We start from the raw sequence: 100,066 nt of genomic DNA, 5'->3' as shown, positions 1-100,066 counted from the left end.
CGATGCATTCCTCGAGCGGGGCAATCCCATGCGAGGTAGTACAGTGAAATCGGGCTTTCAAAAAGCCAATAGTTTGGCTTTTTGCCGATTGAACGGCCCTGAGCTCTGCGAAGGGCATCAAGGCTCCCAATACACAAACCCCGCTCAGAGAGCGGGGTTTTTTGTATTTAGATTCTGGCGGTTTTACTTCGCGTAGAGTAGGACAGCGACACCGGGAATTAATGATGCCAACAGTTTGGCATCATTCCGGGGGAGCACACCCGAAGCTCTGCGAGGGTGCAGACTATCAAGAAGCCGCGATGTTGAAGCCTTAAAATCTCCAAAGCCAACAGTTTAGCTCCTCTGGCTGTCACACAGCTGATGAGCACACCCGAAGCTCTGCGAGGGTGCAGACTTCCACGAAGCCGCAATGGTGAGTTCAATATAGCTGTCAAAGGCATTGGAATGAATGATGCCAACAGTTGGGCATCCTGACGGTCTATTTCTGAGCAGGGTGACGCATGGAGTCATCTAATCTGAACAAAGGAAACTCGCCAGGTTAAGGACCGATTTCACACGCCTTAAATCAGCCAGGATTAAAAAACAAAAATTCAAAGTTCTGTATTTCTTAAACCATCCACTGTGAGTTGATACAAATAGATCTGCTGTGAGGCCTGATGCTGGTATGGCTGATATTGCAACGGAAAGTCGTAGAGTTGCTGATTTGGTAACTCTAGCAATAGGCACTTTGGGTTCAGGTTGTCGGCGCATTTCTTCAACGCTGAAACTAATATTGTGGCTGCCGCAAATCCTTCCAGGCTGATATCGCTGCGCTGAGCTTGCTCTGTCGCTGTGGCACTATGGAAGGACTGAACCAATGTTGATGACAGATCATTTGGATCTGGCACAACCATGGATGCGAAAATCTGAAATGGCTGCTGTAGCCGCTGCCGCAGTTGCTGGATACCGGTAAAGGATACGACTGAATAGACGGGATTGAACTGGCGGCTTTGGCCAAGCTGGATTGCTTCTGCCAGTGGTAAGTAGCTTCCGACAGTCAATACCACATCAGGTCTGGCGTCTTGAAGTTGTGATACAGCCGCCTGCATGTCGGTGCTATTGCGCTGAAAACGAACTACCGCAACCGGTTCTAGTCTGCGTTTTGACAGCTCAGCTTTAAACCATTGTTCGACACTCGCACCAAATTCATCTGCCTGAATAAGAAGTGCAACGCGCTGATAGTGGCGTTTGTCTATCAGATATCGGATCTGTGCAGCAGCTTCTTCACGATAACTGGCACGAAAATTATAGATAAAATTGTCATTTTGCTGACGCAGAATATCTGCTCCCGAAAATGGTGCCAGATAGGGGAGCCGGTGTTTTCGTAATAGTGGTAGTACTGCGCTGGAGGTTGGTGTACCAACATATCCAAACAGCGCAAAGACATGCTGATTTAGCAGAAAATTGCGGGTGTTTTCCACAGTGCGGACAGGCTCATAGCCATCGTCGGCGGTCAGTAGCTGAATCGGTCTGCCGCCGATGCCACCTTGGGCGTTTTGTGCGGTAAATACCAGATTGGCGCCATAACTGAACTGTTGCCCGAGCATTGCCGTCGGTCCAGTGAACGGTGCTGACATGCCAAGTTTAATCGGCGTTTGTGCCTTTAACGCAGTTGGAACACATAACACAATACATGCAGCAAGTGCAGCAAAACAAACAAATCTGAACTGCATACTGCAGTAACTCCAATAGGATATTCAACCAACTATAGCTTAGCTATGGATTGCTCTATTGGATTTGATACAAATCAGCTAAACAGGCCGTTTGTCTTAATTGAAGGGACAATGTTCGTAGTTCAGCGACACTTAACCTCAGATCCTGGCGTTGCCAGCACAGTGGAATCCAATGCGTTGCATCCTGGGCTGGCAATGCCTGAAAGTGTAAATTCAACCAGCGCTTTAATGTCATTGAGCTCTGAGCCCAGTCGCGTTGTCCCTGCATAAACAATTGCAATAGCTGTTGGTCATAACAGCTCCAAGCTTCAGCGACAGGTTTTGCCCAAAGCTGCAGCAAAAGTGGGTCCAACCGTGACCAGATAATGTCAGCCTGTTGCCATAAGTTCTGGCCAAAATATTGTTGCAAGGCGCCAATCTCGGTAGCTTCGCTTTGGTTAAGTTGTTTTAGCATCAGCACAGAATATTCATTACTGCTCTGATCCGGCACAGTACTGAGCTTGACCGCCACATAACCGGCGCTTTGCCAAAAACCTGCCAAAGCTGGTGTTGCGCCGAAACTGGTTGCCATCAGATCCACTCCGGCAGCACCCGCTTCACTGCTGATGAAATTCAGTAATCCACGCCCAAGCCTCTGACGCTGCAAATCCGGCCTGACTATCAGACGCTGGACCCGCCAGATCTGCCGGGTACCAGCCTCAGGCCACAAACAATGATAAATAAGACTTTGCGCTGCCAGATGACCTTGTACCCGGCGTTTGCCCTGATAAATATCCGGCAGCAATTGCGGTGGTAGCTGCCCTTCCTGACTGACAACAGCGACTGCGACAACGATATCTTCTTGTTGCAGTGTGAACACCAGCAGGCTGGGGTCATCTAATAACGCCCATAAATCCCGTACTGAGGTTTGATAATGCGCCAGACATGCCAGGCGGAACACTTGCTGCAGTAATGCTGGTTGCTCAGCCAGCGACATCGCACTATACCGGTGTGACTGTAAGGCAGAAGTGCTGGAAGTGACAGCTGACGTATCTGGGTCATCCAGCAAAAAACTGCGAAAGATTAATTGCTCTAACGGATCCTGCCGTCCATAACGGATAGGTTGCTGTAGCACCAGCTTGCGCCAGCCCGGCCTGTGTTGTTGCAGATACTGTTGAAAACGCAGCTGAAAACCACGGCCAGTGCCTTCGTAGCCATGCTCGGTTGTGGCAAATACCACTCTGCTATAACTTTCCGTCAAGGCTTGTAGCTGCGGTGCCGGGATCGCGGCGGCTTCGTCAATCAGCAGCAGATCTGCTGAGGGTTGTTCAGCGAGCAGCCGGTCGACCGGCCAGAATTGCAGTAAAGATGGCGTGTCTTCACCGAGCCGACGCTGACAGATCTCTAATGCAACTTGTGCCGCTGCCGGCTGTGGTGCTGTGATGATAAGTTTGGTCTTGCCTGCCTGTTGCAGCTGCGCGGCGGCAAGGCCAAGCGCGGCAGATTTGCCTCTGCCCCGGTGTGCACTGAGCACCAGCGGCCGGTGTCGGTGACCGCTAACCACATGGTGAATGGCTGCTACGGCAAGTTGCTGACAGTGGCTGGCATAAGGCGTTGTAAATTCTGCTACGGTCGATGCAGCGGTCGGAGCCATCAGCCGGTTATCCAGACCGCAGTGGTTCCAACACACCAGCGGCTGTTGTTGCCATTGTGAAGCAAGCCAATGCTGAAACCGGCCAACATGCTGTGCGGCATCCGTCGGATAAGACAACAAACGCCGGGCGGCTGGATTAGGCTGCTGGCTGAATATTTCAGCATCAGCCGTCAATAACAGCCAAATCCCGCCGGCAGTTAAACAGCCCATGCTGGCTGCGACTAAATCCCAGTCCATACCGCTGGTAGCCTGAATAATCAGAACATCACATTCCTGCCCCAGCAACTGTTGCCGGGCTTGGCCGGCGATTTGTCTGACCTGCAGTTGTTCGTTAAATGTTGGCCAGGGGTCACCTAACCAAAAAATGCGATCTGTGCTTTGGAGCTGGCTTTGCAGCCATTGCCAACAACCCTGCAAAAAGGCGTCATCACCCTGGGCCCAGACGGGCAAGCGCCAGCGCTGCGTCCGGCACTGCGACCAGGCTTGTAATAACTCAGAGTGGGGTGAGGCGGGCATACGAGGTAACCAGCCACTTGCTGCCGAGTTGGTCGAAGTTAATCTGAATGCGCGATTGGTTGCCGGTCCCTTCGTAATTCAGCACAGTACCTTCGCCGAACTTTTCGTGATGGACACGCTGACCCAGTTTAAAGCCGGTATTTTCAAAGGCGCTGTGACTGGCTGCACTGCCAAAGCGGTTAAATTGCGTTGGCCGGCTGACGGTGGTGGTCAGGCGAATTTCCTCGACATATTCGGCCGGAATTTCCCGCAGGAACCGCGACGGTTTGTTGTACTGTTCCTGACCATACAAACGCCGGCTCTCGGCGTGACAAAGATAAAGTTTTTGCATCGCGCGTGTCATGCCGACATAACAAAGCCGGCGCTCTTCTTCCAGCCGCGTCGGGTCGTCACCACTCTGCTGACTAGGGAACATACCTTCTTCCAGACCACAAACAAACACCAGCGGGAATTCCAGACCTTTGGCAGTGTGCAGCGTCATTAGCTGCACTGCATCCGAGTGTTCTTCGGCCTGATATTCACCGGCTTCCAGTGCTGCCTGCGACAAAAACGCCGACAACGGGCTCATTTCTTCGTTATTACTGAAGTTGAGGTTGGCACAGGCGTTGACCAGCTCGTTTAAGTTTTCGATACGGGTCTGGGCTTTCTCGCCTTTTTCCGCCTGGTACATCGCATACAGACCGGACTGATGAATCACATGGTCGGCCTGTTCATCCAGTGACAAGTCACGGATGTCGTCATCGAGCCGGTTAATCAGCTCCATAAAGGCAGATACTGCATTGGCAGCGCGGCCGCTGAGTTCTTTTTGGTGCAACATCTGCTGCAAACTTTGCCACAGAGTTTGTGAGCTGGCGCGGGCAAATTCCCGCACTTTGTCCATGCTGGAATCACCGATGCCACGGGTCGGCGTATTGATGATGCGCTCGAGCGCTGCGTCATCCTGGCGGTTGTTGATCAGCCGCAGATACGACAAAGCGTCTTTAATTTCCTGACGTTCATAAAAGCGCAGCCCACCGTAAATCCGGTAATGGATGCCGTCCTGAATGAGTGCTTCTTCCAGCACGCGCGACTGCGCGTTGTTACGGTACAGCACTGCAGCCTCAGTCAGTTTGCCACCCTGGCGGCGCCACTCACGAATGCGGCTGACGATAAAGCGTGCTTCGTCCAGTTCGTTAAAAGCGCTGTATAACGAAATCGGCTCGCCGTCGTCGCCGTCAGTCCACAAATCTTTGCCCAGCCGGCCCTGATTGTTGCTGATCACCGCATTGGCGGCTTTCAGGATAATGCCGGTAGAGCGGTAATTCTGTTCCAGTCGGATAGTTTCCGGATTTGGGAAATCTTTCAGGAATTGCTGAATATTCTCCACTTTGGCGCCGCGCCAGCCGTAAATGGACTGATCGTCGTCGCCTACGATCATCACACGGGCATGGTTGCCGGCCAGCAGGCGTAACCATTGGTATTGAATGGCGTTAGTATCCTGAAACTCATCGACGAGGATATGGCGGAAACGTTGTTGATAATGACTGCGCACCTGCTCGTTATTTTTCAGCAGTTCGAAACTGCGCAGCAGAATTTCGGCAAAATCGACCAGACCGGCACGGTCACACATTTCCTGATAAGCGCCGTAGATTTTAATCAGCGTCTGCAGATTAAAATCGCCACCATGCGCCATAGTGCCAGGCCGTTCACCTTCGTCTTTGCGGCCATTGATAAACCATTGCACTTGCTTCGGCGCCCAGTGTTTTTCGTCCAGATTCAGTGCTTTTAATACCCGCCGGACTAAACGGTACTGGTCGTCCGAATCGATGATCTGAAAACCTTGCGGTAAATTGGCTTCTTGATAATGGGCGCGCAATAAACGATGCGACAGACCATGGAAAGTCCCCATCCACAGGTTATTCAGGCTAACACCAACGGTTTGCTCGATGCGCGAACGCATTTCCTGTGCGGCTTTGTTGGTGAACGTCACGGCCAGTAGCGAATAAGGCGCGACCCGTTCGACTTGCATCAGCCAGGCCATCCGGTGCACCAGCACGCGGGTTTTGCCTGAACCCGCACCGGCCAGCACCAGCATGTGCTGGGGTTGCGCGGCAACCGCTTCACGTTGTTTATCGTTTAAACCATCCAGTAACAGCGAAACGTCCATCAACTCAAACCTATGGATAAATTTACAGGCATTATATACCCAAGCACACGTGAGATGCGAGTTTCCGGCCCACCGGGCACAGGCCGCATCGCGCTTTTAACCCCGTTGCAAAAACAATAATTGCGCTAAATCACTGAGTTCCACATGTGGTAGCACTAACGGTGGTTTCGCCGTCTGCGGCTGTGGGCTATTGGCCGGATTCAGCCAGGCAGCCTGACAACCAGCATTCAGTGCGCCGAGCACATCAGAACGGACATGGTCGCCGATATGCAGGATTTGTCCGGGTTCAAGCCCAAGTCGTCTGGCTGCGTGGTGGAACAAATCCGGATAAGGTTTCATCCGCCCATCCGGGCCGGCGCGTAAAGCAAACTGAAAATAAGGCGCGATGCCCATGCGCTGAATATCGGCATTGCCGTTGGTAATGGCAACCAGTGGAAACCGGCTGGCGAGTGTTGCCAGCAGTTGTTTGACCTCAACACTGACACTGATATTGGTGCGTTCCTGTAAAAAAGCGCCAAGCGCCAGTTCAGCCACTTCACCGGCTTCGCAGGTAGAGAGACCCTGGGCGACCAAGCCTTGTTCCACGGCCAATAAGCGCCAGCGGCTGACGTCGTGGCGGATCTCGGCATTCTGCGCGGCTAACAACTTGCGCTGTTGCCACCAATATTGCGGGTCATTGTGTGGTAAATCCGGTTTCAGCTGGGTTAAACGCTGCTGCATCGCCAGCTCAGCCGCAGCTATCACCTGGCTGTTGGCGTATAAAGTGTCGTCGAGGTCAAAGGACAACGCCTCAAGGGCGAAAAGGTTTTTATACAGACGCATGGAAAAATCCGGCAGTTCGGGTTAAAGCTTATTATGCATGGCTCTGTTTGCCTTGTCTGGCTCTGTAACTGTTGTTGTGCTGAAACACTTGCCTGAGCCACAAGACAACGCCGCTATGCATCGCTTATGCTGGCTGGCATTTTCACCTGCTATTTGTTTTACCGGCCTGTTACCGGTCCGGTCTGGGAGTCAAAGTGAACCTGATATGCTGTGGTAGTTTTGTTGGGTTCGTGCTTCTCGCACTGCTGGGCAGTGTGAATGCAGCAGCGGCCGCACCATTGTTAGAGCTGCCGTGCCAACGCGCTGTGGTCAGCCGCTCCGCCACCAATATGCCGCCATATTCGTTTTTGGACGAAAAACAACAGCTCACCGGTTATCGCATTGAATTTATGCAGCAATTGTTCGGCCGATTGGGCTGCAAGCTGGAGGTCCTGACGGATTCACCTTGGAAGCGTGCAATGATGCTGCTGGAAAGCGGCGAAATTGACGTGCTGATGAATGCTTCAAAATCGTCCGATCGGGAAGCTTACGCCTGGTTCTCGACACCTTACGAAGATGAAAAAGTCGCGGTATTTGTCGCGGCAGCGCAGCGCGACCAGCTGCGACTAAAACAGCTGGCTGACATTGCGGAAAAGGGCTATAGCGTCGGGATTATCCGTGGCAATTTTTATGGTTCGCAATTTAGCGCTTTACTGGAGCAGCCGGCTTTTCGCAAAAATGTAGTGGAGGCTATTGATAAGGCTGCGCTTTATCAGTTTGCACTACGGGGGCGGGTGCAGCTCTATCTGGATTATTTTCCCAATGGTTTGCTGGCGCTGCGCGATGAAAAGCTGGACCAGCAAATAGTGCGCTACCCAATCCCTCCCATCACTATTGGGCAGGTGCATTTTATGCTGAGTAAAAAAACTGTCAGCGCGGAATTTGTCCGGCAGTTGGATTTGGCGTTGACCGACATGCTGCGCGACGGTTCAGTGCGCAAATTACAGTACAAATATGGCGTGATGCCTGAATAACTTAGCCTGAGGATTTTTTGGCGCGCGGATGCGCTGCGTCATACACCTTGGCCAGATGCTGAAAATCCAGATGGGTATATACCTGGGTCGTGCTGAGGTTGGCGTGGCCCAGCAGTTCCTGTACTGCACGTAAATCGCCGCTCGATTCCAGCAGATGGCTGGCAAAAGAATGTCTGAGCATATGCGGGTGCACATGTTGCGACAACCCCTGACGCCGCGCCCATAATTCCACACGTTGCCGGACATGCCGCGCTGAAATGCGGCGTTTCTGTTTGCTCAGAAACAGTGCATCCGGCTCATCACCGACAAAAGCCGGTCGGCGTTGCAACCAGCGCTGCAGTGCTTTTTCTGCCAGCGAGCCAATCGGCAACACCCGGATTTTATTGCCTTTGCCACGTACGCGGATTTGCTGTTCACTCCAGTGAATATCGGCAAGATTGGCACTAACCAGCTCGTCGAGGCGCAGGCCGGAGGAATAAAACAACTCTAAAATGGCGGCATCGCGCACCGCCAGATCATCGTCCGGTTCATCAATATCGAGCAGCCGTGCCATTTCATCGACATCGAGATTTTTCGGCAACGGTTTGGCGGTTTTCGGCACTTTCAGATACAAAGTCGGGTTGTCGGTTCTGTGCCCTTGCTGCTGCAAATAACGATAAAAACTGCGCAGCGCTGCCAGCCGTAACGCCAGACTTTTGGGTTTCAGGCTTTGCCGGCAGCTGAGGATATGTTGTTGTAATTGCCGTTCGGTCAGTTGTAGCCAGTCCGGGTCGGTTTGGCTCAGCCACACGGCCTGCAATTGTTGCTGATAAGTCGTCAGGGTTTGCACACTGTAGGCGCGTTCAAATTGCAGGTAAGCAAGAAACTTCAGTAGTAGCGGGTCTGGCGCCAAAGCTGCGGCTTGTTGCTCCTGCGCTGAGGCTGGAGATGCCAGTGGCTGCCGGGTGCTAGCTGCCTTGCTGGCCATAACGTGGCAACACTAAGGCCAGCACTTTGGCGATGTGGTCGATAAACAGCGTATCCATGCTCGGCTGAAAGTGATCATCGAGCTGCGAACCAAAGGCCAGCAATGCCAGCGGCTGGTCGGCGTGGCTGATAAGCAGAAGCGCCACCGAATGAATACTCGGCGGGAACAATGTCGCCATTTCATCGCGGTTCAGCCGGCCAAAATAATAATGCCGGCCTTGTAAGCGGTGTTCAAGCACCAGTTGCAGCGCGGTGAAATGGTCGCCCATGGCTTCGTGATTAAATTCAATCAGATTACAGGCATGCACTTGCGGCATTTTGTTGGCAAAAGCGCTGAGCGCGAGGCGGATGTCAGTTTTTTGCCGCGCCGCTAACAAATCGAGGTGTAACTGGTTCAGCGCAAAGAAAATATGTTCATTTTGCCGGGCGATGGTCATCAATCGGGTTATGTCTTCTTCCAGACCTCTGACCCGTTCGCGCTGCAACTCCATCTGACGTTCAACCAGCGACACTGCGCCGCGCTGTGCATGCGGCAAACGCAGTCGCGACAGCAATTCCGGGTGATGCTGAAAAAATGCCGGATGTTCCAGCAGGTACTGATACACCAGCTGGTCATGCAGATAACCGTGCTTAAGTTCATTTACGTCTGTGACGTCCGTCATAACACCATTTGTCCGTCAAACACATGTTCAGCCGGTCCGGTCATTTTGACCGGCTGGCCTGGGCCGTTCCAACGAATTTGCAGACTTCCGCCCGGTAAGTCAACCCGGACCTGCGTCTGCAAGGTTTTTTGCATCTGGCCGACTACGGCGGCGGCACAGGCACCAGTACCGCAGGCCAGTGTCTCGCCGGCGCCACGTTCCCATACCCGCAGTTTGATATGACCAGGATTGATGACCTGCATAAAACCGATATTGGCGCGTTCCGGGAAGCGCTCGTGGTTCTCGAAAATCGGCCCCCACAACTTCACCGGCGCGGTTTGAATATCGTCAACGGTGATCACCGCGTGTGGGTTGCCCATCGACACCACTCCACACAGGGCCGTTGCGCTATCGGTGCCGTCGTCGCCATGCAGAATGTAATTGAGTTCCTGCTTTTGCGCCTTAAACGGCACTTTGGCCGGCTCAAATTGCGGAATGCCCATATTCACGGTGACCTGACCGTCCTGCTCAACGTACAACACAATTTTGCCGGACTTGGTACTGACGGCAATTTTGTATTTATTGGTCAGGCCTTTGTTGCGGACAAACTTGGCAAAACAACGGGCACCGTTGCCGCATTGTTCCACTTCAGAACCGTCTGCGTTAAAAATGCGGTAGTGGAAATCCAGATCCGGATCATAAGGCGGTTCCACCATCAGCAACTGGTCAAAACCCACACCGAAGTTACGGTCAGCCAGCTGTTTGATTTGTTCTTTGGTCAGGAAAACGTTCTGGCTGACGGCATCCACCACCATAAAATCGTTGCCCAGACCATGCATTTTTGAGAACTGTAATAACATGCCGTTCGGTACCGCCTTGTATCAGGTTGGCAGCAGCTGCTCGCCGCGCCATAAATCTGCCCACTGTTCGCGTTGGCGCACCAGATGGACCTGATCGCCGTCGACCAGGATTTCAGCGGCGCGTGGCCGACTGTTGTAATTCGAACTCATGGTAAAACCATAAGCGCCGGCAGAACGCACCACCAGGTAATCGCCAGGTGCAATCGCCAGCTCGCGGTCTTTGCCGAGGAAATCGCCGGTTTCACAGACCGGGCCTACCACATCATAAGTCTGGGCTTGCAGGTCTGGTTTCAACCGGACCGGAATAATGTTCATCCAGGCACTGTAAAGCGCCGGCCGGATCAGGTCATTCATTGCCGCATCGACAATGGCAAAATTCTTTTCCTGGCCCGGTTTTAGAAATTCGACTTTAGTCAGCAGAACCCCGGCGTTGGCCATAATGGCGCGGCCCGGTTCAAACACCAGCGTTAACTCCGGGTACGCATCCAGCCGTTTTAATACTTCGGCGGCGTATTCGCTTGGGTGTGGCGGGGTTTCGTCAAGATAAGTCACGCCGAGGCCACCACCGATATCCAGATGCGACAACGTAATGCCGTTACTTTTAAGCGTATCAACCAACACCAGCAGTTTGTCCAACGCATCCAAAAACGGCTGGGTTTCAGTCAGCTGTGAACCGATATGGCAATCCACACCACAGACTTTCAGGTGGCTGAGGCTGGCGGCATATTGATACATCTGTGGCGCGCGTAAGATGTCGATACCGAATTTGTTGGCTTTAAGGCCGGTTGAAATATAAGGGTGGGTTTTGGCGTCGATGTCCGGATTAACCCGGATGGAGATTGGCGCGATTTTGCCAATACGGGCAGCCACGCTTTGAATACGGTCCAGTTCCGGTTCGGATTCGACGTTAAAACATTTAATGCCGGTGTTGAGCGCAAACTCGATTTCGGCTTCCGTTTTACCGACGCCGGAAAATACTACTTTGGCCGGATCGCCGCCGGCCTGTAATACGCGACGTAATTCGCCTTCAGAAACGATATCAAAACCGCTGCCAAGCCGCGCCAGGATATTCAGCAGCGCAATATTGCTGTTGGCTTTGACGGCATAACACACCAGATGAGCGCGGTTACCGGCGGCGTCCGCAAAAGCGCGGTAATGCCGTTCAATAGTAGCGCGGGAATACACATAAGTGGGTGTGCCGAACTGGGCTGCGATGTCGGCTAATGGCACTTGTTCGGCCAGCAGTTGCTGGTTTTGATAATGAAAATAATCCACCTGAAATTACCCTTGCTGATCGGATTGAACGGGTTGAGACGTAGCAGGCTTGGCCGGCGCAGGTTCTGCTGCGGGTGGTGGATCTTTGGGCAAAGTGAGCGGGCCTTTCTGACCACAACCGGCCAGCAGCAACAGCGATAAACCCAGAATTCCAACCGATAAAGACGCAGCGTGCATGATTTTTATTTCTTTGAAGCTTGAGCGCTCTATAATCGCATCCTTAACAGCAAAAGCAAACAGGTGAAGCGGATGAATGACGTAGAATATGATGAGTTAACCGATGCCGTCTTGCTGGCAGTGGAAGAAGCCTTTGAGCAGCTGGACCTGGATATCGATACGGAAAATCATGGTGGCTTAGTCAATGTGATTTTCCCGGATCGCAGTAAAATTGTGATTAATAAACAAGCACCTTTGCATCAGCTGTGGGTTGCGACCAAATTTAATGGTCACCATTTTGAATGGCGCGACGGGCAGTGGATTGATAACAGAACCGGTATCGAGTTCTGGCAGTTATTAGCAGAAGCGGGCAGCAAGCAGGCTGGTGCCGCCATCAGTTTCGGATAATCAGCGGATGAATAATCTCTCTTACGTCGATGTCGCAGCACCGGGCCCGGTCAAAGCTGCAGTGATTTGGTTGCATGGTCTGGGTGATTCCGGCCATGGTTTTGCGCCGATAGTGCCGGAGCTGCGTTTGCCGGCTGGTCACGGCATCCGCTTTTTATTTCCGCATGCGCCGGAGCGGCCAGTCACTATCAACAACGGTTTTGTCATGCGCGCCTGGTATGACCTAAAAACCATGGACTTACAAAACCGCGCCGACGAAGAAGGCGTGCGCCAGTCGGCAGCCCAGGTGCAGACGCTGATTGAAAAAGTCATCGCCTCCGGTGTGCCGGCGGAAAAAATTCTGCTGGCGGGGTTTTCGCAAGGCGGCGTGATTGCGCTGCATTTATTACCGCGTCTGCCGTATAAAATCGCCGGTGTGATGGCGCTCTCCACTTATATGGGTATGCCGGATAAGCTCAAAGCCGAAATGACTGGTCACAATAAAGCAACGCCGGTGCTGGTGGCGCATGGCACTATGGACGATGTGGTGCCTTTGAGCGCTGGTAAGGCGGCTTTTGACGCATTAAAATATGCCGGTTTTCAGGTCAGTTGGCTGGATTACCGCATGGCACACAGTGTGTGCGCGCAGGAAGTGGCGGATTTAAGCCGCTTTATCCAGCAGCGGTTGCTGCAACCTGCTGAGTCTTTGTAACTAAACGCGCTAACAGGAATTAATAGTGTCCGAAGCTGCATCCAGACTGACAGTTAAAGTGAAATTACATCCGGCGGCCTTGCCACCGGAGACTGATACGCCTGTTGTGCAGCCGGCACCCTGGTCAAAAACCCGCATCACGCTGGCATCTTTGATGTTAGTCGGGGCAGGTGTGGCTGGTTATCAGTTTTTGTTGCGGCCGGTGGAGCCACTGAAACCGGCAGTTACCGCTGAACCTGAGCAGGCCGCGCAATCAACAGTACAATCCACAACAGCCGCAGCTGCCGTCATTGCCACATCGCTGTCGAACCCTGTTGAACCACAACACGCAATCGCGACGACAGCGGTGGAATCTGTTGTTCAGCCTGCAGAGCCTGAGCCTGCCGTGTCAGAGCCAGAAGTGGTCAGCCAGTCCAAACCGGCGGCAGAGCCGCAACCCTCTGCGTCAGTGCAACAAGCCACTGCCACGCCCGCAGAAAACATCTCCGCAGCAGAGAAGATGGTATTGCCGCAAGGCTTTAGCCGCATTGTGCTGACCGATCAGATGAATAACCTGCAACCGGGCAAAGCGGTGGGCCAGCAGATTGCTTTTTCACAAATTAAACGGCTGTATCTGTTCACGGAATTAAAAGACTACGCCGGTCAAATCCTGCGCCATCGCTGGTATTTCCACGACACCCTGCATACCGAAGCGGTGCTGACAATCGAAGATTCACCGTGGCGAACCTACAGCGAAAACTGGCTGCTGGACGACCAACGTGGCCCCTGGCGGGTCGAGATTGTTGATCAGACGCAAAAAGTGATCTTTCAGTACAGTTTCACTTATCAATAACGGCTATAATAGCGCCACTTTTTTTGCCGTGCGGTCAGTGCATACCGGCCGGCGGTTCCAGCTCTGATATTCACAGGTTTTCTGATGACTCAACGCGTACGTATCGCTACACGCAAAAGTGCTCTGGCGCTGTGGCAAGCTGAATATGTCAAAGCCCGGCTGGAATTTTTCCACCCAGGTTTAGTGGTAGAACTGGTACCGATGTCGACCCAGGGCGACAAAATTCTCGATACCCCGCTGGCCAAAATTGGTGGCAAGGGCCTGTTTGTCAAAGAACTCGAAACCGCCATGCTGGAAGATCGTGCCGATATCGCCGTGCACAGCATGAAAGATGTGCCGGTGGAATTTCCTGAAGGCCTGATGTTATCGACCATTTGCGAGCGCGAAGATCCGCGTGATGCCTTCGTTTCTAATCACCATTCCAGCCTGGACCAACTGCCACATGGCGCAGTAGTTGGGACTTCAAGTCTGCGCCGGCAATGCCAAATCAAGGCGTTGCGGCCAGATCTGCAAATCCGTGATTTACGCGGCAACGTCAATACCCGGTTAGCGAAGCTCGATGCCGGCGAGTATGACGCTATCATTCTGGCTGCTGCCGGCCTTATCCGTTTAGGTTTTCAGGCGCGGATCGCCACTTATCTGCCAGTCAGCCAAAGCTTACCTGCCAATGGCCAGGGCGCTGTTGGTATTGAATGTCGCAGTGATGACGCGGCGGTGCGGGCTTTGTTAGCGCCGCTGGAGCATACCGCAACCCGTCAGGCGGTATTGGCAGAACGGGCGATGAACCGTGCGTTGCAGGGCGGTTGCCAGGTGCCGATTGGCGCTTTTGCTGAAATTGACGGTGATCAGTTACACCTGCGGGGCCTGGTCGGCCAGCTCGACGGCCAGCAGATTTTACAGGCCGAAGTCCGTGGCGCTGCCAGCGATGGTGAAGCTTTAGGTCAGCAATTGGCACAAAAGTTACTGGCGCAAGGCGCCGGCGCTATTCTGGCTGCTGTATACGGCGAATCGCACTGATTATGCTGCAGCTGCCACCGGATCCATTCAGCGTATTAATCACCCGGCCCGCCGGGCGGGCGGACAGCCTGCTGGCCGGGCTGGAGCAGTTGAGTATTCCGCATGCCTACCAGCCATTGATCACCACCCAACAGGTGCCGGTGAAACCACGTGAGCAGCAGCTGTTGCGCGATGCCGAACTGGTAATTTTTGTCAGTATCGCGGCGGTCACTTGCCTCGAAACGCAATGCGACCTGACTCAACTGGAGGCACCGCTGTTTGCGGTGGGCCGCACCACGGCGGCAGCGCTGCAACGTGCCACGACCAAGCCGGTGACAGCGCCGGACGACCAACGCAGCGAAGGCCTGCTCGCATTGCCAGAACTGCAGGATGTAGCAGGCAAACATATTGTGATTGTGCGTGGCAATGCCGGCCGCGAGCTGATTAAACAAGGCTTGTTGGTGCGCGGCGCCAAAGTCAGTTATGTGCAGAGTTATAAAAGAGTGCCGTTACCGCTGGATGGTCAGCGCTTGTCTGACCAGTGGCGTCAGCAGCAAATACAATGTATCGTAGTGACCAGTAACGAAATTTTATCTCTGCTGTTTCAATCGCTGCCGGACAGCGCCCACGACTGGTTACGCCAGCGTTGTTGGGTTTTGATCAGTCCGCGGATGCAGGAAACTGCGATCAGTTTTGGCATCGTGCCCGCGCAGATTATGTTGGCCGACAGTGCGCACGATCAGGCGTTACTGGATGCCATTTGTCAGTTAAGAAGGAAATTCCATGAGCGAACAGAGTCCGGTGCTGGCCACTGACAGCACGCCTGCGGCAGCAAAACCCGTAGCAGCGGGCGGGGGCAAACTGGCCCTGACGCTGGGCAGTCTGGCCTTGTTAATTGCGCTTGGCGCTGCTGCGGCGGCTGGTTGGGCGATATACAGCCTGCAACCGCAGCTGAATTCGATGTCGGAACAACAACAAAGTCTGACCAATCAGCAGCAAAGCCAAATCAGCTTTTTCCAGAGCAAGCTCGACGAAATGCAGCAAAATCTGCAACAACAGCTGACTGTGGTGTCAGCAGACGTCAATGGCAAAGTCGAGCAGCAGGCGCTGGCCGCGCAGACAGAACTGCAAAAACTGCAGCAACAACTGGATCGTCAGTCCGGCAATATCAAAGGCTGGCAGCTACTGGAAATTGATTATTTCCTGCGCCTCGCCGAACAGAAATTATTCCTTGAGCAAAATATCTCCGGTGTGCAGCAAGTGCTGGAGCTGGCGGAGCAACGCTTAAAACAGGCGAATGACCCGAGCCTGACGCCGGTGCGTGAAGCCATTGACCAGGACAAACGCATGTTGGGCGAATTGAATGCGCCTGATCTGAACCAGCTGCACCTGACGTTATCCAGCCTGCGTCAGCAAAGTCTGGTGTTACCGCTGCGTCAGTCTGAACGGCCGATGGATAACGGTACTGAAGAAGAAATCACTGAAGACAGCGCCGACTGGCAAGCCAATCTGGCGCTGTACTGGCGCAACTTCTGGCGCGGTTTAGTCCAGGTGCGGGCCAGCTTGCCGGAAGATGGTGTCAGCCTGACCGCCGAGCAACAAATTTCCGTGCGCAACACCTTGACGCAACAGCTGCTGCTGGCGGAACTGGCGGCGATGCAGCATAACCAAGCGGTGTATGCGGCAGCTATTCAGCAAAGTGCCGATAGTCTGCAACGTTATTTTGCCGCGACCGAACCTGCAGTACAGCAAATGGCGGATGAACTGGTGGTGTTGTCAGCGTTGCAGGTCAGTTTGCCGCTACTGGCGCCGCTGAAAAGCCCGGCCGTGTTTGATGCTTACCGTCAGGGTACGCTTGAAGCGGAGTCGGCTTTATGATCCGCCTGCTATTCGCCATGCTGGTGCTGGCGCTGGCGATGTTATTTGGGCCAGTGCTGGCCAATCACCCGGGGTATGTGATGCTGGTGCTCGGCGGCGTCACCGTCGAAGCGACAGTGGTTGGTATGCTGCTGAGTCTGTCAGTGGTGGCTTTCGCTTTGTGGCTGGTGTGGTGGCTGGTGAAACGGCTGTTCCATTTACCAACCTTATCTTTTAGTTTTCTGCGCTCTCGTAAAGAGCGGCGGGCCCGTCAGGCGTTACAGCAAGGCATGATGGCCTATGCGCGGCACGATTGGGTTGCGGCGCATCAGTCCTTTCAGATCGCGCGGGCCGAGCCTGAGTGGGAACACATCAAGCAAGTGATGGCGGCCTACAGCGCGCAACACGCCGGTCAGCCGATGCTTGCCAATCAGGCAGCGGCCGCGCTGGACCCGGATGAATCAAGCAGCTGGTATGTTGTGGCGGATTTGTTGTTGTTGCAAAACAATGCGCCGGCGGCCGTAGCTTACCTGACGCCTAAAGCGGCTGAGATTGGCAAAGACGGTAAACTGGGCCGGCTCTGGTTGCAGGCGCTGCAAAGCGCGGGGCAATGGCAAACCTTGCTGGAGCAGGTACCGATTGCGATCAAGCAACAATGGTTTAGCAAAGCCGACTGGCAGCAATATCGTTTTGCGCTGTATCCGGCAGCGGTGCTGGGCTTATCGGAAAAAGGCCTGTTTGATGAGCAGGCCGCGTATTGGCAGGCGTTGCCGGCGCGTGAACGTAAATCGCTAGCGGTATTATTAGGCAAAGCCGGTGCGTTGGCCGTTCAGGGGCAGCCGGAGCAGGCAGAAAAATTACTGCTGGATAATTTATCGCTGCAGGACCTGCCTTTAGCCTGGCCGGCGATTCGCCTTATTCCGCTTGGCCGTTCAGTGCTGGCGCTGCGGAAACAAACCCAGCATTGGTTGCGTGACCATGCCAATCATGGCCATTTGTATGCACTGCTGGCCTATTGTGCCCAGCAGGAAGGCGAAAGTGAACAGGCACAGGCGGCCTGGCACAAAGCCCAGCAATATCTGCCGTTATTAAAATCCGAGCCGTTGCCGGGTTAGGCCATGACGGCTGCCTTGTGTTATGGCTTGCCCGCCGTGTGGCAAGCCGACGCACAAATCCTCATTCTCGGTAGTTTGCCGGGCGTCGCCTCACTGCAGGCGGCGCAATACTACGCCCATCCACGTAATCAATTCTGGCCACTGCTGCAGCAGCTGTTTGGCATCGATGTCAGCTTGCCCTACGATGAGCGGCTCGCCGCGCTTAAGCAGCACCGGCTGGCGCTGTGGGACTTAATTGGCGCGGCAGAACGCCGCGGCAGCCTGGACAGTGCTATTACGCCTGCCAGTATTCAGCTCAATGATTTCCCGGCATTGTTGCAGCAGCTGCCCGCGCTACGGGCCGTTTGGCTGAATGGCGGTACTGCGGCCAAATCCTGGCAAAAGCTGATCAAGGCAGGGCTAAGCCTACCAGCTACAGTGCAGGTGTTTGCGCTGCCTTCGACCAGCCCGGCGCATGCCGCGCTTAGTTTTACCGACAAGCTGCAACCTTGGCAGCAAGCGTATCAACAAACACTCGCAATACATACAGGGGAGTCATGATGAGTCAAATCAGCTGGGATGATTTTATGCAGGTGGAATTACGTGCCGGCACTATTGTAGCGGCAGAGCCGTTCCCGCAGGCGCGCAAACCGGCGTGGAAGCTGACCGTCGATTTTGGCGCCGAAATTGGCACGCGCCGTTCCAGCGCGCAGCTGACGGCGTTGTATCAGCCAGAACAGTTAATTGGCAAACAGGTACTGGCTGTATTGAATTTTCCGCCGAAGCAAATTGGGCCTTTTGTTTCGGAATGTCTGGTGACTGGCTTGTATCGTGAGGATGGTGCTGTGGTACTGGCGGTGCCAGACCAGCCGGTGCCCAATGGCGCCCGGCTGGCCTGATCTGTTATAACGCGGCTTTGAGTTCTTTTGCTGTCTCGTAGCCTTTGGCAATGGCCTGATCCAGCATTTGTTCACCGGCTTTTTGCTGACCATCGATGATGAGTCTGGCGCCATTCCAGGCTAAGACCACCGGGTCCTGTTGTTGTAACAGATATTGTTCCCAGCGCGGATCTCTTGATGCCATGATCCGTTGCGCTTCCAGCTGTCCGCCGCGCGCTGCCTGCTCCCACCAGTAGGTGTCTGTGAAGGTTTCCGGAATGCGATGCAGTTGGACCAATTCATGACGCTTACTTCCGTTGGCGTATAAGCGGTATTCACCGGCCGGGACCTCGCGTTTCGTCAGTTGCTGTTGTAATAAACGGCCTTCGAACTCTGTTTGTTTGTGTTCAGGCCAGGCTTTGACCTTGATGACTTTGCCTTGCGCGTCCAACTGAACGTCCGCACTGCCTTTAAAGCCTTCTGGGAGCTCCAGACTGACATTAAGACGTTTGGCGCGTGCAAAATACCAATCCGGCAGTGGTCCGAGACTCGGCGGTAATGCCGGGTCTACGAGAGTCGCGCTACTGGCGCTGATGTTGGCTAAGGTTAGCACCGACCCCAGCGCAGCCTGATGCGTAGGCGAACCTAAAGCAGCATATTCCCATAATTTGTGTTCATTCATATAACGATGCAGGCTTTGGGGCTGAAGTGGGCCCAATGAAAATTCCAGCACGACCTTGCCAATAAACTTGCCTTTGCCAGGCTGGTATTGCCAGCCTTTCATCGCCTTGATTGCCGCCCGGTCAAACAGGCCTTTGGGGTAGGAATCCAGCGTGTCTATCGCTTCAACATTGCCAGCTTCATTAACCAGAAAGCGCATGGTCACATAACCAAAGGCGCCTTTTTGCGCGGCTTCTTTGGGAAACTCCGGTTCCCGGCGTTTCACCGGTTCACGCCATTCAGCGTTGTCTTTGGCAACCGGTGGCTCAATCAGTTTTGCCGGCACTTTGACCTGAGCTTGCAGTGTCGCCAGCTGTTGTTGCACTTGCGTTTGCTGAGTAGTGTCGAGTTTCGCTACAACCTGCTGATACAACTCGTTAGCCTTGGGATGACCCAGTTCAGCGGCTAAAGCAAAGTAGCTGGCGGCGCGGACTAAATCCTGTGGCTGGCCTTCGCCGTTATAGGCCATGGCGGCGAGATTAAATGCTGCCTGCTCGCTGCCTAGTGGTAACAGCGCATTAAATTCGCTACTTGCTTTGGTAAAGTCTTTTTGATCATAGGCTTGCAGTGCAGTGAGCAAATCGGCTTGGGTGGTAAATGCGCTGAAAAGCAGCGCCAGCAGTGCCAGTTTACGCATCGAAAGTTCCTTTTCGGGGGAAAATAGAAATCTATTCTAGTTATTGTTACATAGGCACTGCAAATATTTCATGTTTTGCTTGCGAAATTCCCGCTTTTTGCTGATTGACACTGCTACGGTCATTGCCGCATATTAAAAATCCCTTGATGCAAATTTGTGCAGAGTACCGTGATGCCGCAAAACCCAAACTGCTGGTTGTTGCTGTCACAACAGGTTGGTAAACCTGCCAATCTGCACGCCTGTGCCACTGATTACCACTTGTCTGAGTGGTTCGACCTATAAGTTTTTCCCCCACGCTATAACCCGGAATTCCGGCATCCCGCTGTCTTGCGCCAGTGGGGCGCCTGAAGCTATCGGCCTGTCCGGCCGCGTACTGTTTGACCTTTAAACACAACAACAAAAACAGGAAAGCAACAATGAGAGCATCGTTCAAAACGGTCGCGCTGGCGACTTTGTTATTGGCGGGCAGCCCTGCGCTGGCCGCTTGTTTGCAGCAGGAAACTGAAAACAACAACACTGAGGCGAAAGCCAATGCTGGCCTTTGCAGTGGTCAGGTGCTGAATGGCACTATCGGCAGCAGTTCTGATGTTGACTGGTACAGCTTTGACACCGCAGGCACAGGCGATATCAGTGTCAATCTCAATCATGGCACCAGTGCCGACTTTGATTTTTATCTGTACCGCAGCAGTGGCAGTTATATTTTGTCGGGCCAGAGCAGCAGCAGACCTGAAACCGGAACTTACCGCGCCGCGAGCGCCGGGAAGCATTTTATAAAGGTCGCGCGTTACAGCGGCACAGGTAGTTATGGCCTGACCGTGACTTTTAACGGCAGCGCTTCGGGTGGCGGCGGGACTACACCACCAGCCAGCTGTAGTTATGGTGCCCGGCCCGCCAAGCCCAGCAATCAGACCAGTTATTTAGTCGGTGGCAGTGCTGATGTTTGCCCGGTATTGACTGCAGGTCAGGGCGCTTTATTACTGATGGGCGGCGGTACAGATGTAGATGCGGCATTCAGTAACAGAGTGGGGCCGCAGATTAAAGGTGGGAACATCGTGGTACTGCGCGCGACAGGTACCGATGCCTACAACACTTACTTGCAGGGTTTAACCAGTGCCGCTTCGGTCGAAACCTTATTGGTTGATACTGTGGCCAAAGCCAATTCGGCTTATGTGGAATGGGCGATTAAATCCGCCGAAGCGGTGTTTATCGCCGGCGGTGATCAGTCGGCTTATCTGAATGCCTGGCAAGGTACTTTAGTTCAGAGCGCAATCAAGCATGTTTATGACAAAGGCGGTGTGGTGGGTGGCACTTCCGCTGGTGACCATGTACTGAGTCAGCATGTTTACGATCCGGATGGCGTCAGTGGTGCCGTCAGCAGTGAAGTGGTGACAGATTATTGCCATAACACCATCAATATCAGCAGTAATTTCCTCAGCTTCCCGCAGCTGGCCAATACGCTGAACGACACCCATTTCCGTCAGCGTGACCGCATGGGCCGTTCGGCCGTATTTCAGGCCAAACTGGGCAGTACAGGCCGGGTGATTGCGGTTTCAGAGGCGACGTCTTTGTTTGTCACCGCCGACGGCCAAGGTATTGTCGACGGCACCAATGAAGTCTATGTGCTGCGCGCTGATGCCCAGACGCAATATACCCAAACCACCTGTGGTAAGCCGGTCGTGATCAAAGATTTACTGCGCTTTAAACTGTTGCCGGGCGAAAGTTATAACCTGCTCAGCAACAGCACGACCGTGACACCAATCCGGATCAGTATCGACGGTCGGAATACGGCGTTTTATACGCCGGTAAGCCCTTACTAAGCCGTCTCAGAGGCCGGTTGCGGCGCATTTGGCGTGCGTTGCAACCTGGCTGCAGGCGCGCCGCCGGCCAGCCAGTTCAATAGCGGCACGCGGCGGATAATTTCATAGCCCACGCCACAGCCCAAAATAGTCAGACTGATCAGCAACACAGCTTCCACGCCGTCATGCAGCTGCAATGGCTGCAGCGCCACGGCAAATACAACGGTCAGGGTTTGATGCAGCACATACCAGGGCAGAATAGCGGCTGAGGCATAGCGACGGATCTTGCCGGTTGGGTCAAACGCTGGTTGTTGTAAATAAACGGCGGCAAAGGCCAGGGCAGCGCCGAGCCAGGCCCAGTGATTGAGCACGGAGACCCCGCTATACAGTAGCTGTAATCCAACCGCGCTGTCGTCCAGACCGTCAAACATGTCGTGATTGTCCAGCACCACCAGTGCGTAACCCACTAACGCCGTCGCTAACAGGCCATAGCGCCAGCGTGGTAATACCGCCCACCAGTGTTTTTGCAGCACCAACAGATAACCGGCAACAAACACCAGGCCATATTTGGCATGGTTATACCAATCATCGAGCAGGGCATGCGTGCTCGGATATTGTTCACGTAAAGTCCACACAGCCCACAGATGGAGGCTCACCAGGACAGTGGCATAGCACCAGAGCGGCAGCTTACCAGTCAAAGCCGCCAGACGTTGCAGCAGGCTATGTAGCGGTAACAATAGCAGCGAGTAGCAGAATAAATACGGCAGAAACCACAGATGATTCCAGGTTAACAGGCCAATAGGGCTATGGTGTTCGCGCAATAAATCCGTATTGGGGTTGCTATATTGCCACCAGAACCGCAGGTAACCGGGTTCAATCAATTGCTGACTGAGTGCCTCGAAATACACTTGCGGCACCACCACGACAAACATGCCAAATAACAGCGGCACTAACAGCCGGCTGGTGCGCAGGCGTAACAAAGTCCAGCCACTGAATTTGGGTCTTGCTATCGCCAGCGCCATACCGCCGAGTAAAAATAATAACGACATGCGCCATGGGTTGGTCAGTTTCATCAGGTCCTGTAGCCATTCGTATGTCTGACTGTTTTTCACATGCCAGCCCCAGTCCGCCACGTAATACATGCCGCAGTGATACAAAATAAGCAGCGCAAAAGCGCTGATGCGTAGCCAGTCCAGATCGGCTCGACGTTGATTCACCAGTTGTGTCATGCTGAAGTCCAAAAGTTATGTCAAAGGTCAGTGCTATTGCAGCTGAACGGGCGTGCAGACACCACCGGACAATAGGTTTGTGGTGGATTTGAGGGATAACAGGTGGATAGCTGTGACGAACATTGTTGAAGGGATAGCCCGGCGGCGCGACCAGCAATGGTGGGTGGAGACGTTAAGCCGGCGGCCATTGCTGTACGCCTGGCTGGTGTATGCCGTGTTTATCTTGCTGAATAACAGTATTGAAGCCAACACCGTCTGGCTGGAGCACAGCCGCGACCCGCTGAATACACTGGACTGGTGGGAACCCTGGTTATGGGAAATCAGCAGCGCAATAGGCACTTTAGTGTTGGCTCCGCTGTTGTTTTTAAGTTTTGACCGCCAGCCGCTACGCTTTAGCCAGCCGCTGCAGCAATGTCTCTGGCATCTTGTGGTCTCCACCTTGTTTTGTTTTGGCCATGTCGCGTTGATGGTGGCACAACGTGAACTGGTGTATGGCTGGTTAGGGCAGTCCTATGATTTTGGCCCGCTGGCGCGGGAGCTTTGGTACGAATACCGCAAGGATGTCTGGGGTTATCTGAATCTGCTGGTGACTTACCAGCTGTGCGCCATGGTGTGGCGGCGTCTGCGTGGTGAAGCGTCAATGCTGGCCGTTGCTGAAACTGAAACCGCTGAGTTTACGTCTGAGGCGCCAGCAGCAATCCCGGCAGAATCAACAGCTAAACCCTTGCAGCACCTGCTGGTGAAAAAACTCGATAAAGAATTTTTACTGGCCGTGAGCACTATCGAATATCTGGAAGCCTGCGGCAATTACGTGAATCTGCACAGCCATGGCCGAATCTATCCGTTACGTAGCACGCTGAGCCAGCTGATTGAACAGCTGGCTCAGCAGGGCTTTAGCCGGGTGCATCGCAGTTATGCCGTCAATCACGCATTTGTCGCCGAGCTGAGTTATGAACCCAGCGGCGACGGCGATATTCGCTTAAGCAGCGGTGTGACAGTTCCATTGTCACGCCGCTATAAAGATGAATTTCGCGCCGGGTTATTGCCCGGACGCTGAGCAAAAACTACCGGTATCCTGGCAGAAGTGGCTTAGTCGGTTAAATGTTTACTCAGCCGCGCCAGCAATTCACCTTCAATGGCCACGGCTTTGCCACTGCGCTGATCGAGGCAAACAAAAGTAATGTCAGCGTCTGCCACCACAGTGTCAGTGCCGGCAACGGTCACCACCTGATGGATCACGGCGCTTTTGCCGCCGATTTTCGAAAATTGGGTGGCGATTTGTAAGGTTTGGCCATTGGTGGCGGCATTACGGTAATTAATATTGATATTCACGATGACCCAGGCCAGACGTTGGCTGGTGAAATACTCCACGTCACCGCAATCTTCCAGATAAGCCCAGCGCGCTTCTTCTAAAAACTCCAGGTACCGCGCGTTGTTAACGTGCTGATAAATATCTAAATGATAACCGCGGACTTTAATTTGGGTCAGATGTGGCATTGGTTGCTCTCTGGTTGGACCTGTTTTTGCGCATTGTGCAGAAAATGCCGGGCGACGGCAATCAATTTGACTTCAGCCGCCGCCGTAACGCCCACCAGCCAGCTGCTGCCAGCAACAACCCTGCTGTTCCACCTAAGGCCATATCACGCTGGCGCGGCAAGCTGGCTTTGAAGTTTGTCTGCAGCCGTTTTTCCGCGCTGACTGCGTCTGGCTCCGGGCAACGAATGCCAAAGTCAGCGCCCCAGGGCACGTAAGCACCATTTTGCAGATACTGGCGATAATACTGCTGCGCCACTTCCGGGTCCCTGTTGATCAGCCAGGTTGTCGCGGCACATAAACTGGCGGCATAAGCCTGGCTGTTCTGCGGCCAGAGTTCAGCGCTTTGCGCGGCGAGATCTGCCGCGACATAACGATAATGAAACCTTTTATCCGGCTCGGGTGCTGTCTGCGTCAGCCGCTGTTGTTCTGCCGCCGGGATTGGCCACAGCGGCGGCGTGTCGGTTTGATAAAACTCAAACTGGCCGTAAAACACCTGATAATCCGGTGCTAATTCATAACCCAGCAGTTCAAGGCCGTGTTGGCGGGTTAGCGTTGCCAGCTGAAACAGTGCGTCGGCGCGCCCGAGCTGGCCGAAATCCAGTTGCAGATAAAGACCGATGCGTTCCAGCTGGTGTTGCAGTGCGTTGGCATCGCTCTGTTGTTGTAGCTGCTGATATTGTCTGGCCAGCTGTTGCAGCTGGGGCTCAACAAAATAACGCTGTGCGGTGTCGGTCTGGCCTTCACGCAGCAGACGGCGCGCCAGAAGCTGCCGGAGTAACGTATTAGGTTCGGTATCGCCAAACCATGACCACTGACTTTCAGCCTTGGGCTGTCCTTGCGGCACTTCCGTATCAACAAACTGCTGCAGCTCTGCTGTGGTCAGCACGCGCTCGGCGATATAAGCGGTGTCCTGCCAGAATTCGCTGCCGGCCTGATACAACAGCCGCAGCGCCTGCAGATACTCACCACGCTGCAGCGCCAACACGCCAGCTTCGGCTTCAACGCGGCATTGCGTCTGTAGTTGTTTGCGGCTGATTTGGCGGCTAAAAGCTTCGTCGTATTGGAATTCAGGTGCTTTGGCCGGCGCAGGCAAAGTGGTTGGGAAGGCCTTGCTGGCCTTGGCGTAGGCGGTAGCTGCGGCCGCTAAGTCGTTACTGCGTAGCGCCAGTTTGGCACTAAGCCACCATTTCAGCGGGCTGTCGCTGGCTTGTTTGAGCAGCACAGCCGCGTTGTCGTATTGGCCTTGCTGGTAACTGACCGCGGCCAACTCCAGCGCATTAGCCAGCTGAATATCCGGAGTTTGTTGTAGCAGCTGCAGCAATCGCGTGAGCTGCTGCGGCGCGCTGTATTGCAGCCCGGATAACTGCGTCAGCAGATAAATGCTCAGCAAGCGGCTGACCGCGGGCTGTTGCAACAGAGGTTGTAGCTCTGCATCCGGTTTGGCCAGCAGCTGGCGGCTGAGTTGCAGCAAAGACGCATAGCCCGAGGCACCATAATGCGCCTGCGTGGCATACAAGCCAATGGCTTGCGGCCACTGCTGCTGCGCCAATAACAGCCGCGCTTCTTCGCCGAGGCTGGCGACGGCCAGTTGCAGTGGATCGGCGAGTCCCTTGCTTACTTCCGCGCGCAACTGTTGCCAGAGTTGGATGGCCTGGTCGGGGGCAGTGTCAGCTTGCAGTCTGGCCAGGCTATAGAGCGCCCAACTGCGGCGTTGTTGTTGCGCGGTGGTGGGTAAAGCCAGCACTTGTTGAAACAGCGCTGCAGCCGCTTTCGGGTCTTTGGAGAACATCACAGCGCCAGCGGTGTAGAGACGCAATTCGTCGCTGAGATTTTTGCCTGCTGCTAATACTGCAGCAGCATCGGTTTGTTGGCGCATGGTGGCGATCAGCTTCGCCTGTTCGGCTGGCAATAACTGCTGTTCAGCTTGCTCTGTGCTGCTTACCAGCCGGTTGGCCTGATAGTCATATTGGCTTTGGAAAGTTTTTTCTGGTAAAGGCCAGGACGTCGGCAGGCTGGCTAATTGCGTCACCAACACGGCGAATTCCGGTTCTGGCAGGTTTTGCAGGTGTGTGCCGCGGTCTGACAGTAACTGCAACGGAAAATCCGGCCCACAGCTCAGTGCCGGAGTACTGCCAAGACTGAGCAGGACAACAGATGCCAACGCTGAATAACGAAAATACGTCATAAAAATCCCTTTAATCTGCCGGTGAGCTGAAGACATGTAACTGCTGACAACGTATCCAGGCCACAGTTCGCGCTTGCTGTGGTGCTATTTGTGTGGTGTCTGCCGTGGTTTGTTTGCGCTGCAACCACCAGTCGCCGCCTTGTTGTTGCCACTGATAGCCGTCAATGGCGTCGCCGCCTAAACATTGTAAACCGCGAAAACTGAGTTTGTCCGGCAGCAGTGCACTGAGATTGCCGGTGTTGCGAAGTACAACATCAAAGCGGCCTTGCCCGGGTTTCAGTTCGGTGTGAAGTGTCGCAACCAGCGTTTCGCCGCGCACCAGCGCCTGCAAGGTTGGCAGCGGCCAGCTGCGCTGGTCGTCCGGTAACGGCAAACGAAACCAGACAATCCCCTGTACCTGTGGCAAAGACTGAGTTCGCAGCCAGCTCAAAAAATCGGCCACCGCCTCAGGCCGGCTCAGCAACGCCTGACGCTCTCCTGCGACAGGCAGCATGGTTTCACTTTCGACGCGGCCGCCGTCAGCGGTAGTAATGAGCGCCGAATGATAGGCCGGCAGCGCCAGAAACAGCGGGCAGGGCGTGGTCGCCGCTGCGTTCTGTGTCCATTGTTTTGCTTTGCTGCTGTCAAATAAACCCTGGGCTGGTGATAGCACTGAATGCAGTTGTAAGGTCAGCTGATCTGCGGCCTGGCACAGCGCCGGATAATGTTCAGACTGGAGCCAGTCCGGCAACGTGGTGATCTGTAGCGACAACGACGTGGGCAATTGTTGACGCAGTGCTTGCAGCCACAGGCGGTAGGACGCTAAAGCGGCGCGGGCGGCGTCATAGTCTATTTCGATGGCTGAAACTGTGACCCCGGCTTGCTGCGCTGCGTCGAGCTGCGGTTGCAATTGCTGCCAGGCCACAGCGGCGTCTGGCAGTTGCGACAACTGGCCATCCAGCCGTAGCACCAGTGTGATTGGACGTTGATCCTGTGCCAACAAGACCCAGTCGGGCGCTGCGATGGTCCAGGCCGGGCCTGTGGTACTCAAGTGAAATTGCTGGCTGAATACCCGCAGCGCAGAGAAATCAGCTTGGGTTTGCTGCAGGGCTTGCGAATGTGCCGGTCGCCAGACGCGCTGCCAGATATAAACATGCTGGGCAAAAGCCGGTGTTGGCTGGACAACAGCGGGCGGTGTGCAACCCGCTATCAGGCAAGTCAGCAGCCATGTTAAACAACGTCGCCAGGCGAGTCGCTTCACAATGGCTGGTTAAATCCAGGCAAAAGCGTCGGCATACATATGGCCGCGCTCAGCCCCGGCGGCGAGGAAAGCGTCCCGTACCGCTTTGACCATCGGGAATGGGCCGGCGATATAAATGTCGTAACCTGCCAGCGACGGAATATCTGCCAACAGCGCTTCATGCACCAGGCCGGTGCGGCCTGACCAGTCGCCGGTTGGTTCCTGCAATACGGTGATGAGATCAAGGCCTGGGCGCATTTCCTGCAACTCAGCCAACTCTTGCTGATAATACAGCGCCGATTCATTGCGCAGGCCCCAATACAACGTCACTGCGCGGCCGTCCGGCTGCTGTGCTAAGGCTTTGGCGATGCTGCAAACGTAGGAGAAGCCAGTGCCGCCGGCCAGTAACAACACAGGCCGGCTGCTGTCCGGGCGCAAATAGGCTTCACCGAGGCCAACCTGAATGAGCACGGCTGCGTTGTCCTGCAAATGGGTCAGCGCCTGACTGGCGTAAGCGTCTGTGACATTACCGCCAATCTGCAGTTCGATAAATTCATCGCCGGGTGCGCTGGCAATCGAAAAAGGTCTTTTGTCACTGTCGGACAAAAAAATCTGTAAATACTGGCCAGGCAGATAATGCACAGGTTCCTGCGGTTTTAACCGCACCCGGCGCACGCCGGCGGTTAAGGCTTCGATACTGACCACATCAGCCAGCACTTTATTGCTGGCGTTGAGGGAGAACTGTTCTGACATCGCGGTTTCGTCTCTGTTGGCTCAGGGCCGGATAAATGGATGGTGTAACACCAGATCACTGCCGGCAAAGGCCTGACAGCCGTATACAAATTTTTGTTCAACATCAGTGGGGCTGAGCGGTGACGGGTCGTCATAGCGCACGTCACCACTTTTTAACCGGCAGACGCAGGAGGTGCAAACCCCCTGGCGGCAGCGATGCGGAAAATCGATACCGGCGCTTAACGCGGCATCCAGCAGCGTTTCCGTCGGACTGGCGGTAAAAGTGACGCCGGATGGCTCAATCCGCACTAAAAACCTGCTGTCTGCCATCAGTATAAGCCCCGTGGTTGCACCGGTAGTGGAATGTCCAGCGAATCCCACATTTCATCGACTTTTTGCTTCACATCTTCGCGCATCACGATAGGTTCGCCCCATTCGCGCGTGGTTTCGCCCGGCCATTTATTGGTTGCGTCCATGCCCATTTTAGAGCCAAGACCCGACACCGGCGAGGCGAAATCCAGATAATCAATCGGTGTGTTTTCGATAAGCAAAGTGTCACGCGCCGGGTCCATCCTGGTGGTGATGGCCCAAATCACATCCTGCCAGTCGCGGGCGTTAATGTCATCGTCACAGACAATAACAAACTTGGTGTACATGAACTGACGCAAAAACGACCAGACGCCCATCATCACGCGTTTGGCGTGGCCCGGGTACTGTTTTTTCATCGTAACCACAGCAAGACGGTACGAACAACCTTCCGGCGGCAGATAAAAATCAACAATTTCCGGAAATTGCTTTTGCAGCAGCGGAATAAACACTTCATTCAGCGCCACGCCTAAAATCGCCGGTTCATCCGGTGGCCGGCCGGTGTAAGTGCTGTGGTAAATCGGTTGTTCACGGTGCGTGATGTGGGTGACGGTAAACACCGGGAAGGAATCGATTTCATTGTAATAACCAGTGTGGTCGCCATAAGGGCCTTCCGGTGCCATTTCACCCGGCTCCAGATAACCTTCCAGTACAAACTCGGCGCTGGCCGGCACCTGCAAATCATTGCTGATACATTTGACCACTTCGGTGTTGTCGCCACGCAGCAGGCCGGCAAAAGCATATTCAGACAAGGAATCCGGCACCGGCGTGACGGCACCTAAAATGGTTGCCGGGTCTGCACCCAAGGCCACAGACACCGGAAAACGCTGGCCCGGATGGGCTTTTTGCCATTCGAGGAAGTCCAGCGCGCCGCCACGGTGTGACAACCAGCGCATAATGACTTTGTTTTTACCCAGCACCTGCTGACGGTAAATTCCCAGATTCTGCCGCTCTTTGTGCGGGCCGCGGGTGACAGTTAAACCCCAGGTGATCAAAGGCGCGGCGTCGCCGGGCCAGCAGGTCATCACCGGTAATTTGGTTAAATCGACGTCAGCGCCGCTTTTCACCACTTGCTGACAAGGCGCTTTACGCACTTCTTTTGGTGACATATTCAGCACCTGCTTAAAAATCGGCAGCTTGCTGAACGCATCTTTTAAGCCTTTTGGCGGCTCAGGTTCTTTTAAAAACGCCAGTAATTTGCCGACTTCTCTAAGCGCCGATACTTCGGTCTGACCCATACCGAGCGCGACGCGTTCCGGCGTGCCAAACAGATTCGCCAGCACCGGAATGTCGTACCCTTTGGGATTTTCGAATAATAAGGCAGGGCCACCGGCACGCAGCGTGCGGTCAGCGATTTCGGTCATCTCCAGCACCGGGTCGATTTCGGCGCTGATGCGATGTAACAGGCCACGTTGTTCCAGTTGTGCGATGAAGTCTCGTAAGTCTTTGTATTTCATTCAGGACCTGCTGAAAAGGTGCCGGTAATGGACCGGCATTATACAGTGAAGCCGGCGCCCGCCAAGGGAGTCTCGGCAGGCGACCTGGTGATTAGCGCTTTTTATTACGGGCGCTGAGCTGTTTCAGTGCAGCCTGAACCGAAAAGTTATAGTGCTGCTGCGCCGGATTGTGCTGCAGGCTGAAACGGCGAAAATCAATATGGCGCCATTGGCCCGCCCGCAACAACGGCTGATACTGCGGCAGATTCTGCCTGGTCAGGATATCCAGCTGCAACAAAGGCACATCGGCGAAGGGCGTGGGTAATTTGCCGTGCACGTGGTCATAAATCAGCACCAGCGCAAACGCGGCCATCGTAAAGTGGCCGCCGGCTGAGGCGGTTAACTGGCCCTGCGCTATGGCTTTTTGCGCTTCCGGGATCCAGTCAAAACCGCCGACACAATATTGCCCGGCCGTCGCCGGCCCGAGAGTGTCCAGTACGCCCAGTGCCATCCAGTCTGACGCCGCCCAAATCAGCCGGCTACCAGGATAACGCCGCAGCAGCTGGCGGCTTTGTTCGGCGGCGAGCTTTCGGTCCCATTTGCCAATAACCAGCTGATGCACAGTGCCACCGCGCTGGCGCATCGCCTGATAGACGCCTTCAGCGCGCCGGTCAGTTTCATAATTGATCATGCCGTTAATACCGATCAGCTGGTCGGCGTCGGGGCAGGCTTGTTGTAAGGCCATGGTCAGTTGCTGGCTGGCCTGCACATTGTCGAAATACAGCTCTGCCAGCCAGTTCGGGTAGCGTTCGCCGGGCCGGCCGACCTTAGGTACTTCTTCCGGCTGCCACATGTGTTCCAGCGTGATAATTTTGACCGGATATTTCGCCAGCAATTCCATCAGTTGTACACCGGCGCCGGTATAGGGCTGCACTATGGCATAGTCCGGCTGGTGTTTTTGCAGGTACTCCGTCAGTTTTTGCTGCTGCAGTAACCGGTTGGCGTCGCCGTTGATAATGGTCAGATCCAGGTCCAACTGTTCGGCCGCGACGCGGGCTGCCGCTTCTACCTGCATAAAAAACGGGTCAGAGATCAGTGATGGATTGACGAACAGAACCGAAGGCCGGGCTGAGGCAAAAAATGGCAGCAGGCAACAGCAGAGCAACCAGCGCATACAGAGGTTCTCGTTCAGATCAGCAAAATATATTCAGTGTATGCTGAGGGCGACAGGCCCGGCAAATTTGTAGGTACAGCAATTGTGCTGGTCAACCGGACCGGCCTTCCCGTAATATAAGCCATCCAGATGTCTGAAGGTGATAAAATGAAAGTTGCAACGCGGATTGTGCATGCCGGTCGTGCGCGCAAATGGGCTGGTTACAGTGTCAACGTGCCGGTGGTGCGGGCCTCGACTGTGGTATTCGACAGCATGGCAGAGATGAAACACGCAGTCAGACACCGCGGCGAGCAGGTGCCTTATTATGGCCGGCGCGGCACCCAAACCCATTTTGCCTTCAGCGACGCGGTTTGCGCTTTGGAAGGCGGTGCTGGTTGTGCTTTATATCCCAGTGGCGCTGCCGCTATCAGCGGTGCTTTATTAGCGTTCCTCAAAACCGGTGACCATCTGCTGATGGTTGATGCGGCTTACGAGCCCACCCGCGCTTTGTGCGACAAAGTGTTAAAGCCGCTTGGCATTGAAACCACTTATTACGACCCTTTGATTGGCGCAGGGATTGCCGCATTAATCCGGCCTAATACCCGGGTAATTTATCTGGAATCGCCGTGCTCGCTGACGATGGAAGTACAGGACGTGCCGGCGATTTGCGCAGTAGCGCAGGCGCATAATATTGTCACCATCCTCGATAACACCTGGGCCTCGCCGATTTTATGCCAGCCTTTTGCCATGGGCGTGGACGTGTCGATTCAGGCGGCGACCAAATACATTTGCGGCCATTCCGATGTGATGCTCGGCACTGCCAGCGCCAACGCTAAACACTGGCCGCAGCTACGCGAACACAGTTATTTACTGGGGTATTGTGCCTCGGCCGATGATGTTTATCTGGCCGCGCGGGGGTTGCGCACATTGGGCGTGCGGTTGGCACAACATGAGCGCAACACGCTGCAGATCGTTGAATGGCTGGCGCAGCGGCCAGAAGTCGAGGCTATCTTGCATCCGGCACTGCCCGGGCATCCCGGTCATGATTTATTCAAACGAGATTTCTCCGGCAGTAATGGCCTGTTTTCTTTCGTGCTGAAACAAGGCGATTTGGCGGCGGTCACAGCTTTTGTCGAAGGCATGCAACATTTTAAGATGGGCTTTTCCTGGGGCGGTTATGAAAGCCTGGTGCTGGCGAATCTGGACGTGCAGGCCTTGCGTAGCGTGACCACCTGGCCGTATCAGGGGCCTTTGATCCGGCTGCATATCGGACTGGAAGACCCGGCAGATTTAATTGCGGATTTGGCTGCCGCTTTTGATAGGATGTTGGCTGCTCGCTAAGCTTCGCAGCGCGCCCGATCACCGGCAGAAAAATTGGGCTATAGTCAATTTTTCTGAGCTTGTAGGAAAGTGCCGATGCGTCTGTGGTGGCCATTGTTTTGCTGTTGGTTCGGGCCTGGTGTGTTTGCAGACGAGTGCCCGGCTGCGCTGCGCATGGCCTATAACGCCAGCTGGCGGCCTTATGTTGAAGTAACTGACGAGACGGTAAAAGGCCGCGACATTGAACTGATCCGTCAGTTGCTGTCCCAGGTCAGCAGCCGGCTGCAACTGCAGTTTGTGCCGGAGAAACGCGCGATGCAAATGTTGCAGCAAGGGCAGGTTGATATGCTGTTTGCTGCATCTTACACCCCGCAACGGGCTGAATTTGCCTGGTTCAGTGACGCTTACCGCAAAGAATACAATGTCGTATTAATCCACCAGCAAACATTGGCGTTGTATCCGGAATTACGCCAGCGTGAAGCTTTTCTGGCACTGGCGCAGCGCAAACTGATTGGCACATATAATCCGGCAGGGTTTTATGGCGAAAGCTTCGAGCAGATCAAGCAACAACCTGCGGTAAAACAACGCAGCCTTGCGGTGTATGAACCGGAACGCCGGCTGGATTTGGTGGCCGGCCGCCGCGCCGATTTCACTATTGCTGACAGCGAAGCGGTCAAACTGGATTTAGCAGCGCGTTCTGACGCCGCGCAGTTTGCCGTATTACCGTTTTTCCTCAACGAAGCCGATATTCACCTGATGCTGAGTAAGGCCACAGTGCCGCAGCGTTGTGTGATGGCACTGAATCAGCAGCTTACTGCTCGTGGAAAAATGACTCTAACGATTGCCCCGTCAACTTTGGGATCCGACTGAATACATACCAAATCGCGCCCATCATGATCAGCGTGGACGGAATCGCGATCACCGGATAACTCAGCGCCGTCATATTGGCCAGTTCTTCATTGTATGCCGGCGTGCCCGGCGGGCTGACCAACAGCCATTTGGCCAGCAGATAATTCAGCACCGACGACAGAAAAAACGAGCCGGCAATGATACGGGTGGCCTGATCCAACGTGTGCTCAAACTGCTGTTCAGTGCCATTGCTGCTGAGCTTCTCTTTCAGCAGCACCAGATTCAGCAACTGCATATTTTCCAGAATGGTTTTGACCAGCGGGAAGCGGGTGCGGCCACTGATTAAAATCAGCAAACCAATCAGCCCCGGAACTGCGGCTTCTTTGATCGCAATGTATTTCGGGTCCAGCTGTAACAGGCTCATGCCACCGGTCAGCAACACACTGATAATGCCGACAATCGAGAAAAAATTCAGTTTGCCGGATTGTTTCAGTTCCCACAGACCAAAGCCAATCGGAAAGGCCAGTGCGGCGACCAGGCCCCAGACCGGCCCCAGATAATCGTCAGTGCTGAGTTTGCTCAGGATCAGCACCGGGATAACAATATTAAACGCCAGATTGGCGAATAAATTACCGGCTGTTTGTGGTTGTGGGGCGGTTTGGGTGTGTTGTGACATCGCAATCAGATCCGGAACTACTGAGATGGCCTGTTTTATCACAAAGCCGGCAAAACGCCCAGCGGCAGAGTCAGCTTATATGCAGTTGACCGAATCTTTACCAGACCTTTACCTGGGCCTGCTCGGTGAATTCTGCCCTAGGGTCTACCCTTATTCAGACCTCACTGATATACCGGAGTAGCCCAAATGTTGGTTGTCAGAACTTTGCCAAAACGGCTGGTGATTTGTGCGTTATCGCTGCAGTTGCTGTACCTGCCGGTCGACGCAACCGCCGCTGAAAAGTTAAATGCCGCCGAAGCGGCCCGGTTGTTACAGCAGGCCAGTTTTGGCCCGACTCTCAGTGACATTCAGGCTGCCGGGCAATTCACGGCAGAGCAGTGGATCGACTGGCAGCTGAGCATGCCGGCAACCACTCATGCCGACAAAATTGAAACTTTGCCTGAGCAAAAAACACCAGTACCGCTCAGCCGGCTCGAAACCTGGTGGCGCATCGCGCTGACCGCGCCGGACCAGCTGCGCCAACGGGTGGCTTTTGCTTTATCGGAAATTCTGGTGGTGTCGGATCAGGGCAATGGCCTCAACAACAGAGTGATAGCGCTGGCCAATTATTACGATCTGTTGCTGGCACATAGTTTTGGTAATTATCGCGAACTACTGCAACAGGTAACGTTATCGCCAGTGATGGGCGTCTATCTGAGTCATTTGGGCAATCAAAAAGCCGATGTGGCAAACAACATCCGGCCTGATGAAAATTATGCGCGCGAACTGATGCAGTTATTTACCATTGGCCTGTATCAGCTCAATCCGGATGGCAGTAAAAAGCTCGATGCGGCGGACAATCCCATTCCAACCTACGACCAGCAAGCGATTGAAGGTTTTGCCCGGGTCTTTACCGGCTGGACCAGCGCCGGCACGACCAACTTTCTCAAGCCCAAAGCCGATTATCTGCGACCCATGATCCCCTTTGCTGCTTATCATGAACCGGGGGAAAAACGCCTGCTCAATGGCGTGGTGTTGCCAGCCGGTCAGACACCGCAACAGGATCTGCAACAAGCGCTGGATTTATTGTTTGCCGAACCGAGTCTGCCGCCTTTCATCAGCCAGCAACTGATCCAAAAGCTGGTCACCAGCAATCCATCGCCGGCTTATGTGGGCCGGGTGACACAGGTATTTATCGACAATGGTCAGGGTGTGCGCGGCGATTTAGCGGCCGTGGTCAAAGCCATTCTATTGGACGAAGAAGCCCGTAGTGGTTTTGCCGGCGTGGCGCGGCCATTCGGCAAAATCCGCGAGCCATTGCTGAAAACGGCGCACAGCTGGCGCGTCACGCAATCCGCTTCACCGTCTGGCCATATCTATCTGCGCACGCTGGCCGACAGCCACAATCAGGCACCGCTGCAAAGCCCGTCGGTATTTAATTTCTACCGACCGGATTTCAGCCCGTCTGCCAGCTTGCAACAAGCCGGACTGGTGGCGCCTGAACTGCAGATGCTCACAGCGTCCAACGCACTGAATATGCAAAATCATTTGTATAGTCAAACGGTTGGCAGTATCGAAGGTCTGGTCGCCAATCCGAGCCAATTCCAGATGCTGGCGCGGTTTCAGCCGTTTGCCGATGTGTTGCAGCATCAAGGACTGAACGTGCTGTTAGATCAATTCGGTCTGCTGGCTTTTGGCGGCGCCATGCCAGCAGAACTGCGGCTGATCTTAACTGACCTGGCGAGCGGACTTGGCAACATCACACCGGCGCAGAAAGCGGCTTACCTGTGGTATTTCATTTTGATTTCACCGCAGTATGCGGTGCAGCAGTAAGGAGGGTGCCATGCGTCATCTTGCACGTCGTGAATGGTTAAAATTGGCACTGAAGGGCAGTTTGGGCCTGGCTACGCTCAGTAGCCTGCAATTAGGGCTGTTGCCGCGGGCACTGGCCGCCGGGCGTGCGGTGCCCGAAGGCTATAAAGCGCTGGTTTGCGTGTTTTTATATGGCGGCAACGATTCGCTGAATATGTTACTGCCGCTGTCAGGCCAGAGTTTATTGGATTATCAGGCGGCGCGGCAAAGTTTGGCGGTGACGGACCCGATAGCGCTGACACCCCGCACAGCCATCGCTGATGGTTTGGGGTTGCATCCGGCGCTGGTTGGGCTTGAGCCGCTGTTCCACAGCGGCGCTCTGGCGCTGGTGGGCGGCGTGGGGTCTTTGGTCCGGCCGACAACGCTGAGCGAAGTCCAGGCAGGTAAAGCATTGCTGCCGAAAAATTTGTTTTCACATAACGACCAGCAGGCCACCTGGATGCGCGGGCAGGACCCGCACAGTCCCGACAGCGGCTGGGGTGCACGGTTATTAGAGTTGATGTACGACGTACCGGATTTCAGCAGTTGTATCAGTCTGGCCGGGACTAACCTTTGGCAGCGTGGGGCCGCACTCAGTCCATTTGGCATGTCGGCCGCTGGCGTACCGGAGCTCACCGCGTTAAAGGGCAGCGGCAAAAGGGCTGCTATGTTGCGGGATATGCAAAGCCGCTTATTCAGTGCGCAGCAACATCCGCTGGCCGATCAATTTGCTTTGTCGCACAGTCAGGCGCAAAGTCGCAGCGCCATTGTTGCCACGGCGCTGTCGCAGGCGCCGGTGTTACAAACTGAGTTTAACAACGCCAATCCGCTGGCGTTGCAGTTGCAGATGGTAGCGAAAATGATCAGCGTGCAGTCTCTGCTGGGTGTTGGTCGTCAGGTATTTTTTGTCGGCATTGGCGGCTTTGATACCCATGATGCGCAAAATTCGGTGCAGCCCGCGTTGCTCGGTACAGTGGCCGAGGCGCTCAGTAGTTTTTATCGGGCGACAGTGGAGCTTGGGCTGTCAGAGCAGGTGACCAGTTTCACCATGTCGGACTTTGGCCGTACCCTGAGTTCCAATGGTGACGGCACCGACCACGGCTGGGCGGGGAATCAGCTGGTGTTAGGCGGGGCAGTCAATGGTGGGGACTTGTACGGGCAGTTATTGCCGCAGCGACTCGGCAGTCCGGTTGATATGGGCGCAGGCCGGTTGATCCCGGCGTTGTCCAACAGTCAGCTGTTTGGCAGTCTGGCAGGATGGTTTGGCGCAGACCAGACTGCGCAGCAACTGTTATTGCCGGAGCTGAGTCATTTCGATTCGGGGGCCTTGTCGTTGTTTAAATCCTGAGATGGAAATAATTTGTAAAGAATTAGCCGTTGCACAAAACCGACGACTCAGGGAGACTCGCTGCAATATTGAATAAAAGGAGTTCCCGATGAAAATGCTGATGACATTGACCGCAGTGCTGCTCAGTAGCCAGGTGTTTGCCTCTGCACCGGAAGAAGTGGTGATGAAGGATTTCGAATACACCAATAAATACGAACTGGCGTTGCGGCAGACCAAGCACTCGGATAAAGGCAAAGCCTTCCCGGTGTTACTGGAATATGCCAAATATGGTGAAAAGCTGGCCCAGTATATGGTCGGCACTTTTTATCTGTCAGGCATCGGCACTGAAGCCAACCCGACTGAAGGCCTGATTTGGATTGGCACTGCGTTGGAACAGCGCACGGCTGAATGGCAACGGACTTATGACAACATCACGGCGAAATTACCGGATGATCAAAAAGCCATGCTGAATGATTTAGTGAAAAAACGCATCGAGCTGTATGGCGTGCAGGCGCAAAAAATGTCCTGCCGCAATGAAGCGGCAGTGATGGGTTCGAACAAGCGTTACCACGTCTGCACCAAGATCCGCGACGGTGCGCAGCGCGTCACTGTAGTGAAATACCCAAACAGTTAAGCTTCTGATTTAAATCTTAAAAAGGCGCCGGTGGCGCCTTTTTTTGTGCCAGAAATTGATGGCGTCAGACCCATGTTTCAACAGTTCGTATGGCCTTCAGCCTGTAGCCTCAGTCCGGTATTCAGTCTCGCAGCGAATAATTTTTAGCCAATAGCTTGCTTTTATACTGTACGGTGCATAGTATAAGGCTGTGTATCGCACAGTATGTGATGCACAGTATCAGCACCACGGATTGCAGGAACTGAAGATGAATGATGACAGGCTCGACAAACTCCGGCTGGAATTGCGCCGGGGCGTGTTAGTGCTGGCGGTGCTGGCATCCAGCCGCACGCCGCAATACGGTTATTCACTGCGTAAGCAGCTGAATGACAACGGCATTGATATTGACGAGGGCACTTTGTATCCGCTGGTGCGCCGGCTGGCAGAGCAAGGTTTGCTGGATAGTCAGTGGCAAATGGCCGAAGGCCGCGAGCGGCGTTATTACCAGCTCTCGGCCACTGGTGCCGAAGTGCTGGCGCAACTGAGCGCAGAGTGGCAGCAATTAAACGGCAGTCTGGCGACTTTACTGGAGCAACAATGATGGAATTACTCGAACGTTATCTGGCTGCAGTCGCAGCTGAACTGCCGGCGGACAAGCAGCACGACATTGTCCGCGAACTCAGAGCAAACCTGCTTGACCAGATTGAAGCGCAGCAGCAGGACGGGCCGCTCGATGATAACCAGCTCAGCCAGCTGCTGTTACAACAAGGCCATCCGATAGAAGTCGCGCAGCGATTTGCTCCAGGTGCGCCGCTGATCGCCAGCGAAGATATGCCGCTGTACAAAACGGTGCTGTGGCATGGTGCCGCGCTGATGGCGGTGATTGCATTGCTGAAGAGTCTGGGCGGTTTAGTGCTGGCAGACTCCATCAATCCGGTACGCCTGCTGCTGCAGTTAGGCTTCAGTTTTATCGACAATTTTGCCACGCTGTTATTGCTGGTGACCGCAGTGTTTTATGGCGCAGGCCAGGCCGGCTGGACCAAGGAGTGGCGGCAACGGCAGTGGCATCCGGCCCGGCTGCCGCGTTATCCGCTGGCGCGGATGAAGCTGTCTGACAGTATCACCGACTTAACCAGTGCGTTGTTTTTATTGCTGTTGTTATGGACACCCTTGTGGTTGTCGGTTGAAGCACAACAACATCTGCCGGTGCGGCTTGCCGAAGGCATGGAGTATTGGCGTTATCTGCTGACTTTTTTTGCGGCCTTGTCAGCAGCCTTTGCGCTGTACCGGCTGACCCAGCTCAGCTGGCAGCGTTGGAGTAAGTGGTGTTACATCCTTGATCATCTGGTATTTGCCCTGATTTTTGCCGCGATGGCAATAAAAGGTGGTGTATTTACTGAACCGCAGCAACTCAGCGACGGCGCACGGCTGTTCTGGACGCATGCTGCCGGCAGCATCTCTTACATCTTGCTGGCGACAGCTGCCGTGCTACTGGTTCTGGCCATAGCTGAATATCGGCAACTGCGGCGGCTGTAAAAATCTATCCAGGCTGTGGCAATTGCCACAGCCTAAGTAAATGATTTTGTAGTGATTGTTTTTTCAACAAGAACTCTGGCATTAAAGCGAAGCATTCTCAATTGCATGTGTATGATTTAATTGATGTTTTTTGAAATCTAAAACTCGACCCCCGCCGTAAATCCGACTACAATCCTCAACAATTTCCCTGTTTCACTACCAGTATTGGTAAAAAAAGGAGCCCGGCGATGCAAGGTGATGCCGCTGTACTGAGTATCCTCAATGAGGTGCTGACGTCTGAACTGACGTCGATTAACCAATATTTCCTCCACGCCCGCATCTACAAAAACTGGGGCCTGCACGACCTGAATAACGTCTGTTATAAAAAATCTATCCGCGACATGAAACAAGCCGACGAGCTGATTGAACGCATTTTGTTCCTCGAAGGTTTGCCCAATCTGCAGGCGCTTGGCCGCTTACGCATCGGTGAAGACACCGCCGAAATGTTGCAATGTGATCTGGAGTTTGAACTGGAACAGCTGCCGCTGCTGAAAAACGCCATTGCGCTGTGCGAGCAAAAACAGGATTACGTCAGCCGCGAAATGCTGCAGGAAATTCTGGAACACGAAGAAGAACATATCGATTGGATCAATGCACAGCAGTATCAGATTAGTGCGATGGGCATCGAAAATTATCTGCAAAGTAAAGTGAGCGGGGAGTAAGCAGCATGCAAGGCAAACAAGCAATTATTGATGCACTGAACGTGCTGCTGGCCAACGAACTGAGTGCGATGGACCAGTATTTTATCCATTCGCGCATGTATCTGGACTGGGGCCTGCACAAGTTATACGAGCGTATCGACCACGAAGTCACTGACGAAAAAGCCCATGCATCTGCGATTATCGAGCGGATTCTATTCCTCGAAGGCACACCGGACATGAGCAAACGCGATGCGCTGCAGATTGGCTCTGACGTGCCGTCTATGTTGCAGAACGATTTGAACGTTGAATACAGCGTGGGCAAATTACTGAAGCAAACTATGGCGTTATGTGAGCAGCAGCAGGATTATGTCACCCGCGCTATGTTGCAAAAACTGCTGGATGACACCGAAAACGATCATGCGCACTGGCTGGAACAGCAACTGCGGCAGATCAAACTGTTTGGTTTACCGAATTATCTGCAATCACAACTTTAAGCATTAAAAGCGATTTAACCGCTGGCTTTGCCAGACAATAACAGGCAGGCAACGTTTCATAGGCCGGGAATTCCCGGCCTTTTTTTACTAACAAAAAGCGCTGCCGCGACAGCTAGACCGCAGTTCTAAAGATTTCCCTCATCAAGCAACCTGTCCGGTGCATGCCATTGCACAGATTGTTGAAATTATCACCGCTTGCGCCTTGCCGGATACAGTGCCTCGCGCAAGCGCTTGAACTGCGCCGGCATTTTTGCCACACTGCTGCCGCTTTCCGAAAAAGCGGGCGTCGTATAATGGTAATACCCCAGCTTCCCAAGCTGGTGCCGTGGGTTCGATTCCCATCGCCCGCTCCACGCTTCACAAGCCTTGTTCTGTTTTTTGTTCCGTCGTTATAGTGTCTGTTCTTAATGCTGCCTTTTCTGATTTGCGGAGCTTCTGCTGATGACTGAATCCTGTTTCACCCGGACTTTTACTGCGGAGCAAATCAACGCCGCTGCACAACAATTGATGCACAGACGCACGCAGGGCCAGTCTGGCGATCTGTTAGCAGAGCAACACCGGCCATTGCTGCTGGCGGATGCGTTAGCGGTGCAACTGCAGGTTGCGCAGCAATACAGCAAAGTGATCGGCTGGAAGTGTGGTGTACCGTCGCAGGATGCCAATGGCCAGCTGAAAATTGTGCTGGGGCCTTTGTATCAAAACGAATTGCAGCAAGGCTTAAGCTGTGCGGTTTGGCCATCGGCACAAGGGCTGGCACGGGTTGAGCCTGAATATGCTTATCCACTGCTGCTTGATGTAGCGCCAGGCAAAGACCGCTTAAGCGATGCTGAAGTCTTTGCCTTGCTTGGCAAGCCGCATCTGGCGCTGGAGCTGATCCAAAGCCGCTTCCAGGCCGATTCCGGCGCGCAGTATCCGGACCAGCTGGCGGATGGTTTATTTAATCAGGGGCTTTGGCTGGGGCCTTTACTCAACGGGCCGGAACAGGCCAGTTTTACCCTGACTTTGACGCATGCTGACCAGCAGACAATGACGCACGCCGCCCGGCATCCGAATGACAATCCACGGGCGCCTCTACCCTGGCTGGTGAATTTTCTGCGCGCACAAGGTGTGCCGTTAACCGCAGGGCAGGTCATCATCACCGGCTCATTCGCCGGGGTACTGGAATTGCCGTTTGGCAGGCATATTCGCTGGCAATTTGGCGAAGAACCGGCATTTCAACTGAGTTTTTGCCCGCGTTAACGCGTTGTCGCTGAACTAATTCATCAAACTTAGTCTTACTTTTCTCGCCGTTACGGAGTGTATCGATGGATTTCTTACCGGCCACTGCGCTGACATTCAGTCCTTTACTGGCATTTGCTTTGTTGTTGCTGGTGGGTGCCCTGGGTGGCTATCTGGCGCACCTGACGCGCTGGATCCCGAGTATCACCGGCTTTATGGCGGTAGGGTTCCTGATTGGTCCCAGTGGACTGGGATTATTGGACAAACACACGCTGGCGGATGCACGCATTCTGGTCGATATTGCGCTGGCGCTGATTTTATACCGGCTTGGTACTTCACTGGATTTACGTTTTATCCGTCAGCACAAGGCGCTGGTGTTGACTTCGCTCGCTGAAGCCAGTGTCACTTTTGTGGCTTGTTTTTTTGTGTTGCATTGGCTGAACTTTAGCCCGGTGTTGGCGGCGCTGATCAGCGCCATTCTGATTTCCTCATCACCGGCGGTACTGCTGCACGTCGCGCATGAAACCGGCGCCAAAGGCCCGGTCACTGAAACGGCAAAAACCTTAGTCGCACTGAATAATTGCTGGTCTTTTCTGGTGTTTGCCGCAGTCATTCCTGCGTTATTGCTCGATCAGCAAGCCGGATTGGGTCAGGTGATTTTGCAGCCGCTGTATTTACTGTTGGGCTCGGCCTGTCTGGGCGTCTTGATTGGCGTATTGCTGCATTTTTTGTGTCAACGCACCCACACCGCCGCGCAATACAAAATGGCGCTGGTGATTGGCAGCCTGATGCTGACCTTAGCGCTGGCGCAGCAACTGCAGTTGTCGGCGCTGTTTGCACCTTTGCTGGTCGGTATCACAGTGCGTAGTCTGGAACGCGGCCCTTTAGTGTCGGAGCTGAATTTTGGCGCCGCCTTTGAGCTGTTTTTTATTGTGTTGTTTGTGTTTGCCGGCGCCAAATTGCAGCTCAGTGCGTTGTGGCAATATGGCCTGGTGATTGTGTCGCTGGTGCTGGTGCGCTCAATGGTGAAAGTTTTGATGCTTTGGCTGGCAGGCACTGTGCAGCGTCAAAGCGCGCGGGCCAGTGCCAGCACCGGCATGTTACTGGTACCTATGGCCGGGCTGGCCATTGGTCTGGCACAAACCAGCAGTGGTCTGAGCGCTGAGCATGCGGCGGTGATCAGTGCCGTGGTGCTGGGTGCCGTGACTTTGTTTGAAACTATTGGCCCACCGCTGGCCGCATTTGCCTTCAGGTTTGCCGGCGAAGCAGGCCAGGCGCATGACGAGCAACCGGTTGCACCGGTGAGTTTAAGCCAGTCCGACAACTGGTCGGTGCCAGGCCCGCTGGTGCAAATGCGTTGGCGGGGCCACGTATCAGGATTAGCTGATATTCAACCTGCTGATGTTCCTGCTATTATCACAGATACCGATCTGATTGCCGGAGCCCGTACCGATGCAGTTCCCCCCACAAATAAAACAACAAAGCTGTCGCGACTGTTTAAGTGGCGCCGATCTGGGGTTTGAACTTCGGATGGCGTTTCAGCCGATTATCGAATGGTCCAGTCAGTCGATTGTTGGTTATGAAGCCTTAGTGCGCGGCGCGCAGGGCGAAGGTGCAGGTGTGGTGCTGTCCAGAGTCACAGATGCCAACAAATATTATTTTGATCAAGCCTGCCGGGTCAAAGCCATTGAAACTGCGACAAGGCTTGGCCTCAACAAACTGCTCAGCATCAATTTTATGCCCAATGCGGTGTATAACCCGGAAACCTGTATCCGCGCCACTATTGAAGCCGCTGATTTATATGGCTTTGATATCCGCAATATCATGTTTGAAGTGACCGAAGGCGAACAAATCCTCAGTCACAACCATCTGCTGAACATTTTCCAGAGTTATGCCGAGCGTGGTTTTATCACCGCCATCGATGATTTTGGTGCCGGTTTTGCCCATGAAGACTGGTTACATTCGCTCAAACCCCGGGTGCTGAAACTGGACATGGCACTGATCCGGGATATTGATCAATCCATTGAAAAGCAACAAAGATTGCAGCAGATCCTCACACAATGTACGCTGCTTGGCTGCAAAGTGCTGGCAGAAGGGGTTGAAACGGCCGCTGAGCTGGCTTACCTGACGGCACAGGGCATCGACTGGTTTCAGGGCTATTTCTTCGCCAGACCCCAGCTGGAACAGCTGCAAAGCGAGGCGGAGCTGAGCTGCTGGAAACAATAAGCCGGTCAGTGCTGTTTGTTATTTGCTATCGAACATCTTTCCATGAAGCCATCTAAACACCTAAAAGTCCATTTTGTTGCTGATTTTGTAATCTGTCAGTGTTGAGTACCAACAAAAATCGGGTTAGGGTGAGATGAAACTGCAGAAAAAAACGCCAAAGCGTCGCGCCGCGGCAAGAAGGCAGGCAATGCAACGAGGAGAGTGGGAAGATGTCGCAATATGCTGCCTTAAGAGCAAACGTTGGTTTGCTTGGCACACAATTAGGGGATACGGTCCGTAATCAGCTGGGGCCTGCGGTGTTAGAGCGAATTGAGCAAATCCGTTCACTGGCCAAACAGGCGCGTTCCGGCACTGAACAACAAGACCAGCAGCTGAAACAAATTCTGGCTGGCCTGACCGATGACGAGATTCTGCCGGTCGCCCGTGCTTTTGCGCAGTTCCTGAATCTGGCTAACCTCGCCGAACAACATCACACCATCAGTAAAGCCGGCGCCGCGTCTATTGAAAAACCACAGCCGCTGCAGGAGTTGCTGACTTTATTAAAGACTCAGCAGGTGGACGTCGAAAAAACCCGTCAGGCGGTCGCCGATTTATCCATTGAGCTGGTGCTGACCGCACACCCGACTGAAGTCACCCGCCGTACATTAATTTATAAACTGACCCAAATTGCCGATTGTCTGGCGCAGCGTGAGCAGGAATTATCCGCCCATCAGCTGGCGCGGCTCGATGCACGTTTAAGCGATTTGATCACCCAGGCCTGGCATACCAATGAAATTCGTGAACAGCGCCCGACGCCGGTCGATGAAGCCAAATCCGGTTTTGCTGTGATTGAAACTTCATTGTGGCAGGCTATTCCGGAATTTATCCGCGAGCTGGACGAAGCCTTAACCCCGGTGCTGGGCCATGGCCTGGCACTGGATGCGGCACCAATCCGATTCTCCAGCTGGATGGGCGGCGATCGTGACGGCAACCCATTTGTTACCGCTAAAGTCACCCGCCAGGTGTTGTTACTCAGCCGCTGGAAAGCCGCCGATTTATTTGCGCAGGATTTGGATGTGCTTGGCAACGAGCTGTCGATGAATCTGGCCAATGCAGCCTTACAGGCGGCAGTACCGGGTTCGACCGAGCCGTATCGCGACCTGTTAAAAACTTTGCGGGGAAAGCTACTGCATACCCGCGACTGGCTGACTGAAGCGCTGAAACATGACCGCTTGCAACGGCCGGATGATTTACTCTGGCATAACCAGCAGCTGTTAGAGCCGCTGCTGCTGTGTTACCACTCGCTGCGCGACTGCAAAATGGATGTCATCGCCAACGGCTTGCTGCTGGACACTATCCGCCGCGCTTATGCTTTTGGTCTGACGCTGTTAAAGCTCGATGTGCGGCAGGAATCCGGCCGGCATACCCAGGTATTCAGCGAATTCACTCAATATTTGGGCATCGGCGACTACGCGCATTGGGAAGAGCAGGCGCGTCAGGCGTTTTTATTGAATGAACTGGCCAGCAAACGACCGTTATTCCCGCGCAATTGGCAACCGAGCGCTGAAGTGCGTGAAGTACTGGATACCTGCGACATTATCGCGCGCCACGGCCCGGAAGCCTTATCGACTTATGTGATTTCAATGGCCGGCAAACCTTCAGATGTGCTGGCGGTGCAGCTGTTGTTAAAAGAAGCAGGTATCAGCTTCCCGATGCGCGTTGCGCCTCTGTTTGAAACCCTCGCTGATTTAACCAATGCGCCGGAATGTATCAGTAAGCTGCTGGCGATTGACTGGTACCGCGGTTATATCCAGGGCAAACAGGAAGTGATGATCGGTTATTCCGATTCGGCCAAAGACGCCGGTGCTATTGCCGCTGCCTGGGCGCAATACAGCGCGCAGGAAGCCTTAGTGGCGATTTGTGCTCAGGCCAAAGTACAGCTGACGTTGTTCCACGGCCGTGGCGGCACTATCGGTCGTGGCGGTGGTCCGGCCCATGCGGCGATTTTGTCGCAACCACCGGGCAGTCTGGCCGGCGGTATGCGCGTGACAGAACAAGGCGAGATGATCCGCTTTAAGTTTGGTTTGTCCAAACTGGCGCAGCGTTCATTGGCGCTGTATGCCTCAGCGGTGTTGGAAGGGGTGTTATTACCACCGCCAGTGCCTAAAGCGGAATGGCGCGCGTTGATGGCGCAGCTGGCGACCACTTCCTGCGATGCTTATCGGGCTGTGGTGCGGCATCACCCGGAATTTGTACCCTATTTCCGCGCGGCGACGCCGGAGCTGGAACTGGGCCAGTTGCCACTCGGCAGCCGGCCACCAAAACGCAATCCAAATGGTGGTGTGGAGAGTCTGCGGGCTATTCCGTGGATTTTTGCCTGGTCACAAAACCGGTTGATGTTACCGGCCTGGCTCGGCGCCGGTTCTGCGTTGGCGGAAGCAGTGGCACAGGGTAAAACCGCATTGCTACACGAAATGCGCGCGCAGTGGCCATTTTTCGCCACCCGCTTGTCGATGCTGGAAATGGTTTACCTGAAAGCTGACGCGCAAATCGCAGCTTATTACGATGAAAAACTGGTTCCTGAGCATTTGCTCGGCCTTGGTGAGCAGTTGCGTAATCAGCTATCGGCCGATACGGCGTTGTTGCTGCAGCTCATCGACCGACCGGATTTAATGGCGAATGAAGCCTGGATCCGTGAGTCCATTATGCTCAGAAACACTTATGTCGACCCGCTGCATATTCTGCAGGTGGAATTGTTAAAACGGGTGCGGCATGCGCCGGAAACCGTCAATGACAATATCAAACGCGCCCTGATGGTGACCATCGCCGGTATTGCCGCCGGCATGCGCAATTCGGGTTAAAGGTGCGTTGATAGTAAAAGCCCGCTTTTGCTTATGCAGCAGCGGGCTTTTTGTTATTTGAGCGCTGTGATCGGGCTTGGGCTAGACGCGTATTCTGCTCAGTAAAACAAGGTTTAAACAGACGGAGAACTTCGCATGGCGACGCTGACAATTTTCTATGACGGTTTTTGTCCGCTTTGTGTGCGCGAAATGGCGCAGCTGCGCCGGTTGGATCCAGAAGCTAAAGCGCTGACGCTGGTGGATATTCAGCAAGCCGATATGCCAAATCTGTATCCGCAAATCGACGTGGCCGAAGCCGGGCGAATTCTGTTGTCGCTGACTGCAGATGGCCTGATTTTACGCGGTCTGGATTCAACCCATGCCGCCTGGTCTGCTGTTGGCAAAGGCTATAGAACAGCGTTTTTACGCTGGCCCGTGATCCGTTGGTTTGCCGATTATATCTATCTGTGGTTTGCCGCTAACCGTTATCGGGTGTCGTATTGGCTGACCGGTCAGGCGCGCTGCGACAGCGGTACCTGCAGCCGCAGCGACTAAAGCCTTGTTGTCACTCACTATTCAGCGGCAGCGGCCTGTTCTTTCGGTTGCTGCATGCGTTCTCTGAAGTCCTGCAGCCCTTGTTGGATCAGGTTGTAAGTTTCGTCGATATCGTCAGCCACTTTACCTTCAAGTTTTTTCAGGCCAGTCAGAATGTCGCGTGCGTCGGCGAACCCCTGGTCAATGCCTTTGCCAATTTCCTGCATAAACTGTTCGAGGCCATCTTCGTCATTCAACTCAGGGTTTTGCTCGCGAAATGCCTGATAAAAATTGGTGGCGAAACTGACAATGCGATCTGCGGTGGCCTGCGGGGAAGTATCTTCGTTGTTGTAGGTTTTATTCAGGCCGGTTTCTGCGGTGGCCTCGGTGCTGTCGTTTGCGTTTTGCGGAGCCTGACCGGCCATCCGTTTTTCCACCGCATCGCTGATGGCGCGATACAGCAGGTTCATCGCTTTATTGTCAGATTTCAGGCTCAGGGATAGCTGATTATCGAGGATGGTCTGATTCAGTTGGCGCCGGTTTTCGGCGGATAACTCGCTGGCGCTTGGTTTCGTGGTTTGGTTGTTGATAGAGGTCGTGCTGGATTCGGTCGGACTATTGGCCTGATAACGGCTGGCGGCGCTGTTGACGGTCGGTTGAATACTCATGGCGATAATTCCCTGCGTGGCTTAAACAGACTATAGCTGCGTTATCGGCAGGAAATTGCCATAACTTGAGCAAAAAACTGCCACTTCAGCCACTATTTTGCAAGTGTCACCGCAATGGACCCGCAGTCAGCACAGCTTAGAACGGACATGGTGGAAACTGACGGATGCCTGCTGAGGCGGCCTGACGCAAAATGCGCTGCGTAGCGATCGGAACTTCCAGAGCCGGCAGATCGGGCAAAACCTCTGCCTGCTTACCGCTAATCACCTGATATAAAACATACGCCGTCAATAAAGCGCCGGCGGGCGCGGCGTGATTACCGTCCTCACTGTGCAGTGGTAAATCAGGCCATTGCTGCAGCACCTGATCCCAGACCGGACCGACCGGCGCGACACAGGCGGCCTGCTCGGCAGCAATTTGCTGATGCAGCTGGAAAATCCGCATACCTTCTTCATTGTTCCCTGCGCGAGGATGCTCTGGAAACAGCACTGGAGTGATCCCTTTGGCTTTCGCCAGCGCTATCCAGCTTTTGGCCCCGGCCGTTGAATAGTTGTACAGCCCGGTTGTTGAGTATTTCTGTGCCTGCAGAATGAGATGAGTCCAGCTGCCGGATTCGAGTAAAGGCCTGCTCACCTGGTCGTCCAACCGCTCATCCAGATATGCAGCGCCGCCAGCACGTAATGCCCCAACGGTATTGCCGGTGCCCTGTTGCAACAGCAGCTGTAAAGTGCCGGGCAGGTTATGGCTGCCACTATGGCTATTACCAAACAGCAGAATTTGCATTGGATTTGACTGGCGATTATCCGGTACGGCCTGATTGGGTGTTGCATCCGGGCCAGGATCCGGCGGTTGATTGCTTACCGGCGGCAAGGCCGGCTCTGTTGCTGATTGCTGCCCGCCACAGGCGATAAGAAAACCGCTCAGCAGGATTGATAAAACACGGCATCGCAATGCGCTCATGGGTGGGTATCCAATGTAACCAGAATCAATGCAGCATAGGCTGCCAGCTTTCTTCACTGCGGCAGTGCTGGGACAAACGGGCAGAGATCGGGGGTTAGCCGGTTTAATGACTATCCAGAATACCCAACTGCAAAGCTTTGCGGATTAACTGAGCGCTGTTATTGACGCCGAGTTTGCGCATCAGATTTTCGCGGTGTTTGTCGGTGGTTTTTGGTGACAAACTCAGTTGCTCGGCGATTTGTGCATTACTGAGGCCATCACAGACCAGCTGCATAATCTGGAATTCGCGGGGTGTCAGTTCCAGCTGAACAGTCCCGAGCAAGGTTTGCACTGAGGCGCTGATAAAAGCTTCGCCGCGCATGACCGCAGTAATCGCCTGACGTAATTCTGCGGCATCGCCATTTTTCTGCAGCACAGCGTCCGCGCCCGCTTGTGCCACTTGCTGTAACAATTGCGCAGACTGGCTGCCGGTTAAGACGATAATTTTCAGCGTCGGCCAACGCTGCTTCAGATATTGAATTTCTGCCCCGGTATCCCCGCCTGGCATATGATAATCCAGCAACAGCAGTGCAGGTTCTGTCGCCTTTACCGTCGATCTCAGCTCTGTTAGGCTGCTTAACTCAGCCACCAGCTGAATGTCAGAAAAGGTCAATAACAAAAATTTCAGACCGTCACGGAATATTTGATGGTCGTCAGCCAGCAACAAGCGGATTGGCGCGTTTTGTGGAACTTCATTCATGCCCTGGTACCTGTGGTTTTGCTGTCTGCTGAGTCTGAGCGGGTCGTTACGTGCCGAATGCCTTTGGCACGCCGCCAGCGAAAAAACATCGCTCAGTGCCTGTACTGCAGCGATTCCGGTTCCCGAGTCGTTACAGCAAACGCTGACTGAGACGACGGGCCGCTCCGAAATCATCAGCCTGCAGGTGCAGTTCGCCAGTCAGGTCGTATTATCACTCGGGGTGCCGGATGTGCAGCGCCTGCGCTTATATCAATGGCAACAAGGCCAATGGCGGCTGATTTTCAGCCAGGACCCCGGCCAGCCTTTTGGCTCCCGTATACTAGCGACGCCACGTTTGGCGGTGCCGCTTGATCTCAGCAGTGGCGAGCATCAGTTTTACCTGAATTATTATATTCATGCCAATGGCCGATTGCAGCCGGTGTTATATGACGTGGACGCCTGGGCGCGGGCGCAGCTTTGGCAACAACTGTTCAGCGGCATTTTGTTAGGCGTGATGCTGACGATGTTAATGCTGGCGCTGCTGTATTGCAGTGTCAGTGATCAGGCCGCCTATTGGGCTTATGGCCTCCTGGTACTGGGGCATGTGGCGTTGTTGCCGCAAATCGAAGGCTATTATTTTCAGCTGCTTTGGCCCGACATGCCCGAGTTAAATCGCTTGTTGCCTTTGCTGTTGGCCAGCCTGGTGATCGGCAGTCATGCGTTATTTGCCTTTGTGTTTTTCCGTTTGCCACAGCGTTATCCGAAACTGACGCTGGCACACCGACTGATCATCGTCATGATTGGGCTGAATTTGCTGGCGGGGAGCGGGTTAGCGGCAGTCAGTGCTATTCACTACGATGAGTTATTGGTGCTGGTACTGATTGCCTTCGCTTACGGCGTATTGGCCGTAGTAACAGCCATTCGCACTCTGCGGGATCAGCTGGCGGGTGCAACTTTATATTTATTGGGTACCGTCAGCCTGATGGTCTGTACTATGTTGCTGATGGGACTTGGCGTATTGGGCCTGAACCCTTTTCCTTTTATCGATTTTTTTCACTATCCGAAAATCGGCTTTTTGCTGGAAACCTTATTTTTCAGTGCGGCACTGATCAGCAAAATGTGGCAATTCCGCCAGCAGCAGATAGAGCAACGTCTGCATCGGCTGGCCGAAGCAGCCCAGCTGGCGCAGGCCGAACAGGAGCGGCGTTTTGCCCAGGCTCGCGCCGCCGACAGTTCGCTGCGGCTGGCTGCCGCCAGTCACGATATTTCTCAGCCGTTGGCCTCGCTGCGTTTTGCCATTGATGTGCTGAAGCAACAACAGGCGCAACAACCGCTAGCGGAGCACATTGACCGGACTATTCAGTATGCCCAGACGCTGCTCAGTGACATCATGCAGGAATGTAAGCAGAGCCATCAGCCCGGTGAGGCGGTGCAATTAGGCGCTTTGTTTCAATTGCTGGCGGCCGAATTCCGTCCGCTGGCAGAACAAAAAGGTGTGCAGCTGCATGTCGTGCCCAGCCAGTTGACCCTGGATACCTCTTTTGTCGTGTTAAGCCGCATTCTGCACAATCTGCTGGCCAACGCCATCCGTTACAGCCATAGCGGCACTGTGCTGCTTGGTGTGCGGCGCCGACCGCAAGCTATCGAGATCCAGGTGCTGGACCGTGGCCCAGGGTTATTGCCTGAGCAGCTACAGCGGCTGCAGCAGGCTTTTGTGCAGGGCGAGAATGCACAGGCTGGCAATGGCGTAGGCTTGGGTTTGTACATAGTCCAGACTTTGTGTACCCAGCTTGGCTATCGTTTGCAGGTGCATTCGGTGCTGCGCCGCGGCAGTTGCTTCAGTATTTTGATCCCTCAGCCTGCGAATAAGGAATTTTCCTGATACCCCGGTTTCAGCCGAATCTCTAAGCTGCGCCTCATTCAACAAAGATGGCTGAATGAGGTTCTGATGCAATTAGTTCAACTTTGGCGCTGCCTGATGGCTGCCGCCGATTATCGCCGGCACTGGCGCACATTAACCGGCCAGCCGAAACTCGATGTGGTGTTTATCTGCAATGTGCGGGACGAAGCCGAACGCGCGTTGTTTTATAAGCCGGGCGCGACACCGCGCTGTCAGGAAAATGGGCCGCGTTTGTATATCAATGGCGTGGCTGGTCAAATCCGTGGCATCAACTTTACTGCGGCGGAAATGTACAGTCGCGAAGGGCGTAAAGTCGCCAAGCTGGCTTTTATTGATGCAGTGCGCTGGGCCGAAACGCAGGGAGCGAAAGTCATTTTGCTGGCAGCATCAACCAAGCGCCTGTTTGGCCGCGATGGGCTGGAGCTGAAACAATTATTTCCCCAGCTGATATTCACTATCGGCGATAACGGCACTGCGCAGTTATTGTGCGCCGACGTTGACCGCGCTATTGCCAACATGGGGCTGGCTCAGCCCCGAATTCTGGTGATTGGGCCTTATGGCATTTTAGGTTCGGCAGTCTGTCAGCATTTACAGCAACAAGGCCGGCAGATCTTAGGGTTTGGCGGCAACGAGAGCTATTTAACTGAGTTTGCTGAGAAAACCGGGATCGATGTTGCCTATGACCTGCGCGACGCCGGTGCTGTGGATATTGTGGTGGCCTGTACACATAGCGACAATGCGCGGCTGACTGCAGAGCATATCGCGCTGCTGCGTAAAGCCAATCAAAAACTGGTGGTGGTGGATGTGGCAGAGCCGGCCAATCTGGGCCGTCAGGTGTATCACACTGTGCAACATCAGGTGATCCGGCAGGATGCGGGCAACGCCTGGTCCGCTGATTTGCGATATGTATTGGGTAGTCTGACTTCGAAACAACTAATGCTGGCGCAAGGTACGGTATTTGGTTGCTTTGCCGAAGCGCTGGCGCTGTATCACACCGTTTACCGCGAACATAACCCAACAGCACTGAGCCGCGACTGGTTTGAAGTCAATACTTTTAACCAGACACTGGTTGCCGAAGCGTTCCATTCATTGCGTATTGGCTTGCCAAAACCACACTGTTTTGGCAAGCCGGTCGATGCATGGACTCTGTGGCAGAACGCGCAGCCATTGGTTGGGGAGCAACACTAATGCCTTTGTTGTCAATCACCAGCCGCCGGCTGGTGCTGGGCTGCTGGGGGCTGTTGTTACTGATCTTCGGCTGGTTAAATCTCCATGTGGTACCGGGCGGTATCGTCAGCGGCGCAATTCTGCAAACTGATAATCCTTATGTGCAGGCGCAGCAACAAGTTGCAGCAGTGCCGGGACTGGCGACCGGTGACACGCTCGGTTTAGTGCTGGCATTGCCCGACGGCCTGACCCCTGCAGCTATTGGTCAAATCCGCCAGATCAGCGATGCGATGGCCGCGTTGTTGCCCCAGGCGTCAGTATTGAGCCTGACGCATAACTTAAACCGCTATCAATCTGACGAACAGAGCCTGAGCTCTGAACCTTATGTGCCAGTCAATCTGGCTGCGCTTGACCTGACACAGCTGAAACTCCAACTGCAGCAAAATCCGCTGGCGCATGGCACTTTATTGGGTGGCGCGCAGCCAGATCAGACTGACTATCAATATGCCCAAATCCTGCTGCAACTACCGGCCGGGTTTTCCGAACAACAGCTGATCGACACCGTTGCGGAATATCTGGAACAGCGGCGTATTCACCCGCTGGAATGGTTGTTGTGGAAATCAGATATCCAGCCTGCAGCCGGGTTTGCCAATGTCAGCCTGAGTGGCTGGGCGGCCGGTCGCGGCCTGATGCATTACGCGTTGATTTCGGACGTGTTGTGGTACTGCACGCTCGGGCTTTGCCTGGCCACGCTGGCGGCCTGGCTGGCGCTTGGCAGCTGGCGGCAGGCGCTCTGTAGCAGCGCCGTGATCTTACTGTCTTTTGTCTTGGTGCGCGGCAGCATTCCGCTATTGGATGCACTCGGGCTGGTGATTGGAGACGGTAGTCAGGCGGAGCCGGTGCGGGAGCGGGTGTATTTCCTGCTGGTGCTGAGTAGCCTGATTGTGTCGGGGATTTCGTTAAATACCAGGGCGCTCGAAGCCTTTAACAGTGCCTGGCGGCATACCAAAGCGCGAGGCCTGATGGTCGATGCCGGTTTATGCTGGCAGGCGCTGCAGCCGCAGTTGCCCCGTTTTAATCTGGTGCTCGGCATCGCCGCGCTGAATTTCCTCAGCCTCAGCCAAATTGGTATTCGTGGGGTGCTCGAAGTCGGCTTGCTGTCAGCGTTGGGGTTGGGTTATCAGCGTGTGCTGGTCAGTACGTTATTGCCGGCATTGCAGCTCAGTACACAGGCCTTGCCGGGCGAGGGCCGGATGCAACGCGCTATTCAGCAGACCATGGCCCGGCTGACCGAAGCCTCAGTGCGCTTCTGGCTGGCGCGCAGCCCGCAACAGGCGCTGCGGCAGGTGCTGTGGGGTGTCCTGTTGTTGTTATTGCTGGTCAGCACGCTGGTGGCGCACGATGTGCTGGCGCCACAGGCGCAGAGGTTGATTCAGGTCCGCGAAAAACCGATTGATTATCTGCCCGACACTATCGTCGACCGCGCCCGGCAGCAGTTAAATCAGTCGAGCGGCGGTGGATTTGCCCAGCTCAGTTATTTTGTCAGTCCGGTACAGGTGGCCGACAGCCGTTATCCGGCGGTGGCAGATGCAGAATTTGTCCGGGCCGTGCAGCGGCTGCAACAAAAGCTGGCAGCGCTGCCGGATAGCAGAGCCGTGTTGTCCGTGGTCGATCAGCTGGAACTGATGCAACCTGTTGCCGGACAATCGACAGCCCAGTTACATGACCATCTACAGTTATTACGCTGGGACCTCGCCGATCCGCGGCTGGCGGATGCCTGGTGGGTTGATCAGGGCCTGGTGTTGTGGCTTGGGCATCCTGCTGACGATTCGGTCAGTCTGCGCCAGTACGCCGATACGGTTCAGCTGCTGGTGCAGCAAGAGTTTCCGCAACTGCGGCTACAAGCTTTTGGCAACCTGCATAGCTACCACCAGACCGATCTCTATATCAGCGAGCGCAAACCACTAAATACCTTGTTGAGTGTCCCGATGGTGTTATTGCTGACCGCAGGCTGGTTCTGGTACGCCAACCGCCGTCTGCAACAGAAACACGGGCGTTACCGGCTCAGCCCGCTGGCGGCGGCCGCGGCAGTCTGTCTGCCTTTTGTGTTGGCTTACGCTGTGGTGGTCGTTGTTATGGCCCTGCTGCAGATCCCGCTTGACCAGGCCACCGCCTGCGCCACGGCGCTCGGCATTAATGCCGCGATCGATTTTGACCTGTATTTGCTGGAAGATTTTCGCAGCGCGCTGGCGGCAGGACAAAGCCCGGCGCAGGCGCTGCAGTTCAGTATTGGTGAGCGCGGGCCATTGACTCTGCTAGATGCCGGTCTGAACGGGATCGTGTTCAGCTTCTTGTTGTTTTCCAGTTTTATTCCGATGCAACGCCTTGGCTTGCTGATGTTGGTATTACTCGGCGTCTGTGCCTGGGGTGCCTTATTTGTGTTACCGGGTGTGCTGCGCAGTTGTTGCCGGCCGACGCCTGACAGGAGTGTTTGATGAAAAAAATATTGTTCATGTTATTCGTGATGATGTTGGTACCTTGCTGGCAAACCGGTGCTGCCGACCACGACATGACCGCCGCCACTGTGATCAACCAGTCCTGGCAACGATACCGGCAACTGGCTGCCGCAGAGCAGGAACAGCTACTGTTGACGGTGACCCGGCTTGGTGAAGCAGGCCAGCAAAAACAACTGACGCGCTGGACCCGTTATGTCCAGAGCGGTGAACAAGTGGTACTGAAATTTGCCAGTCCGGCAGCAGATGCAGGTCTGGGTTTGTGGCTGGACCGCGCTGATCGTTCGGCGCAACAGATTTGGCTGCGGATGCCCAGTTGGGTTAAAGCACGCCGGGTCAACGGGCAGCGTCAGCAACAGTATTTCGCCGGCACAGATCTGACGTTTGAAGACAATGCCGAACTCAGTGGTGAAGATCCAACGGCCTATCAGTATCGGATCCTAGACCAGAGCCCGCAGGGCTGGTGGATTGAAGCTCGGCCGAATATGGGGTCGACTTCCGCCTATGCCAAACGGGAAATCTGGGTCGACCCGGATTATGCCATCAGCCGCATCGATTATTTCAATCGCGAAGGATTGCTGATCAAAACCTTACAAAACAGGATGCTACAAAAATATCCGCATGGCGGCTGGCGACCAAACCGGGTTGAAATCGACAACCATCTGGAGCAACGCCAGACTTTGATAGAGGTGCGCGAGCGTCGGTTTGATACCAGTCTGGCCAACCAGATTTTTAGTCAGGAGTTTTTGAGTGACTAGCAGGTTGCTGCTGAGCGCAGGGTTGCTCTGTTGCAGTCTGTTACCGGGTCAGGTGGTAGCGGAGCATCTGCGCCAACAACTGCAATGGCAGCTCGGCTTTATGCCACAGTTGCAGCAAAGCCAGCATCGGCTGCGTTATGACAACGATCTGCAGCTGGATTTATCGGCAAACTGGCAATTCAACAGCGTTTTTCGCTTGCAGCAGGATAGCGTGCAGCAGGAAAAAGCGGCGGCGTTATGGTGGGGCAGTACCAAGCCGGCCGTATTCAGCCTGCAGCAGTTCAGACTGAAATATCAGCAAACCCAGCACAGCCTGACACTGGGCCGGCAAATCATCGATTGGCGGCAGACCGATACTGTATCTGTTGCCGATGTCTGGACTGTGCCGGATTATCAGGACTTAACCGGAGGCGCACAGCAAGCGCAGCCCGCGTTACGCTGGCAGTGGCACGGCTCGGCCCCTGGTCCCGAGCTGGAATTTGTTTACAGCCCTGCTGCAGTCGCGCCCTGGTTACCGGATGGTATTTTCCTGCTGCAGCGGCCGGAGCTAACCAAAAAGCCTGCACAGGCCCAGCGCGGCGTACGGCTGGTGCAGAACCAAGCTGCGGTGCAATGGTCGTTGTTTGGTTATGACGGCGTTGATCTGCAGCCGGCTTTATTGCCGGTGGCTTTGCAGCCTGAATGGTTTTATCCGGCGCAACAAGTGCTGGGCATGACGGCTCAGACCCAGTTGGGGCGCTGGTTGTGGCGCGGTGAGCTGGCCAAGGTTCATCAGCAATTACCGGTTGGGGTAACAACTCAGCAAGGGCAATATTGGCAGTATGTGCTGGCGGCTGAACGTGAATGGTATGGCGAATTGTCGCAATGGTTGTTATTGCTGCAATACAGTGACGAAAACCGTCGTCAGCTGATGCCGGTTGTCTCTTTGTATCCGGATTTCGGCCGGGTGTTTCGCCGCCAGCTGCTGGGTCGGTTGCAATATGACCCCACCGGCGACTTGCAAACCCAGTATCAACTGGAATGGGCCTGGCAACCGGCGCAACAGGCCAGTGTGCTGAAGCTGCGGTATCAAACCCGGCTTAACCCGCAAACCGAATTGCAGCTTAGCTGGACCGGCTTTACCGGCAGCCTGGACAGCGTCTGGGGCCCTTACCGGCAGCAGGACTTGTGGCAAATGGCGCTGCAATGGTTTTTCTAGCCTTCGACGGCCAAAAAGCATAAAAAAAGGAGCTGCGAGCAGCTCCTTTTTCACATCAATCTCAGCGAATGATCAGAAGAAGTTCTTCTTAAACTCCACGCCGATGATGCGCGGTTCGTTAACAAAACCGGTGTTGTTGTTGAAATCAATGGCACCTTTGACGTTGTCTTCGTCGGTGATATTGCGACCAAACAACGCCACTTCATAGTTGCCGTCGTAATTCATGTAACCGATGCGCAGACCGGCTTCCTGATTGTCATCGACGGTAAATTCTTTGGCTTGGTACAGGAACAGATTGGTTTCGCCCTGGAACGCGATATCGCCGTAGATATAGATTTCACCGGTTGGCACCGGGAAGTCATAACGGCCATTGAACGTCAGGATGGTTTTTGGTGCTTGCGGGAACGGGTTGCCGTCGACATAAGCCCGGCCTTGTGCATTTAAACGGTCGGTTGGGGTACAGGCACCTGAACCACAAGTGGCCACCAGCAGGTTGGCGTCTTTCAGTTCAGTGTCGTTATAGCTGAAACCACCGCCTAAAGTCAGACTGGAAGTCGCACGCCAGTCGGCGTCGATTTCAAAACCATAACCTGTGCCTTTGTCAGCATTTAACAGCGCGTTGCCTTGTGAGGCACCACCGATGGCTGACAACTGGATGTCGTTGATGTTGTAGTAGAACACAGCACCGTTTAAGCGCAGTGTGTTACCGAGCAGGTCTGCTTTGGCACCAAACTCAACAGAATCAATAGTTTCTGAGTCAGCGACTGAAGGGTTACCTTCAAACGCCAGGTCACGGCCCTGAATTGATTGGGCGCGGAAACCGTGTGCCAGACGACCGAATACTGAATAGTTGTCAGTGACGCGGTAGTTAGTGGCCAGCTCCCAGCTGATTTCATCATCATCGACATCGACCGGCGCGTAGTTCTGGATTTGCGCGGCGCCGATGACTAAAGCGAAACCGTCGACGTTCTGTTCACCCACAGTGAAGCCTTTTTCATCGTAGGTGTAACGTACACCGGCGGTCACGTCCCAGCGGTCGCTCAGGTTATAAGTGCTTTGGCCAAACAGCGCCCAGCTGGTGTTTTCATGGTACACAGTGGTGGCACCAAAGAAACCGTCGACGCTGGTCACGCCAAAAGACGAGTCAAAGTAAAAAGCACCGACTTGCCAGTCAACATCACCGGAAGTGTCACTGGCCAGACGGAATTCCTGGGTGAACTGTTCCAAATCTTTTAACTGGTCTTCGGTGACTGCCTGGAACGGGATAAAACCCGGGCCGGCTTCAGTGCCGCCGTCGATATCGCCTTTGCCGTTACCGTCCGCGTTTTCCTGCGCGGTGATCGACGTGAAGGTTTTACCGCCGGACAGGTCGATATCAAGCTTTAATGATGCGCCGAAGTTGTCATACTTCTGGAAGTTGTTGCCGCCGTCGTTGTAAGCAACGCTGTCACGGTCGTAGTTGTTGTTCAGCTCGTTGCTGCCTTTATCAAAGACGTTGGCGCGGAAAATTGACGAAGTACCGTCCAGTTTACGGCCATGCACATTTAACAGGGCTTCAATATCGCCACTTTCATACAGGAACTGCACGCGGCCGGCTTTTTCGTCGAAGCCACCCATCACGTCTTGTTCTTTTTTGAAGCTGTTGTCGATGTAGTCGTCACGGTTTTGAGACAGTACAGAGACCCGGGCTGACAGGTTATCGCTGAGGCCACCGCCGGCGGCGCCTTCAAAATTCAGCGTACCGAGGTTGCCGACCGATAATTTGGTGTAGGCATCAAAATCCTGCCGTGGTTTGGCAGTATTAAATTTGATGATACCGGCTGTGGTGTTACGGCCGAATAAAGTGCCTTGCGGGCCGCGGATCACTTCCACTGCTTCCATATCAAATAACGGGAAGCTTTTGAGGATCACGTTTTCCATCACCACGTCGTCCATGATGATCGACACCGGCTGAGAAGCCGCCAGATCGAAGTCGGTGTTGCCAAGGCCGCGGATATAAAAACGCGGTGCGGCACGGCCGTTTGACGATTCTGCATACAAGCCCGGTACTTTGACCGCTAACGCCTGAATGTCGTCACCACCGGCAAAAATCGCATCGAACTTTTCGCCGCCTAAAGTGGCTACCGAAATTGGCACTTCTTGCGTGCTTTGAACGCGTTTTTGCGCTGTGACTGTAATACGCTCAAGTTGCTGATCGTCCTGTTTGGCTTTGTCACTTTCCTGCGCCATGGCTGCAGGAGAAAGACCAACAGCAGCAGCGAATAACGCTGCATTGATCTGCTTGGCTAACACAGAATGTTTGCTTTTCATCAATGGATTACCCTTAGGTGTTTGTCTGTTATAGAGAAAGCGTCTTTGCGCTTATGCCGTCGGAGCAGATATTGCCGCCTGCATAGGTGTAGCAGGCTGAAACTAATCTGTCAGCTGAGTTCAGGTTTGGAGTGACCACAGACCTGAATAAACGGCGGGCTATTATATCAGCATCTGCTTGATATCGCTGAAATTCCCGAAATTCAGCGGATTTCGCCAGCAAATTGTTGGCAGATTGTGGCCGGCAGGTAAATGGGTGAAATAGCGGAAATTTATTCAACTGCACCCCAGGGCAGATCAGGCTGGTAAATCATCCAATCTGATCGCGCTGTGATACACCGCCGTTTTACCCTGATGCGATGAGTAATAACTGATATGCAGCCGGCCCTGGTGCAGGACTAAACCCGGGTAGCTGGTATCGCCGCCCGATGGCAGCACCAGGCATTCACGTAGTGTGGCGTTGTCGATGTCCAGCCAGCACAGGCTGGTGCGGACTTTGTAATCATAGAGCCGGACCGCCGCCAGGATCCGGCCGTCCGGCAGCTGAATACAGGCCGGGCCGCCGATGCGTTTGTTTAGCTCGCGCCATTGCCAGTCAAAATAAGGCGGATTGGCGATACCAAGTAAACCCACATGCGGGTCACGTCGCAGCAAGCACAAAGCGCGGCCATCCGGTAAAAACAGCAGGCCGGATTCATTTACGTAACCGGCATTATTCAGCGTGCTGACCCAAGGCGCAAAGGTGATACCATCATCGCTTTTATACAGCCGGACAAAACGGTCACGACTACAGCTGTAACCCACTGCCCATGCGGTGTCTTGTTGCCAGGTTAGCCGCCACAGCCAAATACTGCTGTCACCGCAGGGGATCGCATCACTCCAGTGCTCACCGTCGTCCGACAACCAGATATAAGACTGATGCGAGCCCTGGCTGCGGTCATGCAAAGCACCGGCACCTAACAGTTGCAGCCGTCCGTCCGGCATCACAATCAACTTGCCATCGCGAAGGTCGGCATGGTCGCTGCGGATACAGGCCACCGAACGCCAGTCTTTACCGCCGTTATGGCTTTTCAGAATGCGCAGCGCGCCGTCTGGCGACACATGAGCATAGGCTTCACGGAACACACAAAATAATGCGTCACGAAACCAGACCAAATCAGTAAAAGCATTGTGGTCGCCGCGGCGCCAGATGCAGCGTGCTTTCGCGGTTTTTAACTGTAAAAACCGCGGTTTACGCGGGTAAAAATGCTGCTTGCCGCGGCGGTTTATTTGGGTTGCCATAATTCGAATCTGTTGCCTTCGGGGTCTGTCGCCCAGCCAAAACGGCCATAATCTTCGTCTTGTATTTTGTCGTCCACCACAGCGCCACCAGCCCGCAGTTGCGCCAGCATTGCGTCTAAATCGCTGACCCGATAGTTCACCATGCATTGTTGCTGGCGGCTGCCGAAGTAGTCGGTGTCTGGCGAAAAAGTGGACCAGACGGTCATATCGTCGGCCTTGGCGACCAGGCAGCCGTAAGTCTGGCCCGCATCGATACTGATCCCGAGGTACTGCTGATACCAGGCGGCGAGTTGATGTGGATCTCGGGCACGCAAAAAGATGCCGCCAATACCGCTGATTTTTTCCATGTCAGGTCCCCTGGGTTTGTTGCTGCTGTAACCAGCCTAGCACAGTGCTGACACTGCTGAGCTCGGCGTGTTGCAACAGCAATTTGCGGCCGAGTTCTATGGCCACAGTCTCACATTGCAACTTCAGCCGTTTATCTTTGATGGTGCTGAAATCGGCCACTTTCTGCTGGCCGATCACCCGGCGCAGCATTTCAGTGGCGGCGTACCCCAGCGCATCTTTAACCACTTGCCGGACAAAACGCTGCTGATACAGCTCACTTTGCAATGCGATGTCTTTAGTGTCGCGCGCTGCCAGCGCCAGAAACTTCTGACAAAACAGTGTTTCGGTCTGTTCGATTTGCTGGCGCAGATATTCAGCCTGTTGCTGGCGGTGTGTGGTGTCGGTGATAAGGCCCGGCAATGCCGTGTAATGCAGCAATAAACTGCCGAGAAAATTGCCCAAGTCAAAGCCAATCGGGCCATAAAAAGCATATTCGCCGTCTATGACTTTGGTTTGTTCATCGCCGACAAAAATACTGCCGATCTGCAGGTCGCCGTGCAGCAGTGCCTGCGGGCAAGACTCAAATTTGGCTTTGAGTTCAGCGACTTCTGCTTTCACTGCTTCGTCAAACCACAACTGTTGCACCAGTGGGCGCAGCGCCGGGTCGAATTGATTGCGATCGTGATTGCAGTACGGATCAGTAAAAAAAAGCTCTTCGTTCATCAGACAAAGCTGCGGATTCATAAACTGCACGGTACGCGCCTTTTTAAAAGGGCCGTCGAGCGCAAAGTCTGAGGTGTAAAAACTGCAATGCGCTAAATAGGTACTGATGTGTTCAGCCAACAATGGATATTGTTTGGCGCCAATCAAGCCTGTGCGCAGCAGTTGCAGCTGGCTCAGGTCTTCCAGTAACAAAGCAGAATATCCGCTATCAAAATGCTGTACTTCGACCACATGGTCCGGCACCAGCGCGCCATGAATTTTCAATAGTTCCGCCTCAATTCGCGCTCTGTCCTGTGTTGGCACCCAGCTTTCACCGGCACCACCGACATAAGGCAGCACTTGCTTCACTATCAGGCTGCTGCCGAACTGGTTTTTCACCCGGAACACCCGGTTTTGGGTGTTCACACCGACGGCGACACTGTGCAACTGGCTGTGCTCACCAAACAACGCACTGTGATCATTGGCAAAAATCGCGGCTTGTTCAGGGGTAAAGGGGCTAAAAGCCGGCATAGGGGCTCCTGATTATGTGCATATTTAGTGTGACTCTATCATGGCTAATAGCTATTTATGACTTAAACATCAGTGAGTTGAGATTTGGCACTGGTCGAATTTTCAGTACATGTTTTCCAGAGGAACTGATAATACAATTTTTGTTCAATCTCTATGCGACAAATCCAAGGTTTGCCAAAAGCACCACGTAGGTATCGGATCTCAACCTGCTCACCACCCTGTAATTGGTCGTAGAACTTCTGATTGATCGGTAAGCGTTGATATCCAGTCCCCTGTTTTGGCAATATCTCAGCAAACCAAGGTCCATTTCGTCCTTCACTACTAACCGATAATACATACCATTGCTTTGAGTGGGTCCTTGCCGGACTAAAGGCTATATTGTATTCATTCAATAGCAGCCAGAACCACAAAAGCAACCAAGGCACCATTAGCAGAAACATTCCTTGTGCTGACACTTTTGGTGATAGTTGATATCTGTCAAAAAACTCCAACAGTGATCCGCTGCATTTCCACACTATTGCCAACGGGACCAGTAACCATCCCCAATGAATGGGGAAATCCCAAAATTGCGATATCGGCGATATCTGGTAGTTCCAGTAAATCAAAGTAGATAGAAGCGTCAGGTACCAAAGCCAAAATGACTGCGAAAGAGGGTTATGCAGGTTGCCTTGACTTCTCTTGCCGAAAGCAAGCAAAGCCGTTTTTAAATTTTGCCGATGCTCCCTGAATTTACCTAGTTCTTCCCAACCGTATTCTTTTGCAAAAAATACGGACAATACTCCACCACGTAATCTGATTGCTTTCACTTCGTATAGAGGGGCACCTGCTGTTGCTGACTTCCCCCGTTTCTGTGTTGCTACGGGAAATGTAATAGCATGCAACCATTTGCCAACCGGGGATTCGACAAGAGCTTGCGTGGTCGCATGGTCAGGTCCGAGCAAGGCCCACTCAGAGTCGGCGGGCCACTGTATGCCCTGAATCGCGCCAGATGCCAGCATTCGTCTATGCGATGTCTCTAGCGGAAGTAAGACAAACTCGAGATTGACTGCAATCGGGCTGCGCAAACAGCTCCAGCCTTGTTCGGGTTCGTAATAGGGCTGGTTAAAGTCCTGTAAATCTAATACGCCAGGTTGTTGTTCGCGTAATTCGGCAAATTTAATACTTCTGTCAGTGTAGCGATCTTGTTGTTGCTTTCGATTGCTACACCAAATAACAGAAAATACGCAAAAAACAATTAAAATCAGCGACATAATTCGTGTCTCTTGGGCTTTGGGATCCTACCGCTGCCGCAGCTGTGCATGTTGCGGATACACGTCCATGCGCTGATACCAGGGCAGGCCCAGCCAGCCGGGTTTGACCACCAGCAGCAGTTGTTTGTCGACTGCTGCTTTGTGGTAGATAGCCGAACTGACTTCTATCTTGCGCGGAATCTGTGTATCAAATAAACGCGGTGGGGTAGACAGATACAAAATGTAGCCGTCAGGCCCTCTGCGTCGCGTGGCGATGCGTTTATCTTTGATCGGAACCAGTACCATTTCAGCTGTGGCCTGGTCCTGATTCCGATTCAGATCGGACACCAGCTGCACACCACTAAGCGGTAATGCCAACAGCAGCAGGACAACACTTTCCGTGACAATCTGATGGCTGCGGGATGAGCCGCGCAGCAAGAGCATTATCAATAACATCAGCACGGCAAAAACCAGCATGCTCGCGACCAGTCCGGTTTGCAAGACAGTAGTGCTGTCCAGATGGTAGTCGGTACCGACGAAGTAATACTCGGCGAATGCTACACCGGCATAACCAAAAATGCCCCAGACTACCGCTTCAATAGTTAAATAGCGCCAGAAAAATGGGGTTGGTTGTTTTCGCGTGGCTTCCGCTACCGGAGATAAAGCCTGTACCAGTTGCAGCAATAATTGCTGTTCTGTGCTTGCTGAAGTGTGTTCATAAACCCGGCTGAACCACAGACTGACGCCGTCAGACCAGATTTTTTTCGCCCCCGGCAGCTGCAGTAAGGCGAGGATGGCTTGCCGGGCCGGCTCTTGCTGTTGTAGCGCCTGCAGCAATAATGGATGGTCACAGCCCAGATAAACCTTGCGATCAAAATGCTCATCCCCGGTCTGAAATTCCTGGCTGATACCTAACCAGGTAAAAAATGCACTAGCGGAGCTTTCGGCGTCAATCTGAAAAGGCACGTCGGTTTGCAAGCTAAAACCGAGCTGGTAGCCGGTGATTTTATCCTCTTTATTACGCGTCTCTATTTCGAAGTAAGGAACGTTATCGCAGTGGCCGGCAGGCTCAGGCTGGTCGGGTTCAAACTGCCGGATATAGCGGCTGATGATGGCAATGATCGTCACGGCCAGTTTAAAAAATATCCACATCCCTGCATAGCTTCCCTGAAACAACTAAGGTGTTGATACTACGGGAGCTTGCTGACCCGTACAAGCGATGTCCACGATATGCAAAAACAATCAAATCAGTGATATACAAAAAACAACGCCCGGCAATCTCTACCGGGCGTTGCAAAATTCCTGACCCTGCCGGTTGCTTTAGCCGTTGCACATATAAGACGGTGCCAAACAATCGCGGTGTCTTGGTAAGGACTCGCGGGCCATAGCTTTTTCGGTGGCGATTTGTGATGGGGTGCGGCAGACGGTATTACCAAAACGTGAGTTCATCCGGCGCTCGGTGCGGCAGATATAGCCTTGTTTTTCCAGAGTCCCATCAGGTGGCGTGGCTTTTTTCGCTTCGATTTCATTGGCTTTAACCACATTGGTCTTGGCGATGCGGGAAAAACTGTCCGGTGCAGTACTGCCACAAGCGGTTAATAACAAAGTACAGGCGGCAACACATAAGATTTTATGCATCTGAATTATCCTTATTCTGAGTCAATGACAGTTTGACGTTAGCATTAAGTTAGCGTTTGTACAAATATTAACCTTCAACGTAAACAAATGTCGCTGTGACAGTTTGCTTCGCAGATTTGCGATGCGAAGCCGGGCATCCATGCTTGGCAGCAGGCTGTGGGATCAGCGACAATCGCCGCTTTGCCACTGCAGTTGGAGAAGATGATGTACGCCGCTAATTTTGACCTCGCTTTGTATGCCCGCCGCATTGGTCTTGACTACACGCCAGAGGCGACAGCCTTTGACGCAGCTGCACTACAGAGCATGATGCAAGCGCAGCTGCGCAGCATCACTTTTGAAAATCTTGATGTGCAGGCCGGTAAAATAGTGTCTTTAGTGCCGGAAGAGATTGTCAGCAAAATCGTCGGTACGGACGGTCAGGCGCAACGCGGTGGTTATTGTTACGAATTAAACGGTTTGTTTGCCATGGCGCTGACAGCACTGCAAATCCCGTATTTTTTTGTCGCCTGCCGGCCGATGTTTTATCCGATGCGCCGGCCCAAAACCCATATGGCATTAGTGGTGACTATTGGCGCTGAACGTTTTCTGTGTGATTTAGGTTTTGGCAGTTACGGTATGCGCGCGCCAATTGCGCTGTCGCAGGTGAATCTGCCGCAGCAGCAGGATTTTGATCAGTTCCGTTTGACGATGCCAACGCCGGGCGATTATGTGCTGCAGGCGATGATCGACGGCAATTGGGTCAGCCAGTTTGGTTTTGATTTACATCCGGCCGAATGGATTGATTTTATGCCGGCCAATTATCTGAATTCGACCCATCCGGATACGGTGTTTGTGCAAAAACTGTTGCTTATTCGCCAACATGCGCAAGGGCGCACTATGCTGGTTGGGCGGGAGCTGAAGCAGAGTGTGGCCGGAGTGACACAAAGCCGTGAGATTAGCGAGGCGGAGTTACCCGAGGTATTGCTCAATCACTTTGGGTTAGTCAGCTGACAGCACAACATCAGCGCATAAAAAAACCGCAGATAACTGCGGTTTTTTTATCTGACTGCCTGTTTACTGACAGATGGAGCCAGCCGCGCATTCGCGGTGGCGTGGTAAGGCTTCTTTTGCTGCTTGTTTTTCTGCTTCGATTTGTTGCGGTGTACGGCAGGTCTTTTTGCCAAAACGCGTACCAAGGGGCCGTTCAGTCCGGCAGATGTAGCCTTCTTTTTCTAATGAACCGTCTGGTGCTTCGCCACGGTTTTTCTCAATATCGTTGGCTTTCACCACGTTAGTTTTGCTGATATCTGAGTTCATAGCGTTGTTAGTGCTGCCACAGCCTGCCAGCAGTGCGCCAAGGCTCAGCGCAAAAATGATTTTATACATAGTCTTTCTCCTTTTATGCGCTGGTAAAGAGGCGCTGAAATAAGCGAACTTGTGTGTTCAACACCTTACCAGCTGGATGATTTGCAATCAATCCTTGATGGGATAGTTACAAATTGTAACAAATGATATCGCCACCGCCGCGATTGTTTGATGCTGCTACGCGATAAAGCTGCTGCCGCTGAAGCGGCAATTGTTTTATGCTGGGCTGATATCGCGGAAATCACGCTAGTCAAAGCAGGAACATGATGAAATTCAGCAAAATAGCTATGCTCTGCAGCCTGATGGCGCTGCAGGCTCACGCAGTCCAGGCCGCCGATCATAAGGCTGAAGCACAGCGCATTGCTCAGCAATACCTGCTGATCGACACCCATATCGATGTCCCATACCGTTTACAGGAGCATTGGGAAGACGTCACGCAGTCCACGGCCAAAGGCGAGTTCGATTACCCGCGTGCGAAACAAGGCGGCCTGAATGCGCCTTTTATGTCGGTGTATATTCCGGCCTCCTATGAAAAAACCGGTGGCGGCGAGCTGCTGGCCAATCAGCTGATTGATTCGATGGAAGCCTTAGTTGGCCGCGCACCGGACAAATTTGCGATGGCCTATCGCAGCGACGACCTCGCTGCACAGTTTAAGCAAGGCAAAATTTCGCTGGCGCTTGGTATGGAAAACGGCACGCCAATCAACGGTAAACTGGAAAATCTGCGGCATTTTTACCAACGCGGTATTCGTTACATTACGCTGGCGCATTCTGAATCCAACCATATTGCTGATTCCAGCTACGACCTGCGCCGGCCGCACAAAGGTTTAAGCCCATTTGGCGAGCAAGTGGTGGCTGAGATGAACAAACTCGGCATGATGATCGATATTTCCCACGTCTCCGACGCGGCTTTTTACAAAGTGCTGAGCCTGACCAAAGCGCCGGTGATTGCGTCGCATTCGTCGTTACGTGCTTTTGTGCCGGGTTTTGAGCGCAATATGGACGACAAAATGATTCAGGCCTTAGCGAAAAATGGCGGTGTCATTCAGATCAACTTCGGTTCTTCTTTTGTCATCAGCCAGGCCAATCAATGGGGCCTGCAATTTAAAGCGGCCGCCAAAGCTGCCGGCAAATCGCAAGATGACGAGGCGTACCGGGCAGAGTATCTGGCCAAACACCCGTATCCTTTTGCCAATGTCGAGACTGTGCTGAAACACATAGACCATGTCGTGAAGCTGGTGGGGATTGACCATGTCGGCATCGGTTCGGATTTTGACGGCGTTGGTGATTCATTGCCGGATGGCCTGAAGGATGTGTCGATGTATCCGAATCTGATCGAAGGTCTGCTCAAACGCGGCTACAGCGAAGCGGACATTGTCAAAATCATGTCCGGTAATTTACTGCGGGTCTGGCGTCAGGTTGAAGCTGTGGCTGCGGCCAGTCATTAAGGATTCAAGATGCTGAGCGGTATGCACCATGTGGCGCTGATTTGCAGTGATTATGCGCGCTCCAAAGCCTTTTACAGCGAGACTTTGGGCCTGCGTATTTTGGCTGAAAATTATCGCGAAGCCCGTGACAGCTGGAAGCTGGATTTACAGCTGCCGGATGGTACACAGCTTGAACTATTCAGCTTTCCCGGTGCGCCGGAGCGGCCGAGCCAGCCTGAAGCGCAGGGCTTGCGGCATTTAAGTTTTGTCGTCGATGATGTTGCAGCAACTGTAGTGTGGCTCAATAGCCGAGGCGTGGCGACAGAGCCAGTGCGGATTGACCCTTATACCGGCGCAGCTTTTACCTTTTTTCAGGACCCGGATGGCTTGCCGCTGGAGATTTACCAGCGGCAGTGAATGCGGTTATTGCGGCGTTAAAATGGTGCTGGTGTCTGTAGCAGGTGCTGCTGGTAACGCGCTGCTCCGGCCGGCCAGCTGCGCCGTTGCTTCATCCGCAGTACCGAGCGGAATGGCTGCCGCCGCTTTGTATTGATAAGCCTGATAGTCATAGCCGAGCAGTTCCGCCACAGTGCTGGCGACCTGACTCTGGCTCCACGGCTGCTGCGTCTGGACCAAACCACGCGCCGGAATTTGCGGGCCTAACGCGGCGAGCCAAATCTCGTCAGAGCCACTGACGCCATTGCCAAAGTGCTTTAACTTCTTCATATATCCGGCGATAGCCCGACCGCTGGCATGGTGCTGCCAGCTATTGGCGCTGTCGCCGCGGCCATGGTCGGTGCTGATCAGCAAGGTCGTCTGGCCGGCGTAAAACGGGTCATTCTGCAGCTGTTGCCACAATTCTTTGATAAAACCGTCAGTGCGGCGAATGGCTTTTAAGTACTGGTCGTATTGGCCATCGTGGGCGAAATCATCAGTCTCACCATAAGCGATATACAGCAAGCGCGGTTTTTTCTGCGTCAGGTACTCCAGCGCAAATTGCTGGGTGAATACGTCGAGGCGCACCGCAGCCCAGGGGCTGGGTGTCTGGCGTTGTAACTGATTCAGCAGCTTCAGCTGTGGCGTTAACGGGCCGGCCATTTGTTCGTTCATGGGCGCAAAACCAGCGTTGACCGGTAATTTGCTGCGTTTTGTATTAAGGATGTAAGGCAACACATCCCAGGAGCCAAAAGCCGCAACCTGCTGCGCCATGCCAGGTTGTTGGTTTAGCCATTCCAGCACTGTGACATTGGGGTTGGCGATTTTGCCATTGCTGTTGATCGAAGGGTCCGGGTAGCCGCTCAACAGTTCGTTATAACCCGGATAAGAAAAGTGCCACGGATTGCTGACCTGCATCGCCGAGCCGCGGCGGCGGTCCCCGACTAACATGCCCTGCGAGGCAATGGTCTGATGGACAAAAGGCATCAGCTGCTGCGGTTGGGTTGGCAGTTCGTTGAGCTGGTCGGCATGGCGGATAAACTGGCTGTTGCGCAGAATCTCTGGGTCGGCGCCATGAAAGACTTCCTGCCAGCGCAGGCCGTCGATACTGACCAGCACTACTTTTGGACTTGCCACTGCAGGCGCGGGGGCAGCGTGCACCGTTAACAGTGCAGCGCAGGCAAACAGGCACAGGTACAGGCAAGGGACAGACAGCTTCAGCAACATCTTTGACTCCGGTAAGTGTGGGCTTCCCGGAACTGCAGACTACAGCGGTTTTATGACAGCGCAGCGCCGCACAGATGGCAGCATGGTGAATCTTTGGTCACAAAACGATGACAGCCGTTGCAAGTACCGGGCGCGCTGGCGTCTGCAGCCTGCTGCGGCTAAGCTGGCTTTTCTGCCTGTTCTTCTACTCAAATCTGACAAAAGGATGATTGTGATGAGCCATACCGTCACTTTACACCGGGTATTCCGTGCGCCAGCCGAACGGCTGTACCGCGCTTTTTTAACTGCTGAAGCTTTGGCCAAATGGCTGCCGCCGCATGGTTTCATCTGCACTGTGCATCATTTGGATACTGTTGTCGGTGGTCGGTTTCAGATGAGTTTTACTAACTTCAGCAATGGCCAGAGCCACAGCTTTGGGGGTGAGTATCTTGAGCTGACGCCCAATGCACAAATCCGTTATACCGACGTATTTGACGACCCAAATCTGCCCGGCCAGATGATCACAAGTATCACTTTGACTCCAGTGCTCTGTGGCACTGAGCTCAAAGTGGTACAGCAAGGTATTCCGGCCGAGATCCCGCCGGAGATGTGTTATCTCGGCTGGCAGGAATCTCTGCAACTGCTGGCGTTGTTGGTGGAGGCAGAAGTGCCGTCTGAGTGATTCTGGTGCAATTGCGACAAAGTGATGAGATATAACGAGATGTTGCAGTGCGCTGCTTGGCCAGTGTGATAATCTGCTGGTTTTTGCGTCCAGAGATTTCCAGATGTCCGGCGATTTTAGCTTCCAGCAGGCTTTTGAAGCCTTTAGCAGCGCTTTGGCGAGCGTGGTGTTTTATTCGTTTAACGTCGATGGCGTCGCCATTCCGGTTACCGTGTTGTGGCTCATTACCGGCGCTATTGTGTTCACTTTGTATCTGCGTTTTATCAATATTCGCGGTTTTGCTCATGCGCTCCGGGTGGTGCGTGGTAAATACGCGAACCCGGCGGATAAAGGCGAGATCACGCAGTTTCAGGCCTTGTCGGCGGCCTTAAGCGGCACTGTTGGCACCGGCAATATTGCCGGCGTGGCGGTTGCCATCACGCTGGGCGGCCCCGGCGCAACTTTTTGGATGATTGTCGCCGGCTTTTTGGGCATGACCACCAAATTTGTTGAATGCACGCTGGCGGTGAAATACCGGCAGATTTTGCCGGACGGCACAGTTGCCGGTGGCCCGATGTATTACATCAAAGCGGCGCTGGAAAAATATGGTCTGCCACGTCTTGGTAAAATACTGGCCGGCTTTTTTGCGCTGGCCTGTGTGTTTGGCTCGGCCGGTTTTGTTCACGTGAATCAAGGCTTTTCGCAGGTCAAAACCGTCACTGGTTTTGATAATGCCTGGTTATTTGGGTTTATCTATGCGCTGCTGGTGGGCCTCGTCATCATCGGTGGTATCAAAGGCATTGCCCGCGTCACCGAAAAACTGGTACCGGCGATGTGTGCGATTTATGTCGTGGGCGCGCTGACGGTGATTGGCCTGAATTACACCGAAATTCCGGCAGCTATCTGGACTATTGTCAAAGGCGCTTTTGCGCCGGAAGCCGCCTACGGCGGCATGATTGGCGTGATTATTCAGGGCTTTCGCCGCGCCGCGTATTCGAACGAAGCTGGTATCGGCTCTTCCCCAATAGCCCACGCTGCCGCACGCACCAACGATCCGGTATCCGAGGGTTTTGTCGGGCTGCTGGAACCCTTCATCGACACTGTGGTGATTTGTACTATTTCGGCGCTGTTAATCGTCATCACCGGCGCTTATTTGCAAACCGGCCTCGATGGCGTGCAAATCTCTTCTTACGCCTTCGCGACCGCATTCGAATGGTTCCCGATGGTACTGATGGTGGCGCTGTTACTATTCGGTTACTCCACAGTGGTCAGCTGGGCCTATTACGGCCAAAAAGGCTGGGGCTTTTTATTTGGTGAAACCAAACACAGCATTCGTCTCTACAAAGTACTGATTTGTTCGGTGGTGGCGATGGGCGCGGTGCCAAATGTGTTGGCGGTATTTGATTTTATTGACTCGATGATTTTCCTGATGGCAGTGCCGAATATTCTGGCGCTTTATCTGTTATTGCCGGAAGTGCGGCAAGATTTACAGGTTTACCTGAAGAAAATCGCCGCCGGTAAAACGGCCACAGTGAAAAAAGAGGCACCGGCCGCATGATGTTCGATTGCAACACCTTAACGGCGGCCGAGCTGTATCCGTTGCTCGCCGGCACCATAGTGCCCAGGCCTATCGCCTGGGTCAGCACTGTGAATGAAAACGGCCAGAGCAATCTGGCGCCATTTAGCTTTTTTCAGCTAGTCTGTGATGCGCCGCCGACGCTGATGTTGTCAGTGAACCGCAAAGCCGGTGGTGCGCAAAAAGACACGGCGCGCAATATTGCCGCGACCGGCCAGCTGGTGGTGCATTTGGTAAGCCCCGGCGATTTAGCGCTGATGAACGCCACGGCCGGTGATTATGCGCCGGATGTCAGTGAAATCGAGGCGCTGCAAATCGTCACTGTGCCGGCGTTGAAAGTGCAGCCACCACGGCTGTCGCATAGCCTGGTCAGTTTTGAATGTGAGTGTGTGAGTTTAAGCGCCTATCCGGTGGACGTTCCGGCCTGCGATCTGATTCTGGCCAAAGTGCTGTGTTTGCATATCGATGACAGTCTGCTTAACAGCGAAGGCCGCATCCGGCATGATCAAATTGACTGGCTGGCACGCCTGGGCGGCCAATGGTATTGCCATACTCAGCACGACGACAACCTGACGCTGGCGCGGCCGAATCAGGCCACGCCAAGGCGGTAAGCAAAGGGTTTAGTTGATGAGGTAGGCGTAGGCTGTGGTGAAAGCCACTTCCTGAAAACCTTTTAAGCCGGTTTCTTTAAAATCAATTGGGATTGGATTGGCCGCCAGTTTCAGCTTCATTGCGGCGTTGGTGGCGATCACAGTGTCGACTGTGGGGATCAGCTGCAACGCTGCTTCGATTTTAAAACCCACCGCAGAGCCGGCAAATTTGCCTTTTTGCGCGCGTTCGCGGATGACGAATTTTTCAATTTTGTAGTCTTCGGCCAGCTTGGCCATGGCGAACTGGAACTTACGCATGTTTTCGAGTTCCTGATCTTTCACCAGCTGCACCCGCACAGTGCGGCAATCCGGCAGGGACATCAGGCCGTCTTTAAATTCCATCAAACACAAAATGGCATCGTTGCCAGTGATATCTACGCCACAAATCCGCATGTTGAACCCGCCTGTCTGAACTGATTAGCCGGATATTATGCCATGTGCGCTCAGGTGGCCCAACTTTTTCATGTCGGGCGGACAGACCGCAGCGTAGAGGCAAATAAAAACGGCGCAGCTGGCCGGGCTCACCTGACCAAACTGCGCCGTACGCAGGGTTCATGCTCTGAAGCGAAGCGGCAGTTCAGTGCTGACGCTGTCGCATCTGCAACCTGAGCTTCCGTCTTTCCTGCTCCGGGTCCCACTGACTGACTGCGATGTGGCGGCACAGTTGCACTATGCTCAGCAGCTCCTGATACAGCCCACGCAAACACAGGGCGATATTGCTGGTCTGACTGAGTAAAATGGATTCGCTGGCTTTCATCATCATGCGCTCCTTTATCTCTGCAAGTTAGCCTGCAAGCCCCGCCAGGTTTATTCGGCGCTCGGGCTGCTGTTCAGTTGTTTCACCAGCAGCGACAGGTTGTGCTTGGTGATCTCATCCGCGTTCAGCTCAACCGCCATCTGGAAGTCAGCTAAGGCACCCACTTTGTCCTGCTGCTTCAGCTTCTGTACGCCTCTGTTGTTATAGGCGTAAGCTTTTAAGGTGCGGCTGGCTTTGCCATGAGTGCCGGCAGCGTAGCGCGAGTGCATGACGGCCTGATGACAGGCGGCCTGCGCCTGCAAAGTTGCAGTGGTAGTCAGTTGCACACAGCGGTTCATCGCGTCATCAAACTTCATTTCCTGTGGTGTCGGAAGGTCGGCCTGATGCTGTGCGTCGTCCTTCAGCTGGACCATTTTGTAGCTGCTTGCCTGGCTGGCAAACGCCGCCGTCAAAAAGCCCAGGACCAAAGCAGAGCGGATTAAAGTTGCAGTTTTTGTGTTCATCAGATGTTCCTCCATCACACAGCAGTCCGTACTGCTGTTGAGATGAATGGTAGAGCTGTTCCCGGCTTACTGACAAACGAGAAAATTGCAGCCGACAGCTGATACAAATTCAGCTGTCGGCGCGGGGGAGATATGTTCTATAGCTGGAATCGCGCCAGTACCCAGTCAATCAACAACTGAATTTCTGGTCTGTGCTCGGCGCTTTCATGTTGGATCAGATAATAATGGTCGCGGGTACGCAGCTCTTCTTCGTACAACCGTACCAGGCTGCCGCTGTCAAACCAGGCGGTGCTGATGGGCAATGGGATGAGGGCAACGCCAAGGCCTTGCTGCGCGGCACGGGCGACGCTGAACATACTGTCGAGTTGGATAATTTGTTTGGGGCGGAAGTCATCAAAACCGGCCTGATCAGCCCACTGATGCCAGCACCAGGGCCGCGCCTGATGCACAATCAGCGGGACTTGCTCTAGCGGCGACTGTTCTTCGTTTTGCAGTTTTTCAAACCATTCCGGGTTACAGGCCGGCACGTAGCTGATGGGGAACAGCTGATAGCTGGTTTTGTCGGTCGGTTTGCTGCTGGCCAGCACTATTTGCAGGTCAGTGTGGCGGCCCTGATCACTGCGGCTTTTCACTGTTTCCAGCTGTAAGTTGATGTCCGGGTGTAGTTCAGACCAGCCAACTAAACGCGGCACAAAAAACTCGCTGGCAAAAAACTCCGGCAGCGTGATGCTGACTTTCTGCTCGCGTTGCTGCTGACAAAATTCCTGCACTGTACTTTCAATGCCTTGCAGCAAAGGTTTGATCGCCTGATAAAACTGCTGGCCTTGCCGGCTTAACACCACAGCGCGGGTTTGACGCTCAAACAAAGAGAACCCCAGCTGTTCTTCCAGTTGTTTGATTTGATGGCTGACAGCAGAAGGCGTCAGATACAACTGACGCGCGGTATCTTTAAAACTCAGGCACTCGGCTGCGACACAAAAACAGCGCAGGCCGCGTAAAGGGGTATGCACCGCCATAACAAAACTCCGCAAGGAAAACGCTTTCAATGCAAGGGCTGTGCAAAGGTTTAAGTTTAATTAAATCATATATTTACACTGTGTTGTTAGCTGCAGGTGCCTGAGCTTGGCGCAGTAATGCACCAGTTTGGTGCGCTGTGCAGCTCAGAAAATTGAATGCCAGGTTAAATCGGTCAACCGCGCCAGTGCATAAGTGCCAAGCGCTGAGTTATGGCTGGCATCTAAGCCCGGTGACCAGACCGCCACCGCCGCCTCACCCGGGATCACCGCGACAATACCACCGCCAACGCCACTTTTAGCCGGCAGGCCAACACGATAAGCAAACTCGCCAGCGGCGTCATAAGTGCCGCAGGTCAGCATCACGGCGCTGATGCGTTTAGCGCTGCTGTGGTCGAGAATTTGCTGGTTGTTCCACGGCACAGTGCCGTGATTGGCGAGAAAAGCCGCCGCTTTGGCCAGTTCTTCACAGTTCAGCGTGATAGAACATTGCCGGCAGTAACTGCGTACCACGGCCGACACCGTATTGTGCAGATTGCCAAAATCTTTAATGAGATGCGCAATGGCGTAGTTGCGGTGTGCGGTTTGTAATTCTGACTGTGCCACTTTTAAATCAAAATCCGGCGTAGTGCTGCCACAGAGCTGGCGGATAAACTGCAACACGGCGATTTCGGAATCAACAAAGCGGCTGGCCAGAATGTCGGTGATGACTAAAGCGCCGGCATTGATAAAAGGATTGCGTGGTTTACCACGTTCATATTCGAGCTGCACCAACGAATTAAATGCCGTACCGGATGGCTCTTTACCGAGGCGCTGCCAAATCGCATCGCCTTCACGGGTGTAGGCCAGCGCCAGCGCAAATAACTTGGTCACCGACTGTGCAGAAAAGCGCGTTTGTGCCTGTCCTGTGGTAAACAACCGGCCATCCAGCGTATAAACCGCCATACCAAACTGCGCCAGCGGCACTGTCGCCAGCTGCGGAATATAACTGGCGACTTTGCCTTCACCGAGGCGCGGGGCAACTTCGGACCAGATTTGGTCGAGAATGGCCTGATAGTTTGGTGTGGATTGGGTTTCTGCGGATATGGTCATTTCAGATACTTGTTGATCAATGGTTTACAAACCAGATACAGCGCAACGGCCATCAACAGCAGCAAGCCATGGCCTAACGGCAGCGTGAACCAGACTAAGCTGCCGAGTGCATCAGGCTGGAACTGGCCGCTCAGCTGACCAAACAGCAAAGACAGATAGCTCCAGGCCATCAGCACACAGACCGGCGCCAGCCAATAGCCCGATGCCCGCTGCAATCTGGCAGTCAGCAGACTGTGATAAATAACGATGGCGCTCAGTAATAGTGGGGTGAGGGCCAGAGCGCCCAAATAAAATCGGGCGCCGAGGTCGATACACACACCGGTCACAACGGCCAGCATGGTCAGAACTACCAGGCCTAACAATAATTTACCGTTACGGCTATGTGTTTGAGATGTCATCTGCATATTGGCTTCTTCCCTGGCCCGTCGTTGTGTCAGCACGGATTTATAGTCTCCGGCAGTCCGACAGATGTAAAGGATTTTTGCTCACGATTGCGGCTTTGCCGCTGGCTTTTGCCGTGACAATCGCATTGATTTGCTCTGGACTCAATGGCATAAGTGAGTCTGGCGTTTTCACAACAACTGATGCTCTGAAGCGGAACTATCATGCTGGATACTTTATTTAAACTAACCGCCCACGGCACCACTGTGCGCCGCGAAGTGGTGGCGGGGCTGACCACGTTTTTCACGATGGCCTATATCATTTTCGTCAATCCGGCGATGCTGGCCGAAGCCGGTATGGACAAAGGCGCGGTGTTTGTCGCCACTTGTCTGGCGGCCGCTGTGGGTTCGATGTTGATGGGCGTGATTGCGAACTATCCAATAGCGCTGGCGCCGGGTATGGGCCTCAATGCCTTTTTCACTTATGGCGTGGTGCTTGGCATGGGCCACAGCTGGCAGACGGCTTTAGGCGCTGTGTTTATTGCCGGCGTGCTGTTTTTGCTGCTGAGCCTGTTTAAAGTGCGGGAGTGGATTATCAATGTGATCCCGCGCACGCTGAAACTGGGGATTGCCACTGGTATCGGTGCTTTTCTGGCGATGATCGCGTTGAAAAATGCCGGCATTATTGTCGCCCATCCAGCGACACTGGTGACGCTGGGGGATTTAACCAGCGCCACGCCGTTGTTATCGATTCTGGGCTTTTTCCTGATTGCCGCCGGCCATGCCCGTGGCTGGCACGGTGCTGTGCTGGGAGTGGTGCTGCTGATGACCGCGGTTGCACTCTGGCGTGGTGATGTGGCTTATCAGGGCCTGGTGGCAATGCCACCGTCGTTAGCGCCAACTTTCCTGCAAATGGATATCGCAGCGGCATTGGATGTGGCGTTGCTCAGCGTCATTTTTGCTTTTTTATTCGTCGATATTTTTGATAACTCCGGCACTTTGCTGGCGGTGACACAAAAAGCCGGCCTGGCGGATAAAGACGGTAATGTTGAACGTCTTGGCGGCGCATTAGCGGCGGACAGTCTGGCGGCAGTGGCCGGTGCTGCGCTTGGTACGTCTACCACCACCAGCTATGTTGAAAGTGCAGCTGGCGTCGCGGCCGGTGGCCGGACCGGACTTACTGCGGTGGTGGTCGGACTGTTATTTGCGCTTTGTGTGTTTATTGCGCCGCTGGCGGCGATGGTGCCGGTCTACGCGACGACTGGCGCGATTTTTTACGTCGCGGTGCTGATGTTATTTAACCTGCAAGAAATCGACTGGCACGATATCACCGAAGCGGCACCTGTTACTGTGGTGTTGCTGCTGACGCCGCTGACGTTTTCGATTGCGCATGGTATCGCGCTGGCGTTTATCACTTATGCGCTGACCAAAGCGCTGTGCGGTAAACACCGCGAAGTCAGCTGGAGTATCTGGCTGTTGACGGCGTTGTTTGTGCTGAAGATTGTGTTTTTAAGTTAGAACTCAGCCAGAGCGGCGTCTCAGACGCCGCCGGCGATTTTCAGCCGTTCTAATTCACAGGAAATTAGAAACTCCCAGCTTTCCAACTGGCGTTTGGCCTGTTCCGGCGTGTCGCCCCAGACATACAGACCATGACCGCGCACCAGCACTGCGGATCGCAGTTCGCCGGCGCGCTGGCGCAGCTGTGCAGCCAGTTCCGGCACTTGCGGCGCGTTGTCCAGAATGACCAGCTGCACCGCCTGATCGGCATGCTCACAGCCGGCCAGGCCTTTTTGCATCTCATAACCGCTTATTGGATATCCGTCGGCGCGGATCACGCGGGAAAACACTGTGCTGCTGAGCGAATGCGAATGCAACACCGCTTTACACTGCGGAAAAAGCTGGTACAGCGCAACATGCAGCGCGGTGTCTGCAGCCGACCCGCTGCTGCAGCGCAAATCGCCATCGGCCCAGCTGACGGTACGCAGATCCTGCGGGCTGAATTCGGCATTGTCTTTGTGGCCTGTAACTAAACAGCTGTGTTCCGCCGCCCGGATCGACAAATGACCACTGGTAGCTGGTAACCAGTTTTTTTGTGCGATCCAGCGGCCAATAGTGCAGAGCTGGATGGCATATGGATTCAAATGGTGGCTGGTTGCTATGTTCATCTTTATGTTTAGACGTCTATACGTGAAACTGTCTGGAATGATAGCATCGGATAAAAAACCGGCCAAGTCGTTTTTCGCCTGTCGGGCCAGCTGCTGGTCGGATAGTCGGGTGCGCCCTGAAGTGCTAGCATGGCCCATTCGTAACGCAGCGCAGTGAAGGCCCCCTGATGGAACTGAAAAGTAAATTACCGACGGTCGGGACGACCATTTTTACGCGGATGTCGCAGCTGGCGCAGCAACATGGCGCGCTGAATTTGTCGCAGGGCTTCCCGGATTTTCCGGTCGAACCCCGTTTACTCGCCGAGCTGCAGCAACAGGTAATGGCCGGGCGCAACCAATATGCGCCGATGCCGGGCGTGTTAGAACTCAGACAACAAATCAGCGGCCTGATCCAGCGCACTTATGGCGTGCAGGTCTGTGCTGAGGCCGAAATCACCATCACCAGCGGCGCGACTGAAGCTTTGTTTGTTGCCATTCAGGCCGTGGTACGCAGCGGCGATGAAGTGATTGTATTTGACCCGGCCTACGATAGTTATCAGCCGGCAGTCGAGCTGGCTGGCGGAAAAACTGTGCATATTCAGCTTTGTGCGCCGGATTACCGCGTCGACTGGGCTGCCGTAGAGCGTCGCATCAGTGACCGCACCCGGCTGATAATCGTCAACAGCCCGCATAATCCGACCGGCATGGTGTTTACTGAGCTGGACTGGCAGGCGCTGGCGGATCTGGTGCAGCGTCACGGCCTGTTTTGCATCAGTGATGAAGTCTACGAACATATGGTGTTTGATGGCCGGGTGGCGCAAAGTGCGCGGCAATATGCGGCGCTGGCCGAGCGTAGTTTTATCGTGTCGTCTTTTGGCAAAACTTTTCATGTCACCGGCTGGAAACTGGGTTATTGCACAGCGCCGAAATTACTCAGCGTAGAGTTTCGCAAAATCCATCAGTATGTGACTTTCTCCAGCTTTACCCCGGCGCAATATGCCATCGCGGAATTACTCGATACAGCGCCAGAGCTTGTGACTGGCCTTGCGGCCTTTTATCAGCACAAACGCGACAACTTCCGCCAGTTACTCAGCAGTTCGGCGTTGCAGCTGTTGCCTTGTGAAGGTACCTATTTTCAGCTGGTGGACTATAGCGCGGTCAGTAACCTCCCTGATCTGGAGTTTTGTGACTGGCTGACCACCGAAGTGGGTGTGGCTGCTATTCCGCTGTCGGTATTTTCTCGGCAGGAACAAGACAGCCGGATCATCCGGTTTTGTTTCGCCAAACAGCCCGACACATTAGCGCAGGCCGCCTCCAGGTTGCAGACGCTGCGTCAATCCGGCCAATAAGGAGCTTTCGATGTCCACAGCCGAAGCTTTAGACGTTGCTATTATCCAGACCGAACTGGTCTGGCAGGATGCCGCCGCCAATCGTGAATTACTGCAACCTTTGTTATGGCAGGCGTCTGGCGCTGATTTGATTATTCTGCCAGAGACTTTTAACAGCGGCTTTTCTATGCAAAGCCAGCACATCGCTGAAACCATGCAAGGCGCTACAGTGCAGTGGCTGCAGCAGCAGGCGCACCAGCTTGGCGCGGTGATTTGTGGCTCTATGGCGGTGGCGACCGATGCTGGCATTTACAACCGCTTGTTGTGGGTGCAGCCGGAAGGCAAAATCGCTTATTACGATAAACGGCATTTATTCCGCATGGCCGGTGAAGATTTACATTACCAGCCGGGCCAACGCCGGGTCATTGTTGAATACAAAGGCTTTCGTTTGTTGTTGCAGGTCTGCTACGACCTGCGGTTTCCGGTGTTCTCCCGCAATCAAAATGATTACGACGCAATACTTTATGTGGCGAACTGGCCAGCGGCGCGCAGCCGGATCTGGAGCACTTTATTGCAGGCGCGGGCGATAGAAAATCAGGCCTATGTGCTGGGGTGTAACCGGGTTGGCGTTGACGGTAACGGCCATGGCTACAGCGGCGATTCGGTGATCCTGAATTATCTGGGAGAGCCGCTGGCTGAACTGCCGCCGGGTGAAGCCGGGGTTTTGCGCCACCGGCTGGATTTGCCTGCACTGCAACAATTTCGCCGGCAGTTCCCGGCGGCACTGGATGCCGATGCATTTAGTCTGACAGCTGAATAAGTTTCAGCTGATGGCGCCACCTGCGGTGTGGGCCGTTTGGCCGGGCTCAACAGTATATTTGCAAGACAGGCACGAGACTTTGCGGTTGGCTTTTGTTACAAAGGAAAAGCACAAACCGAAATAAAAACAAAGGCGTACCTATGTTTCAAACATTTAAGTTCACCACTAAAGTCACGTTGGCAGCTTCAGTGCTGCTGGTTACCGTACTGGGTTTGTTTACCATCAATAACTTTGTATTGTTACGCGGGCAGACGCATGGCCAGCTTGAGGCTGTGCTGACCGAAGTGTCGGAGTCCGTGTCGCGTAATATTGCCAACTGGCTGAATGCACGGCTGCAAATAGTCAAAGCTGTCGCCGACGGCCATCAGGCCAGTGATGACAAAGCTACGACTATCCGCCGTTTGCAGGATGCCCGCAGCGCTGGCGGCTTTAAAAACGTTTATATTGGCACCGCAGACCGGACCTTTTTGCTGGACGACCCTTCTATCCAGTTGCCGGCAGATTATGACCCGACCGGCCGGCCCTGGTATCAGCTCGGCGAGCAAAAACGCGATACCGCATTTACCACCCCATATATTGATGCAACCACCAATGACCTGACCCTGACCGCAGTAGTGCCGGTACAAAAGGACGGACAGTTCAGCGGGGTGGCCGGTGGCGATGTCGATATGCAGACGATTAGCCGCATCGTCAATGAAATTGATTTCCTCGGCTTTGGTTTTGCCATTTTACTGGACGAACAGGGCCGCATTCTCAGCCACCCGGACAAACAACAAAATGACAAACCGATGGCGGCGTATTTTGGTAAAGCTTTGCCGCTGCAAAAAAGCTTTGCTGAAATCAGTATCGCCGGGCAGCAGCGGTTGGTGTCTTTTATCCCGGTGACCGGCATCAAAAACGTCAACTGGTATTTAGGCGTGGTGGTCGATCCGCAGCTGGTGTACGCCTCGGTCGACACATTCCGCAATATGGCATTGCTGTACATCATCCTCGGAGTGATTGCGATAGTGGTGCTGATGAAACTGCTGTTGCAGGGACTAATGCGGCCTATGGTGGTGCTGAATCAGGCGATTGAAGACATTGCGCAGGGTGAAGGGGATTTAACCCGCCGCCTGACTGTGCAGAATGATGACGAGTTTGGCCGCTTGTCGCATGCCTTTAATCAGTTTGTCGAGAAAATCCATAGTTCCATCCGTCAGGTGAAAAGCACCACGGCGAGCCTTGATCAGTCTATCCACAGCCTGGTGCAGCAAACTCAGTCCACTATGCAAATGTACAGCGAGCAAGTGCAGCGCACTGATAGCGTCGCTACCGCGATTAACGAGTTATCCTCCAGTGCCGCCGGTATCTCCGGCAATGCCGGGCAGGCATCTGAGCTGGCCAGTGCGGCAAATCAGACTGCAGCCCAAAGCCAGCAGGTGTTGAACCAGAATATTCAGGCAATTGAGGCCTTGGCAGCCAAAATGGCTGAAGCGCAGCAAACCATGGATAGTCTGGAGCAATACACCGCCAGTATCGGCCAGGTGCTGGAGGTGATCCGTGGGGTGTCAGAGCAAACCAATTTATTAGCACTAAATGCTGCGATTGAAGCGGCGCGGGCTGGTGATGCCGGCCGGGGCTTTGCCGTCGTTGCAGATGAGGTGCGGCAACTGGCACAGCGTACGCAACAATCGACACAGCAGGTTCAGACTATTATTGCCCAGTTGCAGGCCGGTTCAGCCAGTGCGGTCAGTGTGATGAAGGCCAGTATCGCTGATTCCGGGCGCAGTGTGGCGCTCGCCAGTGAAGCCGGCACACGCATGCAGCAGGTCAATCAGGCGATAGACGCCATTGATGGTGCTAATCATGCGGTCGCTGATGCCACTGAGCAACAAAACAGCGTGATCCATTCGCTGGACCATGATATTCACCAAATCAGTGCCCTGTCGGCACAAGGGCAGCAGAATCTGCAGGCGACCTTGCAGGAGTGCCGGGCCTTACAACAGCAATTTGATCAGCTCGAAGCCATGGTGCTGAAATTTAAGGTGTAATTGCGTCAGTAAATGGAAAAATAAAAACAATAAAATGTAATATTTTTGATTGTTTTTTGCTTTTCCATTCGCTAACTTTGCTGCTTTATTAATCTGGGTTGCAGCAAATAAGATGAGAAAGGGATTTTTATTCAACGGCTTATGTTTGTTATTGCTGAGCGGTTGTGGCGGCGGTCGCGGCGCTGCGACCAGTAACAAACCGGACATAGTACAAAAGCAGAATACCGCGCCGGTGATTACGGTTGCGCCATTACAAGGCTGGTCCGGCAGCAAACTGGAAGGGCGTTTGCAGGCGAAAGACGCCGAGCAGGATGCCATCAGTTTCCAGCTGGTACAGTCCCCGGCCTTTGGTAAGCTCGATTTACAGGCCGATGGTAGTTTTCGTTATGAAATCCCCGCGTTATTGCCGGCCCGCACTGTCAGTTTTAGTGTGACTGCATCAGATGGTCAGCTGAAATCAGCGGCCGCCGTCTTTGATATCAATTTAGCCCCAAGTCCGGGCAAACCTCAGCCTGTTCCCGCCAGTTATCAGGTCAGCAAAGGCCGGCAGTTCAGCGGCAAGTTACAGGCGCAAACAGCTGAAGGGGAGAAAGTCCGGTTTCAGGTGCAAAAAAATGCCACTGGTTACTTCAGTGCCGACAGTGCCGGTAATTTTGTTTATATGGCGCCACGTCAGGCCAAAGAGCTGACCGACATCGTTGAGATCCGGCTCGATCATGCGGAGAGTCCGACGGCACAAATCCAATTCAGTCTGAGTGATGCACAAAACCAGTCGCCGGTGGCGCAGCCGGCTTTTGTGCAGGTCAAAACTGGCCAGACACAAACTGGTCAGCTGCAGGCGATAGACCCGGACGGCGACAAGCTGAGTTTTAGTCTGGTCGACAGTGCTGCCAGTCCTTACCTGCAGCTACAACCGGATGGCCGTTTTCAGCTGGATGCCAGCTATAAACCCGGCGCTGAGCCGCAGCAAATCCGCTTCCGCGTGCATGATGGCAGTGCTTATTCAAGCGAAGCGTTGCTGACTTTATTGCACAGCGCCAAAGCGGGTAACCCTGACCCCTTGCCGGCACAGTTTTCTGTGCTGAAAGGCCAGACGCTGACCGGGCAGTTGCCCGCTCTGTACCATCCGGATGATCAGGTCAGGTTTGTCTTATATAGCAAGCCTAAACATGGTGAGTTCAAGGTTAGCCAAGATGGATTGTTTAGTTATACCGTCAGCAAAAAAGAGCCAGCCAGTACTGACCAGCTGGAGTTTTATCTGGTGTATGCAGACAAATCGACTATCGGCGCCAAAGTGACCTTTCAATTGCTAGACCCGCCGAATACCGCACCGCAGGTGAGTCCGCAACATTTTACCCTCAGTAAAGGCGCCAGGTTCCAGGGCCAGTTGCAGGCGCTGGATGCCGACAATGACGTACTGACCTTCAGCCAGCTCAGTACGGTGCCTGTAGGGCAATTCAGTCTGCAGGAAAATGGCCAGTTCAGTTATTTTGTCGACCGGCAGGAAACGGTAACTCAGGTACAGCTAGACGTGCAGGTCAGTGATGGCAGCTTAAAGAGTTACCAGCAGTTGGTGCTCAACCTGACACCTTTTGTCAATCAGGCACCCGTAGTTGAACCGCTGCAGCTTGTTGTGCAGCAGGATCATTTTGTTGATGGTCAAGTGCACGCAACGGATGTGAACAATGATCCGCTGAGTTTTGCTGTGGTGACACCTCCCACAGCAGGCGAACTGCAACTGCAACCGGATGGCAAATTCCGATATCTGGCAGCTGCCGGGTCGCAGGCGAACCAGGCTTTTAGTGTACAAGCTTCGGACGGCAGCCTGAAGTCAACCACAGTGCAGATCGAGCTGAAAATGCAGCCGCGGCCGGTGTTGTCTGGCAGCAGCTATCAATTATTCGGTGAACCGGGCCAGTCGTTAGCTGGCAATATCCGGCAGAGCGATGTACCGGTAGTGGGGGGGCAGCCACTCGCTGGTGAATTAAGCTTGGTGTTGGCGCCCCGGCAAGGCAAAGTGCAGCTCGAACCCGGTCGGTTTAGCTATACGCCGGCCAGCAATACCGTGCTAAAAGACCGGTTTGTTGTGCAGTTTCAGGATGCAGACGGCAAACCCCGTCAAGCCCGGATTGAGCTGGATTACAGTGAACAGTCTTTGCTGCACAATGATGCGAGCAATGCGGCCCTGGCGCCGGAATGGCAAAGCGTAGCGGATTTTCCGCCTGAGCTGAAACCAATTCTGGACGGTAAAGACCCATTTACTGAGATCAGTGATCACAGCCAGACCACTGCTTATCAGGCGCTACGTGCATTGGATTCGCTGATATTGCGCGGTGACAGCAGTGATTTATTGCTCTATCGGCTTGGGTACTATCTGCGAAGTTACTATTTTAAAGCCAATACCCTCGCAGATGATGTCTGGCAACCGGCACAGTGGCAGCAACTGACGACTGTTGGCCGTCATTTGCAACAAATGCCGGGTTTTTACAGCACTTCGCTCAGCGGCGCACAGCTGCAGCGGTTGTATAGCGACGTGGTGTACATGTTGCAATATCACAGCACGATGGAAACGGAGCGGCTCCAGTCCATGTCACCGGTGTTGCTGGCGGTCAGTCTGTATCAACGGCCAAACCTGACCAAGCTGCCTTATGAAAATGCGAAGGCCTTTTATGAACTGATGGATTATCTGTACCGGCTGTTGTATGCCAACTTTGAAGTTTCAGCACCTGTTTTTCTGCTTGAACGCGTGAGCCAGCTGTTAATCCAGCTTGGAACTACTCAGCCGTTGATTGAACCGAATAATTCCAACCCGTTCTGGATCCTGAATAACCTGAACAATGTCGCAAGCAGTTTGTGGTACAAGAGTTCAGATCCGCAAAAGCCACAGGTGATTGCAACGCTGGCGGGTATTTACCGGCAGGCGCTGCCAGCCTGGACCGCGTCGCAGCAACAGCAGTTACGGGCGCGGTTTTATGGCCATTTCTTACAGCGTTCTCTGGGGTATCGTGAGCCAGAACAAGCATTGAATTTGTGTCAGGGATCTTTGGCAGATGTATGTCTGAAACTGAATATCGCGGATGTGTTAGCGGGCTCAGCCCAATGCGCAGTGCCGGTTCGGCTGACTTATGATCAGCTCGACAGCGACCAGCGTCAGGCGGTCTGTGGCGCGCTGGACCAGACCACCAGCCGTTTCCATCAGCTGATGAAAACCGCCAATCAGCCATTGCCGGATGACCACAATGACGAACTTGAAGCGGTGATCTTCAACAGCTCAAGCCATTACCAAGACTATGCTGGCTTGTTGTACGGCATTGATACCAATAATGGCGGTTTGTACCTGGAAGGCAATCCGGCCGACCCGCAAAACCAGCCGCGTTATTTTGCTTATCAGCAGGTGACGGATAACAAGTGGTGGGTGTGGAATCTGGAACACGAATATACCCATTATCTGGATGGTCGTTTTATCCAAAAAGGCGATTTTCCAGCGTCGCAGCAGATGATTAACAGCTGGTGGGCGGAAGGTCTGGCGGAGTGGGTGGCCTGGGGCGACCAGTTCCCACGCGGATTTGCTGTGCTGCGCAATACGCCGGCGGACAAAAGGCCGGATCTGAATACTTTATTCCGCAACAATTATGAAAACCGTGACCTGACGTATCACTGGAGTTATGCGCTGCATTATTACCTGGTGAAACAACAGCCTGCGTTACATCTGGCAATGGCTGACTGCTTGAAACAAGGCAATGCACATTGTGTGCGTGATTTGGAAAATCGTCTGGTAACTGAACATAGCGAGCCATTTGCCCGTTTTGTGCAGGCGCTGGTGGAGCAGCTGAATAAGCCTGGTGCAGCAGATACCCTATACAACCTGCAGCAATTCAATGAGGAGTTGCAGCGACTGGATGCGCATAGTCTGCAACATCTGCAGCAGCGATCGTTCCCGGCGCAACGGCCGCTGCGTCCGGCGGAGCGGCCAGACCGCGAGTTACATCGTTAAGCGCCACGACTAGGCTGCGTCGCCCGGCGCAGCTTCGTTTTTTACGAAACTTCACGAACTCTGGTTGTTTTCTCTACAAACGCTGCCGGTTAAGCGCTTACATGGTTATAATAGCCGCTTAGCCATCTGATTTGTTTGTCCGGAGTTCAGCTTATGTCCCGTTTTCACCCCACCGCGATGATTTTTGGTGGCTTTTTTCTGCTCGGGATCCTGATCATTCTGTGGGGTATTCTGCTACCTGATTTGAGTCGTGAACTGCAGCTGGAGCCGGCGCAGAGTGGCTGGTTTTTCATGACCATGGCGTTGGGCACTATCAGCGGTGCTTTTATTGGCGGCAAATATGTGCAGAAGTTTGAGTTCCTGCGTTTATTTGCCGTGTTGGCGCTGACAGAAACCGTGATATTGCTGGGTATTTCACTGCTGCAACAACGCTGGCAGCTGTTTGCCGGCATCTTTTTGTTTGGCCTGCTGGCTTCTGTGATGTTCACGATAGGCCACACGCTGATCGCCCGTCTGCATGCCAATAAACGCGCCAAAATGATGGGGCTGATGGACTTTATGTTTAGCCTTGGCACGCTGGCCGCGCCGTTTATGGTCGTAGTGCTGTACTGGTGGCAGGACGACTGGCGCTGGCCGGTTCGGTTGATGGCGTTGAGTTTAGTTGGGTTGGCGGGTTATGCGTTCTGGTTATCCCGGCAACAGCTGGAGTTGGCTGGCTATTCCGACACTGTGCGACGCAGTTTGTCTTACCGGGCTGTGCTGAAAAAACCAGTGTTCTGGGCGCTGGCCTTTGCCATGTTTGGTTATGGTGCTGTGGAATGGGGCAATGGCAATTGGTTTGTCAGTTACGCTAGTGCGGCTCTACCTTTTGATACCGAGCAGGCGCGGCTTATCTTTGCATTTTTCACCGGCGGTATGGTGATTAGCCGCCTCGGTTTTGCCTGGTTTATTCCGCTGCTTGGCAGTAAAAAATTGCTGCGCATCCTGATCCTGTTGATGTTCAGCGGTGCTCTACTGGTGAAAGTGATGGACAGTGCAACAGGGCTGGCGCTGGGTAACTTACTGTTGGGTCTTGGTCTTGGTGGTGTTTATCCGCTGTTGTTGTCGACGGCGATGGATTTGGATGCCGACAATGGCCCGGTGTTGTCGGGATTGTCGAATATTGCCAGCTCACTCGGTTGTCAACTAGCGGGTTTGGGTACCGGATTGTGGGCGCAACACGCTGGTATTGGCCAGGCTTTCTGGATGTTGCCGCTGCTGGCCGTCTGGTTATTTGCGTCGGTCTGGTGGTTCAGCCGGCTGGCGATCAAAGCAGCCGGCTGAACGCATGGCCTCAGTTCCCGTCGCCTGGTGACGTTTGGCTTTGCCAGACCTGTTGCCAGTTCAGCCGGCGGGTACTGAGCATCAGTACTGCTAAAGTGGCGAATAACAGCAGTGTGCCACTGAGCAGGGCAAAAGTTTCTGCCTGCAAAATCAGATATAAAAGGCCCTGCAGCAGCAGATAAGCGGCTGTGACCGCCAGACTGCGCTGCAGACTTTGCAATACCGCAGCCAGATAGCCATATAGCAAGAACGCACACGCCAGACTCGCCAGCCAATAGGCCGCCAGAAAGCCAACTAGTTCAGACAGTGACAACAGCAGTAAATAGAACATCACCAGCGTGAGCCCGACCAGTAAATAATGCATCGGATGTAGCTGGAAGCGGGTAGGGCTCAGCAATTCCGCCAGATAAAACCAGGCAAAACTAAGCACTATCACCAGAATGGCATACTTGATGGCCCGTTCGGTTTGCTGATAGGGGTCGACTGCTTCAATCAGACTGACACTGAATGCCTGTTCCGTCAGTGCTTTACAGCTTGGCTGGCCAAAGCAGCGGCTTAGCTCCAGTCCGGCCGGGTTAGATAATTCACTGCTTTGCCAGCTGGCAATAAACCCGGACGGACTGATTTCACGTTGAAGCGGCAGGTAACGGCCCTGAAACGCCGGATCCGGCCAGTTACTGCGCAATTGCCAACGACTGCTGCGTGCGACCGGCAACACACTGAGACTGCTGCTGCCCTGCAGTTCCACCGACAGCTCCAGGTTCATTGCTTGCTGCAGCTGGCTCACCGGCAGCGGCAGGTGAAAACCTTCCGGCAGAAAACTGAGTTTACTGCCGGAAGCAAATTGCTGCAGTTCACCATTCAGTTTGAGTTGTGGTAAGCGGGTAAAACCGCGGCTGTCATTGACGGCGAAACTGATCCAGGCGGCCTTTATCCGGGGTGCATCAGCCTGCCCTGCTGCGGTATTGGCCAACAGTTCGGCCGCAATCGCGGTAAAGCTGGCTTTAATCTGATGCTGACTCTGATAAACCCTTGCACGGTATAAACCGCGGCTGCGTTGTTCGGTCTGCACCTCGCTGCTCAGTTGTAGTTCGTCGGGCTGTTGCAGCAGATATTGGCGCTGGACACTGCTTTTGTCTGTGGACAGAACCGGCATGGCTTCAAGTTCCAGCACCAGCAGCGGCCCGCTCAGCAACTGAGGACCGCTACTGCTGTCGGCAATTTGCTGTTGTACCTGCTGATTGAGTTCGGCACGTTCCAGTACCAGATTGTGGATCACACCGACCGGCAGCCAGAGCAAGGCTATCAGTGCGGCGACCAGAATTATTTTATGTTTCAGCATTGGGATTCCTCCGGGGTTTTGCCTGATCACGGCGCAATTGTCGCGCCTGGCAGCAAACCCCGGGTGGAGCCGGGCTGGAGCTTATGTGGAGTTTTGATGGAGTTTTTTCACAGCGACGGCAGCCAGATGCTGATCTGAACCCCGTCGGGCAGATTCTCAAATTGCAAATCTCCCTGATGCAGCGCGAGCACCTGACGGACAAAACACAACCCCAGACCGGTGCTTTTGCGACCGGCATTAGCGCTGCCGGCCGGCCTTGGCAGTGAGAAAAATTTTTCACCAAGCCGCGCCAGGGCAAAGTCCGGGATCTGCGGTCCCTGATTGGCCAGCTGCAGGCATAATTTCTGCTGCTGTGATTGCAGCGTCAGTCGCAGCCAGCCGCCACTGGGCATAAAGTCCAGCGCATTATCCAGCAAATGTTGCAGCGCCTGACGTAACAGCGAGGCATCGCCGGCCAGTTGTTGCGGTGTTAGTTCAAGTTGCAGCTGCACCTGCATTGTCGCAAGTCTGGCACTGTTGCTCTCCAGCAACTGACGGACCAGCAGGTCCAGTGCGACCGGCACCGGCTGCGGCAGGTGCGGCAGCTGCTCCAGGGCGGAAATGGCCAGCAGTTGCTCACTCAGCCGGTTAAGCCGGTCTGATTCGTTGCGGATGTGGCCGAGAAATTTCTGCCGGTCTGCTTCAGGGAGCGGATTGCCGAGGATTTCAGTGGCTGCCCGGATCGCCGTCAGCGGGCTTTTCAGTTCGTGGGTTAACGTTTGCAGCGCTTCATCACGCAGCGCTTTGCCTTCCAGTTTGGCGCGGAATGTGTCGAGGGCAGTGGCAAGATCGCCAAACTCAAAAAACAGCCGGAATTTGGGTGGCGCCAGCCGCAGTCCGGCATGCAGACCCTGAATATATTGGCGCAAGCGGTTCAGGCCACTTTGCAGACGCCAGGTCAGCAACCCGCCAAACAGCAAGCCCAATAACATCAGGGCTATGCCCCGTTCGAGTAAATAACGCTCGCTGCGATCGATAAATGGTTGCAGGCTTTGATTGCTTTTGGCGAGGGTCAAAACACCAATGATCTGACCGTCCGATGCGCGTACCGGCGCAGCCACATGCATGACAGTCGGTGCGCCCGGCTGGTCGCTGGCCGGACTGGAGCGTGCGCCATACAGACCGCGCAGCGTGCGATACACATCGTTCCAGCGCGAATAATCGGCGCCAACAGCCAGGTCTTTGCTGTCAAATTGTACTATGCCCAGCTGATCGGTCAGGTAGATGCGGTGGTCCGGCGGGGTACGCTGCAGGCCCCACAGCTCTGGCCGGGCACTGCGCTGGCCATATTGGCGCAACATCTGTTCGACTTGCGGGTTCGTCAGCCGGCCTTGGCTGAGATGAGGCGCGACCAGATCGGCCAGATGCTGACTGGCATCAATAAGGCTTTCTTCGCTGGCCTGGCGAAAACCGGGCTTTATCTGTTCGGCCAGTACACTGAGCACCAGATACCCGGTCAGGCCGACAAAAGCAAAATACAACAGGAACAACCGCAGCGCGAACGGCAGCCGCAGATGGCGCCACAGCGGATGGGATGGGTTCAGCATGGGCCGCTGTCCAGCTGACCTGCCGGCACACAGAGATACCCAAAACCGCGTTGTGTCAGCAGATACTGCCGGTCACTGCAACGGCGCAGTTTGGCGCGCAGACTTTTAATATGGGTATCGATATTGCGCTCGTATTGACTGCTCTGCGCAATATCGCCAGCGGCCAGCAACTGTTCACGGCTGTGTACCTGATTCGGCTGCTGCAGAAAATGACTTAATAGTTTGTATTCCAGCGCTGTCAGGTCCAGCACCTGTGCACAGCAGCTGATCCGGCAAACCTGTGGCTGCCAGACAAAATCGCCAATACTCTGCTGAGACTGGTTTTGTTGCGTTGCTGCGGTGACCGGACGCTGCCAGCGTTTGAGATTGGCTTTGACTCTGGCCACCAGTTCGCGTGGACTGAATGGTTTGATCACATAATCGTCGGCACCTATCTCCAGCCCGACCACCCGATCGGTTTCATCATGGCGGGCGGTCAGAAAAATGACCGGGACTTCGCTGCTGCGCCGGATCTCTTTGCAGAATTCAAAACCGTTGCCATCAGGCAGGCCCACGTCGAGCAGTAATAAGTCGGCCTGGGCCCAGCGTTGGCGGGCTTCAGCCAGTAAAGTACACCAGTGCACAGTCCAGCCTTCCGCCTGCAGGCTATAGATCACTGCATCTGCGATGCCCGGTTCGTCTTCCAGTAACAAAATCTGCGTCATTGCCTGTTGCACTCCGTTAGTCGGATAGCATTGTGATAGGAAGTCGGTGCCGGGACAAGTGCGGCCTTGGTGTGGGAAACACGCTGAGCTGGCAACGGTGTTGATATTTTCGCCAGTTAAACCACAGTAGCGCCACAACACTTGATTCTTTTTGTTTTTCGGCGCATAACAGGCTGCCCGAACTATCCTGTGAGATTAAGGATGAACAAAACTATCGATTGGGCAACACTGCAATTACAGGCCAAAGCCGCGTCGGAACAGGCCTACGCGCCTTATAGTCATTTCCCGGTTGGCGTTGCCATTCTAGCCAGCTCAGGCCGGATTTACACCGGCTGTAACGTTGAAAACGCTTCTTATGGCGGCACCACCTGTGCCGAACGTAATGCCATTGCTTCGGCCGTGGTCGCCGGTGAACGTCAGTTTGACGCTTTGGTCGTTTATACCCCGCAAGACAAACTGACGCCGCCTTGTGGCATTTGCCGTCAGGTCATTGCCGAATTCTTCACGCCGGACAGCCCGGTGGCCAGCTGTAACCATTTAGGTGCATTGCAAAGCTGGACCCTGGCCGAACTGCTGCCGGATGCCTTTACGCCGACTTATCTGGCGGCCAGCACCAAGGTTAAATCCTAAGGACTCTTTATGTATTTACCGCAGGAAATCATCAAGTTAAAACGCAATGGCGGCAAGCTACCGGAAGCGGCGATTCAGCAGTTTGTCACAGGCCTGACTGACAACAGTTTCAGCGAAGGCCAGACGGCGGCGCTTGCCATGGCGATTTATTTAAATGGCATGGCGACTGAAGAGACGGTTGCGCTGACCCGCGCCATGCGTGATTCCGGCGCTGTGCTGAACTGGCAGGGCAAACTGAATGGCCCGGTGGTCGACAAACATTCAACCGGTGGTGTTGGCGACAAAGTCAGCCTGATGCTGGCGCCAATGATTGCAGCCTGTGGCGCTTACGTGCCAATGATTGCCGGTCGTGGTTTGGGTCATACCGGTGGCACTGTGGATAAACTGGAAACTATTCCAGGCTACAGCTGCACCCAGCCGTTGGCCGTGATTCAGCGTGAAGTTGCGCGCTTAGGTTGTGTCATTGTCGGTCAAAGCGCCGAATTAGCGCCGGCCGACCGTCGGTTATATCTGATTCGGGATGTGACGGCGACCGTGGAGTCTATTCCGCTGATCACCGCCTCAATTTTGTCGAAAAAGCTGGCGGCGGGCCTCGATGTTTTAACGATGGACGTCAAAATCGGCTCCGGCGCCATTATGAAAAATATCGACGATGCTTCTGCGCTGGCACAAAGCATTGTGAATACTGCCAAAGGCGCCGGCGTACCGACGCAAGCTTTGTTGACCGACATGAACGAATGTCTCGGTAGCAGTGCCGGTAATGTGCTGGAAGTGCTGGAAACGCTGGATTATCTGACCGGTAAATACCGCGAGCCACGGCTGCATCAGGTCACATTGGAACTGGGGGCCAGCATGCTGCAACTGGCTGGTTTATTTGCGGACAAAGCCAGCGCCATGGCGGCGCTGGAGCACAGCTTAACTTCCGGTAAAGCCGCGGAAATTTTCGCGCAGATGGTCTCGGCTATGGGCGGCCCAGCTGATTTGCTGGAAAAACCAGAGCTGTATCTGGGCAAAGCGCCTGTGGTGCAGGATATCGTCGCGCCACAAGCCGGTTATCTGGCAACCAGTGATACCACTGCGGTGGGCATGGCGGTGGTGCGCTTAGGCGGCGGCCGGGCACATCCGGCGCAGGTGATTGACCCTGTGGTTGGTTTCAGCGACGTGCAGGCGCTGGGCTCGAAAGTCGCCGCGGGTGACGTTCTGGCGCGGGTGCATGCCGCATCGGTTGAAGCGGCAGCCAAAGCGTCTGCAGAGTACTTAGCTGCGCTGCAGTTTAGCGACAGCGCCGTCAGCCTGCAGCCGATTGTGCATAAAGTGATTGATTAAATGTGATATTCGCTTACAAAAAGCCTGCAGTCGCAGGCTTTTTTGTTTGGATTGGCGTCTTGTGAAAACGGCATATCATCGGCAAAGTAGCAGCGATGAATTTTTACCAGGGAATAGCTGATGTCAGGCAGTGCATTACTGATTATCGACATGCAACAGGGCTTGTTTGCCGATCGGCTGCCGGATGATTATGCCGCCGTGCTGCAACGTTTGCGGCTGCTGTACCAAGCCGCTCGTCAGGCACAGCGCCCGGTGATATTTGTTTGTCACGAGGCTCCGGATTCTGTGCTGGCTTACCAAAGCCCCGGTTGGCAGCTGGTCGAGGGCTTACAGTGCGCCACAGATGATTTACTAGTGCGCAAAACCACGCCCGATGCATTTTTACGCACCGATTTACATCAATTACTGCAACAGCATCAAATCACCCGCTTAGTGATTGCTGGTTATGCCAGCGAGTTTTGTGTTGATACCACGGTACGTAGCGCTGCCGCCCATGGTTATGCCGTTGATTTAGTTGCCGACAGTCACACCACACATGACAAGCCGCATTTAGCTGCAGCCCAAATCCGTGCCCATCACAATGCGACACTCGGCGCTGTACGTAGTTTTGGCGTGCCGATCCGGCCTGTCCCGGCGGCAGAGGTGGTATTTGCCGACTGAAGCTCAATTCTGCTGGCCTGGCGGTGACTGCCGGTTATTTGTTGGCGTTGGGTTAAATCCGGCGCAACAGCAGCAAATGGCCGCTGTGCTGGCAACATTGCCGCCCTTAGTGAAACCGGTGCCGCTGCAAAATCTGCATCTGACGCTGAGGTTTCTAGGGCAAAGCAGTGAAAGTCAGGCCCGGCAGTTATGGTTGCAGCTGGCGGCGGCGACACTGCCGGCATTCACTGTCAGATTGGACGAGCTGTTATGTTGGCCGGGAGCGAAAGTCTTGTGTCTGGCCGGGCCTGTCACAGACCCGGCGTTACAGCAGCTGGATAAAGTGATTGACCAGGCAGCCGCACTGGCCGGTTATCCGCCGCCGCAACATCAGTTGCATCCGCATGTCACGCTGGCGCGCCAGGCCCGACAGCGGCCGGAGCCGCCAATAACATTGCCGGTGTTATCGGTAGAACCAACGCAGCTGCACCTGTATCAATCCGTCTCCACGCCAGCCGGGGTACGATACCCGATACTGGCGTCATTGCCATTGCAGGCGGGTTACAGCGTATAACTCAGGTGCTGATGGAAGCGGATCACGCAGTCGTCGGTATCACCTTGTAATGCCAGATTGCGACATAACTGTTTCAGCGCTGCTTCGACCTGATTCATAAAACGACCGTAACCCCATTCTGAGCTGTCGTCGCGGCCTGCGGCAAATACCAGATGGACGGTGTCGGGCAAAATATCCGGTTGCCAGTGGCTTTGCAGCTGCAGCAGCGGGCTGGTTAAATCAAAATTCAGCATGCGCAGCTCGCGACCGGCGCGGGCTTTGTCCAAATGACTGTTCCGAACCAGTGGCAAAGTACCATCCGCCACCAACGCAATATGGTTCAGCTGATGCGCGCTGGCGGCTTCGGTCAGCAGCTGTTCAAGCCGGACAAATAAGCCGGACCAGGGTGGCATCTGCTCCGGGTCTACTCCCAGTACTTCTTTGATTTTGCGGCTGAATGGCAGGCTGACGATGGCGTAGTTCATCGTTTGATGCGCTGGCGGCACTTGTACATCGCGGGCCGCATAGCGTTGTTCTAAGTCGCGTAGTTTATAACCGTAACTGTCGTTACAGCCTTTTTGCCGGGCGAATAAGTCATAAGACAAATGCTGATGGTCACGCAGCTTCATATGCTGATCCGGCAGCGGCAGCCGTTGGCGGAATTGTTGTACCACCGCAACCACTTGTTGGTGGAAAGCAGCGGCCTGCGGCCGAATTTCCGTACCGGTCGCCAGAAACAACAGGCTGATCTTGCGGGCGCGGTGATAAGGGTCGACAAAACTGTGCTGCGCTTCGTGATAACGCGGATTATAAAAAAACAGGATTTGGTCCTGGGTCTGAAAGCTGAAAGCTTCTGTGTGATAACGCACGACCGGTAATTTGTCGTTGGCGATAAAACTGACGTGGCGCAGCCCAGCTTGCTGGCACAAGGTGAAAAACAGCTGACCCAATGCTTTGTAACAATGTGCCTGATCTTCATATTGCGCCAGCAATGCTTCGCTGACCTGCAGTTCGGCCAGCAGATATTGGTTATCTTTGGCGGTTTGCGGAATATAAACTTTGTGCAAAGAAGTGTGCATAACAGCTCCGTGTTGAGTCTCAGGATTCGGCGCACAGTGTAGGGATGTTTTCGTTGCAGGAAGTTGTCTTAGCGCAAGCTTTACTGAAAGTCTGGTAAAAAAACAGGGACCGTTTTAGTCCCTGTTTTGTCGATGGCAGCTTAGCGCGGATTAGTGCAGCTTCAACCTTGGCCGGATAATTTTATTAATCCGACCAATCACCGAAATGGCGATAGTGCGCAGCCAGCCATGCAAAGCGACCTGATGCATCCGGTACAATGAGATATAAGCCATCCGGGCTATCCGGCCTTCAATCATCATAGCGCCACCAACCAGATTCCCCATCAGGCTGCCGACAGTGCCAAAACGGCTGAGTGAAATCAGTGAGCCGTGGTCTTTATATTGGTAAGCGGTCTGCGGTTTGCCATTGAGGGCAGCCAGCAGGTTTTTCGCGACATGCGACGCCATCTGATGCGCGGACTGCGCCCGTGGCGGTACCCATTTGTTGTCCGGCAGCGGACAACCGGCCGCATCACCGATGACATAAATCTGGCTGTCGCGGGTGGTTTGTAAGGTCGGCAGTACCAGCAGCTGATTCAGCCGGTTGTTTTCAAGGCCAGCCAAATCTTTCAGGAAATCCGGTGCTTTGATGCCCGCCGCCCAGACCATCAGCTCAGCCGGCAGGAATTCGTCGCCGAGTTGCAGGCCGTGTTCAGTTGCAGCCGTGACTTTGGTTGCGACACGGACATCAACCCCGAGTTTGACCAGCTCCTGATGTGCCGCCGCGGCAATCCGCTCCGGCAAGGCCGGCAGAATACGCGGGCCGGCTTCAACCACAGTGATCTTCAGCCGGTCGCGTTTCATCTCATTAAAACCGTATTGATTCAGCTCTTTGGCGGCATGGTGTAGTTCTGCAGAGAGTTCTACACCGGTGGCGCCGGCGCCAACAATCGCGATATTCAGGTTTTCTTTCGGATGCTGCGGTGAATTCAGTTTGATATAGGCTTCGAGCAATCGGCGCTGGAAGCGATGCGCCTGCGCCGGACTGTCGAGGAAAATACAATTCTCGGCAACGCCCGGGGTATTAAAGTGATTAGAAATACTGCCAATTGCCAGTACCAGATAGTCATAGCTGATACGGCGTTCAGCCAGCACTTCTTCACCTTGCTCGTCTGTCAGCGGGGCCAGGATCACCTGACGCTGCTCCCGGTCCAGCCCGGTCATAGTGCCGAGCTGAAATTCAAAATGGTGCGCACTGGCGTGAGCGCGATAAGTGATTTGGTCAATATCGACATCCAGAGTACCAGTCGCTACTTCGTGCAGCAGTGGTTTCCAGATGTGTGTCGGATTGCGGTCGACCAGGGTAATTGCGGCCCGGCCGGATTTGCCGAGTTTGTTACCCAGACTGGTTGCCAGTTCAAGCCCACCAGCACCACCGCCAATTACAAGAATACGGGGATTTGCCATGTTTCCTAACCTTTGTTTGTCATCGAGATACAAGAGGTGACTCTTGTACACCAACAGCTCCGGGCCCAACTCCCGTGACTGTCAGCGGCGCAGATACCACCAGATATCCACGGCTGGATCCGGCTGTCACTGGTCTGCCACAGCAGCCCAACACCAGTCATAGCCAGTTCCTTTTTCTGCACCTTAGTTATAAAAAAACCGGCACAGAGGCCGGTTTCGGGATTAACTGTTTTTCGCCCGTTTCATCGAGTCGAAGAATTCGTCATTGGTTTTGGTCATCGACAGTTTATCGATGAGGAATTCCATGCAGTCGGTTTCATCCATCGGATTGAGGATTTTGCGCAGGATCCACATTTTTTGCAGTTCTTCCTGGCTGGTCAGCAATTCTTCACGACGGGTACCAGAGCGGTTGAAATCAATCGCCGGGAAGACACGGCGTTCAGCAATTTTGCGCGACAGGTGCAGTTCCATGTTACCTGTGCCTTTAAATTCTTCGTAAATCACTTCGTCCATCTTCGAACCGGTATCAACCAGCGCAGTGGCGATAATGGTCAGGCTGCCGCCTTCTTCGACGTTACGTGCTGCACCAAAGAAACGTTTTGGTTTGTGCAGAGCGTTGGCGTCGACACCACCGGTCAGGACTTTGCCTGAACTTGGGATCACGGTGTTGTAAGCACGGGCCAGACGGGTAATAGAGTCGAGTAAAATGATGACGTCTTTTTTGTGTTCAACTAAGCGCTTGGCTTTTTCGATCACCATTTCAGCAACTTGCACGTGACGGCTGGCTGGTTCGTCGAACGTCGATGCGACGACTTCGCCTTTGACCATCCGCTGCATCTCGGTGACTTCTTCCGGACGCTCGTCAATCAGCAACACCATCAATACACATTCCGGATAATTGGAAGCGATGGATTGGGCGATGTTCTGTAACAGAATGGTTTTACCAGCTTTTGGCGGTGCGACAATCAGACCACGCTGACCACGGCCAATCGGTGAGGCCAGATCCAATACGCGGGCAGTGATATCTTCTTTACTGCCGTTACCACGTTCCATCCGCAGGCGCGAATTGGCGTGTAACGGGGTTAAGTTTTCGAACAGAATTTTGTTTCGTGCCTGCTCCGGGCGGCCGAAGTTTACTTCGTTGACTTTGAGCAGGGCGAAATAACGTTCGCCTTCTTTCGGTGGCCGGATAAGGCCAGAGATGCTGTCGCCGGTACGCAGGTTAAAACGGCGGATTTGGCTTGGTGATACATAGATATCGTCGGGGCCGGCCAGGTAAGAACTGTCGGCAGAACGCAGGAAACCAAAGCCGTCGGACAGAATTTCCACAACACCGTCGCCGTAGATTTCTTCGCCGTTTTTGGCGTGAGATTTCAGGATGGCGAAAATGATGTCCTGCTTGCGCAGACGGGCCATGTTTTCCAGACCCATGGACTCCGCCAGATCAACCAGCTCGTTAATCGGCTTCAGTTTCAGTTCGGTTAAATGCATATTGATGGATTCTTGTGTATCAAAACGGAAAGAAAGCTTTTCGCTGAGCAAATGGGTAAGAGTTTGGATTGGTCAACGAACAAGCGGGTTTTAGAAAAGTTGCTGGATCACACCTTAGCAGGATAAGTTTTGGCCGTCTAGGTCAAACAAAAAAAAGGCGTATAAAAAATACGCCTTTTCGCTGAAGTTCGGTTAGATATTGCTATCCAGGAACTCTTTTAACTGGGTTTTCGACAGGGCGCCGACTTTAGTCGCCGCAACCTGGCCGTTTTTGAACAGCAGCAAAGTTGGGATGCCGCGGATCTGGAATTTTGGTGGTGTGTTCGGGTTATGGTCGATATTGACCTTGGCCACTGTGACTTTGCCTGAATATTCTTCCGCAACGTCGTGCAGGATCGGTGCAATCATTTTGCAAGGACCACACCACTCAGCCCAGAAATCAACCAGCACCGGGCCTGCTGCCTGTAACACGTCCGCTTCAAAGCTGTCGTCGGTCACTTGTAAAATTTTATCGCTCATTACTCTCTCCGCTGGGGCAGGGCCACTGATACTGTGCGGCTGTTCTGCCATTATACCGAACCTGACCGCATTGCCGGTAAGGCCTGAATTTGCTGTTAAAAAACTCGCTTCAATTTTATCCGGACTGTTCCTTATTGCAAGCGCAACGGTTATGCTTAGTGGCTATGAATAAAACACATCTCACGACACATAAGTTTGCCGACTTCGCACTGGCGCCTCAAATTCTCGAGGCCCTGACTGCACAAGGCTACCAATATTGTACGCCCATTCAGGCGCAGACTTTGCCGTTGGCATTAGCCGGCAAAGACATCGCCGGACAGGCCCAGACCGGCACCGGGAAAACCCTGGCCTTTCTGACAGCCACTTTTCACTATTTACTGAATCATGAGCCAAAAGGTTCAGGTCAGCCGCGCGCTATTATTATGGCGCCGACCCGTGAACTGGCCGTGCAAATTCATAATGACGCTGAAGCGCTGGCGAAAAGCGCCGGATTTAAGCTTGCTTTGATTTATGGGGGCGAGGGTTACGATTCTCAACGTCAGC

At 54.0% G+C, this 100,066-nt stretch carries 94 protein-coding genes and 1 tRNA gene (1 of these 95 only partly in view); 49 read left to right on the top strand and 46 right to left on the bottom strand.

Translation table 11 applies throughout. From position 1 onward, the window contains the following. Positions 1–590: 590 nt before the first annotated feature. The 4 genes from Q399_RS21220 to Q399_RS0117040 all read right to left on the bottom strand — a co-directional run bounded on the left by Q399_RS21220 (position 591) and on the right by Q399_RS0117040 (position 6,829). Complete coding sequence (locus Q399_RS21220; RefSeq protein WP_051686106.1) at positions 591–1,712, bottom strand: ABC transporter substrate-binding protein; 1,122 nt, start codon at positions 1,710–1,712, stop codon at positions 591–593. Between the two features lie 55 nt (positions 1,713–1,767). Continuing rightward, positions 1,768–3,861 (bottom strand): tRNA(Met) cytidine acetyltransferase TmcA domain-containing protein, encoded by a 2,094-nt coding sequence (locus Q399_RS0117050; RefSeq protein ID WP_051686105.1) that lies wholly within the window; start codon positions 3,859–3,861, stop codon positions 1,768–1,770. Continuing rightward, the gene (gene uvrD / locus Q399_RS0117045; RefSeq protein ID WP_031570605.1) at positions 3,839–6,007 is read right to left on the bottom strand and encodes a DNA helicase II; all 2,169 of its coding nucleotides are present in this window, start codon (positions 6,005–6,007) and stop codon (positions 3,839–3,841) included. The genes Q399_RS0117050 and uvrD overlap by 23 nt, the downstream gene beginning before the upstream one ends. A gap of 96 nt (positions 6,008–6,103) precedes the next feature. After that, the gene (locus Q399_RS0117040) at positions 6,104–6,829 is read right to left on the bottom strand and encodes an HAD-IA family hydrolase (RefSeq protein WP_031570603.1); all 726 of its coding nucleotides are present in this window, start codon (positions 6,827–6,829) and stop codon (positions 6,104–6,106) included. 254 nt (positions 6,830–7,083) lie between these two features. On the opposite strand from Q399_RS0117040, the gene Q399_RS0117030 reads away from it, so the two are divergent. After that, complete coding sequence (locus Q399_RS0117030; protein ID WP_031570600.1) at positions 7,084–7,842, top strand: substrate-binding periplasmic protein; 759 nt, start codon at positions 7,084–7,086, stop codon at positions 7,840–7,842. A gap of 1 nt (position 7,843) precedes the next feature. Here the strand turns inward: Q399_RS0117030 and Q399_RS0117025 are convergent, their stop codons facing one another. The 5 genes from Q399_RS0117025 to lptM are packed head-to-tail and all read right to left on the bottom strand — an operon-like array spanning position 7,844 to position 11,761. Continuing rightward, on the bottom strand, positions 7,844–8,809 hold the full coding sequence (locus tag Q399_RS0117025; protein WP_031570598.1) for a tyrosine recombinase XerC: 966 nt from the start codon (positions 8,807–8,809) through the stop codon (positions 7,844–7,846). After that, positions 8,790–9,470, bottom strand: coding sequence for a DUF484 family protein (locus Q399_RS0117020; RefSeq protein ID WP_031570596.1), 681 nt, complete (start codon positions 9,468–9,470; stop codon positions 8,790–8,792). Before Q399_RS0117020 ends, Q399_RS0117025 begins: the two co-directional genes overlap by 20 nt. Then, positions 9,467–10,309, bottom strand: coding sequence for a diaminopimelate epimerase (gene dapF, locus Q399_RS0117015; RefSeq protein ID WP_031570594.1), 843 nt, complete (start codon positions 10,307–10,309; stop codon positions 9,467–9,469). Before dapF ends, Q399_RS0117020 begins: the two co-directional genes overlap by 4 nt. Before the next feature lie 21 nt (positions 10,310–10,330). Beyond that, positions 10,331–11,584: a diaminopimelate decarboxylase gene (gene lysA / locus Q399_RS0117010; protein WP_031570592.1), complete on the bottom strand. Its 1,254-nt coding sequence runs from the start codon at positions 11,582–11,584 to the stop codon at positions 10,331–10,333. A gap of 6 nt (positions 11,585–11,590) precedes the next feature. Beyond that, positions 11,591–11,761, bottom strand: coding sequence for an LPS translocon maturation chaperone LptM (lptM, locus tag Q399_RS21970; RefSeq protein ID WP_084164448.1), 171 nt, complete (start codon positions 11,759–11,761; stop codon positions 11,591–11,593). Between the two features lie 72 nt (positions 11,762–11,833). Here lptM and cyaY point away from each other — a divergent pair, with 72 nt between their 5' ends. The 9 genes from cyaY (at position 11,834) to Q399_RS0116960 (ending at position 18,517) form a co-directional block, all read left to right on the top strand. After that, positions 11,834–12,148: an iron donor protein CyaY gene (gene cyaY, locus Q399_RS0117000; protein ID WP_031570590.1), complete on the top strand. Its 315-nt coding sequence runs from the start codon at positions 11,834–11,836 to the stop codon at positions 12,146–12,148. 7 nt (positions 12,149–12,155) lie between these two features. After that, a complete protein-coding gene (locus tag Q399_RS0116995; protein WP_031570588.1) occupies positions 12,156–12,839 on the top strand; it encodes an alpha/beta hydrolase in 684 nt (227 codons plus the stop codon). A gap of 25 nt (positions 12,840–12,864) precedes the next feature. Beyond that, on the top strand, positions 12,865–13,671 hold the full coding sequence (locus tag Q399_RS0116990; RefSeq protein ID WP_031570587.1) for a DUF2914 domain-containing protein: 807 nt from the start codon (positions 12,865–12,867) through the stop codon (positions 13,669–13,671). 84 nt (positions 13,672–13,755) lie between these two features. Beyond that, positions 13,756–14,688 (top strand): hydroxymethylbilane synthase, encoded by a 933-nt coding sequence (hemC, locus tag Q399_RS0116985; protein ID WP_031570586.1) that lies wholly within the window; start codon positions 13,756–13,758, stop codon positions 14,686–14,688. A 2-nt stretch (positions 14,689–14,690) separates the two neighbouring features. After that, positions 14,691–15,482, top strand: a complete 792-nt coding sequence (locus tag Q399_RS0116980) for a uroporphyrinogen-III synthase (protein WP_031570585.1) — start codon at positions 14,691–14,693, stop codon at positions 15,480–15,482. Then, a complete protein-coding gene (locus tag Q399_RS0116975; RefSeq protein WP_051686104.1) occupies positions 15,451–16,545 on the top strand; it encodes a uroporphyrinogen-III C-methyltransferase in 1,095 nt (364 codons plus the stop codon). The genes Q399_RS0116980 and Q399_RS0116975 overlap by 32 nt, the downstream gene beginning before the upstream one ends. Next, positions 16,542–17,639 (top strand): heme biosynthesis HemY N-terminal domain-containing protein, encoded by a 1,098-nt coding sequence (locus Q399_RS0116970; RefSeq protein ID WP_031570583.1) that lies wholly within the window; start codon positions 16,542–16,544, stop codon positions 17,637–17,639. The genes Q399_RS0116975 and Q399_RS0116970 overlap by 4 nt, the downstream gene beginning before the upstream one ends. A gap of 3 nt (positions 17,640–17,642) precedes the next feature. Next, positions 17,643–18,179, top strand: coding sequence for a DNA-deoxyinosine glycosylase (locus tag Q399_RS0116965; protein WP_051686103.1), 537 nt, complete (start codon positions 17,643–17,645; stop codon positions 18,177–18,179). Further along, positions 18,179–18,517 (top strand): tRNA-binding protein, encoded by a 339-nt coding sequence (locus tag Q399_RS0116960; protein ID WP_031570579.1) that lies wholly within the window; start codon positions 18,179–18,181, stop codon positions 18,515–18,517. Before Q399_RS0116965 ends, Q399_RS0116960 begins: the two co-directional genes overlap by 1 nt. Positions 18,518–18,521: 4 nt before the next feature. On the opposite strand, the gene Q399_RS21740 is transcribed toward Q399_RS0116960, so the two are convergent. Continuing rightward, on the bottom strand, positions 18,522–19,853 hold the full coding sequence (locus Q399_RS21740; RefSeq protein WP_031570576.1) for an energy transducer TonB: 1,332 nt from the start codon (positions 19,851–19,853) through the stop codon (positions 18,522–18,524). A 46-nt stretch (positions 19,854–19,899) separates the two neighbouring features. Continuing rightward, the gene (locus tag Q399_RS0116950) at positions 19,900–20,286 is read right to left on the bottom strand and encodes a hypothetical protein (RefSeq protein WP_031570573.1); all 387 of its coding nucleotides are present in this window, start codon (positions 20,284–20,286) and stop codon (positions 19,900–19,902) included. Between Q399_RS0116950 and Q399_RS0116945 the strand changes: the two genes are divergently transcribed. Further along, positions 20,270–21,670, top strand: coding sequence for a pre-peptidase C-terminal domain-containing protein (locus Q399_RS0116945; protein WP_031570571.1), 1,401 nt, complete (start codon positions 20,270–20,272; stop codon positions 21,668–21,670). The two genes, Q399_RS0116950 and Q399_RS0116945, sit on opposite strands and share 17 nt — an antisense overlap. Here the strand turns inward: Q399_RS0116945 and Q399_RS0116940 are convergent. Next, the gene (locus Q399_RS0116940; protein WP_051686102.1) at positions 21,667–22,878 is read right to left on the bottom strand and encodes an acyltransferase family protein; all 1,212 of its coding nucleotides are present in this window, start codon (positions 22,876–22,878) and stop codon (positions 21,667–21,669) included. The genes Q399_RS0116945 and Q399_RS0116940 overlap by 4 nt on opposite strands. Positions 22,879–22,990: 112 nt before the next feature. Here Q399_RS0116940 and Q399_RS0116935 point away from each other — a divergent pair, with 112 nt between their 5' ends. Continuing rightward, positions 22,991–23,935 (top strand): LytR/AlgR family response regulator transcription factor, encoded by a 945-nt coding sequence (locus Q399_RS0116935; RefSeq protein WP_245612904.1) that lies wholly within the window; start codon positions 22,991–22,993, stop codon positions 23,933–23,935. Positions 23,936–23,967: 32 nt separating this feature from the next. Here Q399_RS0116935 and Q399_RS0116930 read toward each other — a convergent pair whose 3' ends face one another. The 7 genes from Q399_RS0116930 to Q399_RS0116900 all read right to left on the bottom strand — a co-directional run bounded on the left by Q399_RS0116930 (position 23,968) and on the right by Q399_RS0116900 (position 31,526). After that, on the bottom strand, positions 23,968–24,375 hold the full coding sequence (locus tag Q399_RS0116930) for an acyl-CoA thioesterase (protein ID WP_031570566.1): 408 nt from the start codon (positions 24,373–24,375) through the stop codon (positions 23,968–23,970). Positions 24,376–24,436: 61 nt separating this feature from the next. Further along, positions 24,437–26,599: a hypothetical protein gene (locus Q399_RS0116925; RefSeq protein ID WP_037046568.1), complete on the bottom strand. Its 2,163-nt coding sequence runs from the start codon at positions 26,597–26,599 to the stop codon at positions 24,437–24,439. Positions 26,600–26,609: 10 nt separating this feature from the next. After that, entirely contained in the window at positions 26,610–27,839 is a 1,230-nt protein-coding gene (locus Q399_RS0116920) for a DUF3142 domain-containing protein (protein WP_051686100.1), read from the bottom strand. Positions 27,840–27,848: 9 nt separating this feature from the next. Continuing rightward, positions 27,849–28,571 carry an NAD(P)H-flavin reductase gene (fre, locus tag Q399_RS0116915; RefSeq protein ID WP_051686099.1) on the bottom strand — a complete coding sequence of 241 codons (723 nt, stop codon included), beginning with the start codon at positions 28,569–28,571 and terminating at the stop codon, positions 27,849–27,851. 21 nt (positions 28,572–28,592) lie between these two features. Next, on the bottom strand, positions 28,593–28,880 hold the full coding sequence (locus tag Q399_RS0116910; protein WP_031570557.1) for a 2Fe-2S iron-sulfur cluster-binding protein: 288 nt from the start codon (positions 28,878–28,880) through the stop codon (positions 28,593–28,595). Beyond that, entirely contained in the window at positions 28,880–30,373 is a 1,494-nt protein-coding gene (ubiD, locus tag Q399_RS0116905; RefSeq protein ID WP_031570555.1) for a 4-hydroxy-3-polyprenylbenzoate decarboxylase, read from the bottom strand. Before ubiD ends, Q399_RS0116910 begins: the two co-directional genes overlap by 1 nt. Before the next feature lie 91 nt (positions 30,374–30,464). Beyond that, positions 30,465–31,526, bottom strand: a complete 1,062-nt coding sequence (locus tag Q399_RS0116900; protein WP_031570554.1) for an ABC transporter substrate-binding protein — start codon at positions 31,524–31,526, stop codon at positions 30,465–30,467. 147 nt (positions 31,527–31,673) lie between these two features. Between Q399_RS0116900 and Q399_RS0116895 the strand changes: the two genes are divergently transcribed. Beyond that, positions 31,674–32,846 (top strand): cystathionine beta-lyase, encoded by a 1,173-nt coding sequence (locus Q399_RS0116895; RefSeq protein ID WP_031570552.1) that lies wholly within the window; start codon positions 31,674–31,676, stop codon positions 32,844–32,846. Positions 32,847–32,921: 75 nt separating this feature from the next. Beyond that, a complete protein-coding gene (locus Q399_RS0116890) occupies positions 32,922–33,695 on the top strand; it encodes a substrate-binding periplasmic protein (RefSeq protein WP_031570550.1) in 774 nt (257 codons plus the stop codon). On the opposite strand, the gene Q399_RS0116885 is transcribed toward Q399_RS0116890, so the two are convergent. Further along, the gene (locus Q399_RS0116885; RefSeq protein WP_031570548.1) at positions 33,637–34,350 is read right to left on the bottom strand and encodes a VC0807 family protein; all 714 of its coding nucleotides are present in this window, start codon (positions 34,348–34,350) and stop codon (positions 33,637–33,639) included. The two genes, Q399_RS0116890 and Q399_RS0116885, sit on opposite strands and share 59 nt — an antisense overlap. Positions 34,351–34,536: 186 nt before the next feature. On the opposite strand from Q399_RS0116885, the gene Q399_RS0116875 reads away from it, so the two are divergent. From Q399_RS0116875 to Q399_RS0116815, 13 genes are all read left to right on the top strand, one after another. Beyond that, entirely contained in the window at positions 34,537–36,162 is a 1,626-nt protein-coding gene (locus tag Q399_RS0116875) for a DUF1800 domain-containing protein (RefSeq protein WP_051686098.1), read from the top strand. 10 nt (positions 36,163–36,172) lie between these two features. Further along, a complete protein-coding gene (locus Q399_RS0116870; RefSeq protein ID WP_031570544.1) occupies positions 36,173–37,528 on the top strand; it encodes a DUF1501 domain-containing protein in 1,356 nt (451 codons plus the stop codon). Positions 37,529–37,616: 88 nt separating this feature from the next. Further along, complete coding sequence (locus Q399_RS21735; RefSeq protein ID WP_051686097.1) at positions 37,617–38,141, top strand: SEL1-like repeat protein; 525 nt, start codon at positions 37,617–37,619, stop codon at positions 38,139–38,141. Between the two features lie 247 nt (positions 38,142–38,388). Then, positions 38,389–38,721, top strand: coding sequence for a PadR family transcriptional regulator (locus tag Q399_RS0116860; protein WP_031570540.1), 333 nt, complete (start codon positions 38,389–38,391; stop codon positions 38,719–38,721). After that, a complete protein-coding gene (locus Q399_RS0116855; protein WP_031570537.1) occupies positions 38,718–39,656 on the top strand; it encodes a hypothetical protein in 939 nt (312 codons plus the stop codon). The genes Q399_RS0116860 and Q399_RS0116855 overlap by 4 nt, the downstream gene beginning before the upstream one ends. A 227-nt stretch (positions 39,657–39,883) precedes the next feature. Continuing rightward, positions 39,884–40,357: a bacterioferritin gene (gene bfr, locus Q399_RS0116850; protein WP_031570535.1), complete on the top strand. Its 474-nt coding sequence runs from the start codon at positions 39,884–39,886 to the stop codon at positions 40,355–40,357. A gap of 5 nt (positions 40,358–40,362) precedes the next feature. Further along, the gene (bfr, locus tag Q399_RS0116845; RefSeq protein WP_031570533.1) at positions 40,363–40,830 is read left to right on the top strand and encodes a bacterioferritin; all 468 of its coding nucleotides are present in this window, start codon (positions 40,363–40,365) and stop codon (positions 40,828–40,830) included. Positions 40,831–41,109: 279 nt separating this feature from the next. Further along, a tRNA-Gly gene (locus tag Q399_RS0116840) sits at positions 41,110–41,183 on the top strand. Between the two features lie 88 nt (positions 41,184–41,271). Then, entirely contained in the window at positions 41,272–42,069 is a 798-nt protein-coding gene (locus Q399_RS0116835; protein WP_031570530.1) for a hypothetical protein, read from the top strand. Between the two features lie 65 nt (positions 42,070–42,134). After that, positions 42,135–43,571, top strand: coding sequence for a cation:proton antiporter (locus tag Q399_RS0116830; RefSeq protein ID WP_051686096.1), 1,437 nt, complete (start codon positions 42,135–42,137; stop codon positions 43,569–43,571). After that, positions 43,501–44,274 (top strand): EAL domain-containing protein, encoded by a 774-nt coding sequence (locus Q399_RS0116825; RefSeq protein WP_031570526.1) that lies wholly within the window; start codon positions 43,501–43,503, stop codon positions 44,272–44,274. The genes Q399_RS0116830 and Q399_RS0116825 overlap by 71 nt, the downstream gene beginning before the upstream one ends. A 209-nt stretch (positions 44,275–44,483) precedes the next feature. Continuing rightward, on the top strand, positions 44,484–47,114 hold the full coding sequence (gene ppc / locus Q399_RS0116820) for a phosphoenolpyruvate carboxylase (protein ID WP_031570525.1): 2,631 nt from the start codon (positions 44,484–44,486) through the stop codon (positions 47,112–47,114). Between the two features lie 135 nt (positions 47,115–47,249). After that, on the top strand, positions 47,250–47,648 hold the full coding sequence (locus tag Q399_RS0116815; protein WP_031570523.1) for a thiol-disulfide oxidoreductase DCC family protein: 399 nt from the start codon (positions 47,250–47,252) through the stop codon (positions 47,646–47,648). Between the two features lie 17 nt (positions 47,649–47,665). On the opposite strand, the gene Q399_RS0116810 is transcribed toward Q399_RS0116815, so the two are convergent. From Q399_RS0116810 to Q399_RS0116800, 3 genes are all read right to left on the bottom strand, one after another. Next, a complete protein-coding gene (locus tag Q399_RS0116810) occupies positions 47,666–48,295 on the bottom strand; it encodes a DUF5610 domain-containing protein (protein ID WP_051686095.1) in 630 nt (209 codons plus the stop codon). 136 nt (positions 48,296–48,431) lie between these two features. Continuing rightward, entirely contained in the window at positions 48,432–49,253 is an 822-nt protein-coding gene (locus Q399_RS0116805; RefSeq protein WP_051686094.1) for a hypothetical protein, read from the bottom strand. 103 nt (positions 49,254–49,356) lie between these two features. Further along, positions 49,357–49,992, bottom strand: coding sequence for a LuxR C-terminal-related transcriptional regulator (locus tag Q399_RS0116800; protein ID WP_031570515.1), 636 nt, complete (start codon positions 49,990–49,992; stop codon positions 49,357–49,359). On the opposite strand from Q399_RS0116800, the gene Q399_RS0116795 reads away from it, so the two are divergent. The 5 genes from Q399_RS0116795 (at position 49,991) to Q399_RS0116775 (ending at position 57,507) form a co-directional block, all read left to right on the top strand. Then, entirely contained in the window at positions 49,991–51,853 is a 1,863-nt protein-coding gene (locus tag Q399_RS0116795; RefSeq protein ID WP_031570512.1) for a sensor histidine kinase, read from the top strand. The two genes, Q399_RS0116800 and Q399_RS0116795, sit on opposite strands and share 2 nt — an antisense overlap. Before the next feature lie 66 nt (positions 51,854–51,919). After that, complete coding sequence (locus tag Q399_RS0116790; RefSeq protein WP_084164442.1) at positions 51,920–53,059, top strand: hypothetical protein; 1,140 nt, start codon at positions 51,920–51,922, stop codon at positions 53,057–53,059. Beyond that, positions 53,011–55,533: an RND transporter family protein gene (locus Q399_RS0116785; protein ID WP_169739326.1), complete on the top strand. Its 2,523-nt coding sequence runs from the start codon at positions 53,011–53,013 to the stop codon at positions 55,531–55,533. The genes Q399_RS0116790 and Q399_RS0116785 overlap by 49 nt, the downstream gene beginning before the upstream one ends. After that, positions 55,533–56,309: an outer membrane lipoprotein-sorting protein gene (locus Q399_RS0116780; RefSeq protein ID WP_031570505.1), complete on the top strand. Its 777-nt coding sequence runs from the start codon at positions 55,533–55,535 to the stop codon at positions 56,307–56,309. The genes Q399_RS0116785 and Q399_RS0116780 overlap by 1 nt, the downstream gene beginning before the upstream one ends. Further along, a complete protein-coding gene (locus tag Q399_RS0116775) occupies positions 56,302–57,507 on the top strand; it encodes a hypothetical protein (RefSeq protein ID WP_031570503.1) in 1,206 nt (401 codons plus the stop codon). The genes Q399_RS0116780 and Q399_RS0116775 overlap by 8 nt, the downstream gene beginning before the upstream one ends. A gap of 72 nt (positions 57,508–57,579) precedes the next feature. On the opposite strand, the gene Q399_RS0116770 is transcribed toward Q399_RS0116775, so the two are convergent. The 7 genes from Q399_RS0116770 to Q399_RS0116740 form a co-directional block, all read right to left on the bottom strand. After that, entirely contained in the window at positions 57,580–59,817 is a 2,238-nt protein-coding gene (locus Q399_RS0116770) for a TonB-dependent receptor (RefSeq protein ID WP_031570501.1), read from the bottom strand. 297 nt (positions 59,818–60,114) lie between these two features. Then, positions 60,115–61,098 carry a sialidase family protein gene (locus Q399_RS0116765; RefSeq protein ID WP_245612903.1) on the bottom strand — a complete coding sequence of 328 codons (984 nt, stop codon included), beginning with the start codon at positions 61,096–61,098 and terminating at the stop codon, positions 60,115–60,117. Then, positions 61,083–61,445 (bottom strand): VOC family protein, encoded by a 363-nt coding sequence (locus tag Q399_RS0116760; RefSeq protein ID WP_031570495.1) that lies wholly within the window; start codon positions 61,443–61,445, stop codon positions 61,083–61,085. Before Q399_RS0116760 ends, Q399_RS0116765 begins: the two co-directional genes overlap by 16 nt. 1 nt (position 61,446) lies before the next feature. Beyond that, positions 61,447–62,658: an S-methyl-5-thioribose kinase gene (gene mtnK, locus Q399_RS0116755; RefSeq protein WP_031570492.1), complete on the bottom strand. Its 1,212-nt coding sequence runs from the start codon at positions 62,656–62,658 to the stop codon at positions 61,447–61,449. A gap of 62 nt (positions 62,659–62,720) precedes the next feature. Then, complete coding sequence (locus Q399_RS0116750; protein ID WP_031570489.1) at positions 62,721–63,908, bottom strand: hypothetical protein; 1,188 nt, start codon at positions 63,906–63,908, stop codon at positions 62,721–62,723. A 27-nt stretch (positions 63,909–63,935) separates the two neighbouring features. Beyond that, positions 63,936–65,039 carry a hypothetical protein gene (locus Q399_RS0116745; RefSeq protein WP_031570488.1) on the bottom strand — a complete coding sequence of 368 codons (1,104 nt, stop codon included), beginning with the start codon at positions 65,037–65,039 and terminating at the stop codon, positions 63,936–63,938. A 168-nt stretch (positions 65,040–65,207) separates the two neighbouring features. Continuing rightward, positions 65,208–65,525, bottom strand: coding sequence for a hypothetical protein (locus tag Q399_RS0116740; protein WP_031570485.1), 318 nt, complete (start codon positions 65,523–65,525; stop codon positions 65,208–65,210). 156 nt (positions 65,526–65,681) lie between these two features. Between Q399_RS0116740 and Q399_RS0116735 the strand changes: the two genes are divergently transcribed. Further along, positions 65,682–66,515 carry an arylamine N-acetyltransferase family protein gene (locus Q399_RS0116735; RefSeq protein ID WP_245612902.1) on the top strand — a complete coding sequence of 278 codons (834 nt, stop codon included), beginning with the start codon at positions 65,682–65,684 and terminating at the stop codon, positions 66,513–66,515. Between the two features lie 63 nt (positions 66,516–66,578). Here Q399_RS0116735 and Q399_RS0116730 read toward each other — a convergent pair whose 3' ends face one another. Then, positions 66,579–66,890 carry a hypothetical protein gene (locus Q399_RS0116730; RefSeq protein WP_031570479.1) on the bottom strand — a complete coding sequence of 104 codons (312 nt, stop codon included), beginning with the start codon at positions 66,888–66,890 and terminating at the stop codon, positions 66,579–66,581. 245 nt (positions 66,891–67,135) lie between these two features. On the opposite strand from Q399_RS0116730, the gene Q399_RS0116720 reads away from it, so the two are divergent. Continuing rightward, complete coding sequence (locus Q399_RS0116720) at positions 67,136–68,317, top strand: dipeptidase (protein WP_031570476.1); 1,182 nt, start codon at positions 67,136–67,138, stop codon at positions 68,315–68,317. Positions 68,318–68,326: 9 nt separating this feature from the next. Continuing rightward, positions 68,327–68,713 (top strand): SMU1112c/YaeR family gloxylase I-like metalloprotein, encoded by a 387-nt coding sequence (gene gloA2 / locus Q399_RS0116715; protein WP_031570474.1) that lies wholly within the window; start codon positions 68,327–68,329, stop codon positions 68,711–68,713. A gap of 6 nt (positions 68,714–68,719) precedes the next feature. Here gloA2 and Q399_RS0116710 read toward each other — a convergent pair whose 3' ends face one another. Continuing rightward, a complete protein-coding gene (locus tag Q399_RS0116710; RefSeq protein WP_084164440.1) occupies positions 68,720–69,958 on the bottom strand; it encodes an alkaline phosphatase family protein in 1,239 nt (412 codons plus the stop codon). 214 nt (positions 69,959–70,172) lie between these two features. On the opposite strand from Q399_RS0116710, the gene Q399_RS0116705 reads away from it, so the two are divergent. The 3 genes from Q399_RS0116705 (at position 70,173) to Q399_RS0116695 (ending at position 72,785) form a co-directional block, all read left to right on the top strand. Next, entirely contained in the window at positions 70,173–70,619 is a 447-nt protein-coding gene (locus Q399_RS0116705; protein ID WP_031570471.1) for an SRPBCC family protein, read from the top strand. Positions 70,620–70,722: 103 nt separating this feature from the next. Continuing rightward, positions 70,723–72,156, top strand: coding sequence for an alanine/glycine:cation symporter family protein (locus Q399_RS0116700; RefSeq protein ID WP_031570467.1), 1,434 nt, complete (start codon positions 70,723–70,725; stop codon positions 72,154–72,156). After that, entirely contained in the window at positions 72,153–72,785 is a 633-nt protein-coding gene (locus tag Q399_RS0116695) for a flavin reductase family protein (RefSeq protein WP_031570465.1), read from the top strand. Before Q399_RS0116700 ends, Q399_RS0116695 begins: the two co-directional genes overlap by 4 nt. A gap of 9 nt (positions 72,786–72,794) precedes the next feature. Here Q399_RS0116695 and Q399_RS0116690 read toward each other — a convergent pair whose 3' ends face one another. The 6 genes from Q399_RS0116690 to Q399_RS0116665 form a co-directional block, all read right to left on the bottom strand. Beyond that, entirely contained in the window at positions 72,795–73,217 is a 423-nt protein-coding gene (locus Q399_RS0116690) for a DUF3010 family protein (RefSeq protein WP_031570463.1), read from the bottom strand. A gap of 184 nt (positions 73,218–73,401) precedes the next feature. Then, on the bottom strand, positions 73,402–73,584 hold the full coding sequence (locus tag Q399_RS0116685; protein ID WP_031570460.1) for a hypothetical protein: 183 nt from the start codon (positions 73,582–73,584) through the stop codon (positions 73,402–73,404). Between the two features lie 47 nt (positions 73,585–73,631). Then, a complete protein-coding gene (locus tag Q399_RS0116680; protein WP_157836338.1) occupies positions 73,632–74,084 on the bottom strand; it encodes a tetratricopeptide repeat protein in 453 nt (150 codons plus the stop codon). A 137-nt stretch (positions 74,085–74,221) separates the two neighbouring features. Next, positions 74,222–75,100, bottom strand: a complete 879-nt coding sequence (locus Q399_RS0116675; protein ID WP_031570449.1) for a LysR substrate-binding domain-containing protein — start codon at positions 75,098–75,100, stop codon at positions 74,222–74,224. A 144-nt stretch (positions 75,101–75,244) separates the two neighbouring features. Then, positions 75,245–76,189: a glutaminase gene (locus Q399_RS0116670; RefSeq protein WP_031570447.1), complete on the bottom strand. Its 945-nt coding sequence runs from the start codon at positions 76,187–76,189 to the stop codon at positions 75,245–75,247. Next, a complete protein-coding gene (locus tag Q399_RS0116665) occupies positions 76,186–76,587 on the bottom strand; it encodes a hypothetical protein (protein ID WP_157836337.1) in 402 nt (133 codons plus the stop codon). Before Q399_RS0116665 ends, Q399_RS0116670 begins: the two co-directional genes overlap by 4 nt. A 207-nt stretch (positions 76,588–76,794) precedes the next feature. Between Q399_RS0116665 and Q399_RS0116660 the strand changes: the two genes are divergently transcribed. Further along, positions 76,795–78,087 carry an NCS2 family permease gene (locus tag Q399_RS0116660; protein WP_031570443.1) on the top strand — a complete coding sequence of 431 codons (1,293 nt, stop codon included), beginning with the start codon at positions 76,795–76,797 and terminating at the stop codon, positions 78,085–78,087. A gap of 20 nt (positions 78,088–78,107) precedes the next feature. On the opposite strand, the gene mtnB is transcribed toward Q399_RS0116660, so the two are convergent. Further along, positions 78,108–78,734: a methylthioribulose 1-phosphate dehydratase gene (gene mtnB / locus Q399_RS0116655; RefSeq protein WP_031570442.1), complete on the bottom strand. Its 627-nt coding sequence runs from the start codon at positions 78,732–78,734 to the stop codon at positions 78,108–78,110. 167 nt (positions 78,735–78,901) lie between these two features. On the opposite strand from mtnB, the gene Q399_RS0116650 reads away from it, so the two are divergent. The 5 genes from Q399_RS0116650 to Q399_RS0116625 all read left to right on the top strand — a co-directional run bounded on the left by Q399_RS0116650 (position 78,902) and on the right by Q399_RS0116625 (position 88,208). Continuing rightward, on the top strand, positions 78,902–80,062 hold the full coding sequence (locus Q399_RS0116650; RefSeq protein WP_031570439.1) for a methionine aminotransferase: 1,161 nt from the start codon (positions 78,902–78,904) through the stop codon (positions 80,060–80,062). Between the two features lie 10 nt (positions 80,063–80,072). Next, positions 80,073–80,861 carry an amidohydrolase gene (locus Q399_RS0116645; RefSeq protein WP_031570437.1) on the top strand — a complete coding sequence of 263 codons (789 nt, stop codon included), beginning with the start codon at positions 80,073–80,075 and terminating at the stop codon, positions 80,859–80,861. Positions 80,862–81,001: 140 nt separating this feature from the next. Next, on the top strand, positions 81,002–82,891 hold the full coding sequence (locus Q399_RS0116640) for a methyl-accepting chemotaxis protein (RefSeq protein ID WP_031570434.1): 1,890 nt from the start codon (positions 81,002–81,004) through the stop codon (positions 82,889–82,891). 112 nt (positions 82,892–83,003) lie between these two features. Further along, positions 83,004–86,885 (top strand): collagenase, encoded by a 3,882-nt coding sequence (locus tag Q399_RS21730; protein ID WP_084164438.1) that lies wholly within the window; start codon positions 83,004–83,006, stop codon positions 86,883–86,885. 153 nt (positions 86,886–87,038) lie between these two features. After that, complete coding sequence (locus Q399_RS0116625; RefSeq protein WP_031570429.1) at positions 87,039–88,208, top strand: MFS transporter; 1,170 nt, start codon at positions 87,039–87,041, stop codon at positions 88,206–88,208. Positions 88,209–88,218: 10 nt separating this feature from the next. Here Q399_RS0116625 and creD read toward each other — a convergent pair whose 3' ends face one another. From creD to Q399_RS0116610, 3 genes are all read right to left on the bottom strand, one after another. Further along, positions 88,219–89,550, bottom strand: a complete 1,332-nt coding sequence (gene creD, locus Q399_RS0116620; protein WP_031570425.1) for a cell envelope integrity protein CreD — start codon at positions 89,548–89,550, stop codon at positions 88,219–88,221. Positions 89,551–89,657: 107 nt separating this feature from the next. Continuing rightward, on the bottom strand, positions 89,658–91,136 hold the full coding sequence (creC, locus tag Q399_RS0116615; RefSeq protein WP_051686092.1) for a two-component system sensor histidine kinase CreC: 1,479 nt from the start codon (positions 91,134–91,136) through the stop codon (positions 89,658–89,660). Continuing rightward, positions 91,130–91,840, bottom strand: coding sequence for a response regulator (locus Q399_RS0116610; protein ID WP_031570420.1), 711 nt, complete (start codon positions 91,838–91,840; stop codon positions 91,130–91,132). Before Q399_RS0116610 ends, creC begins: the two co-directional genes overlap by 7 nt. A 201-nt stretch (positions 91,841–92,041) precedes the next feature. Here Q399_RS0116610 and Q399_RS0116605 point away from each other — a divergent pair, with 201 nt between their 5' ends. From Q399_RS0116605 to thpR, 4 genes are all read left to right on the top strand, one after another. Further along, complete coding sequence (locus Q399_RS0116605) at positions 92,042–92,470, top strand: cytidine deaminase (RefSeq protein ID WP_031570418.1); 429 nt, start codon at positions 92,042–92,044, stop codon at positions 92,468–92,470. Positions 92,471–92,479: 9 nt separating this feature from the next. Further along, complete coding sequence (deoA, locus tag Q399_RS0116600) at positions 92,480–93,796, top strand: thymidine phosphorylase (RefSeq protein WP_031570416.1); 1,317 nt, start codon at positions 92,480–92,482, stop codon at positions 93,794–93,796. 120 nt (positions 93,797–93,916) lie between these two features. Then, positions 93,917–94,456 (top strand): cysteine hydrolase family protein, encoded by a 540-nt coding sequence (locus tag Q399_RS0116595; RefSeq protein WP_031570414.1) that lies wholly within the window; start codon positions 93,917–93,919, stop codon positions 94,454–94,456. After that, positions 94,446–95,009 carry an RNA 2',3'-cyclic phosphodiesterase gene (thpR, locus tag Q399_RS0116590; protein ID WP_031570412.1) on the top strand — a complete coding sequence of 188 codons (564 nt, stop codon included), beginning with the start codon at positions 94,446–94,448 and terminating at the stop codon, positions 95,007–95,009. The genes Q399_RS0116595 and thpR overlap by 11 nt, the downstream gene beginning before the upstream one ends. On the opposite strand, the gene Q399_RS0116585 is transcribed toward thpR, so the two are convergent. The 4 genes from Q399_RS0116585 to trxA form a co-directional block, all read right to left on the bottom strand. Beyond that, positions 94,997–96,067, bottom strand: a complete 1,071-nt coding sequence (locus tag Q399_RS0116585) for a DUF3083 family protein (protein WP_031570409.1) — start codon at positions 96,065–96,067, stop codon at positions 94,997–94,999. The genes thpR and Q399_RS0116585 overlap by 13 nt on opposite strands. Before the next feature lie 150 nt (positions 96,068–96,217). Continuing rightward, positions 96,218–97,513: an NAD(P)/FAD-dependent oxidoreductase gene (locus Q399_RS0116580; protein WP_031570407.1), complete on the bottom strand. Its 1,296-nt coding sequence runs from the start codon at positions 97,511–97,513 to the stop codon at positions 96,218–96,220. 222 nt (positions 97,514–97,735) lie between these two features. Further along, positions 97,736–99,004, bottom strand: coding sequence for a transcription termination factor Rho (rho, locus tag Q399_RS0116575; RefSeq protein ID WP_031570405.1), 1,269 nt, complete (start codon positions 99,002–99,004; stop codon positions 97,736–97,738). A gap of 192 nt (positions 99,005–99,196) precedes the next feature. Next, positions 99,197–99,523 carry a thioredoxin TrxA gene (gene trxA / locus Q399_RS0116570; RefSeq protein ID WP_031570403.1) on the bottom strand — a complete coding sequence of 109 codons (327 nt, stop codon included), beginning with the start codon at positions 99,521–99,523 and terminating at the stop codon, positions 99,197–99,199. Positions 99,524–99,687: 164 nt separating this feature from the next. Between trxA and rhlB the strand changes: the two genes are divergently transcribed. Beyond that, on the top strand, positions 99,688–100,066 hold the 5' end (the start) of the coding sequence (rhlB, locus tag Q399_RS0116565) for an ATP-dependent RNA helicase RhlB (RefSeq protein ID WP_031570400.1). Its footprint extends 908 nt past the window's final position; the window shows 379 of its 1,287 coding nt (coding positions 1–379); its start codon is at positions 99,688–99,690; the stop codon falls past the right edge of the window.

This window comes from Rheinheimera texasensis DSM 17496 (assembly GCF_000711985.1).
Lineage (GTDB): Bacteria > Pseudomonadota > Gammaproteobacteria > Enterobacterales > Alteromonadaceae > Pararheinheimera > Pararheinheimera texasensis.
Note: the sequence above shows the minus strand (reverse complement) of the source record. Positions and strands in the feature narration are given on the sequence as shown.

Excerpts from the sequence above, each read along its gene's own strand:
- Q399_RS21220 (WP_051686106.1), bottom strand. The coding sequence starts at position 1,712 with ATGCAGTTCAGATTTGTTTGTTTTGCTGCACTTGCTGCATGTATTGTG.
- Q399_RS0117050 (WP_051686105.1), bottom strand. The coding sequence starts at position 3,861 with ATGCCCGCCTCACCCCACTCTGAGTTATTACAAGCCTGGTCGCAGTGC.
- uvrD (WP_031570605.1), bottom strand. The coding sequence starts at position 6,007 with ATGGACGTTTCGCTGTTACTGGATGGTTTAAACGATAAACAACGTGAA.
- Q399_RS0117040 (WP_031570603.1), bottom strand. The coding sequence starts at position 6,829 with ATGCGTCTGTATAAAAACCTTTTCGCCCTTGAGGCGTTGTCCTTTGAC.
- Q399_RS0117025 (WP_031570598.1), bottom strand. The coding sequence starts at position 8,809 with ATGGCCAGCAAGGCAGCTAGCACCCGGCAGCCACTGGCATCTCCAGCC.
- Q399_RS0117020 (WP_031570596.1), bottom strand. The coding sequence starts at position 9,470 with ATGACGGACGTCACAGACGTAAATGAACTTAAGCACGGTTATCTGCAT.
- dapF (WP_031570594.1), bottom strand. The coding sequence starts at position 10,309 with ATGTTATTACAGTTCTCAAAAATGCATGGTCTGGGCAACGATTTTATG.
- lptM (WP_084164448.1), bottom strand. The coding sequence starts at position 11,761 with ATGCACGCTGCGTCTTTATCGGTTGGAATTCTGGGTTTATCGCTGTTG.
- cyaY (WP_031570590.1), top strand. The coding sequence starts at position 11,834 with ATGAATGACGTAGAATATGATGAGTTAACCGATGCCGTCTTGCTGGCA.
- Q399_RS0116995 (WP_031570588.1), top strand. The coding sequence starts at position 12,156 with ATGAATAATCTCTCTTACGTCGATGTCGCAGCACCGGGCCCGGTCAAA.
- hemC (WP_031570586.1), top strand. The coding sequence starts at position 13,756 with ATGACTCAACGCGTACGTATCGCTACACGCAAAAGTGCTCTGGCGCTG.
- Q399_RS0116980 (WP_031570585.1), top strand. The coding sequence starts at position 14,691 with ATGCTGCAGCTGCCACCGGATCCATTCAGCGTATTAATCACCCGGCCC.
- Q399_RS0116975 (WP_051686104.1), top strand. The coding sequence starts at position 15,451 with ATGAGCGAACAGAGTCCGGTGCTGGCCACTGACAGCACGCCTGCGGCA.
- Q399_RS0116970 (WP_031570583.1), top strand. The coding sequence starts at position 16,542 with ATGATCCGCCTGCTATTCGCCATGCTGGTGCTGGCGCTGGCGATGTTA.
- Q399_RS0116965 (WP_051686103.1), top strand. The coding sequence starts at position 17,643 with ATGACGGCTGCCTTGTGTTATGGCTTGCCCGCCGTGTGGCAAGCCGAC.
- Q399_RS0116960 (WP_031570579.1), top strand. The coding sequence starts at position 18,179 with ATGAGTCAAATCAGCTGGGATGATTTTATGCAGGTGGAATTACGTGCC.
- Q399_RS21740 (WP_031570576.1), bottom strand. The coding sequence starts at position 19,853 with ATGCGTAAACTGGCACTGCTGGCGCTGCTTTTCAGCGCATTTACCACC.
- Q399_RS0116945 (WP_031570571.1), top strand. The coding sequence starts at position 20,270 with ATGAGAGCATCGTTCAAAACGGTCGCGCTGGCGACTTTGTTATTGGCG.
- Q399_RS0116940 (WP_051686102.1), bottom strand. The coding sequence starts at position 22,878 with ATGACACAACTGGTGAATCAACGTCGAGCCGATCTGGACTGGCTACGC.
- Q399_RS0116930 (WP_031570566.1), bottom strand. The coding sequence starts at position 24,375 with ATGCCACATCTGACCCAAATTAAAGTCCGCGGTTATCATTTAGATATT.
- Q399_RS0116925 (WP_037046568.1), bottom strand. The coding sequence starts at position 26,599 with ATGACGTATTTTCGTTATTCAGCGTTGGCATCTGTTGTCCTGCTCAGT.
- fre (WP_051686099.1), bottom strand. The coding sequence starts at position 28,571 with ATGTCAGAACAGTTCTCCCTCAACGCCAGCAATAAAGTGCTGGCTGAT.
- Q399_RS0116910 (WP_031570557.1), bottom strand. The coding sequence starts at position 28,880 with ATGGCAGACAGCAGGTTTTTAGTGCGGATTGAGCCATCCGGCGTCACT.
- ubiD (WP_031570555.1), bottom strand. The coding sequence starts at position 30,373 with ATGAAATACAAAGACTTACGAGACTTCATCGCACAACTGGAACAACGT.
- Q399_RS0116900 (WP_031570554.1), bottom strand. The coding sequence starts at position 31,526 with ATGCGCTGGTTGCTCTGCTGTTGCCTGCTGCCATTTTTTGCCTCAGCC.
- Q399_RS0116895 (WP_031570552.1), top strand. The coding sequence starts at position 31,674 with ATGAAAGTTGCAACGCGGATTGTGCATGCCGGTCGTGCGCGCAAATGG.
- Q399_RS0116890 (WP_031570550.1), top strand. The coding sequence starts at position 32,922 with ATGCGTCTGTGGTGGCCATTGTTTTGCTGTTGGTTCGGGCCTGGTGTG.
- Q399_RS0116885 (WP_031570548.1), bottom strand. The coding sequence starts at position 34,350 with ATGTCACAACACACCCAAACCGCCCCACAACCACAAACAGCCGGTAAT.
- Q399_RS0116875 (WP_051686098.1), top strand. The coding sequence starts at position 34,537 with ATGTTGGTTGTCAGAACTTTGCCAAAACGGCTGGTGATTTGTGCGTTA.
- Q399_RS0116870 (WP_031570544.1), top strand. The coding sequence starts at position 36,173 with ATGCGTCATCTTGCACGTCGTGAATGGTTAAAATTGGCACTGAAGGGC.
- Q399_RS21735 (WP_051686097.1), top strand. The coding sequence starts at position 37,617 with ATGAAAATGCTGATGACATTGACCGCAGTGCTGCTCAGTAGCCAGGTG.
- Q399_RS0116860 (WP_031570540.1), top strand. The coding sequence starts at position 38,389 with ATGAATGATGACAGGCTCGACAAACTCCGGCTGGAATTGCGCCGGGGC.
- Q399_RS0116855 (WP_031570537.1), top strand. The coding sequence starts at position 38,718 with ATGATGGAATTACTCGAACGTTATCTGGCTGCAGTCGCAGCTGAACTG.
- bfr (WP_031570535.1), top strand. The coding sequence starts at position 39,884 with ATGCAAGGTGATGCCGCTGTACTGAGTATCCTCAATGAGGTGCTGACG.
- bfr (WP_031570533.1), top strand. The coding sequence starts at position 40,363 with ATGCAAGGCAAACAAGCAATTATTGATGCACTGAACGTGCTGCTGGCC.
- Q399_RS0116835 (WP_031570530.1), top strand. The coding sequence starts at position 41,272 with ATGACTGAATCCTGTTTCACCCGGACTTTTACTGCGGAGCAAATCAAC.
- Q399_RS0116830 (WP_051686096.1), top strand. The coding sequence starts at position 42,135 with ATGGATTTCTTACCGGCCACTGCGCTGACATTCAGTCCTTTACTGGCA.
- Q399_RS0116825 (WP_031570526.1), top strand. The coding sequence starts at position 43,501 with ATGCAGTTCCCCCCACAAATAAAACAACAAAGCTGTCGCGACTGTTTA.
- ppc (WP_031570525.1), top strand. The coding sequence starts at position 44,484 with ATGTCGCAATATGCTGCCTTAAGAGCAAACGTTGGTTTGCTTGGCACA.
- Q399_RS0116815 (WP_031570523.1), top strand. The coding sequence starts at position 47,250 with ATGGCGACGCTGACAATTTTCTATGACGGTTTTTGTCCGCTTTGTGTG.
- Q399_RS0116810 (WP_051686095.1), bottom strand. The coding sequence starts at position 48,295 with ATGAGTATTCAACCGACCGTCAACAGCGCCGCCAGCCGTTATCAGGCC.
- Q399_RS0116805 (WP_051686094.1), bottom strand. The coding sequence starts at position 49,253 with ATGAGCGCATTGCGATGCCGTGTTTTATCAATCCTGCTGAGCGGTTTT.
- Q399_RS0116795 (WP_031570512.1), top strand. The coding sequence starts at position 49,991 with ATGCCCTGGTACCTGTGGTTTTGCTGTCTGCTGAGTCTGAGCGGGTCG.
- Q399_RS0116800 (WP_031570515.1), bottom strand. The coding sequence starts at position 49,992 with ATGAATGAAGTTCCACAAAACGCGCCAATCCGCTTGTTGCTGGCTGAC.
- Q399_RS0116790 (WP_084164442.1), top strand. The coding sequence starts at position 51,920 with ATGCAATTAGTTCAACTTTGGCGCTGCCTGATGGCTGCCGCCGATTAT.
- Q399_RS0116785 (WP_169739326.1), top strand. The coding sequence starts at position 53,011 with ATGGACTCTGTGGCAGAACGCGCAGCCATTGGTTGGGGAGCAACACTA.
- Q399_RS0116780 (WP_031570505.1), top strand. The coding sequence starts at position 55,533 with ATGAAAAAAATATTGTTCATGTTATTCGTGATGATGTTGGTACCTTGC.
- Q399_RS0116770 (WP_031570501.1), bottom strand. The coding sequence starts at position 59,817 with ATGAAAAGCAAACATTCTGTGTTAGCCAAGCAGATCAATGCAGCGTTA.
- Q399_RS0116765 (WP_245612903.1), bottom strand. The coding sequence starts at position 61,098 with ATGGCAACCCAAATAAACCGCCGCGGCAAGCAGCATTTTTACCCGCGT.
- Q399_RS0116760 (WP_031570495.1), bottom strand. The coding sequence starts at position 61,445 with ATGGAAAAAATCAGCGGTATTGGCGGCATCTTTTTGCGTGCCCGAGAT.
- mtnK (WP_031570492.1), bottom strand. The coding sequence starts at position 62,658 with ATGCCGGCTTTTAGCCCCTTTACCCCTGAACAAGCCGCGATTTTTGCC.
- Q399_RS0116750 (WP_031570489.1), bottom strand. The coding sequence starts at position 63,908 with ATGTCGCTGATTTTAATTGTTTTTTGCGTATTTTCTGTTATTTGGTGT.
- Q399_RS0116745 (WP_031570488.1), bottom strand. The coding sequence starts at position 65,039 with ATGTGGATATTTTTTAAACTGGCCGTGACGATCATTGCCATCATCAGC.
- Q399_RS0116740 (WP_031570485.1), bottom strand. The coding sequence starts at position 65,525 with ATGCATAAAATCTTATGTGTTGCCGCCTGTACTTTGTTATTAACCGCT.
- Q399_RS0116730 (WP_031570479.1), bottom strand. The coding sequence starts at position 66,890 with ATGTATAAAATCATTTTTGCGCTGAGCCTTGGCGCACTGCTGGCAGGC.
- Q399_RS0116720 (WP_031570476.1), top strand. The coding sequence starts at position 67,136 with ATGAAATTCAGCAAAATAGCTATGCTCTGCAGCCTGATGGCGCTGCAG.
- gloA2 (WP_031570474.1), top strand. The coding sequence starts at position 68,327 with ATGCTGAGCGGTATGCACCATGTGGCGCTGATTTGCAGTGATTATGCG.
- Q399_RS0116710 (WP_084164440.1), bottom strand. The coding sequence starts at position 69,958 with ATGTTGCTGAAGCTGTCTGTCCCTTGCCTGTACCTGTGCCTGTTTGCC.
- Q399_RS0116705 (WP_031570471.1), top strand. The coding sequence starts at position 70,173 with ATGAGCCATACCGTCACTTTACACCGGGTATTCCGTGCGCCAGCCGAA.
- Q399_RS0116700 (WP_031570467.1), top strand. The coding sequence starts at position 70,723 with ATGTCCGGCGATTTTAGCTTCCAGCAGGCTTTTGAAGCCTTTAGCAGC.
- Q399_RS0116695 (WP_031570465.1), top strand. The coding sequence starts at position 72,153 with ATGATGTTCGATTGCAACACCTTAACGGCGGCCGAGCTGTATCCGTTG.
- Q399_RS0116690 (WP_031570463.1), bottom strand. The coding sequence starts at position 73,217 with ATGCGGATTTGTGGCGTAGATATCACTGGCAACGATGCCATTTTGTGT.
- Q399_RS0116685 (WP_031570460.1), bottom strand. The coding sequence starts at position 73,584 with ATGATGAAAGCCAGCGAATCCATTTTACTCAGTCAGACCAGCAATATC.
- Q399_RS0116680 (WP_157836338.1), bottom strand. The coding sequence starts at position 74,084 with ATGAACACAAAAACTGCAACTTTAATCCGCTCTGCTTTGGTCCTGGGC.
- Q399_RS0116675 (WP_031570449.1), bottom strand. The coding sequence starts at position 75,100 with ATGGCGGTGCATACCCCTTTACGCGGCCTGCGCTGTTTTTGTGTCGCA.
- Q399_RS0116670 (WP_031570447.1), bottom strand. The coding sequence starts at position 76,189 with ATGACCATATCCGCAGAAACCCAATCCACACCAAACTATCAGGCCATT.
- Q399_RS0116665 (WP_157836337.1), bottom strand. The coding sequence starts at position 76,587 with ATGACATCTCAAACACATAGCCGTAACGGTAAATTATTGTTAGGCCTG.
- Q399_RS0116660 (WP_031570443.1), top strand. The coding sequence starts at position 76,795 with ATGCTGGATACTTTATTTAAACTAACCGCCCACGGCACCACTGTGCGC.
- mtnB (WP_031570442.1), bottom strand. The coding sequence starts at position 78,734 with ATGAACATAGCAACCAGCCACCATTTGAATCCATATGCCATCCAGCTC.
- Q399_RS0116650 (WP_031570439.1), top strand. The coding sequence starts at position 78,902 with ATGGAACTGAAAAGTAAATTACCGACGGTCGGGACGACCATTTTTACG.
- Q399_RS0116645 (WP_031570437.1), top strand. The coding sequence starts at position 80,073 with ATGTCCACAGCCGAAGCTTTAGACGTTGCTATTATCCAGACCGAACTG.
- Q399_RS0116640 (WP_031570434.1), top strand. The coding sequence starts at position 81,002 with ATGTTTCAAACATTTAAGTTCACCACTAAAGTCACGTTGGCAGCTTCA.
- Q399_RS21730 (WP_084164438.1), top strand. The coding sequence starts at position 83,004 with ATGAGAAAGGGATTTTTATTCAACGGCTTATGTTTGTTATTGCTGAGC.
- Q399_RS0116625 (WP_031570429.1), top strand. The coding sequence starts at position 87,039 with ATGTCCCGTTTTCACCCCACCGCGATGATTTTTGGTGGCTTTTTTCTG.
- creD (WP_031570425.1), bottom strand. The coding sequence starts at position 89,550 with ATGCTGAAACATAAAATAATTCTGGTCGCCGCACTGATAGCCTTGCTC.
- creC (WP_051686092.1), bottom strand. The coding sequence starts at position 91,136 with ATGCTGAACCCATCCCATCCGCTGTGGCGCCATCTGCGGCTGCCGTTC.
- Q399_RS0116610 (WP_031570420.1), bottom strand. The coding sequence starts at position 91,840 with ATGACGCAGATTTTGTTACTGGAAGACGAACCGGGCATCGCAGATGCA.
- Q399_RS0116605 (WP_031570418.1), top strand. The coding sequence starts at position 92,042 with ATGAACAAAACTATCGATTGGGCAACACTGCAATTACAGGCCAAAGCC.
- deoA (WP_031570416.1), top strand. The coding sequence starts at position 92,480 with ATGTATTTACCGCAGGAAATCATCAAGTTAAAACGCAATGGCGGCAAG.
- Q399_RS0116595 (WP_031570414.1), top strand. The coding sequence starts at position 93,917 with ATGTCAGGCAGTGCATTACTGATTATCGACATGCAACAGGGCTTGTTT.
- Q399_RS0116585 (WP_031570409.1), bottom strand. The coding sequence starts at position 96,067 with ATGCACACTTCTTTGCACAAAGTTTATATTCCGCAAACCGCCAAAGAT.
- Q399_RS0116580 (WP_031570407.1), bottom strand. The coding sequence starts at position 97,513 with ATGGCAAATCCCCGTATTCTTGTAATTGGCGGTGGTGCTGGTGGGCTT.
- rho (WP_031570405.1), bottom strand. The coding sequence starts at position 99,004 with ATGCATTTAACCGAACTGAAACTGAAGCCGATTAACGAGCTGGTTGAT.
- trxA (WP_031570403.1), bottom strand. The coding sequence starts at position 99,523 with ATGAGCGATAAAATTTTACAAGTGACCGACGACAGCTTTGAAGCGGAC.